This is a genomic window from Paenibacillus sp. 01T424, assembly GCF_056398745.1.
In genome coordinates, this window is sequence record NZ_JBFTPZ010000013.1 from 1 (window position 1) to 112,871 (window position 112,871).

At 44.7% G+C, this 112,871-nt stretch carries 132 protein-coding genes and 1 riboswitch (1 of these 133 running past the window's edge); of the genes, 112 read left to right on the forward strand and 20 right to left on the reverse strand.

Features of this window, described 5'->3' with window-relative positions; genetic code table 11:
- Nucleotides 1-191 precede the first annotated feature (191 nt).
- Together AC1DPK_RS12285 and AC1DPK_RS12290 are read right to left on the reverse strand one after the other, a co-directional pair.
- Nucleotides 192-2,060: a squalene cyclase gene (locus tag AC1DPK_RS12285; protein ID WP_477510502.1), complete on the reverse strand. Its 1,869-nt coding sequence runs from the start codon at nt 2,058-2,060 to the stop codon at nt 192-194.
- A gap of 105 nt (nt 2,061-2,165) precedes the next feature.
- Complete coding sequence (locus tag AC1DPK_RS12290; protein WP_477510560.1) at nt 2,166-3,050, reverse strand: LysR substrate-binding domain-containing protein; 885 nt, start codon at nt 3,048-3,050, stop codon at nt 2,166-2,168.
- A gap of 200 nt (nt 3,051-3,250) precedes the next feature.
- Here AC1DPK_RS12290 and AC1DPK_RS12295 point away from each other — a divergent pair, with 200 nt between their 5' ends.
- Entirely contained in the window at nt 3,251-4,273 is a 1,023-nt protein-coding gene (locus AC1DPK_RS12295; RefSeq protein ID WP_477510561.1) for a YeiH family protein, read from the forward strand.
- A 53-nt stretch (nt 4,274-4,326) separates the two neighbouring features.
- On the opposite strand, the gene AC1DPK_RS12300 is transcribed toward AC1DPK_RS12295, so the two are convergent.
- From AC1DPK_RS12300 to AC1DPK_RS12320, 5 genes are read right to left on the reverse strand one after another with little or no spacing between them, the layout of a single operon-like run.
- The gene (locus AC1DPK_RS12300; protein WP_477510503.1) at nt 4,327-4,764 is read right to left on the reverse strand and encodes a spore germination protein GerPE; all 438 of its coding nucleotides are present in this window, start codon (nt 4,762-4,764) and stop codon (nt 4,327-4,329) included.
- Between the two features lie 8 nt (nt 4,765-4,772).
- A complete protein-coding gene (locus AC1DPK_RS12305; protein ID WP_144376705.1) occupies nt 4,773-4,985 on the reverse strand; it encodes a spore gernimation protein GerPD in 213 nt (70 codons plus the stop codon).
- Complete coding sequence (gene gerPC, locus AC1DPK_RS12310; RefSeq protein WP_477510504.1) at nt 4,985-5,653, reverse strand: spore germination protein GerPC; 669 nt, start codon at nt 5,651-5,653, stop codon at nt 4,985-4,987. Before gerPC ends, AC1DPK_RS12305 begins: the two co-directional genes overlap by 1 nt.
- 41 nt (nt 5,654-5,694) lie before the next feature.
- A complete protein-coding gene (locus AC1DPK_RS12315; protein ID WP_441886115.1) occupies nt 5,695-5,898 on the reverse strand; it encodes a spore germination protein GerPB in 204 nt (67 codons plus the stop codon).
- Nucleotides 5,895-6,122: a spore germination protein gene (locus AC1DPK_RS12320; protein WP_054024261.1), complete on the reverse strand. Its 228-nt coding sequence runs from the start codon at nt 6,120-6,122 to the stop codon at nt 5,895-5,897. Before AC1DPK_RS12320 ends, AC1DPK_RS12315 begins: the two co-directional genes overlap by 4 nt.
- A gap of 152 nt (nt 6,123-6,274) precedes the next feature.
- Here AC1DPK_RS12320 and AC1DPK_RS12325 point away from each other — a divergent pair, with 152 nt between their 5' ends.
- The 10 genes from AC1DPK_RS12325 (at nt 6,275) to AC1DPK_RS12370 (ending at nt 14,294) form a co-directional block, all read left to right on the forward strand.
- The gene (locus AC1DPK_RS12325; protein WP_076266928.1) at nt 6,275-6,700 is read left to right on the forward strand and encodes an Hsp20/alpha crystallin family protein; all 426 of its coding nucleotides are present in this window, start codon (nt 6,275-6,277) and stop codon (nt 6,698-6,700) included.
- Between the two features lie 387 nt (nt 6,701-7,087).
- Nucleotides 7,088-7,312 (forward strand): hypothetical protein, encoded by a 225-nt coding sequence (locus tag AC1DPK_RS12330; protein WP_076266930.1) that lies wholly within the window; start codon nt 7,088-7,090, stop codon nt 7,310-7,312.
- Between the two features lie 180 nt (nt 7,313-7,492).
- Entirely contained in the window at nt 7,493-7,930 is a 438-nt protein-coding gene (locus tag AC1DPK_RS12335; protein ID WP_076266931.1) for a Fur family transcriptional regulator, read from the forward strand.
- A 17-nt stretch (nt 7,931-7,947) separates the two neighbouring features.
- Nucleotides 7,948-8,187 carry a membrane protein insertion efficiency factor YidD gene (gene yidD / locus AC1DPK_RS12340; protein WP_076267070.1) on the forward strand — a complete coding sequence of 80 codons (240 nt, stop codon included), beginning with the start codon at nt 7,948-7,950 and terminating at the stop codon, nt 8,185-8,187.
- Nucleotides 8,188-8,334: 147 nt separating this feature from the next.
- Complete coding sequence (locus tag AC1DPK_RS12345; RefSeq protein WP_430057948.1) at nt 8,335-8,469, forward strand: hypothetical protein; 135 nt, start codon at nt 8,335-8,337, stop codon at nt 8,467-8,469.
- Nucleotides 8,470-8,582: 113 nt separating this feature from the next.
- Nucleotides 8,583-10,574, forward strand: coding sequence for a methionine--tRNA ligase (gene metG / locus AC1DPK_RS12350; protein WP_477510505.1), 1,992 nt, complete (start codon nt 8,583-8,585; stop codon nt 10,572-10,574).
- A gap of 285 nt (nt 10,575-10,859) precedes the next feature.
- Nucleotides 10,860-11,882 (forward strand): metal ABC transporter solute-binding protein, Zn/Mn family, encoded by a 1,023-nt coding sequence (locus AC1DPK_RS12355; protein WP_477510506.1) that lies wholly within the window; start codon nt 10,860-10,862, stop codon nt 11,880-11,882.
- 77 nt (nt 11,883-11,959) lie between these two features.
- Nucleotides 11,960-12,766, forward strand: a complete 807-nt coding sequence (locus AC1DPK_RS12360; protein ID WP_076267071.1) for a metal ABC transporter ATP-binding protein — start codon at nt 11,960-11,962, stop codon at nt 12,764-12,766.
- Nucleotides 12,750-13,559: a metal ABC transporter permease gene (locus AC1DPK_RS12365; RefSeq protein ID WP_477510507.1), complete on the forward strand. Its 810-nt coding sequence runs from the start codon at nt 12,750-12,752 to the stop codon at nt 13,557-13,559. Before AC1DPK_RS12360 ends, AC1DPK_RS12365 begins: the two co-directional genes overlap by 17 nt.
- Nucleotides 13,560-13,580: 21 nt before the next feature.
- Complete coding sequence (locus tag AC1DPK_RS12370) at nt 13,581-14,294, forward strand: cytochrome c biogenesis CcdA family protein (RefSeq protein WP_339203380.1); 714 nt, start codon at nt 13,581-13,583, stop codon at nt 14,292-14,294.
- A gap of 15 nt (nt 14,295-14,309) precedes the next feature.
- Here AC1DPK_RS12370 and splB read toward each other — a convergent pair whose 3' ends face one another.
- Entirely contained in the window at nt 14,310-15,377 is a 1,068-nt protein-coding gene (splB, locus tag AC1DPK_RS12375) for a spore photoproduct lyase (RefSeq protein WP_339203379.1), read from the reverse strand.
- 210 nt (nt 15,378-15,587) lie between these two features.
- On the opposite strand from splB, the gene mntR reads away from it, so the two are divergent.
- Entirely contained in the window at nt 15,588-16,010 is a 423-nt protein-coding gene (mntR, locus tag AC1DPK_RS12380; protein ID WP_053376766.1) for a transcriptional regulator MntR, read from the forward strand.
- 67 nt (nt 16,011-16,077) lie between these two features.
- Here the strand turns inward: mntR and AC1DPK_RS12385 are convergent, their stop codons facing one another.
- Both AC1DPK_RS12385 and AC1DPK_RS12390 read right to left on the reverse strand, forming a co-directional pair.
- Nucleotides 16,078-16,395 (reverse strand): hypothetical protein, encoded by a 318-nt coding sequence (locus AC1DPK_RS12385; RefSeq protein ID WP_477510508.1) that lies wholly within the window; start codon nt 16,393-16,395, stop codon nt 16,078-16,080.
- 31 nt (nt 16,396-16,426) lie between these two features.
- Nucleotides 16,427-17,389, reverse strand: a complete 963-nt coding sequence (locus AC1DPK_RS12390; protein ID WP_477510509.1) for a DUF1385 domain-containing protein — start codon at nt 17,387-17,389, stop codon at nt 16,427-16,429.
- Between the two features lie 219 nt (nt 17,390-17,608).
- On the opposite strand from AC1DPK_RS12390, the gene AC1DPK_RS12395 reads away from it, so the two are divergent.
- The 5 genes from AC1DPK_RS12395 to AC1DPK_RS12415 all read left to right on the forward strand — a co-directional run bounded on the left by AC1DPK_RS12395 (nt 17,609) and on the right by AC1DPK_RS12415 (nt 21,815).
- Nucleotides 17,609-18,115 (forward strand): YqhR family membrane protein, encoded by a 507-nt coding sequence (locus AC1DPK_RS12395; RefSeq protein ID WP_441886137.1) that lies wholly within the window; start codon nt 17,609-17,611, stop codon nt 18,113-18,115.
- Between the two features lie 92 nt (nt 18,116-18,207).
- Nucleotides 18,208-18,648 carry a type II 3-dehydroquinate dehydratase gene (gene aroQ, locus AC1DPK_RS12400; RefSeq protein ID WP_477510510.1) on the forward strand — a complete coding sequence of 147 codons (441 nt, stop codon included), beginning with the start codon at nt 18,208-18,210 and terminating at the stop codon, nt 18,646-18,648.
- 25 nt (nt 18,649-18,673) lie between these two features.
- Nucleotides 18,674-19,747: a M24 family metallopeptidase gene (locus AC1DPK_RS12405; RefSeq protein ID WP_477510511.1), complete on the forward strand. Its 1,074-nt coding sequence runs from the start codon at nt 18,674-18,676 to the stop codon at nt 19,745-19,747.
- Between the two features lie 28 nt (nt 19,748-19,775).
- Nucleotides 19,776-20,333, forward strand: coding sequence for an elongation factor P (gene efp / locus AC1DPK_RS12410; protein WP_441886146.1), 558 nt, complete (start codon nt 19,776-19,778; stop codon nt 20,331-20,333).
- A 228-nt stretch (nt 20,334-20,561) separates the two neighbouring features.
- The gene (locus AC1DPK_RS12415) at nt 20,562-21,815 is read left to right on the forward strand and encodes an aspartate kinase (protein WP_477510512.1); all 1,254 of its coding nucleotides are present in this window, start codon (nt 20,562-20,564) and stop codon (nt 21,813-21,815) included.
- Nucleotides 21,816-21,888: 73 nt separating this feature from the next.
- Here AC1DPK_RS12415 and AC1DPK_RS12420 read toward each other — a convergent pair whose 3' ends face one another.
- On the reverse strand, nt 21,889-22,602 hold the full coding sequence (locus AC1DPK_RS12420; RefSeq protein ID WP_477510513.1) for a 2-phosphosulfolactate phosphatase: 714 nt from the start codon (nt 22,600-22,602) through the stop codon (nt 21,889-21,891).
- 136 nt (nt 22,603-22,738) lie between these two features.
- On the opposite strand from AC1DPK_RS12420, the gene AC1DPK_RS12425 reads away from it, so the two are divergent.
- The 26 genes from AC1DPK_RS12425 (at nt 22,739) to spo0A (ending at nt 44,576) form a co-directional block, all read left to right on the forward strand.
- Nucleotides 22,739-23,005: a YqhV family protein gene (locus tag AC1DPK_RS12425; protein ID WP_076266945.1), complete on the forward strand. Its 267-nt coding sequence runs from the start codon at nt 22,739-22,741 to the stop codon at nt 23,003-23,005.
- 103 nt (nt 23,006-23,108) lie between these two features.
- Nucleotides 23,109-24,158: a stage III sporulation protein AA gene (spoIIIAA, locus tag AC1DPK_RS12430; RefSeq protein WP_441961164.1), complete on the forward strand. Its 1,050-nt coding sequence runs from the start codon at nt 23,109-23,111 to the stop codon at nt 24,156-24,158.
- Nucleotides 24,155-24,673, forward strand: a complete 519-nt coding sequence (gene spoIIIAB, locus AC1DPK_RS12435) for a stage III sporulation protein SpoIIIAB (RefSeq protein WP_076266947.1) — start codon at nt 24,155-24,157, stop codon at nt 24,671-24,673. Before spoIIIAA ends, spoIIIAB begins: the two co-directional genes overlap by 4 nt.
- Before the next feature lie 15 nt (nt 24,674-24,688).
- Complete coding sequence (spoIIIAC, locus tag AC1DPK_RS12440; RefSeq protein ID WP_054024280.1) at nt 24,689-24,892, forward strand: stage III sporulation protein AC; 204 nt, start codon at nt 24,689-24,691, stop codon at nt 24,890-24,892.
- A gap of 39 nt (nt 24,893-24,931) precedes the next feature.
- Nucleotides 24,932-25,327: a stage III sporulation protein AD gene (spoIIIAD, locus tag AC1DPK_RS12445; protein WP_054024281.1), complete on the forward strand. Its 396-nt coding sequence runs from the start codon at nt 24,932-24,934 to the stop codon at nt 25,325-25,327.
- Nucleotides 25,328-25,335: 8 nt separating this feature from the next.
- Complete coding sequence (gene spoIIIAE / locus AC1DPK_RS12450; RefSeq protein WP_441910507.1) at nt 25,336-26,580, forward strand: stage III sporulation protein AE; 1,245 nt, start codon at nt 25,336-25,338, stop codon at nt 26,578-26,580.
- A 17-nt stretch (nt 26,581-26,597) separates the two neighbouring features.
- On the forward strand, nt 26,598-27,353 hold the full coding sequence (gene spoIIIAF, locus AC1DPK_RS12455; RefSeq protein WP_477510514.1) for a stage III sporulation protein AF: 756 nt from the start codon (nt 26,598-26,600) through the stop codon (nt 27,351-27,353).
- A gap of 32 nt (nt 27,354-27,385) precedes the next feature.
- Entirely contained in the window at nt 27,386-28,018 is a 633-nt protein-coding gene (gene spoIIIAG, locus AC1DPK_RS12460) for a stage III sporulation protein AG (RefSeq protein ID WP_076266949.1), read from the forward strand.
- A gap of 32 nt (nt 28,019-28,050) precedes the next feature.
- Entirely contained in the window at nt 28,051-28,683 is a 633-nt protein-coding gene (locus AC1DPK_RS12465) for a SpoIIIAH-like family protein (protein ID WP_441886162.1), read from the forward strand.
- 231 nt (nt 28,684-28,914) lie between these two features.
- Nucleotides 28,915-29,406 carry an acetyl-CoA carboxylase biotin carboxyl carrier protein gene (gene accB, locus AC1DPK_RS12470; protein WP_441886165.1) on the forward strand — a complete coding sequence of 164 codons (492 nt, stop codon included), beginning with the start codon at nt 28,915-28,917 and terminating at the stop codon, nt 29,404-29,406.
- A gap of 53 nt (nt 29,407-29,459) precedes the next feature.
- Nucleotides 29,460-30,815, forward strand: a complete 1,356-nt coding sequence (accC, locus tag AC1DPK_RS12475) for an acetyl-CoA carboxylase biotin carboxylase subunit (RefSeq protein ID WP_477510515.1) — start codon at nt 29,460-29,462, stop codon at nt 30,813-30,815.
- A 136-nt stretch (nt 30,816-30,951) separates the two neighbouring features.
- Nucleotides 30,952-31,359, forward strand: coding sequence for an Asp23/Gls24 family envelope stress response protein (locus AC1DPK_RS12480; RefSeq protein ID WP_076266953.1), 408 nt, complete (start codon nt 30,952-30,954; stop codon nt 31,357-31,359).
- Between the two features lie 102 nt (nt 31,360-31,461).
- The gene (gene amaP, locus AC1DPK_RS12485; RefSeq protein WP_076266954.1) at nt 31,462-32,019 is read left to right on the forward strand and encodes an alkaline shock response membrane anchor protein AmaP; all 558 of its coding nucleotides are present in this window, start codon (nt 31,462-31,464) and stop codon (nt 32,017-32,019) included.
- Nucleotides 32,020-32,033: 14 nt separating this feature from the next.
- The gene (locus tag AC1DPK_RS12490) at nt 32,034-32,264 is read left to right on the forward strand and encodes a DUF2273 domain-containing protein (RefSeq protein WP_477510516.1); all 231 of its coding nucleotides are present in this window, start codon (nt 32,034-32,036) and stop codon (nt 32,262-32,264) included.
- 150 nt (nt 32,265-32,414) lie between these two features.
- Nucleotides 32,415-32,858, forward strand: a complete 444-nt coding sequence (gene nusB, locus AC1DPK_RS12495; RefSeq protein ID WP_054024290.1) for a transcription antitermination factor NusB — start codon at nt 32,415-32,417, stop codon at nt 32,856-32,858.
- A 50-nt stretch (nt 32,859-32,908) separates the two neighbouring features.
- On the forward strand, nt 32,909-33,769 hold the full coding sequence (folD, locus tag AC1DPK_RS12500; RefSeq protein WP_477510517.1) for a bifunctional methylenetetrahydrofolate dehydrogenase/methenyltetrahydrofolate cyclohydrolase FolD: 861 nt from the start codon (nt 32,909-32,911) through the stop codon (nt 33,767-33,769).
- Between the two features lie 8 nt (nt 33,770-33,777).
- Nucleotides 33,778-35,154 (forward strand): exodeoxyribonuclease VII large subunit, encoded by a 1,377-nt coding sequence (gene xseA / locus AC1DPK_RS12505; protein WP_477510518.1) that lies wholly within the window; start codon nt 33,778-33,780, stop codon nt 35,152-35,154.
- Nucleotides 35,132-35,386 (forward strand): exodeoxyribonuclease VII small subunit, encoded by a 255-nt coding sequence (xseB, locus tag AC1DPK_RS12510; protein ID WP_076266958.1) that lies wholly within the window; start codon nt 35,132-35,134, stop codon nt 35,384-35,386. Before xseA ends, xseB begins: the two co-directional genes overlap by 23 nt.
- Before the next feature lie 2 nt (nt 35,387-35,388).
- Nucleotides 35,389-36,303: a polyprenyl synthetase family protein gene (locus tag AC1DPK_RS12515; protein WP_477510519.1), complete on the forward strand. Its 915-nt coding sequence runs from the start codon at nt 35,389-35,391 to the stop codon at nt 36,301-36,303.
- 117 nt (nt 36,304-36,420) lie between these two features.
- Nucleotides 36,421-38,319, forward strand: coding sequence for a 1-deoxy-D-xylulose-5-phosphate synthase (dxs, locus tag AC1DPK_RS12520; protein WP_477510520.1), 1,899 nt, complete (start codon nt 36,421-36,423; stop codon nt 38,317-38,319).
- Nucleotides 38,320-38,335: 16 nt separating this feature from the next.
- Nucleotides 38,336-39,169, forward strand: coding sequence for a TlyA family RNA methyltransferase (locus AC1DPK_RS12525; protein ID WP_441910399.1), 834 nt, complete (start codon nt 38,336-38,338; stop codon nt 39,167-39,169).
- Between the two features lie 179 nt (nt 39,170-39,348).
- A complete protein-coding gene (locus tag AC1DPK_RS12530) occupies nt 39,349-39,816 on the forward strand; it encodes a hypothetical protein (protein ID WP_441961172.1) in 468 nt (155 codons plus the stop codon).
- Between the two features lie 16 nt (nt 39,817-39,832).
- Nucleotides 39,833-40,285 (forward strand): transcriptional regulator AhrC/ArgR, encoded by a 453-nt coding sequence (ahrC, locus tag AC1DPK_RS12535; RefSeq protein WP_076266962.1) that lies wholly within the window; start codon nt 39,833-39,835, stop codon nt 40,283-40,285.
- A 16-nt stretch (nt 40,286-40,301) separates the two neighbouring features.
- A complete protein-coding gene (recN, locus tag AC1DPK_RS12540; protein ID WP_441883314.1) occupies nt 40,302-42,014 on the forward strand; it encodes a DNA repair protein RecN in 1,713 nt (570 codons plus the stop codon).
- 123 nt (nt 42,015-42,137) lie between these two features.
- Nucleotides 42,138-43,466, forward strand: coding sequence for a SpoIVB peptidase (gene spoIVB / locus AC1DPK_RS12545; RefSeq protein WP_477510521.1), 1,329 nt, complete (start codon nt 42,138-42,140; stop codon nt 43,464-43,466).
- Nucleotides 43,467-43,763: 297 nt separating this feature from the next.
- Complete coding sequence (gene spo0A, locus AC1DPK_RS12550) at nt 43,764-44,576, forward strand: sporulation transcription factor Spo0A (protein ID WP_076266965.1); 813 nt, start codon at nt 43,764-43,766, stop codon at nt 44,574-44,576.
- A 756-nt stretch (nt 44,577-45,332) separates the two neighbouring features.
- Here the strand turns inward: spo0A and AC1DPK_RS12555 are convergent.
- Nucleotides 45,333-46,553 (reverse strand): GNAT family N-acetyltransferase, encoded by a 1,221-nt coding sequence (locus AC1DPK_RS12555; RefSeq protein ID WP_076267026.1) that lies wholly within the window; start codon nt 46,551-46,553, stop codon nt 45,333-45,335.
- 289 nt (nt 46,554-46,842) lie between these two features.
- Complete coding sequence (locus AC1DPK_RS12560; protein ID WP_144376707.1) at nt 46,843-47,010, reverse strand: mechanosensitive ion channel protein MscL; 168 nt, start codon at nt 47,008-47,010, stop codon at nt 46,843-46,845.
- Between the two features lie 136 nt (nt 47,011-47,146).
- Here AC1DPK_RS12560 and coaD point away from each other — a divergent pair, with 136 nt between their 5' ends.
- Nucleotides 47,147-47,629 carry a pantetheine-phosphate adenylyltransferase gene (gene coaD, locus AC1DPK_RS12565; protein WP_076267027.1) on the forward strand — a complete coding sequence of 161 codons (483 nt, stop codon included), beginning with the start codon at nt 47,147-47,149 and terminating at the stop codon, nt 47,627-47,629.
- 91 nt (nt 47,630-47,720) lie between these two features.
- Here the strand turns inward: coaD and AC1DPK_RS12570 are convergent, their stop codons facing one another.
- On the reverse strand, nt 47,721-48,014 hold the full coding sequence (locus AC1DPK_RS12570) for a DUF2627 domain-containing protein (protein ID WP_054024305.1): 294 nt from the start codon (nt 48,012-48,014) through the stop codon (nt 47,721-47,723).
- Between the two features lie 216 nt (nt 48,015-48,230).
- Here AC1DPK_RS12570 and lpdA point away from each other — a divergent pair, with 216 nt between their 5' ends.
- From lpdA to lipB, 5 genes are all read left to right on the forward strand, one after another.
- Nucleotides 48,231-49,658, forward strand: a complete 1,428-nt coding sequence (gene lpdA / locus AC1DPK_RS12575; protein WP_477510522.1) for a dihydrolipoyl dehydrogenase — start codon at nt 48,231-48,233, stop codon at nt 49,656-49,658.
- A 96-nt stretch (nt 49,659-49,754) separates the two neighbouring features.
- Entirely contained in the window at nt 49,755-50,789 is a 1,035-nt protein-coding gene (locus AC1DPK_RS12580) for a thiamine pyrophosphate-dependent dehydrogenase E1 component subunit alpha (protein WP_430057921.1), read from the forward strand.
- On the forward strand, nt 50,789-51,772 hold the full coding sequence (locus AC1DPK_RS12585; RefSeq protein WP_076267031.1) for an alpha-ketoacid dehydrogenase subunit beta: 984 nt from the start codon (nt 50,789-50,791) through the stop codon (nt 51,770-51,772). Before AC1DPK_RS12580 ends, AC1DPK_RS12585 begins: the two co-directional genes overlap by 1 nt.
- A 110-nt stretch (nt 51,773-51,882) precedes the next feature.
- Entirely contained in the window at nt 51,883-53,205 is a 1,323-nt protein-coding gene (locus AC1DPK_RS12590) for a dihydrolipoamide acetyltransferase family protein (protein ID WP_477510523.1), read from the forward strand.
- Nucleotides 53,206-53,222: 17 nt separating this feature from the next.
- Nucleotides 53,223-53,930: a lipoyl(octanoyl) transferase LipB gene (gene lipB, locus AC1DPK_RS12595; RefSeq protein WP_339203337.1), complete on the forward strand. Its 708-nt coding sequence runs from the start codon at nt 53,223-53,225 to the stop codon at nt 53,928-53,930.
- Here the strand turns inward: lipB and prli42 are convergent.
- Nucleotides 53,916-54,017 (reverse strand): stressosome-associated protein Prli42, encoded by a 102-nt coding sequence (prli42, locus tag AC1DPK_RS12600; RefSeq protein WP_161807522.1) that lies wholly within the window; start codon nt 54,015-54,017, stop codon nt 53,916-53,918. The genes lipB and prli42 overlap by 15 nt on opposite strands.
- Before the next feature lie 96 nt (nt 54,018-54,113).
- Here prli42 and AC1DPK_RS12605 point away from each other — a divergent pair, with 96 nt between their 5' ends.
- On the forward strand, nt 54,114-55,247 hold the full coding sequence (locus AC1DPK_RS12605; RefSeq protein WP_477510524.1) for a M20/M25/M40 family metallo-hydrolase: 1,134 nt from the start codon (nt 54,114-54,116) through the stop codon (nt 55,245-55,247).
- A 137-nt stretch (nt 55,248-55,384) separates the two neighbouring features.
- Here the strand turns inward: AC1DPK_RS12605 and mciZ are convergent, their stop codons facing one another.
- The gene (mciZ, locus tag AC1DPK_RS12610) at nt 55,385-55,549 is read right to left on the reverse strand and encodes a Z-ring formation inhibitor MciZ (RefSeq protein WP_339203333.1); all 165 of its coding nucleotides are present in this window, start codon (nt 55,547-55,549) and stop codon (nt 55,385-55,387) included.
- 90 nt (nt 55,550-55,639) lie between these two features.
- Between mciZ and AC1DPK_RS12615 the strand changes: the two genes are divergently transcribed.
- The 3 genes from AC1DPK_RS12615 to fur all read left to right on the forward strand — a co-directional run bounded on the left by AC1DPK_RS12615 (nt 55,640) and on the right by fur (nt 59,342).
- Nucleotides 55,640-56,209, forward strand: coding sequence for an NUDIX hydrolase (locus AC1DPK_RS12615; RefSeq protein ID WP_430058061.1), 570 nt, complete (start codon nt 55,640-55,642; stop codon nt 56,207-56,209).
- 1,946 nt (nt 56,210-58,155) lie between these two features.
- Nucleotides 58,156-58,776 carry a stage II sporulation protein M gene (gene spoIIM, locus AC1DPK_RS12620; protein ID WP_339203331.1) on the forward strand — a complete coding sequence of 207 codons (621 nt, stop codon included), beginning with the start codon at nt 58,156-58,158 and terminating at the stop codon, nt 58,774-58,776.
- 92 nt (nt 58,777-58,868) lie between these two features.
- On the forward strand, nt 58,869-59,342 hold the full coding sequence (fur, locus tag AC1DPK_RS12625) for a ferric iron uptake transcriptional regulator (protein ID WP_339203330.1): 474 nt from the start codon (nt 58,869-58,871) through the stop codon (nt 59,340-59,342).
- Between the two features lie 50 nt (nt 59,343-59,392).
- Here the strand turns inward: fur and AC1DPK_RS12630 are convergent, their stop codons facing one another.
- Entirely contained in the window at nt 59,393-60,244 is an 852-nt protein-coding gene (locus AC1DPK_RS12630) for a S8 family peptidase (protein ID WP_477510525.1), read from the reverse strand.
- Between the two features lie 556 nt (nt 60,245-60,800).
- Here AC1DPK_RS12630 and ald point away from each other — a divergent pair.
- The 33 genes from ald (at nt 60,801) to AC1DPK_RS12795 (ending at nt 91,542) form a co-directional block, all read left to right on the forward strand.
- A complete protein-coding gene (ald, locus tag AC1DPK_RS12635; RefSeq protein WP_477510526.1) occupies nt 60,801-61,946 on the forward strand; it encodes an alanine dehydrogenase in 1,146 nt (381 codons plus the stop codon).
- 80 nt (nt 61,947-62,026) lie between these two features.
- Entirely contained in the window at nt 62,027-62,260 is a 234-nt protein-coding gene (locus AC1DPK_RS12640; protein ID WP_054024318.1) for a DUF4227 family protein, read from the forward strand.
- Nucleotides 62,261-62,374: 114 nt separating this feature from the next.
- Entirely contained in the window at nt 62,375-63,265 is an 891-nt protein-coding gene (gene xerD, locus AC1DPK_RS12645) for a site-specific tyrosine recombinase XerD (protein ID WP_477510562.1), read from the forward strand.
- Between the two features lie 49 nt (nt 63,266-63,314).
- Nucleotides 63,315-64,508 (forward strand): phosphopentomutase, encoded by a 1,194-nt coding sequence (gene deoB, locus AC1DPK_RS12650; RefSeq protein ID WP_477510527.1) that lies wholly within the window; start codon nt 63,315-63,317, stop codon nt 64,506-64,508.
- A gap of 57 nt (nt 64,509-64,565) precedes the next feature.
- Complete coding sequence (locus AC1DPK_RS12655; protein ID WP_076271395.1) at nt 64,566-65,405, forward strand: purine-nucleoside phosphorylase; 840 nt, start codon at nt 64,566-64,568, stop codon at nt 65,403-65,405.
- Nucleotides 65,406-65,514: 109 nt separating this feature from the next.
- On the forward strand, nt 65,515-65,673 hold the full coding sequence (locus tag AC1DPK_RS12660) for an aspartyl-phosphate phosphatase Spo0E family protein (protein ID WP_083682665.1): 159 nt from the start codon (nt 65,515-65,517) through the stop codon (nt 65,671-65,673).
- A gap of 36 nt (nt 65,674-65,709) precedes the next feature.
- Nucleotides 65,710-67,041 (forward strand): pyrimidine-nucleoside phosphorylase, encoded by a 1,332-nt coding sequence (locus AC1DPK_RS12665; protein WP_441883335.1) that lies wholly within the window; start codon nt 65,710-65,712, stop codon nt 67,039-67,041.
- Nucleotides 67,042-67,400: 359 nt separating this feature from the next.
- Entirely contained in the window at nt 67,401-68,594 is a 1,194-nt protein-coding gene (locus AC1DPK_RS12670) for a D-alanyl-D-alanine carboxypeptidase family protein (protein ID WP_477510563.1), read from the forward strand.
- A 345-nt stretch (nt 68,595-68,939) separates the two neighbouring features.
- Nucleotides 68,940-69,293, forward strand: a complete 354-nt coding sequence (spoIIAA, locus tag AC1DPK_RS12675; protein ID WP_076271393.1) for an anti-sigma F factor antagonist — start codon at nt 68,940-68,942, stop codon at nt 69,291-69,293.
- Nucleotides 69,290-69,736, forward strand: coding sequence for an anti-sigma F factor (spoIIAB, locus tag AC1DPK_RS12680; RefSeq protein ID WP_076271392.1), 447 nt, complete (start codon nt 69,290-69,292; stop codon nt 69,734-69,736). Before spoIIAA ends, spoIIAB begins: the two co-directional genes overlap by 4 nt.
- 19 nt (nt 69,737-69,755) lie before the next feature.
- Nucleotides 69,756-70,511 (forward strand): RNA polymerase sporulation sigma factor SigF, encoded by a 756-nt coding sequence (gene sigF, locus AC1DPK_RS12685; RefSeq protein ID WP_054024324.1) that lies wholly within the window; start codon nt 69,756-69,758, stop codon nt 70,509-70,511.
- Between the two features lie 115 nt (nt 70,512-70,626).
- On the forward strand, nt 70,627-71,277 hold the full coding sequence (locus AC1DPK_RS12690) for a stage V sporulation protein AA (RefSeq protein ID WP_477510528.1): 651 nt from the start codon (nt 70,627-70,629) through the stop codon (nt 71,275-71,277).
- Complete coding sequence (locus tag AC1DPK_RS12695; RefSeq protein ID WP_076271390.1) at nt 71,270-71,698, forward strand: stage V sporulation protein AB; 429 nt, start codon at nt 71,270-71,272, stop codon at nt 71,696-71,698. Before AC1DPK_RS12690 ends, AC1DPK_RS12695 begins: the two co-directional genes overlap by 8 nt.
- A gap of 25 nt (nt 71,699-71,723) precedes the next feature.
- Nucleotides 71,724-73,370 carry a spore germination protein gene (locus AC1DPK_RS12700; RefSeq protein ID WP_477510529.1) on the forward strand — a complete coding sequence of 549 codons (1,647 nt, stop codon included), beginning with the start codon at nt 71,724-71,726 and terminating at the stop codon, nt 73,368-73,370.
- 131 nt (nt 73,371-73,501) lie between these two features.
- The gene (gene lysA, locus AC1DPK_RS12705) at nt 73,502-74,833 is read left to right on the forward strand and encodes a diaminopimelate decarboxylase (protein WP_477510530.1); all 1,332 of its coding nucleotides are present in this window, start codon (nt 73,502-73,504) and stop codon (nt 74,831-74,833) included.
- Nucleotides 74,834-74,886: 53 nt separating this feature from the next.
- Nucleotides 74,887-75,318 (forward strand): peptidylprolyl isomerase, encoded by a 432-nt coding sequence (locus tag AC1DPK_RS12710; protein WP_477510531.1) that lies wholly within the window; start codon nt 74,887-74,889, stop codon nt 75,316-75,318.
- Nucleotides 75,319-75,351: 33 nt separating this feature from the next.
- Nucleotides 75,352-75,559: riboswitch (FMN riboswitch) on the forward strand.
- 219 nt (nt 75,560-75,778) lie between these two features.
- Nucleotides 75,779-76,876, forward strand: a complete 1,098-nt coding sequence (gene ribD, locus AC1DPK_RS12715; protein ID WP_477510532.1) for a bifunctional diaminohydroxyphosphoribosylaminopyrimidine deaminase/5-amino-6-(5-phosphoribosylamino)uracil reductase RibD — start codon at nt 75,779-75,781, stop codon at nt 76,874-76,876.
- Nucleotides 76,877-76,971: 95 nt separating this feature from the next.
- The gene (gene ribE / locus AC1DPK_RS12720) at nt 76,972-77,631 is read left to right on the forward strand and encodes a riboflavin synthase (protein ID WP_477510533.1); all 660 of its coding nucleotides are present in this window, start codon (nt 76,972-76,974) and stop codon (nt 77,629-77,631) included.
- A gap of 430 nt (nt 77,632-78,061) precedes the next feature.
- Nucleotides 78,062-79,297 carry a bifunctional 3,4-dihydroxy-2-butanone-4-phosphate synthase/GTP cyclohydrolase II gene (locus AC1DPK_RS12725; protein WP_076271384.1) on the forward strand — a complete coding sequence of 412 codons (1,236 nt, stop codon included), beginning with the start codon at nt 78,062-78,064 and terminating at the stop codon, nt 79,295-79,297.
- Nucleotides 79,298-79,319: 22 nt separating this feature from the next.
- Nucleotides 79,320-79,790, forward strand: a complete 471-nt coding sequence (ribH, locus tag AC1DPK_RS12730) for a 6,7-dimethyl-8-ribityllumazine synthase (protein WP_053376708.1) — start codon at nt 79,320-79,322, stop codon at nt 79,788-79,790.
- 35 nt (nt 79,791-79,825) lie between these two features.
- A complete protein-coding gene (locus AC1DPK_RS12735; protein ID WP_339203315.1) occupies nt 79,826-80,605 on the forward strand; it encodes a segregation and condensation protein A in 780 nt (259 codons plus the stop codon).
- A complete protein-coding gene (gene scpB, locus AC1DPK_RS12740; RefSeq protein ID WP_076271382.1) occupies nt 80,574-81,176 on the forward strand; it encodes an SMC-Scp complex subunit ScpB in 603 nt (200 codons plus the stop codon). The genes AC1DPK_RS12735 and scpB overlap by 32 nt, the downstream gene beginning before the upstream one ends.
- Before the next feature lie 58 nt (nt 81,177-81,234).
- Nucleotides 81,235-81,927 (forward strand): DUF2953 domain-containing protein, encoded by a 693-nt coding sequence (locus AC1DPK_RS12745; protein WP_339203312.1) that lies wholly within the window; start codon nt 81,235-81,237, stop codon nt 81,925-81,927.
- Nucleotides 81,900-82,382, forward strand: coding sequence for a GerW family sporulation protein (gene ytfJ, locus AC1DPK_RS12750; protein WP_076271380.1), 483 nt, complete (start codon nt 81,900-81,902; stop codon nt 82,380-82,382). The genes AC1DPK_RS12745 and ytfJ overlap by 28 nt, the downstream gene beginning before the upstream one ends.
- Nucleotides 82,383-82,511: 129 nt before the next feature.
- A complete protein-coding gene (locus AC1DPK_RS12755) occupies nt 82,512-83,708 on the forward strand; it encodes a D-alanyl-D-alanine carboxypeptidase family protein (protein WP_477510534.1) in 1,197 nt (398 codons plus the stop codon).
- Nucleotides 83,709-83,779: 71 nt separating this feature from the next.
- Complete coding sequence (locus tag AC1DPK_RS12760; RefSeq protein ID WP_477510535.1) at nt 83,780-84,439, forward strand: nucleoside recognition domain-containing protein; 660 nt, start codon at nt 83,780-83,782, stop codon at nt 84,437-84,439.
- 25 nt (nt 84,440-84,464) lie between these two features.
- On the forward strand, nt 84,465-84,968 hold the full coding sequence (locus AC1DPK_RS12765) for a spore maturation protein (protein WP_179089938.1): 504 nt from the start codon (nt 84,465-84,467) through the stop codon (nt 84,966-84,968).
- A gap of 54 nt (nt 84,969-85,022) precedes the next feature.
- Entirely contained in the window at nt 85,023-85,769 is a 747-nt protein-coding gene (locus AC1DPK_RS12770; RefSeq protein WP_054026970.1) for a pseudouridine synthase, read from the forward strand.
- A gap of 88 nt (nt 85,770-85,857) precedes the next feature.
- Entirely contained in the window at nt 85,858-86,388 is a 531-nt protein-coding gene (locus AC1DPK_RS12775) for a redoxin domain-containing protein (protein ID WP_477510536.1), read from the forward strand.
- A gap of 17 nt (nt 86,389-86,405) precedes the next feature.
- The gene (resB, locus tag AC1DPK_RS12780; RefSeq protein WP_477510564.1) at nt 86,406-88,064 is read left to right on the forward strand and encodes a cytochrome c biogenesis protein ResB; all 1,659 of its coding nucleotides are present in this window, start codon (nt 86,406-86,408) and stop codon (nt 88,062-88,064) included.
- Nucleotides 88,061-89,320, forward strand: a complete 1,260-nt coding sequence (gene ccsA / locus AC1DPK_RS12785; protein ID WP_076271376.1) for a cytochrome c biogenesis protein CcsA — start codon at nt 88,061-88,063, stop codon at nt 89,318-89,320. The genes resB and ccsA overlap by 4 nt, the downstream gene beginning before the upstream one ends.
- Nucleotides 89,321-89,358: 38 nt before the next feature.
- A complete protein-coding gene (locus AC1DPK_RS12790; RefSeq protein ID WP_053376699.1) occupies nt 89,359-90,075 on the forward strand; it encodes a response regulator transcription factor in 717 nt (238 codons plus the stop codon).
- The gene (locus AC1DPK_RS12795; RefSeq protein WP_441883361.1) at nt 90,076-91,542 is read left to right on the forward strand and encodes a HAMP domain-containing sensor histidine kinase; all 1,467 of its coding nucleotides are present in this window, start codon (nt 90,076-90,078) and stop codon (nt 91,540-91,542) included. It begins immediately after the preceding gene.
- 131 nt (nt 91,543-91,673) lie between these two features.
- On the opposite strand, the gene serA is transcribed toward AC1DPK_RS12795, so the two are convergent.
- Nucleotides 91,674-93,266, reverse strand: a complete 1,593-nt coding sequence (gene serA / locus AC1DPK_RS12800) for a phosphoglycerate dehydrogenase (RefSeq protein ID WP_477510537.1) — start codon at nt 93,264-93,266, stop codon at nt 91,674-91,676.
- Between the two features lie 240 nt (nt 93,267-93,506).
- Between serA and AC1DPK_RS12805 the strand changes: the two genes are divergently transcribed.
- Nucleotides 93,507-93,833 carry a rhodanese-like domain-containing protein gene (locus AC1DPK_RS12805; protein ID WP_339203303.1) on the forward strand — a complete coding sequence of 109 codons (327 nt, stop codon included), beginning with the start codon at nt 93,507-93,509 and terminating at the stop codon, nt 93,831-93,833.
- A gap of 15 nt (nt 93,834-93,848) precedes the next feature.
- On the opposite strand, the gene AC1DPK_RS12810 is transcribed toward AC1DPK_RS12805, so the two are convergent.
- Nucleotides 93,849-94,769 (reverse strand): hypothetical protein, encoded by a 921-nt coding sequence (locus tag AC1DPK_RS12810; protein WP_441883365.1) that lies wholly within the window; start codon nt 94,767-94,769, stop codon nt 93,849-93,851.
- A 111-nt stretch (nt 94,770-94,880) separates the two neighbouring features.
- On the opposite strand from AC1DPK_RS12810, the gene AC1DPK_RS12815 reads away from it, so the two are divergent.
- On the forward strand, nt 94,881-95,474 hold the full coding sequence (locus AC1DPK_RS12815; protein WP_339203301.1) for a CPBP family intramembrane glutamic endopeptidase: 594 nt from the start codon (nt 94,881-94,883) through the stop codon (nt 95,472-95,474).
- The gene (locus AC1DPK_RS12820) at nt 95,471-95,704 is read left to right on the forward strand and encodes a hypothetical protein (protein WP_076271370.1); all 234 of its coding nucleotides are present in this window, start codon (nt 95,471-95,473) and stop codon (nt 95,702-95,704) included. The genes AC1DPK_RS12815 and AC1DPK_RS12820 overlap by 4 nt, the downstream gene beginning before the upstream one ends.
- Here AC1DPK_RS12820 and AC1DPK_RS12825 read toward each other — a convergent pair.
- The gene (locus AC1DPK_RS12825) at nt 95,694-96,551 is read right to left on the reverse strand and encodes a polysaccharide deacetylase family protein (RefSeq protein WP_477510538.1); all 858 of its coding nucleotides are present in this window, start codon (nt 96,549-96,551) and stop codon (nt 95,694-95,696) included. The two genes, AC1DPK_RS12820 and AC1DPK_RS12825, sit on opposite strands and share 11 nt — an antisense overlap.
- Before the next feature lie 177 nt (nt 96,552-96,728).
- Between AC1DPK_RS12825 and AC1DPK_RS12830 the strand changes: the two genes are divergently transcribed.
- From AC1DPK_RS12830 to AC1DPK_RS12940, 23 genes are all read left to right on the forward strand, one after another.
- On the forward strand, nt 96,729-97,052 hold the full coding sequence (locus tag AC1DPK_RS12830) for a hypothetical protein (RefSeq protein ID WP_477510539.1): 324 nt from the start codon (nt 96,729-96,731) through the stop codon (nt 97,050-97,052).
- Nucleotides 97,053-97,255: 203 nt separating this feature from the next.
- Complete coding sequence (locus AC1DPK_RS12835) at nt 97,256-97,870, forward strand: genetic competence negative regulator (protein ID WP_339203296.1); 615 nt, start codon at nt 97,256-97,258, stop codon at nt 97,868-97,870.
- Between the two features lie 136 nt (nt 97,871-98,006).
- Nucleotides 98,007-99,257: a Glu/Leu/Phe/Val family dehydrogenase gene (locus tag AC1DPK_RS12840; RefSeq protein ID WP_076271366.1), complete on the forward strand. Its 1,251-nt coding sequence runs from the start codon at nt 98,007-98,009 to the stop codon at nt 99,255-99,257.
- Nucleotides 99,258-99,272: 15 nt separating this feature from the next.
- The gene (gene prsW, locus AC1DPK_RS12845; RefSeq protein WP_076271365.1) at nt 99,273-99,968 is read left to right on the forward strand and encodes a glutamic-type intramembrane protease PrsW; all 696 of its coding nucleotides are present in this window, start codon (nt 99,273-99,275) and stop codon (nt 99,966-99,968) included.
- 74 nt (nt 99,969-100,042) lie between these two features.
- A complete protein-coding gene (locus AC1DPK_RS12850) occupies nt 100,043-100,204 on the forward strand; it encodes a hypothetical protein (protein ID WP_179089937.1) in 162 nt (53 codons plus the stop codon).
- A gap of 103 nt (nt 100,205-100,307) precedes the next feature.
- Nucleotides 100,308-101,660, forward strand: a complete 1,353-nt coding sequence (gene ypeB / locus AC1DPK_RS12855; protein ID WP_477510540.1) for a germination protein YpeB — start codon at nt 100,308-100,310, stop codon at nt 101,658-101,660.
- Nucleotides 101,661-101,718: 58 nt separating this feature from the next.
- A complete protein-coding gene (locus AC1DPK_RS12860) occupies nt 101,719-102,375 on the forward strand; it encodes a flagellar brake protein (RefSeq protein WP_076271363.1) in 657 nt (218 codons plus the stop codon).
- 53 nt (nt 102,376-102,428) lie between these two features.
- The gene (locus tag AC1DPK_RS12865; protein ID WP_076271362.1) at nt 102,429-102,626 is read left to right on the forward strand and encodes a hypothetical protein; all 198 of its coding nucleotides are present in this window, start codon (nt 102,429-102,431) and stop codon (nt 102,624-102,626) included.
- A 171-nt stretch (nt 102,627-102,797) separates the two neighbouring features.
- A complete protein-coding gene (gene cmk / locus AC1DPK_RS12870; RefSeq protein ID WP_339209675.1) occupies nt 102,798-103,466 on the forward strand; it encodes a (d)CMP kinase in 669 nt (222 codons plus the stop codon).
- Nucleotides 103,467-103,469: 3 nt separating this feature from the next.
- Entirely contained in the window at nt 103,470-104,048 is a 579-nt protein-coding gene (locus AC1DPK_RS12875; RefSeq protein ID WP_339203291.1) for a lysophospholipid acyltransferase family protein, read from the forward strand.
- 81 nt (nt 104,049-104,129) lie between these two features.
- The gene (rpsA, locus tag AC1DPK_RS12880; RefSeq protein WP_076271360.1) at nt 104,130-105,365 is read left to right on the forward strand and encodes a 30S ribosomal protein S1; all 1,236 of its coding nucleotides are present in this window, start codon (nt 104,130-104,132) and stop codon (nt 105,363-105,365) included.
- A gap of 195 nt (nt 105,366-105,560) precedes the next feature.
- Complete coding sequence (locus tag AC1DPK_RS12885) at nt 105,561-106,205, forward strand: YphA family membrane protein (RefSeq protein ID WP_477510541.1); 645 nt, start codon at nt 105,561-105,563, stop codon at nt 106,203-106,205.
- Nucleotides 106,205-107,122 (forward strand): YIEGIA family protein, encoded by a 918-nt coding sequence (locus AC1DPK_RS12890; RefSeq protein ID WP_477510542.1) that lies wholly within the window; start codon nt 106,205-106,207, stop codon nt 107,120-107,122. Before AC1DPK_RS12885 ends, AC1DPK_RS12890 begins: the two co-directional genes overlap by 1 nt.
- The gene (locus AC1DPK_RS12895; RefSeq protein ID WP_076271357.1) at nt 107,115-107,294 is read left to right on the forward strand and encodes a capping complex subunit for YIEGIA; all 180 of its coding nucleotides are present in this window, start codon (nt 107,115-107,117) and stop codon (nt 107,292-107,294) included. The genes AC1DPK_RS12890 and AC1DPK_RS12895 overlap by 8 nt, the downstream gene beginning before the upstream one ends.
- Before the next feature lie 77 nt (nt 107,295-107,371).
- A complete protein-coding gene (der, locus tag AC1DPK_RS12900; protein ID WP_441912615.1) occupies nt 107,372-108,694 on the forward strand; it encodes a ribosome biogenesis GTPase Der in 1,323 nt (440 codons plus the stop codon).
- 12 nt (nt 108,695-108,706) lie between these two features.
- Complete coding sequence (plsY, locus tag AC1DPK_RS12905) at nt 108,707-109,303, forward strand: glycerol-3-phosphate 1-O-acyltransferase PlsY (protein WP_076271355.1); 597 nt, start codon at nt 108,707-108,709, stop codon at nt 109,301-109,303.
- A 34-nt stretch (nt 109,304-109,337) separates the two neighbouring features.
- Nucleotides 109,338-110,348: an NAD(P)H-dependent glycerol-3-phosphate dehydrogenase gene (locus AC1DPK_RS12910; RefSeq protein WP_430057889.1), complete on the forward strand. Its 1,011-nt coding sequence runs from the start codon at nt 109,338-109,340 to the stop codon at nt 110,346-110,348.
- An 81-nt stretch (nt 110,349-110,429) separates the two neighbouring features.
- On the forward strand, nt 110,430-110,705 hold the full coding sequence (locus tag AC1DPK_RS12915; protein WP_477510543.1) for a stage VI sporulation protein F: 276 nt from the start codon (nt 110,430-110,432) through the stop codon (nt 110,703-110,705).
- Between the two features lie 136 nt (nt 110,706-110,841).
- Nucleotides 110,842-111,021, forward strand: a complete 180-nt coding sequence (locus tag AC1DPK_RS12920; RefSeq protein WP_076271353.1) for a DUF2768 family protein — start codon at nt 110,842-110,844, stop codon at nt 111,019-111,021.
- Between the two features lie 55 nt (nt 111,022-111,076).
- Complete coding sequence (locus AC1DPK_RS12925) at nt 111,077-111,373, forward strand: 2Fe-2S iron-sulfur cluster-binding protein (RefSeq protein WP_076271352.1); 297 nt, start codon at nt 111,077-111,079, stop codon at nt 111,371-111,373.
- A 32-nt stretch (nt 111,374-111,405) separates the two neighbouring features.
- The gene (locus AC1DPK_RS12930; protein ID WP_477510544.1) at nt 111,406-112,020 is read left to right on the forward strand and encodes a nucleotidyltransferase family protein; all 615 of its coding nucleotides are present in this window, start codon (nt 111,406-111,408) and stop codon (nt 112,018-112,020) included.
- Complete coding sequence (locus AC1DPK_RS12935; protein WP_477510545.1) at nt 112,008-112,355, forward strand: 2Fe-2S iron-sulfur cluster-binding protein; 348 nt, start codon at nt 112,008-112,010, stop codon at nt 112,353-112,355. The genes AC1DPK_RS12930 and AC1DPK_RS12935 overlap by 13 nt, the downstream gene beginning before the upstream one ends.
- Nucleotides 112,356-112,483: 128 nt before the next feature.
- On the forward strand, nt 112,484-112,871 hold the 5' portion of the coding sequence (locus tag AC1DPK_RS12940; protein ID WP_477510546.1) for a hypothetical protein. 365 nt of this gene lie beyond the right edge of the window; the window shows 388 of its 753 coding nt (coding positions 1-388); it begins with the start codon at nt 112,484-112,486; its stop codon lies beyond the right edge, outside the window.

Below are 112,871 nucleotides of genomic sequence, written 5' to 3' on the forward strand. Positions count from 1 at the left end.
TTAAAACGGATATTGAAATTAGCTGACTACTAACAAACAGCGCCAAGACCTCAAAAATGCGACACCTTCTCCGGAATATCAGGAGAAGGTGTCGCATTTTTGCTTATCGCTTTGGGGGCTCACAAAAACCTTAAGTTCTTCAGTGGCCTCGCAGCTATGCCGGCTGTTTTTATTTTAAAGTCGTATTCGTATTAGGTGCCGTATTTCTTCAAAATCGACGACAGCGTAAGCAGCGGCCATATATAGTTGTTGCTCGGATAATGAACATACACGCTGCCTGGAAGAGCTGCTCCTGTTGGATAGGTGTAGGTCCAATCTCGTCGCTCAAGCGATTGGAGCAATGCTTCTACGCCTCTTTCCATTGCGGCATTAGGTTTTGCATAAACTGCGATTAATGCGTCGAGCGCCCATGCGGTTTGAGAGGGGGTGCTAGCATGGAGCGGGACATAATTCTTTACTTTGTCGCTCAAGCAGGACTCGCCCCAGCCGCCGTCTTCATTTTGAATAGATAGCAGCCACTTGATTCCCTTCTGAATGGCGGGATGGTCGTCTGGCACCCCAACTGCTGTCATTCCTTTTATTGCAGCACCTGTCCCATGCGTATAGGCAATACCCCAGCGACCGTACCAGCTACCATCCCTCATTTGCTGGGAGAGCACCCATTGCACACTATCATCCAGCCAGCGATGGCCGATTGTCATGTCCAGCTCATCCCCTAAAAAACCAAGTACACGGCCGGTTAAGTCGACAGTAGAAGGATCGGTAGAAATGTCAGAGGAGCCTTCAAAAGTAAAGAAGCTGGCTGGCAGCTGGTTGCCTTCGCGTTCGAACGCAGGCCAGCCGCCATCTTCGTTTCGCATCGCTAGCACCCAGTTTAAACCTCGTTGCCAGTTGGCGTGTAAGCCATTTGCTTCGGTAGTGAAAGGCCGAATTGCCCGCAGAACAGCAGCGCTGTCATCGACGTCTGGATAAAGCGTATTTACGTTGGAGAATCCCCAGCCTCCTGCAGGTGTATTCGGCAAACGTCTAGTCCAATCTCCTAAACGAACCTGCTGCCTTGCTAACAAATAAACCCCAGCTTTCTCGAGGGCAGGCATGCTTGGAGAGGCTCCTGCTTCACGCAGCGCGTAAGTCAGCATGGAGGTGTCCCAAACTTCAGCAGATGCGACTTGAAGATGAGGCCTGTCGACACACATGACTGAAAGTATACCTGCCAATAATCGATTTACGGCGGGTGAATCCGTGGAGTAGCCCAGCGAAAGCAAAGATAAAATCATCAATATTGTTGCAGTAGAGAAGGTTAGAAGTGTTCCATTTGGCTCAAGTCTCTCGAACATAAAGGCTTCAGCCTTCTCATACGACGTTGAGGAGCTGGGTGGAAGCAGACTGGATAAAGGCAAGCTGGATATAAATTCATTCAACGCAGATATCCAGGTCGTATCATTCGAAAATTTGCGCGAGTCGTTAACAAATAGCTGATAAAGCTCGGGCATTGTACTCGTTTTGCGGACAAATTGTTTGTTTGCCATAATGATAGTCGGTACAAGGTGGACACGCGCATGACCAGAGAGTGAGAATAGATCAAGGCCGATTCCGAGATCGGAGAAAAAAGCTTCAAGCGGAATGCGCAGCATACGCGGCCATTCCGCTTGACCTGTTGTGGCAAAGATAACCTGCGTAAGCAAGGATCTAACCTCGGATAAACCGCCGCGTTTCAGAATAAATTGCTTAGCCCTTACCATACGCGGATCAGCTTCATAGTAGTAACCTGCATAAAGCAGTGCAAAATAAGCCTCAGACGTTGCGTCCAAATTGCCCTCAGACTCGTCAGGATAAACCTTCCAAGCACCGTTTTCCTCTTGTTTTGAGGCAATTCGAGCTGCAAGCATGTGAATCAAACGCTCATCAGCTCTGCCTAGCAGGCGCAGCAAAATGATTAAATAACTATCCGTCATCGTCCCAGAATCGAAGCACATCCGCCATGCGCCGTCCTGCGACTGCTGGTGAATAAGCTCTTCCGTCATTGCATCTATCCTTGCGCGGATTCGTTTCATATCCATGTGGCGCAATCATCCTTTGCAACTGTCGTTGCTTAATATATATGCGCTAATCAGCATGCACAGTCGAGGATCGCCTAATAGGAATAGACGGCTTGTTCACACTGTTTATTCATTAAGGGTTAGAAGCCGTTGCAGCAGCATGGATACAGCCATTGTAGCTGCTCCTTCTTTATGTCGGATAATAGAAAAATCACGTTCGAAACGCTGTTTGCTCAACCGAAGCTGGATCAATTCTCCCGATTCTAATTCCTTCTTTACGACCCAGCGTGACAGCATAGCAATTCCTAAACCGGATACAACAGATTGTTTGACACTTTGGCTGCTATTAAAAATGTAAGAGCGTTTTTGGGTTATTTGCGCATCACGTATGAACTGGTCGCTAAAAGCGCGAGTGCCAGAGCCGACTTCTCTCAGTACCCATACTTGGTTTTGCAGCATTTCGGCATCAATGAAGCGCTCCGCTGCGAGCGGATGTGTAGAAGGAGCGATCAGAATCATTTCATCTTTCATGTAAGGCGTAACGATTAAATCTGACGCGCTTGCATCTCCTTCAATGAGACCAATATCAAGTTCGTTGGAACGCACTGCTTGAACAATTTCCTCCGTATTCCCGATTGTTGTTTGGATAGTAACAAGCGGATATTGAACAGCAAATTCAGCAAGCCGGCTTGGGAGAACATATTCACCAATCGTAAAGCTGGCTCCAATCTGCAAGCTGCCCGTCACTTTATCCTGCAAAAGCTGTATGTCCTGCTTCGCTTCCTCATATAAAGATAAAATTTGCTTCGCCCGTTGGTACATAATGTCACCAGCTTCGGTAAGCCGAACCTGCTTAGGAGAGCGATGCAGCAGCTTTGCTCCAAGTTCATTTTCTAAATTTCGAATATACAGGCTTACCCCTGGCTGAGAAATATTCAATAGATCTGCAGCTCTTGAAAAATGACTTTGCTCGGTTACGGTAACGAATACTCGAAGTGCCTCAATGATCATCATTATCCCTCATTATTGATTGCGATTTTCTTGAATATAACGTAACTATAAGGAAAAAACGAATGAATGGCAATTCAATCATTAGGATTCCTGATGATAAGGATAGGGAATAGGTATTTCACTTTGTCTGCTCCGAGCCTTATAGTGAATGCAACGGGTACACTTGCTAAACACAAGATGCAGAGGTGAAATCGATGATTATAAAAAATGTTTTTATTCGACATTCGAATAATGGTTTTGGTTTTATACAAGGATTAGCGTATACGATTGGTATTGCAATAGCAGCGAAAGGAATCGCGATGCTTCCTTTTTTTAACGTTATGGGTCAGCTGGTTGTCGCAATTTTATTAGGGATAGCCTGTCGTGCATGGATAGGCTTGCCGGCGCAAGCGACGAGCGGCATAACGTTTTCAAGCAAAAAACTGCTGCGATTCGGAATTATTCTGCTGGGGCTTCGCCTGAACTTATATGATATTTTACATGCAGGGCCAAAGGTATTTGTGCTTGCCGTTATTAACATTGTTTTTACGATATTTGTTGTTTATGGAATAAGCAAATGGATGAAAATAGATAAAAATTTAGGCCTTCTCACAGCCTGCGGTACAGCTATTTGCGGTGCAGCAGCTGTTGTAGCGATAGCTCCACAATTGAAGGCAAGTCCAAATGAAACAGCAGTGAGTGCGACAACGGTTGCTATTTTAGGAACGCTATTTACTCTAGCCTATACCGTATTGTACCCCGTGCTTGATTTAAGCAACGCAGGTTATGGTATCTTCTCGGGTGCAACATTGCATGAAATTGCGCATGTTATTGCTGCTTCGGCACCTGGAGGACAAGAAGCGATTGATTTGGCTGTTATTGTAAAGATGACTCGCGTAGCGCTGCTTGTCCCTGTCGCGATTATTATTGGAATTTGGAATGGCCGCAAAGCCAATAAAGCACAAAAAATGAGCTTAAAGCAATTGCCGATTCCATGGTTTATCGTTGGATTTCTTGCCATGAGCGGAGTTAATACGTTAGGCATAATTCCTGCCGCAGCTACTGCGAATCTGATTGTCGCCGCTTATTTTCTTATTGCAATGGCAATGGCAGGACTTGGTCTCGGCGTCGATTTTGTCGTATTTAAGAAGCTTGGGAAAAAACCATTTATTGCGGGATTCATTGGCTCTGTGCTGCTAGCCGGGCTCGGATTGCTGCTTGTGCATATTTTTCAATTGGCATAGAAAAGACAAGAAAAAGTCCGCAGGCATACAGTGCCATAGCGGACTTTATTTGCTCAACCTTGAGAGAGAGCGGAATTTTGACGGGGGTACTGCCGAATATGCTTGATTCGTGATTCTCCGTTCAGAGTCACTCCGTTGCCGATCTGAATGCTCGCTGCTGAGCCGGATGCAATGACTTGTATGTATCCGACTGTAATATTCGGCGCACAATTGGTTCGAAACAGCTCAATACCACCAGCATTATCAAATTCCGGTTCACTGATAACGGGCAGCGGGCGTGAAAAAAGCTCATAGGATTCAAAAAAAACTTTGCCTGAAGTCAGATGATCTTCTTTCCGCTGCACCGCTAGTGCTCGAAGCTTGGCGTTGGTCACAGCGCGATCACCAAGCTGTACAATACCTGCCTGACCAACGGTTATTATACGTAAGAACCCAACAGTTGCGGTTCGAACATGAAAGGTATTGATAGATTGATCATTGATTCGATTCATGATGCCACCTAGCTTCCCCCAAAAGTTCCGCTAGACTCTTCTTCCGGAAGCGGAAATGGAGCAATCGGTCCAACAATGACAGATTCAGGCGGTGTATCGAACATCGAATATAAGTTTACGTTATCGGTGTCCCCAACTTGCAGCATCGAGGCACTGGATACGCCGAGTACTTCAATTTGACCAACACTAAGCAGATGATTAACGACTTTAAAATACAGCATTATGACATTCCTCCGGTAGATGGGGAGTTGTTTTGCAGCTCTCGCATATATGCGAGCAATGCAGCGTCGGCATCCCTTTTTGTTTTGGACAGAACGGTAGCTGTGACTGCATTGTTGTCAATCGCGGCTGGTTGAGCATCGCTGCCTCGATCTGTTTTTTGCATATAGTACTGAATGCGAGCAGGAACTTGTTTGCGGACATCATTTATAATAATTTGTCGATGATAGGGATCTAGTGGAATTTGGAGCTCGTTTTCGTAGGAAAGCAGCTTTTGCTGAGCTTCCATATCCAAATAGCGAGTCATCCCAGCATAAATATCATTGTATAGCCCATTTTGTGGCGGTGTAGGTGAGGCTGTAGTTGGGAAAGTAGGCGTATTTGATACGGTCATCTGTTCAATGCTTCCAGGGATAGAATCATCTCCGATGCCTGGCGCGGTCATCCCGATATTCAGTGTGCCGTCCAGCTTCTCAACTTTCAATTGATCAAAATGATATTGAATGCCGTCTATATGGTAAGTAGGGCGCGCTTCGAGCTGCTTTACTTGTTCACATAAAGCGTTGACCTTTGCTTCAAGTGCATCCAGCCGCTCACAATGCTCGTTAAGCTTATTTTGTACTTCAAGTGACCATATTTGCCACGGGGAAAGTGGATTGTTTTGCTGCATGATACTTGCACCTCCTACTCGTAATGAGTTCTAATTTCCGCTTAATTAGGGTTAGGCAGTGGGACGAAGGAAAGCGGATTATCTGAGGATAACTCTGGAGCAGGCTCAGTGAACCCGCCCGAATTATAGAGCTGTGACAATGAACGTATGGATCCGGCACTGCCGACCTGCAGGACGGAGCTGTTCGATATGCTGTCGACACGTAGCTGATGAATTGTAATTTGCTGATGAATGGTCAGGCTCATATTGCACTCACATCATTATTCGAGCTATCTTGCACATCCGGATCAAGGGTGTTTGTTGCGCTGACAGCGTTATTTGAGTTCGTTAAGCTTCCGGTTAGGAATGATCCTGATCCCGCATACGTCTTGGAAGTGCTATTTGGCGACACTTCCAGGGCGTCTCCAAATTGAATAATGGAGCCGGAGCCAACGCTAACAATTTTGACAAAACCTACGACAGCTGGCATGAGCATCCTCCCTTTGTATAGATGATTTTTGATAAATGGATTGTTTATGGTATAGCTTATGCGGCATTCGCCCAGAGGTTACTATCCAGAAAGTATCCTGAAACGCTCAAGGCGCATATGCTGGTAGAAGTGCTGGAAGGCGGGTGTTTGCTGTGGCATCTAAATGGGATGATATGGAACGGTGGATGGAGAAGCAGCAGATGCCGAAAGGCTTTGAGCTGCTGCGCGAACCGGCTTGGGTAGAGCAATATGTGCGTAAAATGATGACCAAAGCACTGCCCGAAGCGGCTGGTGTTATGATTGGAGGAGGCTCAGCCGCCTTTTCTGAAACACGTCATTTTTTGAATGTGAAGATTACATTGCCGGAAGGCTTTGATAAAGAGCAGCTGCGGTTGTTCGTAAGGGAAGATCGGCTGCGTCTGGATGGACTGCCGAGCGGTAAGCCGGAGACGATCAAGCTGCCTAAGTTTGTGAAGCCAAAGGTGTGCAAAACATTAGTGAAAGACAATTTTATGCACGTGAAGCTTCAGAAGAGGCCAACCAATCGTACCTATCATGAAGCGATTATTCGCTGGTAGTTAACGTATGGAGGAACAGGAAGGGCACAAATCTAGATGAGATGTGCTCTTTTTGTCACGAAATCGACAGGTATTACAGCTGGCTAAAGGCTTCGCTATCCCTTATAATGTCTAATGAACATGTACATATTAGTAAAAAGGGAGTGTGTTCAGTGTCCTTAGTCGATGTAAGCAGTGTTTCTGCTTCGTTATTCATACTTGGAATCGTTTTTTTAATGCTTATTTTCGGTTTGCTGAGCTTTGGTATCCTGCGGATGTTTCAGCAAAAATTTCGTACAGGCTGGTTTAGTTTTGCAGGAGCGGTCGTGAGTTTTGTAGTCTTCATGTACATATTAAATAAGTGGTATCTATAATTTTTTATAGCTGATCACGACCGGAGGTAAGGGCTTGACCTGGACAATTATATGGTTTTTTATTAACATGCTGTTCGTCGTTTCCATTATCAGTTATATGTTTATGCATCGCTCGTACTCGGAATCGAAACGGCTCTCCAATGATTCCGCGTTAATTAATAAGCTCAATACTAGGCGGAAGCTCGTTGGCATTATTAGTATCTTGTTATTTGTAGCGATGTCAGCTAGCTTTATGATCAACATGAGATTAAATGGTTAAATGGAGGCTCTCATTGACGAGAGCTTTTTTTAAATATAAGACTTTATAAGTTTTATTGCTTATAATGGACTTATATCATTCTCCGCGAAACGAATGCTAAGCCTCCATAGGCGGCTTTAGCCGTTTTAAGTTTGTTCGTCATTATGGAGATATACAATTTTTAGTCCGGAGGTTCGACATATGCATACGATGGAAGACATTATACGACGCATGTCTAGTCAAGGATTGAGAATAACGGATCAAAGGAAAACGCTCGCAAAGCTTTTTTCTGAGACACAGGGTTATTTGGCTCCGAAGGAAGTCTATGAATATATGGGGAAATCGTATACGGGATTAAGCTTTGATACCGTATATCGCAATTTGCGAGTGATGGAAGAACTCGGTGTGCTGGAGCAGGTTATTTTTGAGGATGGCGGTAAGTTCAAGCTGCATTGCAGAGAGAATGAACATCATCATCATATGATTTGCCTGCAGTGCGGGATGACTTATCCCATTACCTTCTGCCCAATGGAGCAAACGAATGTTCCTGATGATTTCCGAGTTGTGAAACACAAATTCGAGGTGTTCGGATATTGCAAAGACTGCATACAAGACGAGTCAGCAGTTAGCGAGGCCTAATGTCAGAGAAACGGGTAATGCGAAGAGTGACTCAAGCTCCGATCCTCTTTTATCGCAAAGTGATTTCACCTTTGACCCCGCCATCTTGCCGTTTCTATCCGACATGTTCGATGTATGCGCTCGAAGCGATCGAGAAGCATGGAGCGGCTAAGGGCTCGTGGCTTGCTATGAAGCGAATTGCCAGGTGCCATCCCTTTAATGCTGGTGGTTATGATCCCGTTCCGCCTGCAAAAGACAGCAACATAGATGCTCCTTGACAGAGAGGGCTCTATTTGGGTATATTTTGATTTATAAGTGGTAAAATAAGTTTTGTTTTTATTTATATGTCCGAGGAATGGATAAGTACAATAGCAGAACCTTTTCAGAGAGCCGGGAAATATGGTGCAAGCCGGTAAGGGACTCCATTGGAAAATGGTCCGGGAGGATTCGCTTTCGAGCTTCAGCGGCAGCGCTGGGTAAGGGAGCGACGCGAAGCTGGCGTTAACGGCGCAAGCCGCCATGCAGGCGGCACACGAAGCTTTCTTGAAGTGGCGGTTTAACCGCTCATTTCCGGATTGAAATTTGGGTGGTACCGCGTGAGTTCAAACTCTCGTCCCATGATGGACGGGAGTTTTTTGCGTTTTTTTAGACTAATGCAATAGGAGGAGTAAAAATGACGAAAAAAAATAAGTTTTATATTACAACGCCGATTTATTATCCGAGCGATAAGCTTCACATTGGACATGCCTACACGACGGTGGCTGGTGACGCAATGGCACGTTATAAACGTCTGCGCGGCTATGATGTATGGTATTTGACGGGTACAGATGAGCATGGACAGAAAATTGAACGCAAAGCAAAGGAAAAGGACCAAACCCCGCAGCAATTTGTTGATGATATCGTTGTAGGCATTAAAGATCTGTGGGCGAAGCTGGAAATCTCCAATGATGATTTCATTCGTACGACGGAGGATCGTCATAAGGTTGTTGTTGAGAAAATTTTTGCTCAGCTGCTCAAACAGGACGATATTTATAAAGGCACGTATGAAGGCTGGTACTGTACGCCTTGTGAGTCGTTTTTCCTCGAGCGTCAGCTGGTTGACGGCAAATGCCCAGACTGCGGACGTGCGGTTGAGCTTGTAAAAGAAGAAAGCTACTTCTTCCGCATGAGCAATTATGCTGATCGTTTGCTCAAATATTATGAAGACAATCCAGATTTCATTCAACCGGAATCACGCAAGAATGAGATGATCAACAACTTCATTAAGCCGGGCCTTGAGGATTTGGCTGTATCGCGTACAACGTTTGATTGGGGTATTAAAGTGCCTGGAGACGCTAAACATGTCATTTACGTGTGGATTGATGCGCTTTCCAACTATATCACGGCATTAGGCTACGGAAATGAAGGCGATGATCAGAAATATCGTGATTTCTGGCCGGCTGACGTACATTTGGTCGGAAAAGAAATTGTTCGATTCCATACGATTTATTGGCCAATCATGCTGATGGCGCTCGATTTGCCGCTGCCTAAGAAGGTGTTTGCACATGGCTGGCTTCTGATGAAGGATGGCAAAATGTCAAAATCCAAAGGCAATGTTGTTGATCCAGTTATGCTGATCGATCGTTACGGACTGGACGCGCTTCGTTATTATTTGCTCCGCGAAGTGCCGTTTGGCGCAGACGGAACATTTACGCCTGAAAATTTCGTTGAACGAATCAACTTCGATTTGGCGAACGATCTTGGTAATCTGCTTAACCGAACGATAGCGATGATCGATAAATACTTTGACGGTGTAATCCCGCCATTTGCAGGCAGCGTAACCGAATTTGATGAATCGTTGCAGAAGCTTGCGAGTGAAACGATCGTTCAGGTAGAGTCAGCGCTTGAAAATATGGAGTTTTCCGTGGCGTTGTCATCCCTTTGGCAGCTTGTAAGCCGCACGAACAAATATATCGATGAGACACAGCCGTGGACGCTTGCTAAAGATGAGTCCAAAAATGGACAGCTAGCATCGGTCATGCATCATTTGGCGGAATCGCTGCGAATCGTATCGATTCTGCTGCAGCCGTTCTTAACGCATTCTCCAAGGGAAATGTGGAAGCAGCTTGGGCTTGAGCAGGGTGAACTAACTTCCTGGGAGAGCACGAAGCAATTCGGTTCGCTGCCGGGTGGAACGAGAGTAAACAAGGGCACACCATTGTTCCCACGCCTCGATACGGCAGAGGAGTCTGCTTTTATCGCAGCAGCAATGAGCGGCGGTACACAGACAGAGCAGCCAGCTGAGCAGCCAAATGCTGCGAAGGCAGCGGATGAAGCACCACAGGCTGCACCTGAGAGCAAGGAAGAAATTGCAATTGATGACTTTGCAAAGGTAGAGCTACGCGTTGCTCAGGTTATTTCTGCAGAGCCAGTCCTCAAAGCAGATAAACTGTTGAAGCTTCAATTGGATCTAGGTTATGAGCAGCGGCAGGTTGTTTCCGGCATTGCTAAGTTTTACACACCGGAGCAAATGGTTGGACGCAAAGTTATTTGCGTTACAAACTTGAAGCCGGTTAAGCTGCGCGGCGAAATGTCGCAAGGAATGATTCTTGCAGCATCACATGGCGATCAGCTTACACTTGCAACGGTTCCTGACAATATGCCAAACGGCGCTGTTGTGAAGTAAATTCATTTGTTCATATACGGAGGCACCCCTGAGGTTGTTTAACTTCTGGGGTGCCTTTATGTTTTGCTGCTCTTCAAAAATAGCATCAATCATAATTCATATCATTTTGGTCAATAAAGATAATCTATATGATTAATTTGCAGCTGTGAGTCATGATCGGCAGGAAACTTCTACTAGCTTTTGCTAAGAAATAAGGTTGACAGTCTATTTCAGGTCATCGTATAATACAAAACGTAATCATAACGATTACGAACAAGAGAGAAAGATGAATGGAGAGAAATCAAAATGAATAGACTGAAATCATTGACAAGACCTATGGCGCTTAGTTTTCTTCTATCGGCAATGCTGCTTTTTGCAGTGGCTTGCGGCAATAATACGAATAATTCAGGCTCATCAAACCAACCAGCGAACGGCAGCACGGGAACTGGTCAATCAGAGGGGAAACAAGTTAGTGTCGTTACCAGCTTCTATCCATTATATTTTCTAGCATCGGAAATTGGCGGAGATCATGTCAAAGCGGTTAATCTAGTAGCATCAGGAGTAGAGCCGCATGATTGGACACCAAAGAGCCGCGATCTTGATACAGCGTCGAAGGCGCAGCTGTTTCTGTACCATGGAGCGGGACTAGAAGGCTGGGTTGACGGATTTCTGAAAGGCCTGTCCAAAGACAGCAAAGTCGTGACCAAAGAAATCAGCAAAGGCATTCCATTAATTGAGGGTAATGAAGATGAGCATGATCATGAACATGAAGAAGAACATGCTGATGAAGAATCACATGAACATGGCGGCTTGGACCCTCACACTTGGGTTAGTCCGAAATCAGCTCTTATATTAGCTGAGAATGTAAAAAACAGCTTAATTGAAGCTGATAGCGCAAACCAAGCAGATTATGAGAAAAACTATGAGGCACTAAAAGGAAAGCTCGAAGCAATCGATGCGGATTACACGGCAAAGCTTGCACAAACATCGAACAAAAACATCGTTACCTCGCATCAGGCGTTTGGTTACTTAGCTCGTGATTACGGATTGAAGCAAATTTCTATCATGGGACTTAGCCCTGACGCTGAGCCGCGTGCACAGGATTTGCTCAAAATTGCGAAGTTTGTTAAAGCAAACGATGTAAAATATATCTTTTTCGAAGAATTAGTTTCAGATCAACTTGCCAAAACGCTTGCAGGCGAAGCGGACGTTGAGACAATGGTGCTTAATCCGCTCGAAGGCCTAACGCCGGATCAAGAAAAAGCGGGAGACACATACTTAACCCTAATGGAACGAAACTTGCAAAATCTTGTGCAAGCATTACAATAGAGGAAAAGGCAAACCTGCGGAGCTGATTTATGCTCCGCATTGCTGTGAGGAGATAAATTATGGCGCAATCAAATCGAATGACAAATGCGGATGCAAGCTGTCACCAAGAGGTTATTTCATTGGAGGACGTCTCCTTCTCTTATCAACAGCAGACGGTTATATCAAAGCTAAGCTTCGCGGTGAAAGAACGGGACTTTATCGGATTAATCGGCACGAATGGCGCTGGAAAAACAACGCTGCTGCGAATGATCGTTGGGTTGATAAAGCCAACGAGCGGAACGATCCGTTTGTTTGGTGAGAAAGTAGACAAATTTAAGCAGTGGGAGCGCATTGGATATGTCCCGCAGAAAAACACATTAAATCCGTTGTTCCCAGCTACAGTTCGGGAGGTCGTCTTGTCAGGCCTTTATGGGCGAAGCAAGCTGTTTAAGAAACTAAGCAAAATGGATTATCAAAAATGTGACGATGCTCTGCAGGCAATGGGGATTGAGGATATAAAGGATAAACGTATCGGGCAGTTGTCGGGCGGCCAGCAGCAGCGTGTATTTCTTGCCAGAGCGCTCATTAACAACCCATCGCTGCTTATTCTAGATGAGCCGACTGTGGGGATAGATACAGAGACACAGGAAAGCTTCTTTCATATGATCAAGCATATGCATCAACATCATAACATTACATTTCTAATGGTTTCTCATGACCTTGACATGATTCGCTCGTATTTAGGACAAGAGCCAGCCAGTGGAAACGGGAAGCTCAAGTTTCATATTAAACATTCGCACGAAACGCAGGATTGTGTGGAAAATGATCTTGCACACAGCCTGAAAGGGCTAAGGGAACAAATGGAGAGCAGGAAAGAGGTTGTTTTGGTTGGAGATCGTAACTAGTGAATTTTTTCAAAGAGCTCTTATTGGCGGACTTCTAATCGGGGTAACGGCTCCGCTAATCGGCTTATTTCTTGTGCTGCGAAGGCTTTCAATGATTGGAGATACTTTATCGCATGTATCTATTGCTGGAGTAGCGCTAGGTTTCTTGATTGGCGTGTATCCAATTGCTATGGGATTTGTGTTTGCGATTATTGCCTCTTTTGCTATTGAGAAGCTACGGAAAGCATATAAATCATACGCAGAGCTGTCCATTGCCATTATCATGTCAGGCGGAGTCGCGCTCGCATCATTATTATTCACGATGGGCAAAGGATTCAACAGCAATGTGAATAGTTACTTATTTGGAAGCATTTATACTTTGAGTACCACTGATCTTTACGTTATAGGCGTCGTTACACTGATTGTTCTTGTTGCGATTAGGCTTCAAGTAAAGGAGCTATTCCTGCTTACGTTCGATGAGGACGCGGCAGCAGTGAGCGGCTTGCCCGTCAAATTTTATAATGTTATGATTAGCATGCTTACTGCTTTAGTTATTAGTGTTTCTATCAAAATTGTAGGTGCGCTGCTTGTATCGGCCTTGCTGACTATACCAGCCGCATGCAGCTTGATCATTGCCCGCAGTTTCCGTCAAAGCGTTATAACGGTCGTCATTATTGGCGAGATTGCCGTTGTATTAGGCTTACTAATCGCGGGTGTATGGAATTTGGCACCAGGCGGTACCATTGTATTATTGCTAATTGCTGTGCTGCTGTTGCTGCTCGTTTTCCGCCGTGGCATGCGACCAGGCAGTTAATGAGGATTGGAGTGAGAGGGTTTGTCCGACATTAACATTTGGCTGGCCTTAGGGGCTGGCTTTGCATCGTTCATATCACCTTGCTGCTTACCGCTTTATCCTTCGTACTTATCATACATAACGGGAATATCGGTAGCGGATTTGAAGGGCAATTCACATGCCAAACAAAAACGCATGCGAACGATGTCACACACGCTGTTTTTCATTTTGGGCTTCTGCACCGTGTATTATGCATTAGGCTACGGAACGAATGTATTTGCTGAATTTTTCAGTGAATATCGAGATCTGATTAGGCAATTATCAGCGATATTGATTATTTTGATGGGACTATTCCTAATCGGTTTATTTCAGCCGCAGCTCCTGATGAAGGAACGAAGAATGAATCTTATTCCGAAAAAAGCGAACTATGTCAGCTCCTTTATTTTTGGAATTGGATTCTCCGCAGGCTGGACCCCATGCACAGGTCCCGCGCTTACTGCGATTTTAGGTCTTGCAGCATCGGAACCTGGCACATGGTTTCAGCTAACAACTGCTTATTCATTAGGCTTTGCGATTCCTTTTTTTGTACTTGCCTTTTTCCTTGGTACGGCAAGATGGATACTGAAATATTCAGCTAGCGTAATGAAGGTTGGCGGAGCTGTTATGATTTTGATGGGTGTATTATTGTTTACCGATCAAATGACCAAAATCACGATCTGGCTTAATATGATTACGCCGGAATGGTTGAAATTTTAAGCTAATATTTCTCTCTTACGTAAAATATTCAATTTTTGCTTCGGGAAAATGTTCAAAGATGCGCTCCGATAAATACATGCGGAGCGCATTTGCTTGTTCATCGGGATAAACGTATTTCCCTTGACCCCAGCGTCCCCATTTATATTTGCGTTTTTCAATATCCATCTCAAGCTTAGTCCGCGGATAACGCTTTTCAATAACTGCTTTTGCCGTTTTTGTAAAACGATGCTGAATGAGTTCAAATGTAAGATCTTTGGTCACATCCTGCGGGAGTTTGTCTGCAAGTGAGGCTATAAGCTCGCCATAGCCTTCCTCCCAGCCTTCATGCCAAATAATAGGGGCAATGATAAAGCCCATTGGATAACCTGCCCTAGCGACCTTTGCGGCGGCCTCAATGCGTTGATCAAAACTTGATGTAGCAGGCTCGAAATGTTTGATTACATATTTGGCATTTACGCTAAATCGGATACGGGTATGTCCATTGTGCTTTGCATCAAGAAGGGAATCCACATGGTGAAACTTGGTCACAAACCGAAGCCGTCCATGTTCTTGTTCCCCCATAAAATCAATAAGCTCGCGAAGGCTGCCTGTAATGGGCTCCAGTCCGACGGGATCGGATGTACATGCGGCTTCAAAGCGGGTAATTTCCGGTTTTCTCTCGTTGATGTACCCCTCAGCAGCCTCTAGAATATCGTCTATATTGACATATACACGAATATAAGGTTTTGCTCCTAAGGTTGTTTGCAAATAACAATAATGACAATGAGCCATACAACCGGTTGCTATCGGAATGGCGTATTCCGCTGAAGGCTTCGAAGTATCAAATTTCAAGGTTTTGCGTATGCCGACGACAAGCGTTCTTTTGGCGATCTTGTATTGTTCAAGCTCGGTATCGCCAGGTAAATTCGTAATCCGGTTATGTGAGGTTGTCATCCGATAAGGAATGCCTTCTTTTTTGACCCATTCAAAAATACGCTGCCCTTTGGGATAATCGAGCGCAGATGGTTCAAAATAAACAAGCTCGGGAACAAAGGAGAGGGTGGAGCGATCTGGTTTAGGACGATCAATAATTGCAGTGCTCATAGCTCATTCCTCCTGTAGATTCATCACAATCAACATCATCTTATTGTGTGGAGGATGAGCGAAGCTGAAACTGGTAAGTTCAAGTGTGATTTGCACTTCCTTATCTATTTTGGAGATGGGCTTGGGTTGCAGTGAACACAATGAACAGTGTATGATACAATAAGTAACGCCTGTGAAATAGGTGAAGAAGTATGGTTAGGGGGTTCTTCAGTGCCGACACCGAGCATGGAAGACTACTTGGAAAGAATTTATAAGTTGATTGATGAAAAAGGTTATGCGCGTGTCTCGGACATTGCAGAAGGACTAGAGGTGCATCCTTCATCGGTCACCAAGATGATTCAAAAGCTTGATAAAGATAATTATTTGATCTATGAGAAGTATCGCGGGCTGGTCCTGACCAATAAAGGGAAAAAAATGGGCAAAAGGCTTGTTGATCGGCATCAATTGTTAGAGTCATTCCTAACGACGATTGGCGTACAGGACGAGAATATTTATCAGGATGTTGAAGGAATCGAGCATCATCTTAGCTGGGACTCTATAACCTGTATTGAAACTTTAGTTGAATATTTCCGAAGAGATTCTCAGCGTATGGACGAGCTACGCGCCGTGCGTGCGGAAATGGACAGCGAGTAATACATATCGATACGAACGAGAAAGCAAAAAGGACCGAGGCAATTATGCCTCGGTCCTTTTGTTTGATTTAATGATATTTAGGTGTTTCGTCATCTTCCTTGCCGCCTTCAATAACACGAAACGGCACGGTCTTGGAGCGGTTTTTGTTCGTTCTCGTTTTGCTTGCAGGAGCACGTCTTTGTGTGACATGTACTCCTCCTTGCCGCGTATTGTAACCTTTTAAGAAAGAAGGCGGATATTTATATAGCAAGAAAATGCCGCCAAGCACCACAATGGGAATTAGAAAGGTTATTGGGCTTTGGATAACGCTGTAAACGAGACCGATCAACAGCAGCGCCAAAAACGATATGGACCAAACATTCCATTTGCTTGGTATTCTGCTCATTGTAATTCCGCCTTTCCTTTTTCAATAGAAATTATTTCATTTGTTTGTCTAGTTCAAGCATGCGCTTGAAGGAAGCAATGGATACCGCAACTTGCTCATCACGCGGTTCTTTGGTCGTTAGAAGCTGCAGCCATAGTCCCGGATATCCGAGGTAGCGCAGCACTGGAATTTCACGCAAAGCATTTGTCCAGCGAAGCACCTCGTAGGAGAGGCCAAGAACGAGTGGAAGCAGTAAGATACGGATGTAGACGCGTTCCCAAATGGTGTCCCAAGTAAAGAAAGGCAACGAGTAGACAACAACTCCTACAATAACAGTGAACACGATAAAGCTTGAACCGCAGCGGTAGTGAAGGCGGCTGTACTTCTGTACATTTTGAACCGTAAGCTCTTCACCAGCTTCATAAGTACTAATTACTTTATGCTCAGCTCCATGATATTGGAACAACCGCTTAATTAACGGTGTCATGGAAATGAAATACAAATAAGAAAGCAGCAAAATAATTTTGATAAGTCCTTCTAATAGGTTATGACCAATTTTATTTTCAAATACCCCTGAGAAAAGAAGTTCCTCGAGCRCTGCGGGTGCAGCAGTGAAAATAAGTTTGCCGAAAATAAAGGAAAGCACGCCAGCGACAGCGACGCCAACAATCATGCTGAGACTCCAGCCTTGCTTTTTCTCTTCCTTTACTGCAGCAGGTTGTTGATTGCTGTCTGTTTCTTTACCCTCACCGGCTTCATCCTCAGCGTAGGCTTCCATAGAGAAGTTCAAATGCTGGGAGCCTTTGGCGCTTGATTCAAGAATGCCGACAACGCCTCGCACGAGAGGGATTTTTTTCAAAGCTTGAATCCAGTTCTTCGTAGTGCGAGGTACTTCATAAAATACGATTTCATCATTTTTGCGCCGGACAGCTGTTACGTTAACGTGTTTACCAGCAAACATAACGCCTTCAATAACCGCTTGTCCGCCATATATGCTTCGGGAGTCTTGCGGCAAGTGCTTGTCACCTTCCTTGATTGGAATATCGTCTTAGCTGTTGCGACGAATGTACCTTATCTTTGTATGTCTATTGTACTTGATCTATCAGTCAATTGCCAACGTCAGCGTACATAAAGGAAGGGATAAGCAAGTTGACGGTAAAGTATGGTTATCCATCGCTATTATTTCACATACTAATTCGGACAACTATGGAAATAAGAGTGGAGGCTTAGCGTAATGGCTAACAATAAACAACGAAACCAATATGATAAACAGGATCATGTAACAAACCCGTGGCTTTACGCAATCAAAATCGGTTTTTTTGCTGGCTTAATATGGGGCATTGTACGCTGGATGTTCTTTGAAATGAATTTTACGAAGGTGCTTCCCGGATTTGTAGCAGATCCTTTTTTTAAAGCGTCTTTTCTAAAAACAGGATGGGGAGAAGTTGTAAGTATTGGAGCGTTTATTATTTTTTCTATTGTGGCTGCCTTTCTATATAAAGTTATACTTGGGAAGCTGCGAGGACCTTGGCCGGGTATCGTGTACGGATTGGTTTGGTGGGCGATTTTGTTTATTGCGGTGGGACCACTGCTCGGCGTTATGCCAGGCATCACGAAAGCGGGCTGGAATACGCTTTACACAGAGTTGTGTGTCTTTCTTTTATGGGGTGTATTCATTGGTTATTCGATTGCTTTTGAGTTCACGGATGAAGCATCGAGGGAGCCTGCGAAAGCTCAGTAGCGAGTTCTACTTCTCAAGCGGCAGACATTTGTGGTAAAATGGCTAATGATCTTTGAACCTATGATGGATTCGGTTGCTTGGGAGGTGCATTGATGCACAAAATTGTTGTTTTAAACGGACCGAACTTAAATATGCTCGGCATTCGTGAGCCTAGCGTATACGGGACAGAAACACTTGCAGACATCGAATCGCTCTTGAAGGATAAAGCTGAGGCGCTTGGCGTCTCCGTTGAATTTTTCCAAACGAATCATGAGGGCGATATGATTGATCGAATACATAGTGCGTACGGCAAAGCAGACGGCATTGTCATCAATCCTGGTGCTTGGACTCATTACAGCTACGCGCTTCGCGATGCGCTTAGCACCGTTGATTTGCCGATTATCGAGGTGCATATGTCGAACATTCACAAGAGAGAAGCGTTCCGTCATACGTCCGTCATTGCTGCGATTGCAGTCGGTCAAATTGCCGGCTTCGGGTCTGATAGCTATGAGCTTGGTCTAACTGCGCTCGTGCGTCACTTGAACAAACAGTAATAAGTTAAGAGAGGGTGAAGCGGTTATGGCAAACGATAGAGTAAAACGACTTCGGCAGCTGATGGAAGAACATCGCTTTGAAGCGATACTAATTGGAAGCGAGTATAACCGTCGCTACATAAGCGGATTCACTGGTTCGTCAGGCATGGTGTTGATTACGCTAAGCGAAAGCTATTTGCTGACGGATTTCCGCTACCGCACACAAGCGCCGCTGCAGGCGGTCAATTTTCAAATTGTTGAGCATGGTTCGAATCCGCTTGCGGATGTGCTTGAGCTGCTAAGACAACATAAGCTGTCGAAGCTGGCTTTTGAACAAGACCATGTCGTATACAGTGAATTTACAGCTTGGTCGAAAACATTAGAAGGTATCACGCTTGAGCCTGCCTCAGGATTAGTGGAACAGCTTCGCTACATTAAGGACGAGGCAGAACTTCAAATTATGCAGGAAGCTGCCGATCTTGCGGACAGCACCTTCAATCACATTTTGAAGCTCATTCGCCCAGGAGTTCGTGAAACGGATATCGCACTTGAAATGGAAGTTTATATGCGCAGCCATGGCGCGACTTCTTCTTCCTTCGATACGATCGTAGCCTCAGGCGAGCGCTCTGCGTTGCCGCATGGAGTAGCTAGTGATCGAATTATTGGGAATAATGAGTTTGTAAAGCTTGATTTCGGCGCTTATTACAACGGTTATTGCTCCGATTTGACACGCACAGTCGTGGTCGGCACTCCGACAGCTAAGCATCTCGAGATTTACAATATCGTGCTTGAAGCGCAGTTGCATGCACTTGAGCATATTAAGCCAGGCATGACCGGTCGTGAAGCGGATGCGCTAACTCGCGACATTATTACGAAATACGGTTATGGCGATCTATTTGGACATGGTACCGGACACGGTCTAGGCATGGAAATTCATGAGGCCCCTAGGTTGTCCAAATTCAGTGAAACGATTTTAACMCCCGGCATGACGGTTACGGTAGAACCCGGCATTTACGTACCAGGCTTCGGCGGCGTACGCATTGAGGATGACATCGTTATTACGGAAACCGGTATTAAAATATTAACCTCATCCCCGAAGGATTTAATCACTCTGGGTTAAGGACTATTCATTCAGGAGGGAATCAGCAATGATTTCAGTAAACGATTTTAAAACAGGCTTGACCGTGCAAGTAGACTCCGATATTTTTACAGTTCTAGACTTTCAGCACGTAAAACCTGGTAAAGGCGCTGCATTCGTACGCTCTAAGCTGAAAAACCTTCGCAACGGCAACGTTGTTGAGAAAACGTTCCGTGCAGGCGAGAGCATTGGCCGCGCGATCATCGAAAACCGTGAAGTGCAATATTTGTATAACTCCGGTTCGGAGTATACCTTCATGGATAACGAGACGTTTGACCAATTTAACTTGGACAAGAAACAGCTTGAGTGGGAGCTTAACTTCCTGAAAGAAAACATGAACGTTAACATTTCGAGCTATCAAGGTGAAATCCTTGGTATTCAAATGCAAAACAGCGTAGATCTGAAAGTTATTGAAACAGAGCCGGGCGTGAAGGGCAACACAGCGCAAGGTGCAACAAAAACAGCTAAGGTTGAAACTGGCCTTAACGTTCAAGTTCCACTGTTCATTAACGAAGGCGACGTTTTGCTGATCGATACTCGTGAAGGCAAATACATCTCGCGCGCTTAGTAAGCAGCCTGACTAGTGTAAACGGCTAAAGCCATCCTTGGAGGCTTAGCTTTCGTTTCGCGGAGAAATATAAGCTGTTTATAAGTGTGCTAACTTATAAATTCTTATATTTAAAACCGTCCGAAGGATTTCGGACGGTTTTTTTGTAAGAGAATATACCCATAGGTAAGCGCAATGTGATATAATATTGACTTGTATGTATATGTCAGGTTTAGGAGTGAATCGGCTTTGTCGTTAATCGTGATGAAGTTTGGCGGCAGCTCCGTTGGAACGCCGGAGCGGATGCAGCGTGTAGCAAAACGTATTATTGAGAGGCAGCAAGAAGGCAACGATATCGTTGTTGTTGTTTCTGCCATGGGAGATACGACAGACGATTTAATCGATCAGTCGAAACAGCTAAATCCAAATCCGCCGGCGCGGGAAATGGATATGCTTTTAACAGTTGGAGAGCAAATTTCGATAGCCTTGTTATCGATGACCGTACATCAGCTTGGTGCAAAGTCCGTTTCCTTCACGGGTTGGCAAGCAGGCATTCGTACAGAAGCGGTGCATGGTAAAGCGAAGATGACTAATATCCATCCAGAGCGTGTGTTCAAAGCGCTTGAAGAGGGTAATGTAGCTATTATTGCAGGTTTTCAGGGGATGACGGAAGAGGGAGAAATTACAACACTCGGCCGCGGCGGTTCTGACACGACTGCAGTTGCAATGGCAGCTGCGATGAAAGCAGACGTTTGCGAGATTTATACCGATGTTGACGGTATTTACTCAACGGATCCTCGCGTAGTCAAAAATGCGCGCAAGCTAAATGAAATCTCTTATGATGAGATGCTGGAGCTAGCTAATTTAGGCGCTGCTGTATTGCATCCGCGTGCGGTGGAATACGCTAAGCATAACAATGTAAAGCTAGTTGTGCGTTCAAGCTTTACTCAAAACGAAGGTACAAGTGTGAAGGAGGAAGCGGTCATGGAGCAAGGCGTGGTCGTTCGCGGCATCGCGTTTGACAAAAATGTAGCTAGAATCAGCATTATGGGAGTTGAGGATGTTCCTGGCGTGCTTGCAAATGTGTTCGGCGCATTAGCAAACAACGGTATCGATGTGGACATTATCGTACAAAGCGGTGTTCAGGACGGCAAAGCCGATTTCTCCTTCACGCTTTCAGGCGATGATAAAGATAAAGCGATCTCCGTTATCGAGGGAATTCGCGGCACTGTTCCTTTCCGTGAAACGACATCGGAATCCGAACTTGTAAAAATCTCGATCGTAGGTGCTGGCATGGTCAGCAATCCAGGCGTAGCAGCGAAAATGTTCGCAACCATATCTTCACTAGGTGTTAGCATTAAGATGGTAAGCACATCTGAAATTAAATGTTCTTGCGTTATTAATGCAGAGCCCCTCAGCGAAGTTGTACGTGCACTTCATACTGCGTATGGTCTTGATACAGCAGAGCAGGCATTTGTAGGCGGCCCTCAGGATCGCCGTTAATCTAATAGAAATAACAAAAGCGTGCTTCCTCGTTAGGGAGCACGCTTTTTCTTGTTTTTATTAACTTGGAATTTCAACCATTCCTCGTTAATTGATCACCGTTCAGTCTAGGTACTTCTTGATAGATATCGATAGCGGAGCATGCCTCTATGTCTTTTTTCATTCCTAGCTTTATCAGTTTTTTTCCGGTCATTCCGTTCATGATCGTTTCTTTCACTTGAGTGGAGCGATTTCGGTACAAAGCGAGYATCGCACAGCCAAAGTCATCCATCTCTATAGCGAAGTGGATTAAGCCTTGAAGTCTATCAAGTACAAGGCCGGCACACAAGCCATCCTCAATAGCAAATTCATCGTGACTCCCCGCGCACAAAATAACGACATCTCTCCGCAGCTCGATCGCTGCGCGTGCGCAAGCCTCCGCATTTAGAAGCGATGCGGTCAACACATGATCCGCCCTCATTGATTTATGGATTGCCCTCGTTCCGTTCGTAGTCGTCAAAATAATTCGTTTGCCAGCGACGGCCTGCTCGGTGTATTCCTCTGGCGAATTGCCAACATCAAAACCCGCGATTTTCCGGCAAAAGCGTTCTCCTCCAAGCAAATCTCCCGGTCGCTGAAGTGCTCGCGCTTCCATTACCGTTTCAGCAGGAATGATGCATGAAGCTCCCGCAGCAATAGCGGTAACAATTGTACTTGTAGCTCGCAAAACATCGATAATAATTGCCGTTTTATGATGAAATCTTGCCGAGCTCGCTTCGTTCACACTGGATATAACCTGCACTTGCATCGTTGTTATTCCGCCTTTCTCAAACTCAATTCTTTATGATATGCGCCTAACAACGTGCCTGTGCCCGGCATGAAAGACAGACAAGCCAGCATATGATTAAGGAATAGTCGTTTCATTGAAGGGAGGTTATCCATTCATGCTAAATAAAATTGTATTAACGATGGCTTCACTGCGGCTGACGTCTGGAACAATTGAGATCTGCGCTGCACTGCTCATGCTTCGTTTAAACCAAATTGACAAGGCACTAGTAGTAAACTCATCACTTGCTTTAGTAGGCCCGCTTATTCTGATAGCTACAACAACGGTGGGGCTCGTCGGGATGTCCGATAAGCTGTCGCCAGGCAAGTTTCTTTGGGTAGGAGCGGGCGTCATTTGCTTGATGATCGGTATTTTGAAAAAATAATAGATTTCAACTCTAGCATTTATGAAATGGGGCAGACATATTTTCGCAATACAAGCATACAAATAGGAACTACGAAGGACAAACATCCGGGAGTGATAATCATATGCTGGCACGCGTATCACATTTATTGCCTTTGGAGCTGAAGACGCTGCTGGAGCGCCTTCCTGAACAAATGCAGGAGCAGCTGGAGGAAATTCGGATTCGAGAGGGACGACCGCTAGAAATAGGGTTCCGCGGACAGTCTCGATTTATGATGATTGACGGGACGCTGCGTCAGGCTGCCGACGGAGCATACAAGCCTTCGGCAGACACATGTCGCAAGCTGCTCGAACGCATTACCAACTATTCCTTGTATGCGATGGAGGAGGAACTGAGAAGGGGCTTTATAACGGTTTCAGGCGGACATCGCATTGGACTAGCGGGCAGGACGATACTCGACAGCGGCGTTGTGAGGGGTATCCGCGATATTGGCGCATTCAATATTCGAGTTGCTAGAGAAGTGATCGGAGCGAGTGCGCTTCTCCTGCCCAAACTAATCGATCGGACGAGAAAAACGCTGCATTCCACTCTCATTCTAGCTCCACCGCAGCAAGGAAAAACAACACTCGTACGAGACATTGCGAGATCAGTCAGCTATGGGTTATGGCCAAGCCTAGAAGCAAGCGGATGGCAGGGCCGAAAGGTAGGAATTGTAGATGAGCGTTCAGAGATTGCAGCCTGTGTTCGCGGTATTCCAACATTTGATGTTGGACCTAGAACCGATGTTATGGACGCTTGTCCGAAGGCAGAAGGCATGATGATGCTGCTTCGCTCAATGTCGCCAGAGGTCATGATTATTGATGAGATTGGACGGCCTGAGGATGCGGAAGCCATCCGAGAAGCAAGCCACGCGGGAATTAGTGTAGTCGCAACCGCGCACGCCTACGATTTGCAGGATGCTAGAGGCAGGCCGGTGCTGCTGAAGCTGCTGGAAGAAGGGGCTTTTACCTACGTGGTGGAGCTGAAGCGCACAGATCAAGGTATCATGCACCGCGTCGTTCCTGCTGAGGCAGTCGCCGAACGAGCTCTTGCACGCGAGCCAAAGCCACCTAATCGGCAGCTTGCGGATACCGCACCTTCATTCTCTGGTCGATTCCGAGCTGGTGACCCGTGATAAAGCTGTTAGGTGCGGTTTTGGTCCTGTTTGCAGGCACGATGATAGGCTTCCAGCAAGCAGCGAAATTCGCCGAACGTCCAAGGCAGCTAAGACAGCTGGCACATGCACTGCAAAGGCTGGAGACAGAAATCGGTTATGGTCATACTCCATTGCCAGAAGCACTGGAGAGGACTGCTTCTGCTACTCCGGAGCCGTTAGCAACCATTTTTCGCAAGGCAGCAAACGGGGTTTGGGAAACCGAAAGCTTTACCTTCAGCGATAGCTGGGAGCAAGCGATAAAGTCACAATGGGATGCAACATCGATGCGAAAAAACGAACAAGCCGTACTTATACGTTTAGGAACGACGCTTGGTATAAGCGATAAGGAAGATCAAATGAAGCATATACATCTTGCGTTATTGCAGCTGAAGGCTGAGGAGGACGCTGCGAGAGACGATCAGGGGCGTTACGAGAAAATGTGGAAAAGTCTCGGAATTTTGATCGCCGTTCTGGTCGTCATTTTGATGGTGTAGTGGGGTGCCGCATTGATGAATATGGATGTGAGCGCCATTTTCCAAATTGCTGGAATCGGAATTGTTATCGCAATGATACATTCGGTGCTGAAGCAAATGGGAAAAGAAGATATGGCGCACTGGGTAACGCTAATCGGATTTGTTGTCGTTTTGTTTATGGTTGTTCGAATGCTTAATGAATTATTCCAAGAAATTAAATCGATTTTTTTGTTCCAGTAGACATCATCATTTAGAAGTGATTGCAAGCAGGTGAGCCAGATGGAAATGATTCAAATCGTTGGTCTTGGTCTGATGGCTTCGGTACTCATTATTGTCGTTCGAGAGCAAAAGCCGATGTTCTCCTTTTTGCTCGCCGCGTTTACGGGATTGTTTATATTCCTGTATTTGATCGGCAAAATCGAAATTGTCATTTCCGTGCTTGAGGATCTGGCTAATCGATCAGGTATCCCTTCCATTTACTTGAAGACGATCTTGAAAATAATCGGAATCGCATATATTGCTGAGTTTGGAGCACAGATCGTCAGAGATGCAGGGCAAGAAGGAATTGCCTCAAAAATCGAATTTGCCGGCAAAGTGTTTATTCTGGTTATGGCTGTCCCTATTATCAGCGTCATTGTCGAGACAGTAATCGGGCTGCTGCCGGATGGGGGTTGAAGCGAATGATGAAGCTGACTCCTGCACGTGAACGGGCCAAGCTGTTGCTGTTCATCTTTGTATCCATGATCATTTTATCAATCGCTCCGACAGTTACCTATGCCATTAGCGGTGAGAGCGCAGCGCCGGTTTTGGATAATCAAGCTAACGCGGATGAGCTTGCAAAAGAGCTGACAACCCAGCAGATTGGCGGATTGGAAACGGGTGCTGTTGAGTCTTACTGGAACAATCTCCGAAGCGAGTATGGCGGTTTTTTCCCAGAGCAGCATATTCCAAGTTTTATGGAGATGATTCTTCCAGGAGGTGATGGCCTAAAGCTAACGGATATGCTGAGCGGCTTGCTGAAGTATTTATGGCATGAGGTGCTCTATAATGGCAAGCTCCTTGTGACAATAGTGATGCTGACGGTGTTCAGTATGGTGCTCGAAACGCTGCAAAATGCTTTTGAACGAAACGCGGTCAGCAAGGTAGCCTACTCGATTACGTACATGGTGCTAATCATTATCGCGGTAAACAGTTTCCATGTCGCAATGGGTTATGCAAAAGGAGCTATTGAAAGCATGATTCAATTTATGCTTGCGATGGTCCCGCTGCTGCTAACGCTGCTTGCTTCAATGGGCAACGTAGTCACCGTATCGGTTTTACATCCATTGATTATTTTCATGATTCATGCCGTAGGAACACTCATTTACACGCTAGTGTTTCCATTATTGTTCTTTTCGGCCGTGCTTCATATAGCAAGTGCTTTATCAGAAAAATTCAAGGTTACCCAACTAGCTAATCTGCTGCGAAACATTGGAGTAGGCGTTATGGGAGTGCTGCTGACGGTTTTTCTAGGAGTCATCTCCGTACAAGGGGCGACAGGAGCGGTTACAGATGGCGTTACACTGCGAACGGCTAAGTTCGTAACAGGAAATTTCGTCCCTGTTGTAGGGAGAATGTTTTCCGATGCGGCGGATACAGTCATCTCTGCTTCCATGCTTGCGAAAAATGCAATTGGCTTAGCAGGTGTCATTATTCTGCTCTTCATCAGCGCATTTCCTGCAATCAAAATTTTGACGCTAGCGCTCATTTATAACATTGCTGCTGCTGTCATGCAGCCGCTGGGAGAATCACCGATCGTCACCTGCCTAGAGACGATCGGCAAGACGATGATTTACGTATTTGCGGCTTTGGCTGCTGTCAGTCTTATGTTTTTTCTTGCGGTTACGATCATTTTGACTGCAGGCAATGCGGCGATGATGGTCAGGTAAGGAAGGGGACGAGAGCTGTGATTGCTTGGTTAAGTGACTGGCTGAGAGATATTATTGCAGTCATTCTTCTGGCAGTGTTCGTCGAACTTCTGCTCCCGAACAAAGCAATGCAGCGCTACGCTCGGCTAGTAGTCGGCTTGTTCATCCTTCTGACGATACTCTCACCCATATTGAAACTTATACAAAGCGACATTGGAGCCAAGCTGGATGAAGGAATGGACAATTGGAGCAAATCTGCCATGAAGGTTGAATCGCAAATGAGCGGATTAAACCAAATTAAGCGAGATGCTCAGGCGATGAGCGATAAGCGCAGCCTGGAAGCTGCAAAATTAACGGAACGAACATTGGAAGCATCCATTCGAAATGAGCTGGTCGAGCGGACAAAAGCTCCTATAGCAGAGGTTGATGCCATATTGAAATGGACTACTGTTTCCGGTAAAGCAACTCCCTATATTAGTGAAGTAACCGTGACACTCAAGGCAGCAGATAACAAAAAAAGCTCGTTTAAGGAAGAGGCTTCCGTGGAAGCAGTACAGCCCGTTGTTGTAGATGTTGAAATAGCGCCTATTGAAGGTGGAAGCACAGTTCCAAGCGGTATAGATGATCAAGCTGCTCTGGAAGCATCTACGGAAACGGAAAAGACGGAAGGGAATTGGTCAAGAGCTGATCCAGCGACTTCAGCTGCAATAAGCAGCTTGATTTCGAAGGGGTGGGGGCTTGCTGAAGATCAAATCATCGTAAGACAACCTGCGGATCAACAAAAGGCGAAGTGAGAGGTTCAAGGATGGAGAGGGGGTAAGGCGCGGTGGCCAAATGGCTTGATGGCATAGAATCAGCGGTTGGCGGCGGTCCTGGCGGTCCAAAGCGAGTGCGGACACTGCGAATTTTATTAATCATAGGGGGGATTGGTGCAGCACTGATGATTCTAAATTCATTTTTACCCTATAAAGGAGTTGAGCCCTCTGTGCAAGAACCTAATCCGCCGCCTCAGTCGGAGGCAGCTTGGGGCAATTCGGTTACCTCAGGAAGTTCAGTGTTCGCCACTCTCGAAAATTCCTTAGAAGTAAGGCTGAAGGAAATATTAGAGAAAATTGTAGGCGTTGGAACAGTTGATGTACTTGTAACTCTCGATTCTACAGAAGAAAGCATCCTAGAACGAAATACACAAGAATCGCAGCAAATTACGGATGAGAATGATCCGAACGGCGGCAAGCGGCACATTACATCAATCACAAAAGACGGACAGGTCGTACTGTACGAAGTGTCCGGGGACCAAAAGCCAATTATTACTAAAACGATTAACCCGCGCATACGCGGTATTCTCATAGTTGCCAAAGGTGCTGAAAACGTAACAGTCAGACGTCTCATTACCAATGCGGTGGAGAAGGGCATCAACGTACCGGTTAATCGAATTTCTGTTGTACCAAGCAAACAATAAAACCAAATTGAAATGATGGGGAGGGTGTTCYCATGAACACGAAAAGACAAACGGTATGGCTTGTATCAATGCTCAGTTTAATGGTGGTATTATCAGCGTATTATTTATTCACGCAAGATGTGGATACGCCTGATGTGTTGACGGATGGCTCGCAAACAGAGCAAGCGGCGCAAAATGCGACAGAAGCTGCAACAAGCGGCAATGGCATCGTTGTAAACGAGGTAGAGAAGCCAGTTGATGGAGCGGTTTTGAGCGAAGCTGATAAAGAAACTTTGAAACAGATTGATGCGCAAGGATTAGCAGCAGGCGGCGTATTTAGTGAACTGCTTGCTAAACGGGAAATGAAATACAATGAGGTAGATAATCGGGTGATGGCAGCAGTTAATGATACGCTTAAAAAGCCGGAGGAAGCATCAGCTGCAATAGCTGAGCTTGACATGCTGGAGGAGAAGCACACGAAACTCACAGGCATTGAAGCAGAGCTGCTGAAACAATACGAAAATGTAGTTATCGACGAGCAAAGCGATAAATACAATGTAGTGGTTTCAAGCGATAAGCTTGAGAAAAAGCAAGCTGCAGACATTATTAAACTGGTCATGAGCACGCTTGATGTCGATGCTGATCAAGTATCCGTACAATATGTAGCGGTTAAGCAGCCTCAATAGCTCTACCATCAAGAAAAGGCCTTGTCCCTTCGGCATATTAGCTGGAGGGGGCAAGACCTTTTTTTTGGCTGTCATGCTCGAATATACAAAAAATGATTCGTGTTCAGGCTTGTTTATGATATAATGTTAAACGTTATGTGAAAGAATTGGTTATAATGGCATGGACACCATTTAGGTGTACAAGCTATGGAAGCAATCTTGCTATCGCAAATTTAAGGAGTGAAAATATTCATGTTCAAATTGAGCGAGATCAAAGAGTTGATCAAATTGGTTGATCAAACCTCCGTTCATGAGCTGGAAATTGAAAACGAAGGGACTCGCCTGCTCATCCGCAAGCCTGGCAAAACAGAAGTGGTGAATGTGCAAGCGGCCCCAATTACGCATACATACGCGCCTGCACCATTACAAGCTCAGCCAGCCGCTCCAGCAGCGCAGACTCAAGCCGTACAAGAAACGGCACCAGCTCGTCCTTCAACGGATCATTTGCATCAAATCGTATCTCCAATGGTAGGAACGTTCTATAGTTCTCCGACTCCGGAAGCGGGAGCTTTCGTAAAAGTAGGCGATCGCGTAAATGATAAGAGCGTCGTATGTATATTGGAAGCTATGAAGCTGATGAATGAACTTGAAGCAGAAGTTAAAGGCGAAATCGTGGAAATTTTGGTTTCTAATGGTCAGCTCGTTGAGTACGGCCAGCCACTATTCCTTGTAAAGCCTGAATAATGTAGTGAGTTGACGTCCGAACAGGGAAACTGTCGTTTGAAAGGGGTTCCTACGTGAAATTTCACAAAATATTAATTGCAAACCGCGGTGAGATTGCTGTACGTATCATTCGCGCTTGCCGCGAATTAGGTATTAGCACTGTTGCCGTGTATTCCGAAGCGGATCGTGATTCGCTTCATGTACGGTTAGCCGATGAAGCCTATTGTATCGGGCCCACGGCATCTAAAGACAGCTATTTAAACTTAACGAATATTATGAGCGTAGCTACAATAACCGAGTGTGATGCTATCCATCCAGGTTACGGTTTTCTAGCTGAAAACGCTGACTTTGCTGAAATATGCGAATCATGCAATATCACCTTCATCGGGCCATCGCCGGAAGCCATTAATAAGATGGGCGACAAAGCGGTTGCTAAGCTGACGATGAGAACGGCTGATGTGCCAATCATTCCGGGTTCTGACGGTCTTGTTGAGAATATGGATGAAGCTATCCGTGTCGCTCGCGAAATCGGCTATCCCGTTATTATTAAAGCAACAGCGGGTGGCGGAGGCAAAGGCATCCGAATTGCGGATGACGAGACAACGCTAGTAGCGCAAATTACGACTGCACAACAGGAAGCTCAAAAGGCTTTCGGAAATGCGGGCGTTTATCTGGAAAAATATTTGACGGGCATGAAGCACGTTGAAATTCAAATTATGGCTGACAAGCATGGCAATGCTGTTCATTTGTTCGAACGTGATTGCTCTGTGCAGCGCAGACGCCAGAAGCTCGTCGAAGAGGCGCCTTGTTCTGTTCTTACTCCTGAACTGCGGGATAAGATGGGACAAGCAGCAGTTCGCGCTGCTTTAGCTGTAAATTACTCAGGCGCAGGAACATTAGAGTTTCTACTTGGCCCTGATGAGAAGTTCTACTTTATGGAAATGAATACGCGTATCCAAGTTGAGCATCCCGTAACGGAGATGATCACTAACGTGGATTTAATTAAAGAAATGATTTCTGTAGCAGAGGGCAATCCACTTTCATTCTCACAAAGTGATTTGAAAATTACTGGCTGGTCCATCGAGTGCCGGATTAACGCAGAGGATTCCGAAAGGAACTTTATGCCTTCTCCTGGCCTGATTCCCTTTTACTTGCCGCCAGGCGGCGCGGGTGTACGTGTGGATAGCGCAGTTTACCCTGGCTATACGATTTCACCGCATTACGATTCGATGATTGCTAAGCTTATCGTTTGGGGCTCAACCCGCGAAGAAGCCATTGCAAGAATGAAACGGGCATTGTCTGAATTCGCTATTGATGGCATTCGGACAACAATTCCTTTCCATTTGAAGCTGCTGAATCACCCGAAATTCATAAGCGGAAACTTCGACATTAAGTTTCTTGAGGAGCACGATATTAACGCTTCTGAATGAAGATACGACAAAGATGTGAACAAGTAGTATCGTTTGTCATATTTCTTACCGAATGTTATAGTATATTAACAAGATGCGGTTTATTGCTTGGCCTTGACGCCGAGTACGCGCAACTTTAAGGAGGTGTACAGCCATCATGAGTACGATAGCTGCGGAGTATGAGAAAACGGACATTGGCACGATTCAAATTGCACCTGAAGTCATCGAAGTTATCGCTGGATTAGCTACGATTGAAGTGGATGGAGTCGCTGGAATGAGCGGCGGATTTGCAGGAGGCATCGTAGAGCTTCTTGGACGCAAAAATTTATCCAAAGGTGTTAAAGTTGAAGTGGGTCAGCGCGAAGCTGCGGTAGATGTATCCATTATCGTTGAGTACGGCAACCGTATTCCGGAGATCGCTTCGGAAATTCAACGTAATGTGAAACGTTCTATCGAGATGATGACGGGACTCCACGTTGTTGAAGTGAACGTACATATTCACGATGTACATTTCAAGACGCCTGATAAACCGGAAGAAGAAGAAGTGCTGCACCGAGTTAAATAAATAAAGATGTTTTAATTAAATCCCGTACAACCCCCTCGTGAATGGGCATGCCGCTCGGCGCAAGGGGGTTTTCATTCGGCTTGGCAGGAGGAGGCGCTACGCATGATTAAGGTCGTGGACAAGCTGCTTTTGTTTTTGTATAGCATCGTGATTGGATGTTTATCCGTTTTTCTGCTATCCATAGGATTTGGCTGGATATCGCGAGATTTATTAAACGATTTAATAGGCGATTTATATCGTATCGACTCCATACAGATTACGCTCGCAGTTGTCGGAGTCATCCTATTCATTCTTAGCCTAAGGTTTTTTGTCGTATCTCTTTATCGAGGATCAGCTACAGCTCCGTCAATTGATCAAAGAACTGATTTCGGAGATATTCGCATCTCTCTTGAAACCATTGAAAATTTGACATTGAAAGCAGCATCGCGCCAGCGCGGCGTTAAGGACTTGCGTGCGCGCATTCGGGCAACGGATGCTGGACTTGATATCGTAATACGCGCTGTAGTAGATGGAGAAAGTTCCATACCGGTGCTTACGGAAGAGATTCAACGTACGGTGAAAGAGCATGTAGAGGATATTGCCGGTATACCCGTAACGAACGTTGCGGTATATGTTGCGAACATCATTCAAACGGGGACATTTAAGAGTCGCGTGGAATAGAGGTGAGTTTGCTCATGTGGAGGGAATTCTGGAACATCTATCAGAATCGTATGATTGGCGCAGCGATAGGGCTGTTTTTCGGATTGCTATATTTGTTTGTCGGTTTTTGGGACATGCTTTTTGTAGGGCTGCTCGTCTCAATCGGTTATTGGATCGGCTTACAAAAGGAAACAAGCGACGGACCTGTTTTTCCATGGCAGCGGCTTTGGTATTCGTTGTTGGAAAGATTTCGACCGTTTAAATGATCCTGTGGTCTCCTCCGTACTCCGGATTTCGGAAAGCCGCTTATTCGGGGCAGGGAGGAGATCATAGGTTTTTTTTGAAATATTGGCTTGAACAATTGAGTTTACAAGAATAAAACCATTTTATCGGCATGAAACTGCCGCGGAGGTCACATGAAACGTAGATTAGCACGAGAAATAGCGATTTCAAGCTTATACCAGATGGAAATGAATGAAGTTACGGCTTCAGATGCAGTGGACATGCTTGTGGAAGAAATGAGTTTAGATAATGAAATGGGTGCTGATCCTGCTGAGATAGGCAGCACAGATGCGTTCGCACGTGAGATTGTAGCTGGCGTAATGGAACATAAGCAAGCCATTGACGGTATGCTACAGCAATTTTTGACAGGCTGGCATATTGATCGTTTATCCCGTGTAGATCGCCAGGTTCTAAGGCTTGCTACGTACGAGATGGTATTTCGCGATGATGTTCCGCCGAAAGCAACGATCAATGAAGCGATTGAGCTTGCCAAGCATTTTGGCACAGAGGAATCCGGCAAGTTTGTAAACGGCGTACTTGGAAAATTGCTTTTGGAAATCGAAGAATTAAAATCATAATGGATATGAAATTAATCAAACATTCATCGATGTAAAAGGAGACTGGAGCTATGTGTGCACAAATCATTGAAGGAAAGAAAATATCCGACCTTATCCGTGAGGAGATGATTAAGGAAACTGCAGCCTTGAAAGAAAAGGGAATTATCCCAGGTTTGGCAGTCGTACTCGTAGGCGAAGATCCTGCCTCAAAAGTTTACGTTGGCTCTAAGGAAAAAGCTTGCCAGCAGCTTGGTTTTTATTCAGAGGTACATCGTTTAGACGCAGACACAAGTGAAGAGGATTTACTTGCTGTTATTGAACGTTTGAACAATCAGTCTACGATCAACGGGATTCTAGTTCAACTGCCTCTTCCGAAGCATATTAACGAGAAGGCTGTTATTGATGCGATTGCCGTTGAAAAAGATGTTGACGGCTTCCATCCGGAAAGTGTTGGCAATTTGGTTATTGGCGACGACAGCCTGCTGCCTTGTACGCCTGCTGGAGTAATTGAGCTTATTAAGCGCAGCGGTGTTGATATTTCGGGGAAACATGCCGTTGTTATCGGAAGAAGCAATATTGTGGGCAAGCCAGTTGCCATGCTGCTGCTTCGTGAGAATGCTACAGTTACGATCTGTCATTCTCGTACTGCAAACATGGAGGAAATCGCTAAACAAGCAGATATTCTTGTTGTTGCCATCGGGAAGGCAAAAGCTATTGACAGTAAATTTGTTAAGCCAGGGGCAATTGTTATTGATGTCGGCATTAACCGTTTGGAGAGCGGCAAGCTCGCGGGTGATGTTGATTTTGACGATTGTTTGGATACAGCCGGCTTCATTACACCAGTACCAGGCGGAGTTGGTCCGATGACGATTACGCTCTTAATGAAAAATACGATTACAGCAGCAAAAAGGGCTAACGGAATTAAGGAGTGATGGCGGGCATGGCTGATCAGCCTCGAATTTATTCCATAAAAGAGCTTAATCGGTATATTCGCATGAAAATGGAGTCGGATACACTGCTTGGCGATATTTGGCTGCGCGGTGAAATTTCCAATTTTACACATCATTCAAGCGGACATATGTATTTTACGCTGAAAGATAGCGATAGCCGAATCAAATCCATTATGTTCTCATCCCATAACCAGCGGCTTCCGTTTATACCTAAGGAAGGTACAAAGGTAATTGCTAGAGGGAATATAACGGTTTATGAACGCGACGGCAATTATCAATTTTATGTTAATTCGATGCAGCCTGACGGTATTGGGAGCTTGTATCTAGCGTTTGAACAGCTTAAGAGCAAGCTGAGCAATGAAGGGCTCTTCGCAGAGTCACGCAAACGGGCGATTCCTCTTTTTCCAAAGGCTATTGGAGTTATCACATCGCCAACGGGTGCAGCTGTACGTGATATTATCATTACTTTGCAGCGCCGTTACCCATTAATACCGATCTATGTTTATCCTGTGCTCGTTCAAGGGACTGGGGCAGCACCTGCTATTGTAAAAGCGATAGAAGCAATGAACCGTTTTGGCGAAGCCGACGTATTAATTGTAGGGCGCGGCGGCGGATCATTAGAAGAGCTCTGGGCTTTCAATGAAGAATCCGTTGCTCGAAGCATATCGAACTCGCAGATTCCGATAATTAGTGCGGTAGGCCATGAAACAGATTTCACGATTGCTGATTTTGTCGCTGATTTGCGTGCCGCCACACCTACAGCTGCGGCAGAGCTCGCTGTTCCGAGCATTTCCGAATTGAAGCAGCAGCTGAATCGCCAGCAGCAGCGTCTAGTACAAGGAATTCGCTACCGTGTGAGTGATGAGAAGGAGAAGCTGCAGCGCATAAGGCGTTCACCTTTTTTCTTGCATCCGCGCAGGTACTTGCTTGAGCAGGCTGAACGGCTCGATCGATTGTCAGAGCAGCTCGTTCAGCGAACAAAACGTATTACAGAACGAAGTCATATAAGATTGGCAAGGCAGCAAGCTACACTTTCTGCCCATCATCCTGGCGAGCGGGTAGCTTTCGCAGCCAAAAGGTGGCAGACAGCGACGAAGCAGCTAGAGAGTGCTATGAATAATTCTGTTAAAGACAGGAAAAACAAGCTTTATACCTCTATGAAGCAGCTTGATGCCTTAAGTCCTTTAAAAGTTATGTCTAGAGGTTACAGCCTTGTGTATGATGAGCAAGAGCAACGATTAATCAAATCGATTCGCGATGTGAAAGTAGGCGACATCGTAAAGGTGAAAGTAGCAGACGGTCAGCTAGATTGTCATGTAGGTTCATTGAGAGGAGAGCAAATGGATGGCAGCAACGAATCAAAGTGAGCTCACTTTTGAGCAAGCAATGGAACGACTAGATTCTATTGTATCTAAGCTTGAGAATGGCGATGTTCCTCTTGAGACAGCGATTGAGTTATTCCAGGAAGGAATGAAGCTTTCGCAGCTTTGCGGGGGGAAACTTGAGCAAGTTGAGCAAAAAATCGAACTATTGATTGAAACAGAGCAAGGCTTCCAGAAAAAAACGTTTGCAGATGCAATCGAGAATAAAGGGGAATAAGCTTGAGCGAGAGGGCAGCAATAAAAGCATATTTATCGCAAACCACGGAGCTTATTGAAGCTTCGCTAAAACAATCGTTACCAAGCTCATGGGATGTTCCCCTACGTCTGAGGGAAGCAATGCTATATTCCCTTGAAGCAGGTGGGAAACGCTTAAGACCAGCACTCGTTATTGCAGCCGCAGAAGCTGTTTTCAATAAGCCAGAAACATTGAGTGCTGCTATGCCTGTTGCTTGTGCCGTAGAGTTTATACACACCTATTCGTTAGTGCATGATGATTTGCCAGCTATGGATGATGATGATTTCCGCAGAGGCAAGCCAACCAACCACAAGGTTTTTGGTGAAGCAATGGCGATATTAGCCGGGGATGCGCTTCTGACGCACGCCTTTCATTTAATTCCACAAGCAGCTCGTCAAGGCGGTGTCGCAGCAGATGTTGCGCTTGCCATTGTCGAAGATTTGGCTAAATTAGCAGGAGCTCCCGGGATGGTAGGCGGTCAAGTTGCCGATATGCTAGGTGAGCAAGGCATTACGTCAATTCATGAACTAGAGTATATTCATCTTCATAAAACAAGTGATCTTATTGCCTTCTCGGTTATGGCTGGCGGCCGTATTGGCGGAGCAACAGAAAAGCAGCTTGAACTGCTCGCGATTTATGGACGCAACATCGGTCTTGCTTTTCAAATTCAGGATGATATTTTGGATTTGATTGGGGACGAGAAAAAGCTGGGTAAGAAGACGAACAGTGATGTTCAGCAAAATAAAGTAACCTATCCGTTCCTTATCGGAATAGAAGAAAGCAAAGCTCAAGTTGAACGGCTTACCCAGGAAGCGAAGTCTGCAGTGCTGGAAGCGGAGTTCATAGCTCCAGATCGACTGCTTGAAATTGCAGATTATCTTGTTGGGCGCGATCATTGAGTATGTGATGCTTTTTCCATTTTGGTTGGGAAAAAAAGCTCGGTATGCTATAATAGGAAAAATGTAGATGTACATGGGACAGCAATAAATGCTGTCCGCGAAAGCGAGGAAAGTAACGTGCTGCTTGACCAGATTAACGGACCTCAAGATTTGAAAGCTTTGACAACCGCTCAGCTAGAGCAACTGGCCGCTGAAATCCGTCAGTTCCTTATTGAGAAGCTTTCCGTTACGGGTGGTCATCTCGCTCCTAACTTAGGAGTCGTTGAGCTGACCCTAGCCATGCATTATTTATTTAATAGTCCAGAAGATAAGTTTATTTTTGATGTAGGCCATCAATCCTACGTTCATAAAATTTTAACCGGTCGTATGGATCGGTTTGATACGCTGCGTCAATATAAAGGTTTATGCGGTTTCGTCAAACGTTCAGAAAGCGAACATGATGTTTGGGAAGCTGGACATAGCAGTACATCATTGTCTGCCGCTATGGGTATGGCGCTTGCTCGTGATCTTAAGGGTGAGAGCAATCGTGTAGTTGCAGTTATAGGCGACGGTGCTTTAACTGGCGGTATGGCCTTAGAAGCGCTTAATCATATCGGACACGAGAACAAGAACTTAATCGTTGTCTTGAACGATAATGAGATGTCCATTGCTCCAAATGTGGGTGCATTGCATCACTATTTAGGGAAAATTCGTACAGATCGTCATTATCATAAAGCTAAGGATGAGCTTCAACAGCTGCTCAACAAAATCCCGGCAATCGGCGGGAAGCTTGCTAAGACGGCTGAACGTTTTAAAGACAGCTTAAAATATTTGCTCGTTAGCGGCATATTGTTCGAGCAATTTGGATTTACTTACCTGGGTCCTGTAGACGGACATGATATCGAGCAAGTGATTGATATTATGCGTCAAGCGGATGCAATGCCAGGACCTGTTTTAGTCCATGTATTGACTGTGAAAGGCAAAGGTTATTCTCCTGCCGAAGCAGATTCGTTCAAATGGCATGGCATCACGCCATACAAAATTGAATCAGGCCAAGTAGTCAAAGCAGTTGGCCCGCCAGTATATACTGACGTTTTTGGTCAGATGCTAATTGAGCTTGCTGAGAAGGACGAGCGCATCGTTGCTGTTACTCCAGCAATGCCGGGCGGTTCAGGTTTGCTGCCATTCGCAGCAAGATTTCCGAATCGAATGATCGATGTGGGCATTGCAGAACAACATGCAGCTACCATGTCTGCTGCTTTAGCGATTGAAGGCATGAAACCTGTGTTTGCAGTGTATTCGACTTTCTTGCAGCGAGCATATGATCAAGTCGTTCATGATATTTGCCGTCAGAACCTGAATGTTATATTTGCCATAGACCGTGCTGGATTCGTTGGCCCGGATGGTGAAACACATCATGGTGTTTATGATATTTCATTCTTAAGACATATACCAAATTTGGTCATTATGATGCCTAAGGATGAGAATGAGCTAAGACGAATGCTCAAGACCGCCGTAGAATATAATGATGGCCCAATAGCTGTTCGTTATCCGCGCATTGCAGGATTAGGCGTAGAGATGGAAGCAGATCCGCAAGTATTGCCTATAGGCAAGTGGGAAACCGTACGCGAAGGCGACTCGACCGTTATTATGGCCATTGGACCGATGCTGCAGGTTGCTGAAGAAGCTGCAGACCTTCTCAAGCGTGAAGGCATCAATGTTCAAATTGTAAATGCTCGGTTTATTAAGCCGCTTGATGAAAAGATGCTATTATCGTTTGCTGCAGAAGGCAGGCATATGATTGTGCTTGAGGAAAATGCAGAGCTTGGCGGTTTTGGCAGTTCTGTTCTTGAGTTCTTCTCACTCAAAGGCATTTACGGCTTAACTATTCGGATCATTGGAGTACCTGATGTATTCGTTGAACACGGATCCATTAAAGAACAACGCAAAGAAATTGGATTAACGGCTGATAGAGTTGCAACAGAATTAAAAACGATGCAGCCAAGGCGCATGAAACGAGTTACTGGCAAACAGTAACGTCTGAGGGTGAAAGATGACAACAACAACAGCTAAAGAACGAATAGACGTATTGCTTGTTGAGCGCGGCTTTTATGAAAGCAGAGAAAAGGCAAAAGCGGCTTTGATGGCGGGTCTTGTGCTAGTAAATGACGAGCCTGTTGACAAAAGCGGTATGAAGGTGGCACGTTCGGCAGACATTAAGGTAAAGGGCGCGCTTCATCCTTATGTTAGCCGAGGCGGGCTAAAGCTGGAAAAAGCGATTCGAGTGTTTAATATTGATTTGCGCGAACGCGTTATGCTCGATATCGGTGCTTCAACCGGTGGCTTTACCGACTGCGCATTACAAAATGGGGCATCATATGTATATGCTATTGATGTTGGATATAACCAACTTGATTGGTCGCTAAGACAAGATGAACGCGTTCATGTTATGGAGCGAACTAATTTTCGTTATACGCAGCCAGCTGATTTAGTTGGGCCACCGCCAACATTTGCAACAATTGATGTATCCTTTATTTCGTTAAAACATATATTGCCTGCTTTATCTACGTTATTAACGGTTGGTTCCGGTATTGTAGCTTTAATTAAGCCGCAATTCGAGGCTGGGCGTGAGAAAGTAGGTAAATCAGGAGTTGTACGTGACTCTGGCGTGCACAGAGATGTACTTCGTACCGTTTTGACTGGAGCAGCTGAGATTGGTTTTTCATTGCAGGATATTACGTTCTCCCCAATTACGGGTGGAGAAGGCAATATTGAATTTTTAGCTTATTGGCATTGGTCTGCTGAACCAAATACTGCTGTACCCGATGACAACGCATTAGCAGAGCTAGTGAAACAAGCAAATGAAACCTTTACAACGAATAAATAAATGAGGAAGGTGCCTGGCAGAGTCATAACTGCCGGCATCTTTTTTACTTTACAGCATAGTGCTCCATTTGTTAAACTATAGAAAAGCAAACAAACGTTCGGCAATCGACACAAACAGGAAAATGCCCCCAGCATAGCGAACGAATAAGTATACAATCCATTTGCGAATGGGGGATGCTGATGGGAACCTATGGTGATTGGGCGATCATGCTTGTCGCTGGATGTTTGTTCGTATTGTGGCTGTTCAGAGTGTTTCACCGCTGGCTGCATGAGCCTGCAAGCGTTAGTCGGCTTACGCTCGGCAAGGGCGGTACTCTTTCAGTAGATGATGAAAATATATTGTTGCTGGAGCAAGCTGGGTACGAAGTAACTTCAGGAAAACATTTAGTTCCGATTCCAATCAAGCTTGATGATGTGCCGCTTGGAAAGGGAAGCCGGTTATACATTGATTATATTGCGGAAAAGAATAATTGCACGTATATAGTGAAAACTGCTCGTGACCGGATGCCAATTGACTGGTCGCCGAGCGGTGTAAGAGATCGTTTGCTTGTGTATTCGCTGCTTTTGCCCGAATGCGATGGAATTTTATTCGTGGACGCAAGGGAGAAGTTGATTCGCAAAGTCACGTTTCACATTGCAGACCAATAACTCATGGAGGTTTTTTATGAAGGGGCTTCGTCAATATCGAATTAAAGAAATTATTAGCAATAGTGTGATTGAGACACAAGAGGAGCTTGTAGAAGCGCTTCGCACGACAGGTATGCAAGTAACGCAAGCGACCGTTTCACGCGATATGAAGGAATTAATGCTAATTAAAGTGCCTGCAGGTGAAGGCAAATATAAGTATTCCATTCCGCAAGAGCATCAGAAGCAAAATCCTATTCATAAGCTTAAGCGGGCTTTGCTTGACCATTTTGTACATATTGACTTTACAGATAATCTTGTTGTTATGAAATGTTTGCCAGGGACAGCAAATACCATTTGTGCATTGGTTGATAATATGGAGTGGACTGAAGTAATGGGTACAATCTGCGGAGACGATACGATCTTGATGATTTGCAGAACCAAGAAGCAAAGCAATGAAGTAGTAGAACGATTACTTGAGCTATTGAACTAAGGAGGATGTCAGAGCCATGCTGCGTGAGTTGTCGATAAGGAATTTAGCGGTAATTGAAGAAGTAAACGTTACATTTCATCATGGATTTCATGTATTGACAGGAGAGACAGGAGCAGGTAAATCGATTCTTATTGATGCGCTAAGCTTGCTGGTCGGCGGTAGAGGCTCCGCAGACATGGTACGGTATGGTTGTGATAAAGCTGAAATGGAAGCTTTATTTGACCTTCCACGAAATCATCCTGTATGGGTCGTTCTGAACAAGCTTGGTGTACATGCATCCTGTGATGAGATGTTAGTAATAAGAAGAGAGCTGTCTGCAAATGGTAAGAGCAGCAGCCGTGTGAATGGCCAGCTCGTTACAATGACCATGCTAAGGGAAATTGGCGAATGCCTTGTCAATATTCATGGTCAGCATGAGCATCAATCACTCCTTCGAACAGAACAGCATTTAGAGTGGCTAGATCTATTCGCTGGAGATTTGCTAATTGAACGGAAGCAAATATATCGGACCATATTTTCGCAGCTTCAGCAGGCAAGGGCATCATTACGCGAGCTGGAAAATTCGACTAGACACAATGTGCAAATGCTTGATTTATATCGTTTTCAAATTGAAGAAATATCGAATGCGCAGCTTAAGCCATTGGAAGATGAGCTTCTAACAGAGCAGAGGCGCAAGTTATTGTATGCAGGGAAGAGAATGGACGCCGTATCGGAGGCCTATTCGCTTTTGTATGGAGGCAAAGGGCTTGATATGGTTAGCAAGGCAGTAGCTAAGCTGATAGATATTCAAACTTATGACGCAGCGAAACTAAATCCACTTCTTGAACAGCTTCAATCTGCCTTTTATCAAGCTGAAGATGCTGCATTCCAGCTTCGTGATTATCGTGATGGCATTGAGTCTGATCCTGATCAGCTCTCGCAGGTTGAAGACAGGCTTGATTTAATAAATAGTATGAAGCGCAAATACGGGGAAACAATACCCGATATACTTGCTTATTTAGAGAGGACAATTGTGGATCGTGACAAGATCGAGAACCGTGATCAACTTCTTGAAGAGCTTAAAGCAGAGGAAATGAAGCTTTATGATCAAGCGCTGATTTTGGCACAGGAATTGTCACAGCTTCGGGAGCATGCAGCGACAAAGCTGTCTGAAGCGATTGAGAATGAGCTAGGACAGCTTCAAATGCCAGCGGCTAAGTTTCGTGTGCAAATCGATACGACAGTCGGAGGAGCGGGTGAAACAAAGCAGATTCGCTTGCATAGCAATGGTATGGATGAAGCGATCTTTATGCTCTCTACTAACCCAGGAGAGCCGTTGAAGCAGTTAAGCAAGATTGCTTCTGGGGGAGAAATGTCGCGTATTATGCTCGCCCTTAAGAGCATTTTCGCAGAAATTGATCAAGTTCCTGTACTTATTTTTGATGAGGTCGATACAGGCGTCAGCGGACGTGCTGCTCAGGCTATCGCAGAGAAAATGTCACAGCTTGCATCGAAGTGCCAAGTATTCTCTATAACGCATTTGCCTCAGGTTGCTTGCATGGCAGATCATCATTATGAAATAAGAAAACAAGTCATTGGTTCGCGTACATCTACATCTGTATCGGAACTGCTTGAAGCGGTACGTATCGAAGAACTAGCACGCATGCTTGGCGGAGTGGAAGTAACGGAAAAAACACGGAATCATGCACAAGAAATGCTTGATTTGGCACATAGACAGAAAGGAGCGTAATGGAAGCCAATTAGGGAATGTTTTTGTGGACATAAAACGAACGGGTGAGGGTAACTTAAAGGTACGCCATTGGCGACTTATCCTTCTTCGTCATGCGATGGAAATACAGGGAGCGTGAAATCATTGAACTCCAGTCAAAGGAAGCGATGGTTTGGCCTGGTTCTCGTTTTCTTCATTTGCATGATCGGAAGCTCCACCCCGTTTCAACATTTTGCCGCAATCCCGAATGAACTTCGTTTATTCTCCGGGCAACTGAAACGTTTACAATATGGAGTGCCCGTTCATGCTGAAGTAACGGTCGACCCTCAAATGCTTCAGATTAACGGATCAACCAGTCATTCTTTATCCGTAAATTTGAATGAACCACTGTCACTGCAGTCGAGTCAAAGCGGTCAAACGAAAATGAAAGTGAAATTATTTGGTAAAATTCCATTCAAGACTGTAAAGGTTAATGTTGTACCTGATCTCCGTGTCATTCCAGGCGGTCAAACGATTGGAGTCAAAGTTAAATCATCGGGCATTTTAGTTGTAGGACATCATCAGGTAGCTGGCAGCAACGGCATGAAACAATCCCCTGGTGAGGCCGCAGGACTGCGTTTAGGCGATTTAATTGTGAAGATTGATGGTACAAGCATTAATCAAGTAAACAGGATTGCGGAGCTAAGTGAGAAGGCTGGCAATGAGAAGAAGCCGCTTGAAGTAACCTATAAGCGAGATGGGCAATTAGGCAAGACGCTTTTAAATCCAGTTTATGATGCGGAAGATAAGGCATGGCGATTAGGTTTATATATCCGTGATTCAGCAGCCGGCGTAGGTACATTAACGTTTTATGCACCAGATCAGGGTGTTTATGGTGCATTAGGCCATGTTATCACGGATATGGACACACAAACTCCGATTGATGTTGGCGAAGGCCAGATTTTACAGTCCAGCGTTACGTCCATTAACAAAAGCCAAAATGGCGAGCCGGGAGAAAAAAGAGCGCATTTTGTGAAAGAAAGCAAAATATTAGGCAATGTTGAGCGAAACACTCCGTTTGGCATTTTCGGCAAAATGAATGAAGTTCCTACTCACAGTTACAGTGATAAATCTGTTCCTGTCGCATTTGCTGAAGATGTTAAGGAAGGGCCAGCGCAAATTTTGACTGTTGTGAATGGACAGAAGGTTGAGCGCTTTGATATTGAAATTGTGCATGTATCAAAGCAATCTGGTCCAGCGACAAAAGGTTTGGTTATTAAGATAACGGACAAAAGATTGTTAAGCAAAACCGGTGGTATTGTTCAAGGGATGTCGGGTAGTCCGATCATTCAAGATGGCAAATTAGTTGGAGCTGTCACTCATGTATTCGTTAATGATCCCTCTTCAGGATATGGCTGCTTTATCGAATGGATGCTGCAGGATGCAGGAGTACTGCTGAAGTCGGCAAACGGACATATCGGCGAAGCTGCATAATGGCTTGCTATTAGAAAATAACGCCCTCTTGAGCTGAATAGCAGCTTAGACGGGCGTTATTTTTAATTAAATCCATTTATCTAAAAACCGCGTCAATAGGTAAATGAGCAATGAAATTTGTCGAAGAAGAACGAACATCATCGGTACATGTAATAAATTTTTTATTATATCGAATCCCCGTAAAAAAATAAAGAAAAATAATTTTCGACAGAAGGAATTGAACTCCACATGTCGAAAACTTTAGATTAGACAACTAGTGAGCGAAATCATGAATATCATTTAAGGGAGGACCACAACTTGCATAAGATCGAAGTATTATTAGCAGATGACAACCGGGAATTTACTAACTTGTTATCGGAATACATATCCGAACAAAGTGATATGAGTGTGAGTGGAGTCGCGTATAATGGAGAAGAGGTTTTAAGACATCTGGAGGAAGCAAGAAAAGTTCCTGATGTGCTTATCCTTGATATTATTATGCCTCATTTGGATGGACTAGGTGTACTTGAACGGTTGAAAGAAATTAACCTATCTCCTATGCCCAAGATCATTATGCTGACTGCTTTCGGCCAAGAGAACATTACTCAAAAAGCGGTACAGCTTGGTGCTTCCTATTATATTTTGAAGCCGTTTGACATGGATATTTTAGCTAATCGTATTCGTCAGCTTGTTGGGAACCCAACTTACTCTTCAACGGGCAGCTTCACAACTAGCTCCTCTTCAATGAAATCCAACGTCGTTCCTATCCCTAAAGGGAAAAACCTCGATGCCAACATTACGAGCATCATTCATGAAATCGGAGTACCTGCTCATATTAAAGGTTACCAGTACTTGCGTGAAGCGATTACGATGGTTTATAACAATATCGAAATTCTTGGTGCCATCACAAAAACTCTTTATCCTGCCATTGCTGAAAAATTTAAAACAACGCCATCTCGCGTTGAACGCGCTATCCGCCATGCCATTGAAGTGGCTTGGACTCGTGGCAACATCGACAGCATTTCTCACCTGTTTGGCTATACGATCAACATCAGCAAATCAAAGCCTACTAATAGCGAGTTCATCGCGATGGTGGCTGATAAGCTGAGGATTGAGCATAAAGTTAGCTGAACGTAGAAGGGAGAATCGTTAAAGGAAAACTCGTTTTTTAATAACTATCCGTAATCTAGTTATTGTGTGACTTCATACGTTTCAACTAGGTCATCTTAAATTCGATATGATTTGAATCCACTGCTTTATTGGGCTTTAAACCCCATAAGAGGAGTGGATTTTTTTGTGGGGCTACATGACAAAATTTATAATAAATATTAAATTGTTATTATATTAAAAATTTGGAGTATTAAAGAATGATCTTATATTAAGGGGTTATTTTAAAAAGCTAAATAGAACATGATGTGAGTTATGCAGTTAAGGAGATTATACGTAAATATTTATAAAGGTTTTAGTTAACTATTTTTGAGCATGTTGGTGATCGTAAGAGAGAATGACGAAGTAATAAGGATTTATTGTGTGAGTAAGGCTCAATCTATCAGATTTCTCCTCATGAAGATTCTAACGAACCGTAAAGAGCTTATGTTTACGGAAATAGATGTTTAAAGATTTTAACGAATCATAGCAACGCTATTAGTCACTTTTGATCAATAAAAGAGACCAAATAAAAGAAATAAGGTAACTAGAGTTCGTTACATTTTATTTATTAAGAAATGAAGCCAATTAAAGTTATGGGGTTCGTTACGGTTGGTAATTGATGCTGCATCGTACGTCGTATCACATAAAAAGTTATCATAACGGATAAAAGGAAAAGAAAAATAAGCACCTCATCTCCTCAGGAAAATAGGTGCTTATTTAAAATCACTAACCCTGTTCTCAGAAATAATCAGAGAAATACGGACGCTCCTGATTAATCAATTGCTCCAGTTTTCGAATGGATGCGTCATCGGCTTGCATACGGCCAATACGTGCAAGATAGGTTGGCCGCTTGTAACCCATTAACATCGTCGTTAAAGCGGGAATGTCGATAACTACCGATGGTGCGATGCCGCCATGGGTCATATGGCCTTTTCCGTTTGTGTCTACCGTTAGGGTGAAGGTTCCTTGATTCCATTCAAGCATAGGATCATGGAGATTGATAACGAGTCGGCTTTCCTTTTCTTGCTTTTCAAATGGATACTGCTCGATGAACAATACGATATCTACAATTCGTGCCATGTAATAAGGAGCAATGGTTTCTTTAATATCCCCATCGTCCAATATGAATGCAAGAGGCTCATCCTGATAGATATCCCCTTTTACAAGCGTAATCATTGAGAAATGGGCACTGACAAAGTTCCATAATCCAGTGCGTGCCTCTTCGTTAATATAGATCATTTCTTTCATGTGAAAGATCTCTTCGGCAATCCAATACAGCAAATACCCCATAGGTGAGTCGTTATTGTCGTAATAGATCGCTACGGTCATATCATCTAAATCCCAGCGCAAATACTCTTCCCAAGCAAGCTCGTTTCGCAGCATAGCACCATGGTGCAAGCGGGCAAATTGCTCATATATTGTTTTGATGTCCGGATGTTCAATGGTTACACGTTCAACATGACCAGGCACGTTTTTCAGCTTAGGCAGCTGAGTGTCCGGAACCTCAAAAGAAATTTTATCGGAAATGATCTCCCAGCCTTTACGTCTGTAATAAGGAATTGAGTAGGGGTATAAGTAAGAGATCGATTGTTTCCGCTCACGCATTTTGCTTAAGGCAAGCAGCATGAGCTTATTCATCAAGCCCAAATTGGCATATTCGGGATAGGTTCCGACACCTGTCAGTCCACCCATTTCATAAATATGTCCGTAGATGTTTACCTGAAAGGGATATACAGCAAGCTGAGATATAAGTTTATCGCCATCAAACCACCCTTGAACATCGGCATACTGAAGTACGGGAAGCTTTGCTTTTGCTATCTCTCTGTTCTCCCAGCCGAAGGTTTGTAAATCGCGATTGGTCACTTGAAAAACATAGCGCAATAAATTGTTGAACTGCTCGCCATGCTGGGTTTCGATTTTTTTTAACTTGAGTCTGTCATGCAATTTCCGTCGACTCATAGGTGACAACCTCCATTTATTTAAACATATCCAAGTAGTGTACCATCCCTTAGAAGTGCAAACAAATTAGCCCTAACGGAAGGGAATGCAGCACATGGTCGAATTTGATGATTCAAAATGTTTGTTAGAGAATGGTGAAAAGTTTTCTATATGCTGAGGATGTCCTACAATTGATCTGATTAATCAAAAACAGACATGGATGTGTGTTAAGTAGGTATCGAGGTTGGAGGAGTTGGAAATTGAATATAAAATGGATTTTTTTTCAAAAAAAAAGGCCATCAAGGATGCCTCAGTTGTAAACAACTCTGCGGTTTAAATAAACGTTGCTGCCATATTTCTTGATTAAACCATGCGATTCTGCTTTTATAAAGCTATGAATTTCTTTTAGGCGCTGCGTTTGTGGCTGGATTGTCTCTTTTACTTTTCCATCTACGGTAACATCGAATACTATTTTCATGATTGCACCTCTTTTCTTTTGGTTAATTTCATAATAGTGTTGTTGTATGATGAGATCATAAATTGAAATGCGGACAATTGTAATTTTTTTTGGAAAGCATCATCGCTATGTAAAATATCCAAGGAGAGGTGACAGGATGAGAGCCGTCTACGCAGGAAGTTTTGACCCGATTACACTTGGGCATGTGTCCGTTATAGAGAGAGCCTTTCAATTATTTAGTGAGGTTCATATTATAGTCGCCAATAATCGATCAAAAAAACATCATTTTACGATAGAGCAGCGTACGGAGCTTGTCGCTTTATCTGTGCCAAAGGATGATAAAATCCATATTATTCCTTATGAAGGCATTGTGGCTGACTATATAAATGAGCATGATATTAACGTAGTCATACGGGGAATTAGAAATGCAACTGACCTAGAATATGAACTGCAGCTTGAGCAATATATTCGTAATACTACGTTGGCGGATACGATTTATTTATCTCCATACACGCATTACATGCAAACGAGCAGCTCACTCGTTAGAATGTTTCTTATGTCTGATAAGACGGAGCTGGCAGCTTCGTATATGGTTCCAAAAGCGTATGCGCAAATGCTTGATTACGTGGATTATACCTAGTTTTTTTTAAAATTCATCATAAAAAAAACCGCCAAGCTAGGATCAAAACGATCCGAACATGAGCGGTTTTAATTATGATTGTTGTATAAAACTAGCTTTGTGGCTTTGGCGGACGAGGACGTTTCTGCTTGAACCTAGGAGCAACGTAGTTCCGTTTGCGGTCRCGAAAAAAAGTCCAGCCCGCGATAAAACCTGCACCTGCAGCGAACATGATAAAGCCAAGTAAAAATTTGAGCCATTCAAAATCTGGCGTAATGGTTTCATTTCCGAATTCAGAGAAATACACGAATACCGAATCTTTCATTTTCAGAAAACCGAAGCAAGCAAGTAAGCCTGGAATAACGAGCATGAGGATAGCAATAAAGCGAGCAGCAACTAATTTCATAAATACAGTGTCTCCTTATCGGTCAAAATATACAGTTAGCTCTATCATACCTTTTTACGTGTAGAGTGTCTATTTCGTAAAACGACGATGTTTTCGTCATTAAAAACAGGTACAATAGGGATGGATGACATGTTACAATGCGAATGGGCATCTTAGAGATTTATATGAATAGGCAAAAAAAGTATATAGTTATGGTTATTAGAAGGGAATGATTTTATGGCTATACAGGTAGATGTAGCAGTGCTCGGAGGCGGGCCTGGCGGTTATACAGCAGCCATTCGTGCTGCACAACTAGGAAAATCGGTTGCCATTATCGAAATGGACAAGCTTGGCGGCACATGCCTACATAAAGGATGTATTCCGAGTAAATCGCTGCTCCGGAGCGCTGAGGTATATTCAACGCTGCTTGAAGCAAGCTCATTTGGCATCCAAGTGGCAGATGGGGCGATATCGCTCAACTATGGCAAAGTACAAGAACGTAAGGATCAAACCGTAGAGCAGCTCTATCGTGGACTTCAAAGCTTAATGAAAAAGAATGGCATTCAAATTATTCAAGGAAAGGGCAGAGTCATTGGTCCTTCAATCTTCTCTCCAAAAAGTGGCTCATTGGCCGTAGAGCTGCCTGATGGGGAAATGGAATCGGTTGTATCCACTAATCTCATTATTGCTACAGGATCTCGTCCTCGTACATTGCCAGGTTTAACACCAGACGGCGAATATATAATGACCAGTGATGAAGCGCTAGTTATGGACAAACTGCCTAAATCCGTTATTATTGTCGGCGGCGGGGTTATCGGCGTTGAATGGGCTTCACTTCTGCATGATTTTGGCGTTCAAGTTATTTTGGTAGAAGCGGGCTCCCGCCTTTTGCCTGGTGAAGATACAGAGGTTTCAGCTGAGCTGACAAGAGTGCTGCGTGGACGCGGTGTACGTGTGCTGACTGGCGTTCAACTGCAGACCGATCAATACAAAGGCGAAAACGGTGAAGTGTCTATCGTTGCAGCTACGCAAGACGGTGACGTCATATTGACTGCAGAAAAGCTATTGGTATCCGTAGGACGCCAAGCGAATGTGGAAAACATGGGTCTCGAAAATACCGATGTTCGCACATCGGGCGGTGTGATCGAGGTCAATGCGTTCGGTCAAACGAGCGAGCCGCATATTTATGCCATTGGCGATGTTATTGGCGGTGTTCAGCTCGCTCATGCTGCTGCGCATGAGGGTATAATTGCAGCCGAGCATATTTGCGGTGAGAAACCCGTTGCGATTGAGGCTCATTTGATACCAAGGTGCATCTATTCCCGTCCGGAAATTGCTTCTTACGGCTTGACAGAGGATGGAGCACGCGCGAAAGGGCATGACATCAAGACGGGTAAAATTCCGTTTCAAGCGATTGGCAAGGCTATTGTTTTAGGAGAGAAAGAAGGATTCGTCAAGGTAATCGCTGATCGGAAGACCAACRATATTGTTGGTGTTCATATGATTGGAGCTCATGCAACGGATCTAATATCCGAAGCAGCACTCGCTGGAATTCTGAACGCAACACCTTGGGAAGTTGGCCAAATGATCCATCCTCATCCGACGCTTTCGGAGGCGCTGGGAGAAGCGATGCTTGCCGTAGATGATAGAGCGATATCGTTCTAATGAAGACTGTTTTCTTTTTGGTTCAATTGGAGTTATAATATATATGATCAAGTCTTAGTACCAGGTTATAATAGCGCGCAAAAGGAGGAACACCTTATGACCCAATCTGCTTCTACTGGGCAAAATGTTCGTCATTTGGAATTAGGGCTTAGCGATGAGCAAGCAATTGATATGTACGCAACGATGGTGACTGCTCGCAAGTTTGATGAGCGTATGCTGCTGCTGCAGCGTGCAGGGAAAATCAATTTTCACGTATCAGGTGTAGGACAAGAGGTAGCACAAGTTGCTGCGGCGTATGCACTTAATCGAGAAACAGATTATTTTTTACCTTATTATCGGGACTATGGCTTCGTGCTCTCTGTTGGTATGACACTGCGTGATTTGTTGCTGTCGGTTTTCGCCAAAGCGGAAGATCCAAATAGCGGCGGACGCCAGATGCCTGGCCACTTTGGCTCGAAGAAACTGCGAATCGTCACGGGCTCAAGTCCAGTAACAACGCAGGTTCCTCATGCAGTAGGCATAGCGCTCGCGGCAAAAATGAAAAACAAGCCTCTTGTTAGCTTTGTTACATTTGGTGAAGGTTCGAGCAATCAAGGCGATTTCCATGAGGGCTGCAACTTTGCTGGAGTACATAAGCTGCCTGTTATTTTCATGTGCGAAAATAACCAATATGCAATTTCAGTTCCGATTCACAAGCAATTAGCAGGTACAGTTGCCGATCGTGCACTTGGTTATGGCTTCCCTGGATATCAGGTTGACGGTAACGATGCACTTGAGATGTACCGTGTTGTGAAGGAGGCGCGTGAGCGCGCAATTGCAGGCGAAGGTCCAACATTGATTGAAGCAATGATGTACCGTATTTCACCACACTCTACTTCAGATAACGATCTCGCTTATCGTACGAAGGAAGAAGTTGATTCCAACCGTGCGAAAGATGGCATCCCAAAATATAAGCAATATCTGATTGATTGCGAGATATGGTCCGAGGAGCTTGAAACAGAGCTTCAAGCCAAAATTCGCAAGATGCTTGACGAGGCTACTGAATATGGCGATAAAGCGCCGTTCCCGACGCCGGAATCTACATTGCTGCACGTGTATGCGGATGATGCTGATCAAGGAGGTACGGAATAATGGCAGTTATTGAATATATTGATGCAATTCGCCAAGGGATGAAGGAAGAAATGGAACGAGACGAAGATGTCTTCGTTCTGGGTGAGGATGTTGGTCTCAAAGGCGGCGTCTTTACAACGACCAAAGGATTGCTGGAGCAATTTGGCGAGGATCGTGTACTTGATACTCCGCTTGCAGAGTCAGCCATTGCAGGTGTTGCAATCGGCGCAGCGATGTATGGCATGAAGCCCATTGCTGAAATGCAGTATTCAGATTTTATGTTTCCGGCTACCAATCAAATTATTAGCGAAGCGGCCAAAATCCGTTATCGCTCGAACAATGATTGGACTTGCCCGCTCGTAATTCGCGCTCCTATTGGCGGCGGTGTTTTTGGAGGACTGTACCATTCACAATGTACGGAGTCGGTATTTTTCGGTACACCTGGTCTGAAAATTGTTGCTCCATACCGTGCATACGATGCGAAAGGGCTTCTAAAAGCAGCTGTGCGTGATCCGGACCCTGTATTGTTTTTTGAGAATAAAAAATGCTACAAGCTCATTATGGATGAAGTTCCAGAAGAGGACTATATTGTTCCTATTGGTAAAGCGAATGTTCTTCGCGAAGGCGATGACATTACGGTTATCGGTTATAGTCTGCCTCTTCATTTTGTGGAGCAGGCGGCAGCAGATCTAGCGACGGAGGGCATTAGCGCTCATATTCTCGATCTACGGACGCTTCAGCCTCTGGACAAAGAAGGCATTCTTGAAGCGGTGAGAAAAACAGGCAAGGTGCTTATTATCCATGAGGACAATAAGACTGGCGGCGTAGGTGCTGAGGTTTCAGCGATCATCGCAGAAGAGCTGCTTTATGAGCTTGATGCTCCGATTATGAGACTATGTGGACCAGACGTGCCAGCGATGCCTATCAACCCGCCGGGCGAGAAGTTTTTTATGCTCAACAAAGATAAAGTTAAAGAAGCAATGCGACAGCTAGCGCTTTATTAAAATATAAGAAGTCTAAAGTACTAAGCTTATATGTCACCGCGAAACGTATGCTGCGCCGCCGAAGGACGGCGGTAGCCGTTTACGCCTCGGCCAGTAGGGAGATGTGAATTATGAAAACTATGACGGAAATCGTCGTGCCTCAACTAGCAGAATCACTTGTATCAGCTACCATCGATAAATGGCTGAAGCAGCCTGGCGATTGGGTTGATGTTTACGAGCCTGTCTGCGAGATTATTACAGATAAAGTGAATGCTGAACTGCCTTCCACTGTAGCCGGCAAGCTTGTTCGTATCCTTGTTGGCAAGGGGGAGACCGTTCCAGTCGGCACTCCAATCTGCATAATTGAAACAGAAGGTTCTGCTGAGGATGCCGGAATCGGGGCTGCGGAATCCCAGACGGCTGCACCAAAAGAGGCAACTGCCACACAAGTAAGTGAAATAGATTTGCAAGACGCTCCAATGCGCAATCGTTTCTCACCGGCTGTACAGCAGCTGGCAGCTGAACACTCTATTCGTCTTACTGATGTTCCAGGAACCGGTTTAGGCGGACGTATCACACGTAAAGACGTTCTTGCTTATGTAGCAGCTGGTGGCAATCAAGCCTCTAGCGGGAATGCTGCTGTGCCTGCAGCCCGAACTGTAGATGCTGCTGCGCAGGTTCGTTCTTCTGGTCTGCATTTGACGGAAACGCCAAGGTTCCCAAAAATCGAAGTGGAAGGAGCATCGGGAGCTGGTCGTGGTGATAGCTTCATTGATGTAACGCCAATTCGGAATACGATTGCTCGCAACATGAGACAAAGCGTAAGTGAAATACCGCATGCATGGACTATGATTGAAGTAGATGTAACGAATCTTGTTCTTCTGCGCAATAAGCTTAAGGATGATTTCATGAAGCGCGAAGGCATTAATTTAACGTATTTGGCATTCCTGCTCAAAGCTGTCGTTAATGCAATCAAAGATGTGCCAATCATGAATTCCATGTGGGCTGTTGATAAAATCATTGTGAAGCGGGATATCAACATCGCACTGGCGGTTGGTACAGAGGATTCTGTCCTTACACCTGTTATCAAGAATGCTGATCACAAAAACGTAGCCGGTCTTGCGAAAGAAATTGAAGAGCTTGCTCGTAAAACGAGAGAAGGTAAACTGACGCTGTCTGATATGCAGGGCGGAACGTTTACTGTTAACAATACAGGTTCCTTCGGTTCCATTTTGTCATATCCGATTATTAACTATCCGCAGGCTGCCATTCTAACGTTTGAATCCATTGTGAAGCGTCCCGTTGTCATAAATGATATGATCGCTGTTCGTTCAATGGCTAACTTATGTTTGTCACTTGATCATCGGATTTTGGACGGCGTTATTTGTGGTCGTTTCTTACAGCGTGTGAAGGATAATCTAGAGAGCTTTAATCTAGAAAGCAAATTGTATTAGAAAAGGGGAGCACGATCATGGCTGAAGCGGATAACGCAAAAAGCTTGAGACGGCTGGATGCCCAATATATAGGCATGCTCGATTACGCGGAAGCGTGGGAGCTGCAAAAAACATATATAAAGCAAATTGATAAGGAGGAGCGCAATCAGTCGCTGCTCCTTCTTCAGCATCCGCCTACGTATACGATGGGTTCTGACAAACATCCTGAGCACCTTCTGCTTGATGAGGCAGAGCTTAAGGAACGAGGTATCGCTTTTTATCAAATCGACCGTGGCGGGGATATTACTTATCATGGCCCTGGCCAGCTGGTCGGCTATCCACTTCTTTATCTAGATGCAGTAGGTCTTAATTTGCATGCCTATTTGCGGAGCCTTGAGCAAGTCATTATTAATTGGCTGAGCGAGTATGGTATAGAAGCGGGCAGAAAGCCGGAATATACAGGAGTATGGGTCGGTGATCTGAAAATAGCGGCCATAGGCGTAAAATTTAATAAAGCCCGCCATCAGCGGGGCTTTATTACGAGTCATGGATTCGCTCTTAATATTAAATCTGGCATTGCCGAAGAAGGATTTAGCGGGATTATTCCTTGCGGCATCCAACAATTCGGCGTAACATCCTTTAATGATTTAACAGGGCTTGATTTATCGGTTGAGGAAGCGGCGAACCAATTGCTCCCTCATTTTGTGAAAGAATTCAGATGTGAATTGGATCTAGTAAAGAAATAGTGATCCAAGACCAGCTAGCAAGGATGATAAAACTAATGCCGATACGAGAACGATGGCAACAATTCGAATCAATCGCTGTCTGCGCATATGAAAAACCCCTTTCTTGATTTGGAACGTCATAGCTTGCTATGAGCTTGTCATTTACTCTATTGTATACGAAAGTTATGGACGGAGGAAACGTTAATGATTACAAAAGATCGTTTAGTGAATGAATTTATGGAATTGGTGAAGATAGATAGTGAAACAAAACACGAGCAGGAAATAAGCCGTGTGCTAAAGCAAAAGTTCGAAGCGCTTGGCTTGCAAATTAGCGAAGATGATGCAGCAGCTAAGACCGGGCATGGCGCAGGGAATCTATTTGCAATATGGGAAGCAGAGGGAGCATCAGCATCAGCACCAACGATTTTTTTTACATGCCATATGGACACAGTAACACCTGGTGTTGGCATCAAGCCGCAGCTTGACGCTGATGGTTATATAAGAAGTGATGGAACAACGATTCTGGGCGCTGACGATAAAGCAGGCATTTCTGCCATTTTTGAAGCAATCCGTGTCGTTAAGGAGCAGTCCATTCCGCATGGGCGTATTCAATTCGTCATTACGGTAGGAGAAGAATCAGGTCTACTTGGCGCACGCTCACTGGATGCATCGAAGCTGGAAGCTAAGTTTGGATACGCGCTTGATTCGAATGGTGCCGTTGGTGATATAGCAGTAGCAGCGCCGACACAAGCGAAAGTTACGATCAAAATGTATGGTCGTTCAGCACATGCTGGCGTTAATCCTGAGGATGGGATCAGTGCCATTCAAGTTGCTGCAAAAGCAATTGCAAGAATGCCGCTTGGACGTATAGATAAAGAAACAACGGCGAATATCGGCCGATTCGAAGGCGGCGGCGCTACAAATATTGTGTGTGATTTTGTGACGCTGTATGCTGAGGCGAGAAGCATTGTACAGCATAAGCTGGACAATCAGATTGTTGCGATGCGAAAAGCGGTTGAGAGTGCTGCAGAAGAGTTTGGTGCACGGGGAGAGCTTGAAAGTGAAATCATTTATCCTGCTTATCAATACGATGATGCAGATCCAGTAGTACAGCTCGCCAAAAAAGCAATCACAGCAATCGGCCGTACGCCGCGTACATTCCATTCTGGCGGGGGAAGCGATGCAAATATTTTTAATGGATTAGGCATTCCTACAGTCAATCTAGCTGTTGGCTATGAGCATATTCATACGACGAAAGAACAGATCAAGGTTGATGATTTGGTGAAAACGACTGAGCTTGTCGTTGAAATTATTAAACAAGCGTCTGAAGCACAATAGTTTTAGCGGAGGTCTTAAGAAGCAATAGCTTGCTTGGCCTTTCCGTAAAATGACAGAAAGCCCTTCGATCCTGCGGCTCAGTTTTGGCTGATCGCGGAAGGAGGGTTTTTGTCTAAGTGCATGCGTCCGTGACATGATTAATTCGTTTTTTCCAAAGGAACACGGCGTACGCTGATGACATTGGTATATTCGGACATGGGTGTTCTTGATAAGGATGAAGCAGAAAGCTTGCGGAGCTGATGTTTTATTTCCCAGCCTTTTCCTACTAAGCGCAAGTGATTGAGTGCAACATATTGTTTCATATTAATCTCCCCTGTCGATTTGATATAATGATAGTTATGCAGAGGCAGGACAAGTTATGCGAAAGTATCAAATTCAATTTTAAGGAGCGAATACGAGTGGAAGAGCAGCAAAGAGCTGAGTTGTGGCGTGAGGAAACGATTAAGACAGAGCCTATTTTTGAAGGTAAAATGATTACGCTGCAGGTTGATACCGTCACGCTTGCAGACGGCAGAACAGCAACTAGAGAAATCGTCAAACACCCGGGAGCAGCAGCAGTTATGGCGCTTTTGGATGGAAAGCTGCTTGTAGTGGAGCAATTTCGCAAGCCGCTGGAAAAATTCCAAATCGAGATTCCTGCTGGCAAGCTTGATCCAGGCGAAGACCCGATGACAGCAGCAGCTCGTGAGCTTGAAGAAGAGACGGGTTACCGCTCTGATGATTTGACTCTCCTAAGCGCTTTCTATACATCACCAGGGTTTGCAGATGAGAAGCTATATATTTATTTCACTGATAAAGTGGAGCAGGGCGTAATCAATCCTGACGACGATGAAGACTTGAAGGTCGAAGCCATCACTCTCGAGCAAGCTGAAGCCTATATCCAAGAAGGCCGTATTAGCGACGCCAAAACGATCCTAGCCGTCTACGCTTGGAAACTATACACTTTGACAGGTCGGTTCTAACCGACCCTGTCTTCCCACAACATACCCGTCATACCTCTCTCAAACCCCTCATATAATGAAAAGTAAGACAACCCCTTGGGTAATTTTGTGATTTTTTAAATTTATAGGAATGTAGAGTTGTGTAACCGTAGAGATGTACATTCGTGGAGCTGTAGAGAAGCAGAGATGCAGATCTTTAGAACAGTAGAGCTATGGAACTCTGGAAATCTGGAACGGTAGATCTATAGAGCTATAGAGCAGTGAATCTCTGGAGTTCCGGGACGTTAGATTTGTGGATTGTAGATCTTTAAATCTTTAAATTTGTACAATTGTAACTCTGTAAACTCTAGAACTGCAGAACTCTAAAACTCTAGAACTCAAGAACTCAAGAACTCAAGAACTCAAGAACTCAAGAACTCAACAACTCAACAACTCAACAACTCAACAACTCAACAACTCAACAACTCAACAACTCAACAACTCAACAACTCTAGAACTCTAGAACTCTATAACTTTAGAATTTTAGAACTGTAGAACTGCAGAACTGCAGAACTGCAGAACTCTAGAACCGTAAGCTGTATATTTCTAATTTTGCTTATTGTTTTTTTGTATTTAACTGCTCTTATATTTTTTTTTGAGTGTTAGTTTTTTGGTTTGCGGTGGTTCATTTACTTTTGGGGACGCACTTCTCGTATTTAGCCCTGCAAGGTTCATTGTGTATATCAAGGTTGCTTTTGCGTCGTGAAATGCGCTCTTAACGGACATGAAAGCCGTTATATGTAAAGAAATCTACTAAAACAAACTACTAACGGACATGAGTTCCGTTATTTGGATGAAAAGGAGCATAATCGAAGCTTTCAAACCTAAATAAGAGATCCTATGTCCGTAAGATCAGAAAAAAGGTGAAAAATAGCTAAATAGGGTATCTAATGTCCGTTAGCATCTAGAGCGGTGGATTTTTATTGTTTTAAACTAATCTATTCATTGATCGATCTCAATTTCTAGAAGCATAAATTTATATTGTTATAATCAGCGCAAATTATAAAAAAACACCCAAAATTGAAACTTGGTTTTCAATAATATTGAAATTCCTTTAAATTTTCTACTATATGGCTATATGTTTGTAACTAAACTAAATAACTAACTAATGAAACTGACAATCTCCAAGTGTGTCTAGTAAGGACGAAAGCGCTCTAACTTAAATCATATGTTCCATCACAGAGTATCGCCAACGTTTGTCGAGTTACTGGTGACCTGCGGGTGCAACCTGAAGCTCTTCCCTGGAAGGGTGTGTTTGTAAGGGTTCTAACTAAAATCTAAAAAAAAAGTATGCGACAAATCATTGCTACTAAACTTTTTAAAGGTTCTAAAGGTTACGAAGCAGCTCAAAACGAGAATTGAGCAGCATGCAATGCAATCACAAGCTTCTAGCGTGTCCTGCAGGGACGAAAGCGCTCAACTGTAAACCAAGCATACCCACTCAGATTATCGCTAACGTTAGTCAAATTGCGGGGTTCCAGAGGGTGCAACCCTTGGGGCCCTCCCTTGGAAGGGAGGGTTTGGGTGGGTTCGAAAGCATTTAACTTAAAAAGCTAATGCTAAAAAGTCATTACTGCTTTTCTTTAAAATAATTTTAAAAAGATTTTAAAAGGATTTAAAAGTTGTTAGAAGGCATTAAAAGTTTTGAAATAGCTCAAAACGAGAATTGAGCAGCATGCAATGCAATCACAAGCTTCCAGCGTGTCCCGCAGGGACGAAAGCGCTCCACTGTAAACCAAGCATACCCACTCAGAGTATCGCCAACGTTAGTCGAATTGCAGGTGTCCAGAGGGTGCAACCCTTGGAGCCCTCCCTTGGAAGGGAGGGTTTGGGTGGGTTCGAAAAACTTTTGAGTAAGTAGCAGTCTAACTAAAAGTAAGGCCCTAATCTTAGGGCGGGGTCAAACAACTCCGAAAGGTCCGGTGACCATGGCCAAAAATCAATTGTCGTTATACGTTTTTGTGTCGGTACTTTTTATCGTAGGTGTCATCTTCGGCGCATTGATGGTCAATGCACTGACGTTGGAGCAGCAGCAGGATCTAGCTCAAGATGTAGATCAATATGTTCAACTGATCAATCAGGGCATCGGTTCTGGAGCTGCGGATTCGTTTTGGGATCGGTTTTTTTTCCATAGCAAGTGGCTGCTTGTACTATGGCTGCTCGGAATTACGGTGATTGGCATACCGGGAGTGCTTGCGCTTAATTTCTTGAAAGGGGCATTAGTTGGGTTTTCGGTAGGGACGCTGATCAATCAATATGCGTGGAAGGGAGTACTGTTTTCGCTGGTCTCCATCGCGCCACAGAATATTATTGCAATACCGGCAATGGTTATCATGAGTGCTGCTGCAATATCCTTCTCCATGTTCGTTATCAAAAATAGGCTCCTCCGGCAAAAGGGGGAACTTGCGCCTGAGCTGGGCTCGTTTACATCAACAGCTGTGCTGATGCTATTTCTTTTTGCAGGAGCAGCTTTGTTAGAGGCTTATATTTCACCAACATTAATCAGTTGGGTTTCGCCCCTTCTCGCGTCCGTTAGCGCCACAATCTGACACCAAAATGTTTGACTTTACGGCATGTTAGCCCCTATAATGAGAGGAAACCTTTCCTGAAAAAGGCGCAGTCATGTGGTAGGGGGGAAATCATGGAAGCCCGGATTGATAAGATTAAACAACAGTTGCAGTCGCAGGGCTACAAATTAACCCCGCAGCGCGAAGCAACGGTACGAGTTTTACTTGAAAATGAAGATGACCATCTTAGCGCTGAAGATGTATTTATGCTAGTTAAGGATAAAGCTCCAGAAATCGGACTTGCAACGGTTTATCGGACATTGGAATTGCTTAGTGAAATGCATGTTGTCGAAAAATTGAATTTTGGCGACGGGGTAGCGCGGTACGATCTTCGTACGGACAGCAATAAACATCACCACCATCACCTCATATGTGTACAATGTGGAACTATGGATGAAATCAAGGAAGACTGGCTTTTGCCTTTAGAAGAGAGGCTAGAGCAGGAATACGGATTTTTTGTGCTCGATCATCGCCTTGATTTTCAAGGCATTTGTCATCGATGCAAAGAGAAAAACGACCTTGCAAACCCAAATGAGAATCAATCATAAACGGCTTGGCTGCCCAGCATAACTGGACGGCAAGCCGTTTTGGCATTCTATTAAGCTTTAAAAATATGATCAAGCTGCATTAATCCAGCACCTTGTGCAAGCGAACTATAATTGTTCAGCTTCAGCGCTTTTTTTTGCAGCCTTGTTTTTACCGCGTAGGGACTAAGTCCAGGTTTTCCTGCAAGCAGCAAGGCTGCTCCGCCTGCAACATGAGGTGAAGCCATACTAGTGCCGGAGAGCTTTTCGTATTTACCGCCAAGCCATGTGGATAATATATTTTCGCCGGGGGCTGAAACGGAGATCCCGCTGCCTCTGCTGCTGAAAGTAGCTATTTTATTTGCTTTTGTCGTAGCCGCTACCGCTATCGTCTCTTTAAAAGATGCCGGTTCATCAATTGCTCCGTTTGAACGACCTTCATTGCCGGCTGATGCAACGATGACGATGCCTTGCTTCGCTGCTCGTTTTATTGCGTTGTGCAGCGTATCGCTGCTTTCTGAGCCGAGCACGCCAAAGCTCATATTTATGACATTCATGCGGTTTTTGACACACCAATGGATACCCTCAATAATATCCGAAACAAATCCTTCTCCGTCCTCATTCAGCGCTTTAACTGCATATAAATTCACCTCAGGAGCGGTACCCAATGATTTGCCTGCTCTACCCGTTGCTGCGACGATGCCTGCCACATGGGTGCCATGACCATTATCGTCAGCGTAAGAACCGCCGTTGATTGTGTTAATCCCGCCAGCGATATTCAAGTCGGGATGATTGGCGATTCCTGTGTCGAGGATAGCGACATTAATGGATTTTCCCCGTGTTCTAGCCCATGCTTCGGGTGCTTTTACTCGAATAACATTCCATGGCAAAATTGCGGGTATTGTAGCTGGCGTGAGCAGGGGCATTGCATATCTGTGTTTCCTAGTATTATTATTGCGAAGGCCGTGAGCGCGGATTTTGAAATCTTTTTCGACAAGCTTAACTTGTGGAAGATTCAAGAGTGACTGTAAAGACGAGTTTTTATGAAAATGACAACCGATGATTCGGCTTTTTGAGACGGTTTTGAACGGGGTAATTCCGAGTTGTTTGAGATGCCGAAGACAGCGTTTATAGGATTTAGCTGATTGGAGTGTTATTAGCTTCCGATTGGTGTTTTGTGACGATTTACAAGAAATACAGGTTTTAAATATACCTTTTAATTTTGACAATGGACCTAGAACCCCCTAATCAAGCAATTCCTTTTTCAGTCTATGGGATAGGACGTATTTCGGTATGGGTACTTGTCACTCTGACACATATTTTTCGAAATATAACAAAGTATAGAAATGAAGCTTATGTTCTACATATATTTTGCTGTGAAGTTCACGGAAAGGACGATCATTCCATGCCGAACTCTCATACAACATAGAAAGCGGTTATTTAAGCATCAACAAACACAAAGCTTTAGAGGAGGAAATGGGTATGATTGTAGGCGTACCAAAAGAAATTAAACAAAGCGAGTACCGTGTTGCCTTAACTCCCGCTGGCGTTACGATGTTGTCAGGAGCTGGGCATAAAGTGCTTGTAGAAACAGGAGCGGGCAGCGGCAGTGGTTTTGAAGACAGCGTTTACGAGCGTGAAGGTGCTGAGATCGTTGCGACCGCAGCAGAGGTATGGACGCGTGCGGAAATGATTATGAAGGTGAAAGAGCCTCTTTCAGAGGAGTTCGGTTATTTTCGCGAAGGCTTGTTGCTGTTTACGTACTTGCATTTGGCCGCCGCCCCTGATTTGACGAAAGCGCTAGTCGACAGTGGAGTGACGGGTATCGCTTATGAGACGATACAACTTGCAAACGGCAGCCTGCCGCTGCTTACGCCGATGAGTGAAGTGGCAGGCAGAATGTCAGTGCAGGTAGGTGCGCAGTTTTTAGAAGCGTTTAACGGTGGAAGAGGGGTGCTGCTAGGCGGGGTTCCAGGCGTTCCACCAGCAGAGGTCGTCATTATTGGTGGAGGAATTGTAGGGACGAATGCGGCGAAAATTGCGCTGGGGATGGGTGCAAATGTAATTATTTTGGAGAAAAGTGCCGACCGTATGAGATATTTGGATGATATATTTGGCGGAAGAATTCATACGCTAATGTCGAGTCCGTATCATATTGCAGAAGCTGTTGCAAAAGCAGATTTGCTTATAGGGGCAGTTCTTATTCCAGGTGCACGCGCACCACATTTGGTAACAGAACCGATGGTACAAAGTATGAAAAAAGGTGCAGTAATCGTCGATGTAGCAGTCGACCAAGGCGGATCGATTGCAACGGTAGACCGGCCGACAACGCATAAAGATCCAATCTATATGAAGCACGGGGTCGTTCATTATGCCGTTGCTAATATACCAGGCGCAGTGCCGCGGACGTCGACTATCGCTTTAACGAACGTAACGAGCTCCTATGCGCTTGATTTGGCGAATAATGGCATGAACGCTGTTCAAAAAAGCTTGCCGCTGCAAAAAGGCGTGAATACTCATGCAGGTAAAGTAACGTATAAGCCGGTTGCTACAGCGACCAATCAGCCTTATGTGCCAATAGAAAATTTGTTGAATAACGTTCCTTACGAGCAATTGAAGGATGATTGACATAATAGAACCTGCCTCCTCATATGGTGATACGGATGGACAAGTGACAACGTATCGGCTAATGAAGGAGGCTGGTTTACATGGTTTTCTCGATACGGAGATGGACGAGCCGTATTTTCTTTATTTTTGTTTTTGTAGTTTTGCTTTTTGTCGTCACAGGGGGCTATCGCTGGCTTGCCGACGCGATTTCACCTATCCATCCTTATCGTGAGCCTAAAGGGCATGCCATGAAGGTTTTTGTGACGGACCCTAACTCTCCAGACAGTAAAGATGCTGCCGATCGGCTTCGCTGGTTTTATTGGTATGGAGAGTAAAGGATTGTTAAGGTTGTGCAGATAAACGATCTCAAGCAGGATTAATAGAGTCGAATGTTGAATATTTTTGTAGAAAAGCATGTTAGAATGGTGTCTTATGTGAAAGGAAGTCCAATGAAGGCTCATTTAAATCGCTACATTCAACATTTGCAGGTAGAACGAGGTTTGTCAGCAAATACGCTTTCTTCATATGAGCGGGATTTGAATCAATTTATAGCTTATATTGACCAGCAAGGCTTGACAGAGCTTACTGCTGTGAAGCGGCATCACATGTCGAGGTATATGCTCCACTTGAAGGAACAGGGTAGGAAAGCCGCTACGTTATCCAGGCACATCGTGTCAGTACGAGCATTTTTTCATTTTCTTCTCGCAGAGGACGTTATTCAAAGCAATCCGTCTATCTATATGGAGGCCCCAAAGCAGGAGAAGAAGCCGCCAAGCATATTAAGCGTTTCTGTGACGAATAAGCTGCTTGAGACGCCGAATTGCTCAAGTGCAGCCGGCAAACGTGACAAAGCCATGCTGGAGCTCATTTATGCAACAGGAATAAGAGTGTCGGAGCTTGTCTCGCTTAATATTGAGCATGTTAATATGCAGCTAGAATTTATTCAATGTATGGGTACAGGCCAAAAGGAACGACTTGTTCCTTTCGGGAAATTAGCTTCGGAGGCAATTGTAGACTATTTGCAATATGGCCGTGATGAATTGCTGACAGAAAGAGCGTCTGAATCGGCGTTGTTTCTAAATCATTTAGGAACACGTTTGACAAGACAAGGATTTTGGAAGACGATAAAGAAGTACGCGAAGGAAGCTGGGATTGAAGAAGAGATTACGCCACATACGCTTAGACATTCCGTAGCAGCACATTTACTCGATAACGGAGCGGATATTCGTTCTGTTCAGGAATTGCTTGGACATGCGGATATATCATCTACGCTCAAGTATACCCAGGTGTCCAAAGAGCGAATGAAAGAAGTTTATTCTCGAGCTCATCCGCGTGCTTAACAAAGGTCGACATCGATAAATCCCAATTACAGAGGAGGTAGTCATACATATGAGATTTGATCGAATAACAGTAATCGTATTGGATAGCGTTGGAATAGGTGAACTGCCAGATGCTGAGGCATTCGGTGATCTTGGCTCACATACGCTAGGCCATATCATAGAAAAAGCACCGTCAACGCAGCTTCCGAATCTTAGAAGATGGGGGCTTGATCGAATAGCGAGCATCCATGATTGGAGTCCATCTTCAGAAGCTCCCGCAGCATATTATGGTAAAATGGCTGAGGTGTCCGTTGGAAAGGATACGATGACTGGGCACTGGGAGCTAATGGGGCTAGAAATGACAGTGCCATTTCAAACGTTTCCGGAAGGTTTTCCTCCTGAGCTGCTTACTCCATTCGAGGAGCGAACAGGCCGTAAAGTCATTGGAAACAAACCAGCAAGCGGTACAGACATACTCGATGAGCTGGGTGCCGAGCAAATGGAAACTGGTGCATGGATTGTATATACATCAGCTGATAGTGTATTTCAAATTGCTGCGCATGAGGGCATCATTCCGCTCGAGGAGCTCTACCGAGCTTGTGAAATAGCAAGAGAGCTGACAATGGACGAGCGCTTCACAGTAGGGCGCGTCATCGCAAGACCTTATATTGGCGAGCCAGGCGCTTTTAAACGAACGCCTAATCGTCATGATTACGCGGTGAAGCCTCCACAGCCAACAGTATTGAATGCGTTGAAGGACGCTGGTTTCGATTCCATTGCAATTGGGAAAATCAATGATATTTTTGACGGAGAAGGCATTACAGCTTCTACTCCGACCAAAAGCAATGCGGACGGCATCGACAAAACGATCGAACAACTGAAGCAGCCTTTTAAAGGCCTTCTGTTCACGAACCTTGTAGATTTCGACTCGCTTTATGGCCATCGCCGCGATCCAATTGGCTACGCCTCCGCTTTGGAAGAGTTCGACGTAGCAATTCCTTTGCTTGAGAAACAGCTTGGCGAGCGAGACTTGCTTATCGTGACAGCGGACCATGGCAATGACCCCGTACATCCAGGTACAGACCATACTCGTGAATACGTACCAATATTGCTCGTGAGTCCTGCTTTTAACGAGCCAGGGCCTCTCCAAGTACGTTCTACGTTCTCTGATCTTGGAGCAACAATAGCCGATAATTTTGGTGTTGCAGCACCACCTAACGGAACCAGCTTCCTGTCTGAGCTTATTACACGGGAACAAAAATAATTTTTTTTACAATTGGGTACAAATCGTTTTATGAACATACTTTTAGGAGGAAATAGAATGACAACAATTACTTCGGCAGGACTAACAGCAGCAAACATTAAGGAAGCAGCACAATATATCGAGGCTCAAACAGAGCAAAGACCGGAAATTGGTTTGATTATGGGTTCGGGACTTGGCGTGCTTGGAGACTATTTGGAAAATGCGATTACGATTCAATATCATGATATTCCTCATTTCCCAATTTCCACTGTTGAAGGACATGCGGGCGAGCTGCTCATTGGTACACTTTCGGGCAGAACGGTATTGCTGATGCGCGGTCGTTTTCATATGTATGAAGGTTATGGTCCGGAACTAACGGCATTTCCTGTACGTGTCATGAAGGCGCTAGGTGTGAAGACATTGCTTGTTACCAATGCAGCTGGTGGAGTCAATATGGATTATGAAGCAGGCAACCTAATGTTGATTTCAGACCATTTGAATATGACTGGCAAAAATCCGTTAATCGGACCAAATGACAACGAGCTTGGCGTAAGGTTCCCAGATATGTCGGAGGCATACAGCAAGCGTCTGCGTGCTGTTGCAAGAGATATTGCAAAAGAGCAAGGCTTTACACTTCGTGAAGGTGTGTATGCTGGTTTGCTTGGACCAACTTATGAGACACCAGCAGAAATTCGAATGCTGCGGGTTCTTGGAGCTGATGCTGTCGGAATGTCGACTGTTGCCGAAGTCATTGCAGCGCGTCATTCAGAGATTGAGGTCATCGGAATATCGTGTATTAGCAATATGGCAGCGGGTATTTTGGATCAACCGCTGTCGCATGGAGAAGTTATGGAAACGACTGAACGTGTCAAGTCCCAATTTTTGGGTCTAGTTAATGCATTGATTGCGAAAATGTAACAAATTCGTAACACAATTGTAATATATTCGTCGACTCAATATGACAGTGTTTTTTTTACGTTTCGTCGTATAATGTCCATGATCAAAGAAAGATGGAGTGGACAATGACATGGACAAGCAAGTTCTCACGCAGATGGAGCAGTTGCGTAAAAAAATGATAGAAGCAGCTCTATTGAATGAAAGCCTTCAGCACTTGGACGTGCTTGTACTAAGCCAGACTTTAGATGAGATTATTGTCCAGGTGCAGAGGGAACGACGCGCTTTATAACGGATCAACAACGTAATGGTGAATGGAGAGGGACAAATGCGGTCGGTAGATCTTATACAGAAGAAAAGAGATGGCGGCGAGCTGACCGCTTCGGAGTTAACTTTTTTAATTGATGGTTATTCTCGTGGCGATATCCCGGATTATCAGCTGTCAGCATGGGCGATGGCTGTTTTTTTTCAAGGGATGACGCCTAGAGAAACAGCAGCTTTAACGCTTGCAATGGCTAATTCAGGCGATCAGGTCGATCTTGGTCCTATTAGCGGAATTAAAGTCGATAAACATAGCACAGGAGGCGTGGGGGATAAAACAACTTTGATCCTTGCGCCATTAGTCGCATCCGTAGGCATTCCTGTTGCCAAAATGTCCGGTCGAGGCTTAGGCCACACTGGCGGCACGATTGATAAGCTGGAATCCATTGAAGGCTTTCGTACGGAGCTCTCACGCGAGAAATTTATGACTCAGGTGAACGATATTGGTTTATCCGTCATAGGGCAAAGCGGAAATCTTGCGCCAGCGGATAAGAAGCTATATGCTCTTCGTGATGTTACCGCTACAGTAGAATCCATTCCACTTATCGCAAGCTCAGTAATGAGCAAAAAAATTGCTGCAGGCGCTAATGCCATCGTGCTTGATGTCAAAACAGGCAGTGGAGCATTTATGAAAACGCTAGAGCATTCTGAGCAATTAGCGCAAGCGATGGTAGATATCGGAACAGAAGTCGGACGCAATACGGCTGCTGTTATAAGTGATATGGATCAGCCGCTTGGCTTTGCGATCGGAAATGCTTTAGAAGTACAAGAATCAATTGAAACGCTCAAAGGAAATGGCCCTGAGGATCTTACAGAGCTTTGTTTAACGCTTGGGGCACATATGGTTATCTTAGGCGGGAAATCCGATTCTGTGGAGTCTGCGAAGCAGCTGCTGCGTGATCAGATCGCAAGCGGAGCAGCTTTAGATAAGTTCAAAGCATTTATTACTGCACAGGGTGGGGACGCTTCAATTGTTGATGATCCAACGAAGCTTCCGCAAGCTCCTTTCATTGTAGAAGTGAAAGCTTCGGACTCTGGTTTTGTCAACGCGATTGAAGCCGAACAGCTGGGGATAGCCGCTATGCTGCTTGGTGCAGGAAGGGCGACATACGATGCTTCAATTGATTACGCCGTTGGAGTCACGCTTCGCAAGAAGTTTGGAGATCCTGTAAATGCTGGTGATACGCTTGCCCTGCTTCATGTCCGTGAATCAAATGAATCCACACTTGCAGTTGCTGAGCGAGTAAAGCAAGCATATACGATATCTTCGGAGAAGCCGCTGTCTCGTCCATTGCTATTATCCGTAATAACAGCAGAAGGCATTACTAGGTATAATTAAATATTTTATTATGAAATCCGCTCCGCAATTTGGGGGCGGATTTTTTTGCGTTTCAATTAACTCTAGCTGATGGAATAATTTCCAACTTAAGAGTCAACACTAAAAAGAGAAATATAAGCGAATTGCGCAGCTTAGAACACTTACGAAGTAAGTTTTGCTTCTCAAAACTAAGCAAATGCTTACGAAGCAAGTTTTGCTTCTCAAAACTAAGCAAATGCTTACGAAGCGAGTTTTGCTTCACAAAACTAAGCAAATGCTTACGAAGCGAGTTTTGCTTCTCAAAACTAAGCGGATGCTTACGAAGCAAGTTTTGCTTCTCAAAACTTTTACAGGAGGAGATTTAGTTGGTAAATCGTACTATGAAGCTCTGTATAATCATTCTTGCATTCGCGCTTGTGCTGCCGACAGCCGCTTTTGCTGCTGTGGAGCCAACACCAGCTCCCGGTCCGACCCCTGCGCAGCAAAGTCAGGCCTCTAACGCTAATTTAGCACCTTCAGCTCGTTCTGCCATCCTTATGGATGCGGATAGCGGGACGGTTATTTACGAAAAAAATAGCCATGATAAGCTACCGCCTGCAAGTATCACCAAAATAATGACGCTGCTGCTTATTATGGAGGCACTTGATGACGGCAAGATTAAACTTACAGACAAGGTACAAACGAGCGAATACGCAGCATCTATGGGCGGCTCTCAAATCTTTCTTGAGCCGGGAGAAGAAATGACCGTAGACGATATGATTAAGGGCATAGCGCTCGCATCAGGCAATGATGCATCCGTGGCTATGGCTGAGAAGCTTGCGGGTACAGAGCAGCAATTCGTAACGATGATGAATGAGCGGGCCCAGCAGCTTGGCATGAACGATACACAGTTTTCTAACCCAAACGGCCTGCCTGTAGCCAATCATTTCTCATCGGCGCATGATATTGCGGTGATGTCTCGGGAGCTCTTAAAGCATTCGGAAGTAACCAAATATACAGGGCTTTATCAGGATTACTTAAGGAAGACGTCCGCGAAGCCTTTCTGGCTCGTAAATACGAATAAGCTAGTACGTTTTTATAGTGGCGCAGATGGTTTGAAGACTGGCTTCACGAGTGAAGCAAAATATTGCTTATCGGCAACAGCTAGGCGTGATGACATGCGCGTCATTGCTGTTGTAATGGGAGAGCCGGATACGAAAACCAGAAATGCTGAAGTTTCGCAAATGTTCGATTACACGTTCGCGCAGTATATGAATCACTCGATTATTAAAGAAGGCGAGTCGATGGGGACGCTGAAAATCGAGAAGGGCACTGCCGCGGAACTTCCGCTTGTCGCTAAGCATGCGTACAGCGTTCTGCTTAAAAAGGGCAGTCCAACAAAAGATATCCGTTATGAGCTAAAAATTGCGGGTCCGCTCAAAGCGCCAGTTCAAATCGGTCAACCGATTGGCAAGCTTGTTGTCTATCAAGGCGATCAAGTGCTCAAAGAATTTGATGTGGATGCTCCCTTGTCTGTTGAACGGGCAGGCTGGTGGAAATTGTTGAAGCGTTCTTTCTCTGGTCTATTTGCGTAACAAACACATAAACTTTATGTCTGAAAGCGACTCGTTTTTTGTCAGCTGTTAGCGGTATGCTTCTAGTTTTGTCGGCATGCAGGAATCGTGAAGCATTTTGGAGAATTGCTAGTTCTATCTCGGCAAGTGTAAACGGCTGAACCTGACTCACCGCAGATCAGTCCACGTTTCACGGTGAAAGGTTAGGAGAGGTATAGGTATGACCTATTCTTTCTTAATAGATAAGCAGGTATATCGTTTTCTTATACTTGCCTTATGGTTCACCGTCAAAGCTGCTTTAGCGTCCGAAAGACGCCAAAGACGTTTGCTTGTGTTTGAAAAAACCTAGAGGAGATGAACAGCATAATGAGTCTGCAAGCAGAATTGGAGCAATACCGCAATGTGCTGATCGTAAGGCTTCGGGGCGAGTTGGATCATCATACTGCCGATGTCGTACGCTTTAAGATGGAAGAGGCTCTACTTCGCGGTAACAGCGAGCATGTCATTCTTAGCTTGAAGGAGCTGCAGTTCATGGACAGCTCCGGTCTAGGCGTCATATTGGGCCGATACAAGCAGGTGAAGAGCAAGGGTGGCAAAATGGTCGTCTGCGATGTGAATCCGAATGTTCATCGCCTATTCGAAATGTCGGGTCTGTTCAAAATTCTGACGATTCATGAAAACGAACGTACCGCAATTTCTAGTTTGGAGGTGGTGTCATGAACGGTTCCAATGAAATGACGCTTTCCTTCAGCGCCCGATCGGAAAACGAAGCCTTTGCACGAATCGCGGTAGCTGCATTTGTGTCACAGCTGGATCCGACGCTCGAGGAGCTGAATGATTTGAAAACGGCTGTGTCCGAGGCTGTAACGAATGCGATTATACATGGCTACGAGAACGATCCTACTTGTCAGGTCAAAATAGAGGCAAGAATTGAAGGAGATTCGGTTTCCTTAACGGTGTCGGATAACGGTCGCGGAATTGAAGATTTGGAGCTTGCTCGTCAACCGCTTTATACGTCGAAGCCTGAGCTTGAGCGCTCTGGAATGGGCTTCACGATTATGGAAAACTTTATGGATCGTTTTGAGGTTTCAAGTCAGGTAGACGGCGGCACACGCGTAGCAATGCTTAAACGAATTGAATCGAAAAAAGCGCTCTACAATTAGCGTATAGGGGTTGAACCTCATGGATGTCAATCTAAAGCAGACGGCCCAGCCATACTTGGATGACGCGGAAGTGAAGCGGCTTATTGCGTTAAGTCAGTCCGGCGATACGCTTGCAAGGGATACACTCGTACAGTGTAATATTCGGCTAGTTTGGTCAGTCGTGCAGCGGTTCATCAATCGTGGTTATGAGCCCGATGATTTGTTCCAAATCGGCTGCATAGGATTGCTTAAATCAGTAGACAAATTTGATTTGTCTTATGATGTTAAGTTTTCAACTTATGCAGTTCCCATGATCATTGGGGAAATTCAGCGATTTTTACGCGATGATGGTACGTTGAAAGTTAGCAGATCCCTTAAGGAAACCGCCAATAAGGTGCGCAAAATGAAGGATGAGCTTTCCAAAACGTTAGGTCGATTGCCCACCATTAGCGAGGTTGCGGAGCGGCTGGGCATTACCCCAGAGGATGTTGTATTCGCTCAAGAAGCGAATAAGCCGCCAACTTCGATACACGAAACTGTGTTTGAAAATGACGGGGACCCTATCACTCTGATGGATCAAATAGCCGATGAATCTCAGGATCGGTGGTTTGACAAGCTTGCGCTTGTGGAAGCCATCGAAGGTCTAAGCGAGCGTGAACGATTGATTGTATATTTGCGGTATTACCGTGACAAAACGCAATCCGAAGTAGCGAGCAGGCTTGGTATATCACAGGTACAGGTATCACGGCTTGAGAAAAAAATATTGCAGTCCATCCGAGACCAAATCGCCCTTTAAGGCGGTTTGGTTTTTTTCTATTTTTTACCTCAATTTGCATGAGTATCCGAATCGTCCTTATATCATACTAAAAGGGAAACATACACCAACGTATCAGCAGAAGGGAAGTTGACAAATGGCAAAACCAAACCATTCGGTCCTCTATCTGCGTCTGAAAAAACGGATATACATGAAACCGAATCAACGCGTTTCCTTAGGCCAAGCAGCGAGACTGCTCGCAAAGGATGACTTGCTTGAGAACCGCTTGAAGGGGCTTGTTCTTTACGAGCACAAGAAGGCGGATGGCAATCGCGTCGTTATAGACTTGCTTCAAATCGTCAAAGCGATAAGAGAGCTTGAGCCGGGTTTAACTGTAGAAGCCTATGGTGACCCTCAAGTGCTCGTTATGGTGGCGGAGAAGCCAGTAAAACCGCGTATTGCAGTGCTTATTTTTTCGTGGCTGCTGCTGTTCTTTGGAGCGGGCCTTGCGATTATGAACTTTCATACGGATGTCAGTATGAAGGAGGTTCATATCCGAATTGTCGAACTGATAACGGGGAAGCGCACGGAGCATCCGCTATGGTTTCAAATCCCTTATTCTCTGGGCATCGGACTTGGGATGGTATTGTTTTTCAACCATTTATTCCGTAAACGATTCAATGAGGAGCCTAACCCGCTTGAGGTTGAGCTCTATATGTATCAAGAAAATGTAAATGCCTATGTCATCGCCGACGAAATGCGTAAAAAATCGGATTACGATCAAACGCAGGGGGACAAGCATGATTAGTGCTGCTGCTAATATTTTTATTGCTCTGCTAGGCTTGGCAGGGGGTCTTGCTGTAGGCAGTGGGTTGGTAGCATTGCTAATTGTCCTTGATCTCATTCCGCGGCTCGCTCAAGTTGCTAATGCTTACCGGATGTCAGTGTGGTTTGAGACCGCCGTCATATCCGGTTCGCTGTACTGGACCTTTGCTGATTTTATGAGCTGGAAGCTTTCGCTGCCTTCGGGTCTATTTTTAAGTGCTACAGGACTGATTGATGGCATGTTTGTGGGGATGCTCGCAGCAGCCTTGACTGAGGTAATGAATGTGCTCCCGATTTTGGCCAAAAGAATGAATTTATCTGCTTATATGGTCAGTCTCGTCATGGCAATGGTTCTAGGCAAAACGTTGGGCTCATTATTCGATTGGTTAGTATTTCAATGGTGATACAGTAAGGATGGGGTGAGCTAACATGAATGACAATGAAAATTTTCATGACAACGATAATGAACAAAATGGAAGACCTCCGTTTCTAGAAGTCAATGAGGATCAACAGAAAGAGGAATCGGGAGTTGCTCGAAACAAAACATCATTCGGTAGTGGAAATAAAAAAAACAATGTCAGCACAGCTGTTTCCAATAAGAACGGTAATAAGGACATAACTCCGATTCCGAGCGATTTGGATGAAGTTCTGATGAGATTGGAAAATGAGATCGGTTATAAAGTAAGCTTCGACGTTGTTGTGAGAGAGATGACGTTTGGCGAGAAGCGCACAGCAATGTTGTCGTTGAACGGTTTGGTTAAGGATACGCTGCTGTCAGATGTGCTCAAGCGATTAACGTATCTCCAACCCGAGGATTTATCTGCGGATGCCTTTCATTCTTTCCTTGATTTATATGTTCCTGCGGCGCAGGTCATAAAGGAAGACGATTGGAATAACATGCTGACGTGCGTGTTATCCGGTGTAACCGCATTGTTTATTGATGGTGAATCCAGTGTTCTCATGATTGATGCGAAGGCTTTCCCCGCAAGAGGACCAGAGGAGCCTTCGCTTGAGAAAGTTGTACGCGGCAGCAGAGATGGCTTCGTAGAAACGTTGATGGTCAACATTTCACTTGTTCGCAGGCGGTTGCGTGATCCCCAGCTGCGCTATGAAATTGTGCGGGTGGGCGATCGGACACAAACGGATGTTTGTATTGCTTATATCGACGATATTGTGGACAAGGAGCTGCTTAAGTCCGTCAAAGACAAAATCGCTATGGTGAAAATAGACGGGCTGCCGCTTGCGGACAAGCAACTGGAGGAGTCTACTGTAAAAAGGGGCTGGAATCCCTTCCCGCTTGTTCGATATTCAGAAAGACCCGATACGGTAGCTGCACATCTGCTAGAGGGTTCAGTTGCAGTATTCGTTGATACTTCGCCAAGTGTAATGACGCTGCCGACTACATATACCGATCTAATGCAGCATGCAGAGGAGAATCGACAAACACCATTTATTGGCACCTATCTGCGCTGGGTGAGATTTATAGGTATTTTGGCATCGTTGTTCATGCTGCCGTTATGGCTGCTGTTCGTCATGCATCCGGAAATGAAGCCTGTTGCTCTTGAGTTTATTGGTCCGAGTAAGACCGGCAAACTGCCATTAGTCGTACAATTTCTGTTAGCTGAGATAGGCGTGGATTTGCTGCGTATGGCTTCTGTTCATACGCCTACATCTCTCGCAACGGCTATGTCGTTAGTTGCTGCGATTCTCATTGGTGATATTGCCGTTAAGACCGGCGTCTTTGTAAATGAAGTTATTTTGTATATGGCGATTTCAGCGATTGGGATGTTCGCAACACCAAGTTATGAGCTTGGACTTGCGAATCGAATCGTAAGGCTCGTGTTAATCATATCGGTGGCCGCCTTCAGTGTGCCGGGTTTCGTCATTGCGACGACGGCAATTTTGTTGATGCTGATCAAAGAGCGCTCATTCAACCGTCCGTATATGTGGCCGATTATACCGTTTGATATGCACGCCCTTTGGAGCATTATCATTCGTCAGCCAGTCCTGTACAACCGGCAGCGCCCAAATATTTTGCGGCCTCAGCAGAGCGATAAGATGCCAAATACAGAGTAGATTCATAAAATGCAAATGAAATGTGGATTTATCCATTTCGTAGTCCGGGTAGATTGCGTTATACTAAACCTATTAATGCAAATTCTATCCGTTCTATCTGCATGCAGATAGAAGAAAGCTGAGGGGAAATTATGTACCTGCATGGAACTAGTAATATTAACGAAAAAGGACATTTGGAAATTGGCGGCTGTGATGTAGCTGATTTGGCTGCACAGTTTGGTACGCCACTATATATTGTGGATGAGGCTCTTGTTCGTAAGCGCGCAAGCGAGTATGTAGAAGCCTTCAAAGCATCAGGTCTTAGATTTCAAGTCGCATATGCAAGCAAAGCGTTTAGTGTAATGGCAATGTGTGCGATTGCTGAGCAAGAAGGGCTGTCGCTGGATGTTGTATCCGACGGTGAGCTTTACACAGCAATGCAAGCAGGCTTCCCTGCTGAACGTATCCATTTCCACGGCAACAACAAAACGCCTGAGGAAATCAACATGGCACTTGATGCTGGGATCGGCTGCTTTGTCGTTGACAATTTCATGGAGCTTGAGCTTCTGAATGCTCTTGCTGGCGATAAAGGCAAGAAAGTAAACATTCTACTTCGTATCACGCCTGGCGTTGAAGCACATACTCATGACTATATTTCTACTGGGCAAACGGATTCGAAATTTGGTTTCGACCTTGGCAATGGCGCGGCGAAACAAGCGATTCAAGAAGCGATTGCTTTGCCTAACCTGATTGTTTTGGGCGTTCATTCCCATATTGGATCACAAATTTTCGAAGTTGAAGGCTTCCGTATGGCTGTGGACAAGGTTGCTGATTTCGCGGTTGAGATTCGTAATGAGCTTAACCTAACGTTTAAAGTTATCAATCTTGGCGGCGGCTTTGGTATTCGTTATGTTGATGGCGACACACCATTGCCAATCAGCGAATATGTTGCGGCAATTACTGGCGCTATCATTTCGAAGTTTACAGATGCAGAGTTCCCATTGCCTGAGATTTGGGTAGAGCCAGGCCGCAGTATGGTTGGCGATGCAGGAACAACTTTGTATACAGTAGGTACAAGCAAAAATATCCCCGGTGTACGTAAATACATTGCTGTAGACGGTGGTATGACGGACAACCCTCGCCCAGCGCTTTACCAATCCAAATATGAGGCAGTACTCGCTAATCGTGCGAATGAAGCTGCTGAAGAAACGGTTTCCATCGCGGGCAAATGCTGCGAGAGTGGCGACATGCTCATTTGGGATTTGGAATTGCCTAAAGCAAAAAATGGCGATTTACTTGCTGTTTTCTGTACGGGTGCTTATAATTATGCAATGGCGAGCAACTATAACCGCATTCGTCGTCCGGCTGTCGTTTTCGTTAAAGATGGTCAGGCAGACCTTGCTGTTAAGCGTGAATCGCTTGAAAATATCGTTTGCAATGACGTCATTCCGGCAAGACTTCAAAAATCATCGCTTGCGAAATAAGAGCGAAATTGGTAACGTAGTCTTATTCGGATAAAAGAAAGGTAGATGCAGCAATGGCTAAACAAGCAAAAATCACACTAGCAAACGGCGGAGAGGTTCTTATCGATCTATTCGATCAAGACGCGCCGAACACAGTAGCAAACTTTGAAAAGCTTGCTAACGAAGGTTTTTACAACGGTCTTACTTTCCACCGTGTTATCCCTGGTTTCGTTGCTCAAGGCGGATGTCCAAACGGAACAGGTACAGGCGGTCCTGGATACCAAATCGATTGTGAAATCAACCCTAATAAGCATGAGCGCGGTTCTCTAGCAATGGCGCATGCTGGTCGCAATACAGGCGGCAGCCAATTCTATATCGGTTATGCACCACAACCGCATTTGGATGGCGGACATACTGTTTTTGGCAAGGTTTCAAAAGGTATGGAGTTTGTTGATGCTTTCAAAGGCGGAGACAAAATGGAAAAGGTTGAAGTCGAATCGATTTAATGTTAAGATACTAACTATAATATTGTAAGTGCAGCAATCCTTCGGGGTAGGTGAAATTCCTAACCGGCGGTGATCGGGAAGGCACAGAATATCGGATAACCGAATTTCTGTGCCTCTCGTCAGTCCGTGACCCGGTTTAAACGGCATTTTATCCAAGATTATTTGGATAGAATACGATTAAAACGGTGGACCTGGTGAAACTCCGGGACCGACAGTACAGTCTGGATGGGAGAAGGGGATGCTTCGACAGCTACAATTTACTGCTTATTTGTATGTGTTTTATTTCACATACATATTAGGTTAGTTTATTTAGTGTACTTTACAAACCGATTTCGCAATTTTGCGACGTAAGATAGCGACGGCTCTCAAAGCCGACAACATCGATCGGTTTTGTCGTAGTTCTCGTTTTATCTTTCATCACCCCTGTCGGATCGTATGCCGATGGGGGTGTTTTTTGTTTATGGACATTTTAAATGATGAATATTATATGGGATTAGCGTTAGATATGGCTGCAAAAGCTTCGGGTCAAACCGGCATTAATCCTGTTGTCGGCTGCGTCGTCGTAAAGGATGGTGCCATTGTCGGCATTGGCACGCATCTAAAGCGAGGAACTGGTCATGCTGAAGTGCATGCGCTTCAGATGGCGGGAGATGCGGCTGAAGGAGCAACCGTTTATGTAACATTAGAGCCATGCAGCCATTTTGGAAAGACACCTCCATGCTGTGAACGTATCATTGATGCGAAAGCTGCAAGGGTTGTAGTCGCAAGCGGCGATCCTAATCCAGCAGTGTCAGGCCGAGGCATTGCAAGGCTTCGTGAAGAAGGGATCGACGTTACGGTTGGCGTTTTCGAGCAAAGATCGCAGCAAATGAATGAAAAATTTAATAAGTACATTACGACCCGCCTCCCATTCGTTACTTTAAAAACTGCGAGTACGCTTGATGGCAAAATTGCTTCTCATTCAGGTGATAGCCGATGGGTGACTGGTGCAGTTGCTCGCGAGCAGGTTCATACGCTGCGTCATCAGCATGAAGCCATTATGGTTGGCATAGGAACAGTACTTGCGGACGATCCACTGCTCAATACGAGAGCATCTGTCCCTGCAATTGATCCGATACGGATTATCGTGGATTCAGCACTAAGGCTGCCGCTTAATGCCAGAGTTGTAACGGATCGCTCAATTAGAACGATTGTTTTAACTTCCAGCCAAGCTAGCTTGGACAATCGCCAAGCGCTTGAAGCAGCAGGGATTGAGGTCATCATTTGCGGTACGGGAGCAAAAGTAGATCTCAGTGAAGGGATGAAGAAGCTGGGGGAGCTTGAAATCGGCTCAATCTTGCTTGAAGGCGGAGGTCAATTAAATGGTGCAATGTTAGAGGCAGGTCTTATTGATAAAATCATGCTGTATTACGCGACCAAGATTATCGGCGGCTTGGATGCACCAGGTACATTTACTTTCGCTGGATTCGAAAAAATGGCCGATGCGATTTCCCTAGATCGAGTAAGCGTAGAAATGGCCGGCGAGGACATTTGCGTCTCGGGATATCCAGTTTATTAAGGATAAGGCGTTGAACAAATCTCTGGCATCATCGCAGGATTTATGTTGTTTTGAAGTAGGTTTGCTGCATTAGCGAACCTTTGAGGAGGAAACCCATGTTTACCGGATTAGTGGAAGAAGTGGGAAAGATGAAAGGAATCACGAAGCAAGGCGAGGCGATGAGGCTAGTCATCGGAGCATCCCTTGTTACTGATGGTGTTAAGCTGGGTGATAGCATCTCGGTTAATGGCGTTTGTTTAACGGTAACGTCGTTTGATGGTGCATCATTTGCAGCTGACGTGATGCCTGAGACTTATCGCAAGTCTAATCTTCATCAGCTTCGTGCTGGCGAACAAGTGAATTTAGAGAGAGCGATGCAAGCTGGCGGACGTTTTGGCGGTCATATCGTACAGGGGCATGTTGATGGAACCGGGAAAATAACTTCACGAGAAACGGATGCTAATGCTGTTGTTTATAAAATCCATATCGACGACGCAGACATGTTGCGTTATGTGATTCCAAAAGGCTCGATCACAATTGATGGCATAAGCCTTACTGTAGTGGATACATCATCACAAACGTTATCCGTATCGATTATTCCACACACATTAGGCGAAACGGCCTTACAGCATAAGCGTGCAGGCGATTCCGTTAATATCGAATGTGATGTCATCGGCAAGTACGTCGATCACCTGCTTCATTTCAAGCAGCCAGAAGCCTTGCCAGCCAAAGCCAAGCTCACTACATCTTTTCTAATGGAAAATGGTTTTTTGTAAATAAGTTAGTCAAGTATCAGTAGTGTCTAGTCTGGTTGTCATGAAAACTCGAGTGCTCAAACAGCAAGCCTGTCCCGCAGGGACGAAAGCGATCTTTAAAGTATTTTTATTTAATTGAACTAACAACTAGGCTGCTCAAACAGTAAGCGTGTCCCGTAGGGACGAAAGCGATCTTTAACCAATGTTAGCACACAGCCACCTGAGTCATGCCTACGTTAGTTCAATTGCAGGTGTCCAGAGGACGCAGTCCTCGGGGCCCTCCCTTGGAAGGGAGGGTTTGGGTGGGTTCGAAAAGCCTTTAAGGTTTGGTATTAGCCTTTAAGGTTTGGTATTAAACTGGTTTTAAACTGTAATTAAACTTAAAAATAACCTTTGAAGGCAAGGTAGAAGCCTTATAAAGGTTTGGTTGTCACAAAGGAGGGAAACCCATATGGAACAAACAGATAAAAAACCATTTGATTCAGTTGAAGCTGCTTTGGCGGATCTTAAGCTTGGCAAGCCGATTATTGTCGTTGACGACGAGGATCGGGAAAATGAGGGCGACCTTATTGCACTTGCTGATACAATGACGCCTGAGGTCATTAACTTTATGATTACAGAGGCTAGAGGTCTTGTGTGTGTTCCCATTACGCAAGAGCGAGCAGACCAGCTTGACCTTCCGCCAATGGTTACGCATAATACCGATTATCACGGGACGGCATTTACCGTTTCCGTTGATTATATTGGAACGACTACTGGGATTTCCGCATTTGAACGCTCAGAAACGGTTAAAGCGCTCATTGATCCAACGACGAAAGCAGCAGATTTCCGCAGGCCAGGTCATATTTTCCCCTTGATTGCAAGACCCGGTGGCGTACTCCGTCGTGCTGGACATACGGAGGCGGCTATAGATTTGGCGGTCATGTGCGGTTCGGCGCCTGCAGCAGCGATTTGTGAAATCATTAATGAAGACGGCACGATGTCTCGTTTGCCAGATTTGCTTGTCTTTAAAGAAAAGCACAATCTGAAGCTCATTACGATTCAAGAGCTGATTCAATATCGCAACGAGAAAGAAAAGCTTGTTGAGCGAGCAGTTGATGTGAAGCTGCCAACTGATTTTGGCACTTTCCGCGCTATTGCTTATACAAATTTAGTGGATAACAAAGAGCATATCGCTCTCGTTAAAGGCGACATCGATCCTGAACGTCCCTTGCTTGTGCGGGTTCACTCTGAATGCTTAACCGGCGATGTTTTTCATTCGCATCGTTGCGACTGCGGACCGCAGCTTGAAGCGGCGCTTAAACAGATCGAAGAAGCAGGCAGCGGCGTTCTGCTTTATATGCGCCAAGAGGGCAGAGGCATTGGTTTGATTAACAAATTGAAGGCCTATGCACTGCAAGAAGAAGGTTTTGATACGGTTGATGCTAATTTAAAGCTTGGCTTTCCGGCAGATTTGCGCGATTATGGTATAGGCGCACAAATTTTGAAGGATCTTGGCGTTCGCCAAATGCGGTTGATGACGAACAATCCTCGGAAAATTAAAGGTCTTGAAGGCTACGGACTAGAGGTTGTAGAACGTATTCCTATACAAATGGAGTTAAAGGAAGATAATAAAAGTTATCTCCGCACAAAGAAATCTAAGCTTGGTCATTTACTTAGCTTTGAAGATATTGACTACATCATTTAAAATAATGGAAGGAAGATGACAAATGACACGAATTTATGAGGGACATTTAGTATCAGAAGGTTTAAAATATGGAGTAGTAGTAGGACGTTTTAACGAGTTTATTTCAAGCAAGCTGCTTGGAGGCGCACTTGATGCTTTCAAACGTCATGGCGCACAGGATTCAGATGTTGAGGTAGCATGGGTGCCGGGAGCGTTTGAAATTCCTTTAATCGCGCAAAAAATGGCAGAAAGCGGAAAGTATGATGCTGTCATTACGCTTGGCGCTGTTATTCGTGGTTCAACACCGCATTTCGATTTTGTTTGCAACGAAGCAGCAAAGGGTGTTGCGGCAATCGCTTTGAAAACAGGCATTCCGACTATTTTTGGTGTATTGACTGTTGATTCGATTGAACAGGCCATTGAGCGTGCAGGTACAAAAGCAGGCAACAAAGGTTATGAGGCTGCTACAAGCGCAATTGAAATGGCGAACCTAACCAAACAATTGCAAGGCTAAGCAGCGAAGATAAGGCTAGGCGGGAGGAAATGTAAGTGTCAGTGCTTTATAAGCTGGATTCTTTTGAGGGGCCGCTGGATCTGCTGCTTCACTTGATCGACAAGGCGGAGATCGATATCCATGAGGTGTCTATCAGTGAGATTACAATTCAATATATGGATTATCTTCATGCGATGAAAGAGCTCGAGCTTGAGGTCACGAGTGAATTTTTAGTTATGGCGGCAACCCTTTTGGCGATAAAGAGCAAGCAGCTACTTCCAAAGCCGCCTGTATTTGAGGAAGACTATGAGGATTGGCCGGATGACGGATTGGATCCACGCGATGAGCTCATCCAGAAGCTCGTAGAATACCGGAAATTCAAACAAATAGCCGAGCAGCTGCGCGAGAAGGAATTCGAGCGCAGCCTTGTCTATTCAAGGGAACCTGAGGATATGACGCCATTTTTGAAAGAAGAGATTGTTAATCCGGTGGAGGGTCTTCACTTGTCGGATTTGATTACTGCCTTTCAAAAGGCGCTGCGCCGCGCATCAAGGCGTAATGTCGTTGCTACCATACATCGCGACGAGATTTCCGTTAAAGATCGAATACGGGACATTGTCGAGGTGCTCAAGCAATTCGAAACGGTTCGTTTTTCACGGCTTATTCGCGAGAACATGGACAGGCATGAAATCGTGGTTACTTTTCTAGCCATTCTAGAATTAATGAAAATGAAACATATTCGTTGTTTTCAGCATCAGTTATTTGACGACATCGTCATTCATTGGAGAGGAGAGTCGTCGCAAATTGGATTATCCGAAGTTGAAGACAATTATTGAGGGCCTGCTGTTTATGGCAGGTGATGAAGGCCTTACGAAGCGGCAACTAGCTGATATTTTGGAGCTGGATGCCGAGCTCGCTTCCGATTTGGTTTATGATTTGCAGCGCGATTTGGAGCGCGAGGGGCGCGGTATTCAAATCGCAGAGGTGGCAGCCTCCTATCGGCTGACGACTCATTTGGAGCATGCGCCTTATTTTGAGCGTATGGCATACACTCCTACGAGATCGCAGCTGTCACAAGCTGCATTAGAAACGCTGTCCATCGTCGCTTATCGCCAGCCGATAACAAGAATATCGATTGAAGAAATTCGCGGCGTAAAGAGCGACAGAGCGATTCAATCGCTTGTATCAAAGGATTTAATCGAAGAGGTTGGCCGCGCCGAGCAGATTGGCAGACCTATTTTGTACGGAACAACGAAATCATTTTTAGATTATTTTGGATTGCCGTCCATAAAAGAATTGCCAGAACCAGGCAGCGTTGATATCGATGATGCCTTGGAGGAACAAACTCAGCTGCTATTTGAGAGATTAGATGGCACGCAGATGACAATTGAAGAAATAAAAGAATGAGATTTGGCCGCCGGGTCATACTATATTCAACCCATATTAGGGAAACGGAGGAAGCATCATGATGCTCGGTTACCCCTACGGTTGGATGACGGCGGTCGGTCTCTTTTTTTTGCTCATTTTGGTCGTCTGCCTCACTTCGCAGGTCGAATTAAGAGGCCATCTGAGGAGAATTGATCAAAACGATGATTTTGAGTTGAATATAAAGGCCTTATTTGGAATCCTCAGATACCGCTTTAAAGTGCCGATTATTCAGTTCACAGGAACCTCCATCCAACTTAAGGAACAGGTTTCAAAAAAGAATGTGGCCGTTGACACTTGGAAACAATATAACGAGGACATTGACGCAGAAAAAATAGCGCATCTAATGGAAAGAACAAAACATCTGTTACAAATGACGAAAAACTTAACGGGTTGGGTTAGAAAATCGCTTACGAAGGTCCGTCTTTTGGAATGGAACTGGTCCACATCAGTAGGAACCGGTGACGCAATGTGGACGGCTATGGCGACTGGATTTGTTTGGTCCATAAAAACATCAATCATTGGCGTATTGTCCCAAATGGTTAAGCTCAAAACAGAACCGAAAATGATGGTTCAGCCTATTTATCAACGATCTGCTTTTACAACGGAATGGTCATGCATAGCTCAAATCCGCTTCGGTTATGCTATTCTTGCCGGACTGCAGCTTTTAGTTCGGATGAGGAAATTGAAAGGAGGCGTCAAGGTATGGCAGAACATCCTATTCAAGGCTTAATGCAAACCGCAATGGAAAATATTAAAGAGATGGTTGACGTCAATACTATTGTAGGCGACCCTGTCCAAACGCCGGATGGCAGTATTATTATGCCGATCTCCAAAGTAGGCTTTGGGTTTGTAGCAGGAGGCAGTGACATTCGATTAGATGATGCCGATCATAAGAACGGCTCTCAATCTGATGCACAGCATGCTTCCGTTTCGCTTCCGTTCGGCGGCGGTAGCGGTGGCGGCGTGTCGATTACGCCAATTGCTTTCTTGGTCGTAGGAACACATGGCGTAAAAATTGTTCCGCTCGATAATCAAACACATCTGCTTGAGCGGGTAATCGACTCAGCTCCGCATGTATTTGATAAGCTGCAATCGATGATGAAGCAGCCTTCGAGTACAGGTGTATACACGGATACGTCTCAAACTGTGATCAGTGAACGTGTCGAAGCAAACGAACACAACTGATGACATAACTGCCCGAGAGGGCAGTTTTTCATTTTTGTTAGCTACTTTTCGTCTAGAGCCACATGTACAGGCATATACTGAAATACGCACACACAAGCTTTATCTACTATCGCTGCGGGAGGGGCAAGTATGAATATGAATTTCAAAAAACTGCAACGATTTGTTGCAGTTGGAATGTTATCTGCTTTATTGGTTGGGACAAGCGTATTGCCCCCAGTTAGCGCAAATCCAAGCAAGTTGTATACGAATGCCAAGGCATCGGCTCTCATTGATGTCGAGTCAGGCAGAGTTTTGTATAGCAGTGATGGCGATACCCCGATGCGGATAGCAAGCTTAACGAAAATCATGACAGCTATTGTTGCAATAGATCATGGGAAGCTGACTGATATGGTGAAGACAAGCAAACGAGCAGTTGGTAAAGAGGGTTCTTCGATTTATCTTCAGCTTGGCGAAGAAATGAGTTTGCATCATATGTTGTATGGTCTGATGCTCAGGTCCGGCAACGATGCGGCAACGGCAATCGCGGAGCATGTTGGTGGATCGGAGGAAGGTTTTGTTCATTTAATGAATGAGAAAGCGACCTTTCTAGGTTTGAAACATACGCAATTTAAAAATCCGCATGGGCTGGATGATGATGAGCATTATTCCTCAGCTAATGATTTGGCCAAGCTGACTGCATATGCTTTGAAAAATGACGTATTTGCAGAAATCGTAAGCACGCGCGTAAAAAAAGTGCCTAATCCGCATGAGAAATGGGAGTACAGCTACACGAACAAAAATAAAATGCTAACGATGTATGAGGGTGCTGACGGTGTAAAAACGGGGTATACCAAAAAATCATTGCGCTGCTTAGTTAGCTCCGCCACTAGGAATGGTCAACAGCTTGCTGCTGTGACGATAAATGACAGCGATGATTGGGCAGATCACCGGAAAATGCTCGATTGGGGTTTTGGTCATTATCCGCTTCAAGAGATAGCAGTTAAAGGGCAGCAAGTTTCTGGTTACCCTTATGCTGTTGGACAATCTTTTAAATACCCGCTGGAAGAGCAGGAAACGGGAAATATTCAATCACGTCTTGTGCTGCTTGAAGCAGGAACAACACGATATTTGTTAGGAGAGCGCGGATTTCTGGAATGGTATCTAAACGAGCAGCAAATTGGTGCTGTTCCTGTGTATGATCCAAACAGCAGCAGACTTCAACTTTCAATGGCATCGCAAAAATCATTACAATCGCTGGCTGATTTTCAAAAAGCAAACAAGCTTGATCAGCGCGGGCCGATATTTGGCTCTATTATCAAAGTATTAGATGCATTATTTGAGCATTAGCATGCAATCTGCGCGGGAGACGCTGATTGCTTGCAAAACAGTATAGGTGCGTAGAGGGGGAGGCGACCTAAATGGTTAACTGGATTTGGTTGTTTTTCATCGTAGCGAGTGTTGTAGTAGCTGCGATAACGGGTAAGATGGATGCGGTAACGCAAGCAGCTTTCGAGGGAGCCAAGTCGGGTGTCACCGTGAGCTTCGGATTAATTAGTATCATGGTGTTTTGGCTTGGCATGATGCGAATAGCGGAGGATGCAGGGCTGCTGCGTACACTTGCTCGAATGCTCGGGCCTGTGGTGCGCAAGCTTTTTCCTGACGTTCCTCCCAATCACCCAGCTCTCGGATATATAATGAGTAATTTAAGCGCTAATCTCTTTGGGTTAGGAAATGCAGCCACGCCAATGGGAATAAAAGCGATGCAGGAGCTTCAGAAGCTTAATCCTGATCCTGCTACAGCAACTCCAGCCATGTGCACGCTGCTTGCGCTAAATACATCCAGCATTACGATCATTCCCACCACGCTTATTGCCATTCGAATGAATTATGGTTCAGCTAACCCTGCTGAAATTATCGGTACAACGCTGGCAGCGACATTTGTTGCTACTACGGCTGCAATACTTGCCGACCGCTGGTATCGAAGAAAATCACCACCGCCGCCAATAGCTCCTTCGCCACCTAGACCTGAGAATAAGAAGTCGGCTTCACCAGCTTCCGGAGGTGAGGCAATTGTATAATATTTTTACAAGCTTATCCGCTTGGATGATTCCAGCCATTATCGTATTTATTCCGCTCTATGCAGCTTTAAGACGCAAAGTACCTGTCTATGAAACGTTTGTTGAAGGGGCCAAGGATGGCTTCGGAACAGCGATTAATATCATTCCTCATTTGGTTGGCATGATGGTTGCTATCAGTATGTTTCGCTCATCTGGAGCCTTGGAATTGCTGCTTTCTACAGTCCGACCTCTCTTTGATTGGGTCGGTATCCCAAGCGAGGTGCTGCCTCTCGGGATTTTGCGGCCTTTGACTGGCGCAGGCTCGTTAGCCTTCACGACTGACCTTATTCAGAACTTTGGCCCGGATTCTATGATCGGCAGAATTGCTTCCACAATTCAAGGCAGCACGGATACAACCCTGTATGTGCTTACTGTATATTTTGGAGCGATTGGAATAAGAAAGTCACGTTATGCGTTAAAAGTTGGTTTATTTTCCGATATAGTAGGTTTTTTCGCAGCAATTTTCATTTGCTTATACATATTCGGCTAGTGAAGCTTGTACTTTCGCCTTCATATCGTTATGATGGAGATTGAGGTGAAAGCATTGGAACGTTTACAGAAAATATTAGCAGCAGCGGGAATTGCATCCCGTCGCAAATGTGAAGAAATGATTTTGGCAGGAATGGTTGAAGTTAATGGTGAGAAGGTTACGACGCTAGGCGTTAAGGCTGATCCAGCGGTTGATGCAATTACGGTTAACGGCAAGCCGATTCGGAGCGAGAAGAAGCTCTATCTCATGCTTAACAAATCCAAGGGAGTCATAACTAGCGCCAAAGATCCACAAGGCCGCAAAGTGGTTTCTGATTTCTTGCCAGGTATTAAAGAGCGAGTATATCCGGTCGGTCGATTGGATTATGATACGGAAGGACTTCTTATCCTAACGAATGATGGCGAATTCGCTAATTTGTTAACACATCCAAGTCATCATGTTCCCAAAACATACCGTGCGACCGTTAAAGGCGTTCCTCATGGAACGGCATTGGAGCAGTTGCAAAAAGGGATTAAGCTAGAGGATGGCATGACCGCGCCTGCAGAAGTGGAATATCATGATGTGGATACGGACGGAAATGAAGCAACGATTACAATTACGATTTTTGAAGGCCGGAACCGTCAGGTTCGCCGGATGTTTGAAGCTATTGGACATAAGGTGATTAGGCTGAAAAGAATTCGTTTTGGCGAAGTTGGACTTGAAAACCTAGGCAGAGGAAAGTATCGTCATCTCACGCCTCAGGAAATTAAAGAATTGCTTGCGATAGCGCAAAGCAAGACACATAAAGTTCATAAAAAGTAATCGACGGCGGCAGTAATTGCCGTCGACTTTTCGTTATAATGGTAATATTCGTGGCTGCATAGAAAGAAGCTGGTGGTGAAAAACAATTATGGGAAAATCGCGCAAGACGGTACAAATTGTCATTTTGATTGCCGTCTTGATCATAGGTGGGTACGCAATTGGATCTACCTTATTTGTCGCGGATGACAAAGGTCCTTTAAAGGAAGGCGGGAAGCCGCCTGCATTTGAGCTTGTTGATTTAGAGGGCAATCTTAAACAACTGTCTGATTATGAGGGGAAAGCTGTCGTCATTAATTTCTGGGGCACATTCTGTCCACCGTGCGTGAAGGAAATGCCGGAGTTTGAACGACAGTACGCGAAATGGAAGGATCAAGGCCTTGTGATTTTAGCTATAAATTTAAGCGAGGACACGTTGACCGTGAACAATTTTGTCCGTCGTTTTGATTTGAACTATCCGATTCTGCGCGATGTAAATCGCAAAACAGAACGCAGCTATGGTCTAAAGTCATACCCTACTACTTTTTTCATTAATCCAAATGGGACGATTATGGAAATAAAAGTAGGAGGCATGACGGAAGAGGAAATTGATGAACGGATTGAACGGCTTCTTCAGCTGTAGGAGGTATTATTGTGTTAGTGGTTGAAAACACAAAATGTGAGTGCGGTCATCAAAATTCGATAGGCACCGTACTATGTGAAAGCTGCGGCAAACCGCTTGTAAACGATACGGTTTCCGATTTGCCGTTAGAAATGCGTTACGATGGTGTTGCTCGTCGATCGCAAAAAAGTAATCCCAATTATATCGATAAAATATGGAATTTTTTCTCGTCAGTCAAAATTGCGATTTATTTGATCGTCATTACCTTTTTGACTGCGATGCTTGGAACAATTTATCCACAGGAAAACACATTCATAAATAACTTAGATCCATCCGTTTATTATGAAGAAACTTATGGATTTCTTGGCAAAATGTATTATTTGCTAGGATTATCACATACGTACGAATCCTGGTGGTTCATTGGTTTGCTTGTGATGATTGGCACCTCACTCGTTATTTGCAGCTTGGATCGTGTGCTCCCGCTTTATCGGGCACTCAGCAAGCAGCAAATTCGTAAGCATCTGCAGTTTATTCATCGTCAGAAGACGGTATTTAAATATCAGATTGAAGGCGATGAGGAAAAATGGGTTGAAAATTTCGGCATGCAGCTGAAACGCAAAGGTTATCGCATTCATCGAGATGGCTCTGCGCTGCTTGCGGAGAAAAATCGTTTTAGCCGCTGGGGACCCTACATCAATCACATTGGCCTTATCTTGTTTCTTCTAGCCATATTGGCAAGAAGCATTCCAAGCTGGCAAATGGATAGCTACATAATGGTCCCTGATGGGGATACGGTCCAAATAGCGAATACGAATTATTATGTTAAAAACGAAAAGTTTACTGTAGAGTATTATAAAGATGAAGAATTGCCGGACAAGCTTAAAGGAATAAGCCGTGCGAAGCTTTTTGAGACAAAAGCGGTTCTTTATGAATGCGTTAGCAACTGCAGTGACCAAACAAAGAAACCAGAGCTTAAAGAAGTAGAGCGGCATAATATTATCGTCAACGAGCCGCTTAAGTACAAAGGATTAAAGCTGTATCAATTTGATTATGATACAACGCCTCGCTTGAACGCTGTGCATCCTATTCTCATAGATAAAGCGACGGGAGAGAAATACGGTCCGTTCGATCTACCAATGAAGGATTCAGCGCTGCAGCATAAGCTTGGGCCATATACCCTTGATTTATATGCGAATTATATGGAATTTGCAATTGGCGACAATGGCGAGCCAACGACTTTGTCACGTGATCCGATTGCTCCGGCGTTCGTATACACGGTTAAAGGTCCAGGACTTGATCCAAAAGGTGAGCCGTATATGTATTTCCCAATGCAAAAGGATAAAGTTAAATTTTCGCAGGATGCCATTAATCACGGTATCGCGGATAAGATAGAAATTCGAGTGGACGGCATGGAAAATGTAGATTTCTCTGAAGCATCCACTTACTTGAACGTAAGGATGGATAAGGCGCTGCCATATGTTTGGGTAGGTGCAGTGTTCTCCATGCTCGGCTTGCTGATGGGGTCCTATTGGCAGCACCGCCGAATTTGGCTGCGAGTGGACAATGGAGAGCTTTCATTGGGCGCTCATACGAATAAAAACTGGTACGGTATGCGCTCAGATGTAGCGGGAGCCCTTAAAAAAATAGGGATAACCGTAGATCCGAAGTCGCTAGATAACGGAGGGAACAACGCGTGAGCTTAGTCGATTTTAGCAGCGACGCATTTATTGTCGCATTTTTCCTGTATTGCTTCGCATTTATGTTTTATGTCATTGCCATTGCGGGTAAGAAATGGAGCAATCGTGATCCTTTGCAGCATGAGAAGCGTTGGGGACGAATTGCATTCATTACTTCGAGTCTTGGTCTTGCATCGCATTTGACCTTCTTCTTTACAAGATGGGCTGGAAGCGGCCAAATTCCAACGAGCAATATGTATGAATTCATGACTTTCCTTGGAATGGCAATCATGATTGCATTTACGATCGTCTTCAGTATTTACAGAAAACCGCTGCTGGGCATGTTCTCATTGCCGCTAACTGTAATTATTGTTGCTTATGCCTCTGTGTTTCCGCAAGAGGTACAGCCGCTAATACCGGCTCTAAACAACTACTGGCTAAAAGTACATGTAACGACAGCCGCTCTCGGCGAAGCATTTTTTGCCGTTGGTTTTGCTGCCGGCCTCATGTATTTGCTAAGAGTGGTTGATTTCAAAAGCAAAACAAAAGAAGCAAAAAGATCGCAGTTCTGGGTCGAGTTCTCTTTATATACGATTATTCTAATTGTAGGTTTTATCGTCGCTGTATTCGCGTTCCGCGGAATGGGCTATGAAGCGAAATTTATTCAAGAAACATCTACTATTGATGCCAAAGGAATAGAGTCGACGACTTCGGAGACAGTAAATTATACACTGCCGCCAATTGTTAAACCTTATAACAGCCAGGTGGTCGAATATGAATCATTCCTCGGCATGAGCAAGCCATTATTCGAAGCACCATCTTGGATGGAAGGCGCAAATTCAGGACGCAAGTTTAATACCGTTATATGGACGATTATTTCAGGCTCCTTGCTTTATGGCTTGCTGCGCTTAGTATTCAGAAAGCCGCTCGGAGCGGTCATTCATCCTGTTATGGATGGTGTAGATCCAGAAGATTTGGATGAAATCAGCTACAGATCCATCGCAATTGGATTTCCGATCTTTACACTCGGTGCATTAATATTCGCGATGATATGGGCCAATATTGCATGGGGCCGTTTCTGGGGCTGGGACCCGAAAGAGGTTTGGGCTTTAATCACTTGGTTGTACTACAGTGCGTATTTGCATTTCCGTTTATCGCGCGGCTGGCAGGGAAAACCTTCTGCATGGCTCGCTGTAATCGGCTTCGTGGTTGTACTATTTACGCTTGTTGGGGTTAACCTCGTCATTGCAGGTTTGCATTCCTATTCTGGTGTTTAGAACTTAGATTGAACTTAGATTGAGAGGAGAATTGCCCTATGTCTGATTATTCAAGCCGTATTTTGGTCGTAGATGATGAAGAACGTATCCGTCGCTTGCTCAAAATGTATTTAGAGAAGGAAGGCTACACAATCGACGAGGCAGAAGACGGAGAAACTGCCCTAAGATTAGCTTCAAATACGGATTACGCGCTCATTCTGCTTGATGTGATGCTGCCAGGAATCGACGGCGTAGAAGTGTGCTCTCGTCTGCGTCAAGTGAAGGCTACTCCTGTCATTATGCTAACGGCTAAAGGTGAAGAAATGAACCGTGTGCAGGGCTTTGAGGTTGGCGCGGATGATTATGTCGTCAAGCCTTTTAGTCCACGCGAGGTTATCTACCGAGTGAAGGCTATCTTGAGACGATCCTCGGCTACCGCGTTCTTAACAAAAGAAATTAATTCAAGCAACAATATTGTATTCCCTCATTTGGTTATTGAGCATGATGCTCACCGTGTAACAGCTGGTGGACAAGAGGTAAGTTTAACGCCTAAGGAATATGAGCTGCTGCATTACTTGGCAGTATCGCCTGATAAAGTGTTCTCTCGTGAAGAGCTTTTGAAGGATGTATGGAACTATGAGTTTTTCGGTGACTTGCGGACTGTCGACACCCATGTAAAACGTTTGCGCGAGAAATTGAATAAAGTGTCTCCTGATGCGGCATCCATGATTACTACCGTTTGGGGAGTCGGCTATAAGCTAGAGGTACCTAAGTAAATGAGCTTGTGGCATCGTTCGATTGGCAAGTTGTACCGCAGTGTAGTTGGAAAGCTCTGGGCGACAATCATGCTGCTTGTTGCTGTCGTATTGCTTATCGTTGGCGTATTTTTACTTCAATACGTTGACATATGGTTTAAAGAAAACAATACGCATCAGGTGAAAGTGCTTTTTGTTGTAACAGCGATTATCGGATTTTTGTTATCAACATTTTTTGCTTTCTTCTTATCCAAAAAAATTCAACAGCCGCTGCTTCAACTAAAGGATGCAGCGGTATCGATTTCTCAAGGCAATTATACAACCCGAGTTCATATACGCTCCAGCGATGAGATCGGTGAGCTTGCGGATACGTTTAACCATATGACGGAGCAGCTGAATAAGCTGATTCATGACATCAATCATGAGAAAAACCATCTTGCGAGCATTTTGCGAAGCATGGGAGATTCAGTTATTACCTTCGACGCGGAAGGTAAAGTCATACTCACGAATCCAGTTGGTCATTTGCTAATCAATCAGTGGTCAGGAGTAGAGCTTGCTTGGCAAGAGGATGAGTCCGAGAGCTCGACTGCATATTCCGAGGTTCCAATGCCGCTCCGCGAGTTGTTTCAAAGAGTGATGGAAGAGGGCAGGGATGTTACCGATAAGGTTCATGTTCTAAGCAGCGTGTGGTCAGTTGTAATGGCTCCGCTGCAGTCGAAGGATGTTATTCGCGGGGCTGTTGCCGTTATCCGTAACGTAACGGAGGAGCATAAGCTTGAGAAGCTGAGAAGAGATTTTGTGGCTAACATCTCACATGAGATCAGAACGCCGCTATCGATGCTGCAAGGCTATAGTGAAGCTTTGCTTGATGATATTGTCGTGTCGGAGGAAGATCGCAAGGAGCTCGTTCAAGTCATTTATGATGAATCACTGCGAATGGGCAGACTCGTAAATGATTTTCTGGATATCGCTAGAATGGAAGCCGGCCACGTCGATATGAACTTCCAAGAGATAGATCTCGCCCATGTCTTGAAGCGGGTACATCGGAAATTCCAGGTGTATGCGAAGGAGCGCGAAGTGAGGCTGGTCGCGGATCTGCCCAATGAGTCGCTGCTTGTAAAGGAAGCTGATGAGGATAGATTGGAGCAAGTATTGACTAACCTCCTTGATAACGCATTGCGGCATACGCCATCTGGCAAGTCCATCACCATTTCTGGGCAGCATGCGAATGTAAATGGAAGACAGTATGTAGAGCTTCGCGTCAGAGACGAGGGGCAAGGCATTCCAACCGAGGATGTACCCTTTATATTCGAACGCTTCTATAAGGCAGATAAAGCGCGTAAACGCGGCTCATCAAGTGGAACGGGACTTGGACTTGCCATCGTAAAAAATTTGATCGATCTTCATCAGGGTCGAATTGTAGTCGAAAGCAGTGCAGGCACAGGCACATCGTTTACAATCTTACTTCCTGTCGAAGCTCATCAATAGTTGTCAAAGCGCCCCTGTTGGGGGCGCTTTTTTTGTAGAAAGCAGAAGATAATTCTTGTTGTTCGTGAAACAAAAGAAGAGCCTGTCGATTCATTCGGCAGGCTCTTCTTCTATATAGTAAACAAATTTATTTAAAAAAGTGTAATTTCTTTGGCTGTGTTTAGCTCAGGCATGCTTGTAAGCTGCTCAAGCACTTCCTTAGGTGTCGCTTTATCCACACGCAGAACCATGATTGCGGAGCCGCCAACAAGCTGACGACCTACTTGCATCGTTGCAATGTTAACGTCATTGTTGCCCAGAAGCGTTCCAACTCGTCCGATAATACCAGGCTTATCGTTATGCGAGATTAGAATTAGGTTTCCTTCAGGCGTCACATCAACTGGGAACTTGTCGATTTGAACAATACGAGGTCCGTAACCAGTGAGCAATGTGCCGGAAACAACACGTTCTTCTTTTTTCGTACGAAGGGACACGGTTACCAGGTTCGTAAAGTCTTTCGAAGCATGCGATTTTTGAACGACGATGTTTACATCGCGCACTTTCGCCAGGTGAAGGGAGTTAACCACATTAACCTGCTCTGCGCCAAGGTGATGCGCTAGAACGCCGCGAATGATATAACGAGTAAGTGGCTGCGTATCAACCTCTGCAAGCTCACCAGCATAACCTACAACGATTTCGGTAACAGCACCTTCAGTTGATTGTGCAATAAAGTTGCCAAGCTTCTCGCCAAGTGTAAAGTACGGCTGAAGAATGCTTTGCAGGTTTGCCGGAATCGGAGGCATGTTAACTGCATTGATAAATGGCTCGCTGCGGAGAATATGAAGCACTTGCTCCGAAACGTCAATCGCAACGTTTTCTTGTGCTTCAACAGTCGAAGCGCCAAGATGCGGAGTTACGATAATTTTTGGATGTGTCAAGAAAGGATGGTCATTAGCAGGAGGCTCCACTTCGAACACGTCGAATGCGGCGCCAGCGACAATACCTGCATCCACTGCATCAACCAAAGCAATCTCATCGATGATGCCGCCGCGCGCGCAGTTTACAATACGCATGCCGGGCTTCATTACTTCAAATTGAGCTTTGCCGATCATATGGCGAGTTTCTGGCGTTAAAGGTGTATGTACAGTCATAAAATCTGCACCTCTAACAATTTCATCCACGCTAGCAAGCTTCACGCCGATTTTTGTTGCTCTTTCTTCTGTCATAAACGGGTCATAACCCAAAATATCCATGCCGAAGGCTTTTGCGCGTTTGGCAACTTCGCTGCCGATACGTCCCATACCGAGTACGCCTAGCGTTTTGCCGCGAAGCTCAACGCCTAGGAAGGATTTGCGATCCCATGTTCCATTTACTGTTTTCATGTACGCTTGTGGAATATGACGGGCTACCGCCATCATCATAGCAAATGTATGCTCACAAGTTGTAATGGTGTTGCCATCTGGTGCATTGATTACGATGATACCGCGCTGAGTTGCTGCGTCTAGGTCAATATTATCGACGCCAACACCTGCACGGCCAACTACTTTAAGCAGTTTGCCAGCTTCCATAATTTTTGCTGTTACGCGGGTTTGGCTACGTACTAGCAACGCATCGTATTCACCAATAATTGCAACTAATTCGTCTTCGCTGAGTCCAGGTTTTTTGTCGACTGCGACATCTGACGCATCAACAAGCTGCTGAATGCCCAAATCGCTGATTGGATCGGAAACTAACACTTTAAACATGTGAAGTATGCCTCCTAAAATGGGGCGAAGCTATTAGGCTTCGCTTAATATGAACAGAAAAACCCTCTACCCGGCACCGTTGTGCAGCAGCGGGTCGAGAGTTTGATCATCGAACTTAGACTTTTCTATTTTAAAGCAATGTGGTGGACAAAAGCAATCCTCAAACTTGCTGAATTGTGAAAATTTCGTTATGATTCAAGCATCATTAGCAACAATTTACGACATTGGAGGTCTTTATTCATGACGAAATGGCAGGATGTGACACCGCAATTTTTGCTTGAACTGCTAGGGAATGGACAAGTAGAAGCAAGTCAAATCATAGATGTAAGAGAAGAGTTTGAATGGGAGTTTTATCATTTGGAGACATCAAAATTAATTCCAATGAACACGATTCCTGTGCGACTGAATGAGCTTGACGACACGCTGCCTATTTATATCATCTGCGCACATGGCGTACGAAGTGTAGCGGTTTGCAATTACTTAGAAGAAAAAGGCTACAGCAGCCTTCACAACGTTACCGGTGGGATGGCGGCTATAGCCTCTTTACAAGGGTTTCAATATGATTAACAAAAGAATTGGAATTTAATTTGTTTCAGGGTAGAAAAAAGGTAGCTGCGGCAGAAGTGCCTGTTGATAAAGCCTTGATTTGCTCTCATTGAAGTCACCTGAACGAACGGCTTCCGTATTAATCAACAAATCAACAACAGCAGATACGGAATGTAATTTTAACTTAGTTGCTTGTCCAGATTGGACAAGCTCATCTACTCGACTTGTTAAATCGTGCGGATAATAGGCAGTAAGTTTTTTGCGAGTCATTAGCTGATCAGCCATTACTTTGTTTTTTATCGTAATGTTAAAGTTTTTCCATGCTGACAGTTCCAGCAGAGCTGGAGCCTTGTATTCTGAAGGAATATCAAGATCTACCGTTGCTGACCATTTCAGCATAGCGGAGTAATATTGCTGCTGAGCGTTTAGTGCAAATTGAGCGGCAGAGAGATAGGTTTTATCTTGTTCGACATTTTTCATTAATTCATTAAAGGATAATTTCTTTGCACTAGCCGCTGCGTTGACAGCAGCTTCATTAAATAGTTTAAGACTTCGTATGTAACTAACCTGAGCTTCTCCGAGCAGTGGAGATTTTTGCATATCAATCGAGCTTGCTTCATCTGCTTTGGTACTAGCAAGTCTTGCCAAATCTTTAAACATAGAAGTTGCTTCAAATGACTTTCCTTGCGATAATTTGTTCATAGCTGCGAACCATTCGTTTTGAAATTCACGATAAGGCAGAAATACAGTATGATAGAACGATACCAAGTCTTGTTGCTGGTAAGGGGTTGCTGAAGCGGTTGTTGTTTTTGCGTCATCTGCTTCATTCACATAGCGGGCTTTAGTCTTTTCAGTGCCAATTTGAATGCCATAGAAAAAGGCTCCAACTGTACAAATAAGTAGAAATACAAATCCAACACTGAATAACATTGCGGTTGTCGTTAATTTTTTTTCCATCTCTATCTCTATCTCCTTCTATGTAAAAAAATAATTCTGTCGATTTGTTCTACCAGTATAGGTGAAAAGGTCGAAAAAGAAAATATGAACGTTCCAGACAGGCGGGAAGCTATGAAGAAATTTGATATTCGCAATATTCGCATTCGAAAGGTGTCCGTTGATGAGCTAGATGACCGCATGCTGTTAATCAATTTATATGCTACGCAAGCATTTACTTTTATTATCGGTTTAATATGGGTTTTATTTCAGCATCAAAATGTGATTGCTTTATTTACGCCTCCAAAGGAGCTTGCATTTGTTTATTGGGGTGCAGGCTTAGCAGCAGCTGTTATCATAGTTGACCTGCTTATTTCGCGCTTTGTTCCAGAAGAAGCAAGCGACGATGGCGGAGTAAATGATCGTATTTTTCGGACGCGGAAGGTTTGGCATATTGCAGTTATTTCCTTAGTTGTAGCTATTTGTGAGGAATTGCTCTTTCGCGGGGCGATTCAGCATGCCATAGGTCCCTATTGGACAAGCATAATTTTTGCTACTATTCATGTAAGGTATTTAAAACATTGGATTCCCACCGGACTCGTATTTTCGATTAGCTATGGCTTAGGCTGGATTTATATGGAATCAGGTACGATTTGGGCACCGATTATTGCACACTTTTTGATCGATTTCATCATGGGTTTAATTATAAGATTCAGGAGGGAGTCATGAGCAGGAAAGAAAAGTTTGGAAATTCGAGAGCTTCAGCACAGCATGAAGAGACGGCAGAGCCGTCCATCATCGGAACGGATTCCAATCAGGGAGAAGCTCTGCCGCCTCGGCGAAAGAAACATCCTACACAAATGAATAAGGTTACAAAGTTTTATTACAATTTATTGTTCCTATTGTTTGTAAGTTTAGTTGGTGGACTTTTTTGGTATGGCTTAAAATTTAGCGAGTGACCTCAATGGTGGCTGGATCAATGAATCCGTAGCCTTTGTTTTCAAGTGAGGTGAGCAACTCATCAAGAGCGTCGGCAGTCCATTGCAGCTCGTGCATAAGTATGTTGGCGCCGGGATGCAGCTGCTCCAGCACATTTTTAATGACAACCTCAGGCTTGTTTTTGGCCGTTTTATCCCAATCAAGGGAACCATTTGACCACGTCATGTAAAGCATGCCGTGGTTTTTTGCAATTTCCTTGACCGTATCACCGCCAGAGCCGTACGGAGGGCGGAAAAACAATGGTTTTTTATCTATTAAAGCTTCGACATCTGTTTGAACATCGCCGATTTGCTGTTCAACGACTTCTTTAGCTTCTTTTTTCAAATCGTTATGATCCCAAGAGTGGTTGCCGATTGTTTGTCCGCGTTCATCAATGAGCTTCAACAAATTGGGATTTTTTTTCACCCGATAACCATTTACGAAAAAAATCGCTTTAGCCTTATGTTTATCAAGGGTATCGAGCATGCTGGTTAAGACGGTTTCATCTTTTGGCCCATCATCGAAAGTAAGCAAAACAACCTTGCTTGATGTACTCTCCTCAATCGGTACGAAGCGATAGGCTTCGCTCATTCGATATAGTGCTGTTATGCTGGTTTCCTGCTCACTCGAAGCGGTTGGCGTAGGTTCCTCACTCGTTACGACTGTATCATCGTTTATTGCATTGTTTGAGCTTTGTGTAGTCTCGGGAACGGCTGCTGTCTCAGTGGCTTCAGTTGAAGACTGCAGGCTCTCGTTTTGCTGCTGCGCACTGCAGGCCGTTAGAAGCGACCCGAGAAGCAGAATGATTATAGGCAGGTTACGCTTCATGATGCTTGCCCTCCATAATTTTGATGTAAATGCTGCTGAAACGACATCATTGTATCATATTTGCCTAATAGAAGGATAAGGATGATTTCCTTATTTTATATGGAATGGCGCTTCTGCTTGTCGGTCAAACTAACAACTGAATACGCAAGATGAATTAGGAAAGAGGTGTTCGAGATCATGAGGTTAAGTGGCTTTTTAGTCGGTGGAATAATTGGYGCAGCAGCAACGGTATATATCTCGCGCAGAAAGCCTGGAGCAGTATCATGGGCAGCACATGCGTTTACTGACGTTTGTTCCAATGTTGCACGCAATTCTGTTGCGAAAATGATGAGTAAATCTGTGAAGGAAAATGCGTCTGCGCTCTCCCCAAAGCATTCAGACGATACCGCCGTAAAATCCGAAGCCGCTTGGGGACAAATTGAGGCTATCGTAAACAGCGATCCCTCATTGAAGAAGGAAGCGGACAAGATCAAAGCGGAATCGTCAGCCTTTTCCCACTAAGTAAAGCAGCAAGCATGCAGAATCGTAGGGACGCAAAGCAGAAATGCGATGCGATCAAACGATTCTTTTTTTCGTTCATTATTAGTGCAATCAGTGAAAAGACATGATAAAGTAGTTACATAGCATGATTTGGTCAATTTGATCACATCTTACTTAGAAATTCATACGCTATTACAACAGATGCTGCAGAGGAGGATCCTGTCATGAAAATCGAACGACTGAGCCAGGATAAGATTCGGATTTTCCTGACGTTCGACGACCTGCTGGAACGGGGGATCCAGAAGGACGACATGTGGCGCGAAATTCCAAAAGTACACGAACTATTCAGTGAAATGATGGATCAAGCATATAGTGAACTTGGATTCGATGCCAGCGGCCCATTAGCGGTCGAAGTGTTTGCCCTCCCCGCTCAAGGTATGGTAGTGATTGTCACCCGTGGCAAAATGAACAGTCATGCAGGCGATAGGCCAACTGAAGATGACGACACGGAAGACGAAATATACGAGATGGAAGTGACGCTTGAGCAAAGCGATATTGTGATGTACTCTTTCCGCGATTTTGAGGATGTCATATCGGTTTGCAAGCAATTGCTAAGCTCTACGCTTACAGAAGACGGACGTTTGTACTCCTATCATGGCAAATATATATTAGCGCTGGAACCTGCTCTTATCGAGGCTTCCAGGCATAACGCTGTTATTGCATTGCTCGCTGAGTATGGTGAAGCAACATCGGTAACCTATGCCATGCTGGAAGAGTACGGTAAAGTGATTATACCCGAAACAGCGGTAAGGGAAATATGTAATCATTTTAGTTTTTAATCAAATGTACACGGATAGAGCATCTGCAGGCTGATTTTGTCTGTACGATGCTCTTCTTGCATGTAGCATGACATAATAATGGAATATACGAAGGAAAAGGCGCTCATATTAGATGTAGACAAAGGCGGTGATTGGAATGAGTGATAAAGAAGCAAACGATGTGTTGCATTCTACTCAGATTGTTATTGAAGAAGCGCTGCGCAGGCTTGGCTATGATCAGGATATGATTGATTTATTGAAGGAGCCCATGAGGCTTCTGACCGTCCGTATTCCAGTTCGGATGGATGATGGCAAAACAAAAGTGTTTACGGGGTATCGAGCACAGCATAATGATGCGGTAGGACCTACAAAAGGCGGTGTGCGTTTTCATCCAGCCGTCACGGAAAACGAGGTTAAGGCTTTGTCCATTTGGATGAGTCTAAAATGTGGAATTGCTGATCTGCCCTATGGCGGTGGTAAAGGCGGCGTTATTTGCGATCCAAGAACGATGTCTTTCCGAGAAATTGAGAATTTAAGCCGAGGGTATGTGCGGGCCATCAGCCAAATCGTAGGACCAAGCAAAGATATTCCTGCGCCTGATGTGATGACTAATTCACAGATCATGGCTTGGATGATGGACGAGTATAGCCGCATTCGTGAATTTGATTCTCCAGGCTTTATAACAGGGAAGCCGCTTGTGCTTGGCGGGTCCAAAGGAAGAGAGACAGCTACAGCCAGAGGGGTCGTTATGATGATCCATGAGGCTTTGAACATGAAAAATATAGACATAAAGGATGCGCGAATCGTCATTCAAGGCTTTGGTAATGCTGGAAGTTATCTTGCCAAATTCATGCATGAGGCCGGTGCGCGCGTGATAGGTATTTCCGATGTGAACGCGGCGTTGTATAATAAAGAAGGACTCGATATCGAATATTTGCTCGATCGTCGAGATTCCTTTGGCAATGTAACGAACTTGTTTACGAACACAATAACGAATGCTGAGCTGCTCGAGCTCGATTGTGATGTGCTTGTGCCTGCGGCAATCGAGAATCAAATAACGGAACAAAATGCCCATCTCATTAAAGCAACCATCGTAGTAGAAGCAGCGAATGGCCCAACGACGCTGGAAGCTACGCGAATCCTGTCGGACAAAGGCATTTTGCTTATTCCGGATGTGCTAGCGAGCAGCGGTGGCGTCATCGTGTCCTATTTTGAATGGGTGCAAAATAATCAAGGCTATTATTGGGATGAACAAGAAGTGGATGATAAGCTGAAGCTTATGATGATAAGGGGCTTCAACCAAGTGTATGAAATACACCGCACCCGTAAGGTCGATATGCGTCTTGCAGCTTATATGGCCGGTGTACGCAAAATGGCTGAAGCTGTACGCTATCGTGGCTGGGTGTAAGAAAGTAGGGGAAGAATGCTGTTGTTTTCCGTTTTGACTGCGGCTGTTGCGCCAGGCGTTTCGCTGCTTACTTATTTATATTTGAGAGATCGTTATGAAGCGGAGCCTATCCACATGGTAGCGAGAATGTTTGTGCTAGGCATTCTTGTCGTTGTACCGATCATGGTTATTCAGCGGGGACTTCAGCTTTGGCTTGGCGATCACTCGCTCATATTTGCCTTTGGCGAATCCGCAGGCGTAGAAGAGTTCGTAAAATGGTTCGTTCTGTATCATGTCATTTACAACCATACCGAATTTGACGAGCCTTATGACGGAATCGTTTATGCATCAGCCATTTCGCTTGGCTTCGCAACCTTAGAAAATGTCTTGTATGCCATTTACTCGCCTGCTACGTTCGGCACGCTTCTCGTGAGGGCGCTGCTTCCCGTTTCTGGCCATGCCTTGTTCGGTATAATGATGGGCTATTATTTAGGGAAAGCGAAGTTTGCTCCAAAAAACAAAACCGTCTATTTCTTAGGCATTTCACTTTTGCTGCCAGTGCTTCTACATGGTACTTACGATTGGATCATGATTACGTTGCGCACAAATTGGATGTATTTTATTATTCCGTTTATGATCGTGCTTTGGATATGGGGCTTGCGCAAAATGAGTCATGCGAATGCACGGTCGCCCTTTCGATTTATGGTCCGTGAAGATGAGATTAAACTGTAGTCGATCCGTCCATACTTACATTATATTGTAATGCCTGAAATGATGGCGTTCGAATAATGGCTGAGGAGGGGCTTATGGAGGCTGCAAGAATAAAGGTAACGATTAGATGCAATCTATGCGGAGAAAAATTTGTGCTTCGCGGACGAAGAGAAAAAGATTCGATTGATACTGGCTTTAAGCAATGTATTTGCAACAATGCAAATGATCTGGAAATTGAAGAGCATAGCGTTTTTTAGGGAAATACATGCAGTAATGACAAATAAATAGATGGATGCATAAAGCTCCCTTGGGCAAACCAAACTAAAACCAGGTTTTGCACAAGAAAGGAGCTTTTGTATTATGTACCGTCGACTCAGTTCAATTCTATTTCCCATTATGACAGTGCTGTTTATCGGCGCTGCCTACTGGGGTTATCAAGAGCAACAAGAGAAAAACGCAGTTTTGATAAAGGCTGAAAACCAATATCAACGAGCGTTCCACGATTTGACTAACCATGTTGAGCAACTGCATCAGCAATTAGGCAACACGCTAGCTGTTAACTCCACCTCACAAGCCTTTCATCGCAAAGGGCTTGTCAATGTATGGCGTTTAACGAGCCAAGCGCAAAATGAGATCAACCAGCTTCCTGTATCAATGCTTCCTTTCAATGAAGCAGAAGACTTCCTGTCGCGCATTGCAAACTTTGCATACAAGACATCTGTTCGCGACTTGACGAAGCAGCCGCTTTCGCCTGATGAATTCAAGACGCTTAAGACGCTCTATACGAATTCACAGGAAATATCGAAGGATTTGTCAAAGATGCAGAAGGATGTGCTGAACAACCGTCTGCGCTGGATGGACGCTGAAATCGCAGCTGCCAAAAACGCAAGTGACCCCAACATTATCATTGACGGCTTTAGATCGGTAGACAAGAAGGTAAGTGAATATCCAGAAATCAATTGGGGCCCTTCCGTTAGCAGCATGTATCAGAAGCGTACGATTAAAATGCTTGGCGGAAACATGGTGACCGCTGAAGAAATTAAAAAAGAAGCGGCTAAGTTTACTGATGTTCCTAATGCTGACATCCGTGTTGTTGAAAATGCGAAAGGAACTGAATATGCTTCGTTCTCAGCGACGGTGAAAGAAGGCAAGGACAGTACGCTTCAAATGGATTTTACGGAAAAAGGCGGCCAGCTTCTCTACTTTTTGAATTCTCGTGATATTGGAGAAGCGAAAGTGACTTTTGAAGAGGCAAAAGCATCGGCTGATTCCTTCTTAAAGAAACACGGATTTAAGGATATGAAAGCTATTAGCTATGACAAGTATGAAAACACAGGTGCATTTACCTATGTAGGTACACAGAACGGGGTTCTTATTTACCCTGATAAATTAACCTTGAAGGTTGCTCTTGATAAAGGGCAGACGGTAGGCTTGCAAGCAAATGATTATGTGTATCAACATCACACTCGCAAGATACCTAGTCCAACGATTACAAAAGCTGAGGCAAGGAAGGCGCTAAATCCGGAGATGAAGGTGCAAACCGAGCAAATGGCGATCATCTTCAACGATTTAGGCAAAGAGGCTCTTTGCTATGAATATACGGGTAATATGAACGGTTCGATTTATCGCGTATATATCAATGCAGAAACCGGCACGGAAGAATCGATTGAGGAAATGTCTCATGAAGATTCTAAGGCAGCTTCTGACAAATAACGATATGGCTCCCCTCAAATCGACGTGTTATAATGACATGTAAATGGGGGGAGTCAATTTGTTGCCAAAAGTGAACCAAATGCTTTACTATCAGATCGCATCGTCAGACGAAGAGGAAGCAGCGATTGAATACAAGTCCCGTATTGCCGATGAGCAAGAGGACGGCTTACTAATAGAAGTTCCAATTAGCGAGAAATCAGGAAGGTACAAGCGTCTTTTTTTAGGAGATGAGCTTTCTGTTTATTTTGTATCAGAGGATGGCATAAAAAATTATTTCGATTCACATGTCCTTGGATTCAAAGAGGATGGCGTTGTTAAACTCATAAAAATTCGCAGGCCTGAACTGGATCGCATTACTAAAGTTCAAAGACGCAGCTTCTTGCGCGTATCAGCTGAACTTGAGATTGCTGTTAAAATGTCAAGCAACATTCGGTTTGTATGTGAAACCGATGATGTTGGCGGTGGCGGAATCTCCTTTATATGTGATGGGAAATGGCAGATCGCACCTGAACAAGTACTAGAGTGCTGGTTGCTAGTTCCGTTTAAGAACGGGACCATTGAACATGCTTTTTTCCGTGGGGAAGTCGTACGAGTTGTCCAGCTTGAATCCGGAAGGAAGCAGGCTATGATTAAATATGTGAGCATCAATGATTCAGAGCGGCAAAAGGTTATCAGGTACTGCTTTGAGAAGCAGCTAGAATATCGCAATCGCTGAATAACATTCGTTTAATATGGAAAACTACCCAGAAAGAGGAAGGGGTTGTCCATATGACACGAAATCTGTTACATAAAAAAACAAACCGCAAAAAAATGATTAAACTAACGGATGAAGTAAGCAGCGTATTGAAGAAAATCATCATTACGCTCGTTATTTTACTCGTATGCTCACAAGCAGCATTGCAAAATGATACGGTTAGATATTGGCTGACGGGTGTGGATCAGTGGGAAGGAACCCATATGAACTGACGCTCAGCTTTTGCATCTGCGTATATAGTGTGGTATAATTTTCACGTTCGCAGGCAAAGCCTGCTTTTTTCTTGAGAGGTTTGCGTCGCATTCTTACATGCATTCGGCCAGCCGTCTCTACTAAAAGGGGGTTGACCTTAGGTGGTGCATCACGAAGGTGACAGCGACCGTATGAACATTGCAATTGACGGGCCGGCAGGCGCGGGCAAGAGCACGGTTGCACGGAAAGTCGCCGAGCAGCTTGGCTATGTGTATATCGATACAGGCTCTATGTATCGCGCAGTAACACTAAGCGCCCAGCGAGCAGAAGTAAAGGTGGACCAGACAGCCAAACTTGCTGAACTAGTAAAAGCATTAGAGATTGAGCTTGAGCCTGGTGAACATGGCCAGTCGGTATTTGTGAATGGTGAAAATGTAACCGCATTGATTCGCTCGCGCGAAGTGACGCTTCAAGTGTCTCATATTGCTGCGAATGAAACGGTACGTGAAGTTCTTGGCGACTTGCAGCGCAAGCTTGCAGAGCGTAAAGGCGTCGTAATGGATGGCCGTGATATTGGTTCACATGTGCTGCCAAATGCGGAACTGAAAATTTTTCTGACTGCATCCGTTAAGGAACGGGCACTTCGCCGTTACCGTGAAATAGTGGACACTCAAACCATTTCGCTTGCCCAATTGGAAGCGGAGATCGCAGAACGTGATCGTTTGGACGAGCAACGTGACATCTCACCGCTCATATGTGCGGAGGATGCTATTGTACTCGACAGCACCGCCATGACAATTGATGAAGTCATTCATGCAATTGTGAAATTAAGCCGAACCAAATTGGCGGAGGCGAAGTAAACTATGTCATATCTTATTTTTAGGTTTCTCCTGCGTGTTATTTACACGGTGTTATTTCGATTAGAAGCTAGAGGCACGGAAAATATTCCAGCCGACGGACCTGTTGTCCTCGCTTCGAATCATTTGAGTAACTTTGATCCGCCTACGGTTGGAGTCAAGGTGAAACGCAAGGTTTATTTTATGGCGAAAGAGGAATTATTTAAAGTTCCCGTATTTGGGCCTCTTATTCGTTCGTTTGGCGCGTTTCCAGTCAAACGCGGCGGTGTGAGCAAGGACGCTATCAAGTCTGCGATCACGTTGCTGAAAGAAGGCAATGTCATGGGTATTTTTCCGGAAGGCTCTCGCAACAATCAATCTGGAGCAGCCAAGAAGGGTGCAGCCATGATTGCTGTTCGCAGCGGCGCAGCAGTCGTTCCTGTTGCCATTGTCGGTAAATATAGACCATTCAGCAAAATAATCGTTTGTTACGGCAAGCCTATTGATCTTACTGCAATTATTGAAGAATCATCGCCTGATATGCTTGAGCAAGTAACAGACGCCATTATGGCTCGCATTCGCGAGTTAGCTGCAAACAATCGTTAATTTATGTTTTAAATGCTGCTTTCGCTCTAGGCGCTTGCGGATTTAAATAAAGTTGGGGTTAGAACTGAGGAGGTTATTTCAATGTCAGAAGAAACTAATGTGCAAGAATCCGTGGCGGAAGAAGTAAGCCAAGACGCTTTGGATAATTTCGTGTCTTTGAAAAAAGGCGATTCCGTTAAAGGTACGATCGTCAAAATCGAAGATAACCAAGCTTATGTAAGCCTTGGATATAAATATGACGGTGTTATTCCGGTTCGTGAGCTTTCTGCAGTGCAGATTGAAAACGCAGCGGATGCTGTTCAAATCGGTCAAGAGGTTGAGCTTAAAGTTGTAAGCATCGATGACGAGAAAGAAAAGCTTGTTCTTTCAAAACGTCAAGTTGACGGCGAAAAAGCATGGGATGTTCTTGAAAAACGTTTTGAGAGCGGCGAAGTATTTGAAGTTGCTGTTGCTGACGTTGTAAAAGGCGGCCTTGTTGCTGACGTAGGCGTTCGCGGATTTATTCCAGCATCGATGGTTGAGCGTCATTTCGTTGAAGATTTCGCAGGTTACAAAGGTCGTACGCTTCGCGTTAAGATCAAAGAAATCGATCGTGAGAACAACAAAGTGATCTTGTCTCAAAAAGAAGTACTTGACGCTGAATTCGAATCAAGCAAAAAGCAAGTTATTGCTGCGCTTGAAGTAGGTCAAGAACTTGATGGTACGGTTCAACGTCTTACACCATTCGGCGCTTTTGTTGATATCGGTGGCATTGACGGCCTAGTTCACGTATCCGAGTTGTCATGGCAGCATGTTGCACATCCGAAGGATGTAGTTTCTGAAGGTCAAGCGGTACGCGTTAAAGTACTTAAAGTTGATCCAGCTGCTGGAAAAATCAGCCTTAGCTTGAAAGCCGCTCAACCAGGTCCTTGGGATTCTGCTGGTGGTCAATTTGCAATTGGTGATATCGTAACAGGTACTGTTCGCCGCCTAGTTCCATTCGGCGCTTTCGTTGAAATCGCTCCAGGCGTTGAAGGTCTTGTTCACATCTCGCAAATCGCACACCGTCACATTGCTACACCTAACGAAGTTCTTCAAGAAGGCCAAGAAGTTCAAGCGAAAGTTCTTGACTTTAACCCTGCTGAAAAACGCGTTAGCCTAAGCATCAAAGAAACAGAAGAAGCGCCTGAGCAACCAGCTCCTAGCGCTAGACCTGATCGTGCACCACGTTCACCAAAAATCGAGAAAATCGATAACCCGAATGTAAGCTTGAGCAATGAGAGCATGAGCTACTCACTTGCAGAGCGTTTCGGCGACAAGCTTAAAAACCTTAAATAATATCTTTTTATATCAATCAAAAACGCCTTCAGCGTCCTCTGGATGCTGAGGCAGCTTTGACGGAGAAATGTAAGATAAGTAGAAGCAAATGATATACTTTCTTATATTTACAAAAAGGAGCTATTTCTGCGAAAACTCGCAGGAATAGCTCCTTTTTTTTGGTGCATAATAGGGGGTACAAGAGGTGAGATAACGTTGAATCCCGGATATATGTCGATTTGGATTATGATTATTATGTTTATTCTTATTACGACAGGCTGGAAGCCGTTTATAGCTCCCGATATTAGCCGTCGTATGTTGTCGCTTCTTAGCATTGCGTTAATCGCACTGATGGTTGTTTCGTTTTGGTGGAAGCCGTTACATGGCCATATTCAGGTCGAGCTCCATATGAGTGTTTGTCTTCTATTGCTGTTAGGCATACTCGCATTTAAGAAAGCCGAGGATTGGAGTTATCTAGGGTACTTAATATTGTGTACAATAATGATTGCTGTCATTTGGGGTTTCATCCGCAAAATGTATAGCTTTGATCCCGTTTTTCATTGGATTGATCCAAGCTGGGATGCTCCTTTGCTTTGTGGAATTTTTTGCGGCGCGTTTACCTCGCATGTAAAACATCAATTTGGGATGATCGTCTGGGGAGCGGTACTTGGCGAAACGTTAAACACTGCCCTTCAATTTGGAGCTCACACCGCACATATTGGCAATTTAGCTTGGTGGGACAGTTTTTGGATTGCGCTGGCTACAGCTATGACTTGCAGTTTGCTGCTAAAATCGGTTCGATTCGTGTTTTCCAAGCTTAGCGTTATACTTTGGCATATAAAGGGAGGACGTCCATCCTAATGCAGCATTTTCTCGTTGAAAACAAATATTTGGTCGGTGTCCTCCTTGGGATTGCTTTTGGGCTTATCTCTCGCTTGCTCATGCTTAGGACGGATTATCGCCAGTATCCAACTTATCCTCATGGTCGAATCATCCACATATCATTAGGTGTAATTGCAGCGGCATTAGGAGCTGTTGCTGTGCCGGCGTTATTTAACAAAGATTACACTGCTATTACTTTCCTTACATTAGCTGCACAGCAATTTAGAGATGTGCGAAAAATGGAACGCGAAACGTTGACGAAAATCGACAGTATGGAGCTGGTAGGACGCGGTTCGACATATATTGAAGGAATCGCTATGGTCTTTGAAGGGCGAAATTACTTAGTTATTATGACGGCATTGCTTACAAGTCTATTTGGGATATTAGTAAATATATGGGTAGGGATGATAGCGGGAGTTATCTCGCTCATAGTCGTTGAGAAGCTGAAATCAGGCAAAGCTGTCTCCCATATTGCTGAGGTGCAAGCCGCGAAGGTTCGAGTGGATGGCCCGGATTTGTTTGTTGATAACGTTTATATTATGAACGTAGGTTTGAAGAGCAACCAAGAAATCATTGCTGCGCGTGGCATGGGGTTTATTTTGACTCCCTTCAACTCAAACGGCAAAGTTACTTTAAGCAATCTTGGTCAACGGCAAGCTATTCTTTACGATTTGGCTACGATTTTAGGGGTATATCGCGATGATGGAGAGCCTGCTTTAATTCCTATGGCGAAGCTGGATATGAAGGATGGACGATTGGCTGTATTTATATTGCCACAGGAGTTGGATGCAGATAAAGGGAAAGCAGTTATCATGCGAGTGCCGATTTTGGAATCTGCTGTTCGCATGCCGACAGAAGCATCTGTGAACAAGAAAGGGGCAGAGGAAAATGGCTGAAATCTTAGCTGTAGTATCCATTCATGCAGATGCGGTTAGTGGCGGAGCGCCGATTTTTATTGCAGAAAATGTAGATAAATTGGAAGAAACCTCGTTTCTGCTCGAGAAGATTTTGGATGCGAGTGCGCATGATTTAAAGAACGGTACAATCATACTGGTCAATCACCGATAATATGAAAAGTTAGCCAAGAACGCACTTTTTTGCTATGATGGATAGCGTGAGTATTTTTGAAGGAGTGGAAAACAAACATGGCAAGACCCGTTATCGCTATTGTCGGTCGTCCGAATGTGGGGAAATCCACGATTTTTAATCGGGTCATCGGCGACCGTCTAGCAATTGTTGAGGATAAACCGGGCGTCACTCGTGACAGGCTTTATGGCACCGGAGAATGGAATGGAAAACCGTTCAGCATTATTGATACTGGCGGTATTGAAATCGATGGCGAAGATGAAATTATGAAATCTGTGCGTATGCAGGCTGAACTCGCAATTGAAGAAGCAGATGTAATTATCTTTATGGCGGATGCGAAAACAGGCTTGACGCATGCGGATGATGAAGTTGCTCAAATGCTATTCCGTTCGGGCAAGCCCGTTGTGCTTGCAGTTAATAAAGTTGATAATCATGGCCGCATGGATGAAGTTTATGAGTTTTATGGACTTGGCTTTGGTGAACCAATCGCAATTTCCGGATCGCATGGACTAGGTATCGGTGATCTGCTTGATGCTGCTGTCGCTTTGCTTCCGGATCTAACCGATGATGGCTACGATGAGGATGTCATCCGTGTTGCATTAATCGGCCGTCCTAACGTTGGGAAATCATCTCTAGTGAATGCACTGCTTGGCGAAGACCGTGTAATTGTAAGCAATGTAGCGGGTACGACTCGTGACGCCATTGATACACCTTTCGAGCGTGATGGGCAGCGTTATGTGCTCATTGATACAGCCGGCATGCGTAAACGCGGCAAAGTGTATGAGTCCACAGAGAAGTACAGCGTAATGCGTGCGATGAAAGCGATTGAACGCGCAGATGTTGTTCTAGTGCTGATTAACGGTGAAGAAGGCATCATCGAGCAGGACAAGCATATTGCTGGTTATGCTCATGAAGCAGGAAAAGCATCGATATTTGTTGTGAACAAGTGGGATGTCATCGAAAAAGACGAGAAGACCATGCAAAACTTCTCGCAAAATATTCGTGATCATTTCTTGTTCATGTCTTATGCACCGATCGTTTATTTATCAGCATTAACCAAAACGCGTTTGCATAAGCTGTTGCCTGTTGTTAAGCATGTTTCTGAACAGCATGCAATGCGCATTCAGACTCATCTTCTTAATGACGTCATTTCGGATGCAGTAGCGATTAATCCGCCGCCATCCGACAAAGGCAAGCGTCTACGCATCAACTATGTAACGCAAGTAGCGATCAAACCTCCAACGATTGTTGTTTTTGTCAATGATCCGGAAATTATGCATTTCTCGTATGAGCGCTATTTGGAAAATAAAATTCGTGCTGCATTTAATTTTGAAGGGACTCCTATACGCATATTCTCGCGTCGTAAGTCCGAAGAAGATTAGGGGAGAAGTAGCTTGTTATACGGAGTAATCGCGGTTGCTTTAAGCTATTTGTTAGGCTCAATTTCATTTAGCATCGTTATTGCCAAATGGGTGAAAGGTATCGATATACGTCAGCACGGCAGCGGAAACGCTGGTGCTACGAATACACTCAGGGTGCTCGGCAAAGGGCCGGGCTTACTGGTGTTTTTACTCGATATCGGCAAAGGGGTAGCAGCTGTATTTATTGGCCGCGCTCTTAGTGAAAACGACTGGATTCCAGTTTTGTGCGGATTAGCCGCAATCATAGGCCATAACTGGCCGATTTGGTTCCGCTTTAAAGGAGGCAAAGGCATTGCAACGACTGTAGGTGTCATTGCGACCCTTGCTTTCGTGCCTGCACTTTGTGCAGGAGCCATTGCCATTGCGACAATTGCTTTGACCAGATACGTATCGCTTGGCTCATTATTGTTTGCTGCTTTAACGCCATTATTTATTACTTTGTTCTATTATTCGGTTCCTTTACTTTGTGCAAGTCTTCTGATATGTATTTTTGCATTCGTACGCCATCGGTCGAATATTGTAAAGCTGTTTCAAGGAACAGAAAACAAGTTAGGTGCAAAGAAAGGGTAGTGAGCGTCGCATGACAAAGCAGGATTCATCAACAATGAAAAATGCGGCAGTGCTGGTTGCTGGAAGTTGGGGCACTGCTCTTGCTTCTGTACTCGCGAGAAATGGCTATCATGTAAAGCTATGGACGCGCAGTACCGAACAAGCGGAGAACATTAACCTCAGCCATGAGAATAGCAAGTTTTTGCCTGGTGTACAGCTTCCTGAGCTAATCCATGCAACTACGGATTTAAAGGATGCACTGCAGGATGCTGAGCTCGCTTTGTTCGTTGCGCCTTCTGGTGCAATGCGCGAGGTAGCTAAGCAAGCGGCACCGTTTCTATCGGATAAGACACTTGTTGTTCATGCAACAAAGGGCTTTGAAACGGATACGTTGAAGCGGATGACGACAGTACTTTCGGAAGAACTAGGTCGACCTATGGAACAGCTTGTTGTTTTATCAGGACCAAGCCATGCTGAAGAGGTTATTTTGAAGCAGCCTACTACAGTAGTTGTTGCTTCAACTGATTTGAAAGCAGCTGAGCAGGCCCAGGATGCGCTCATGAATACGCATTTCCGAGTGTATACAAATCCGGATGTCGTTGGTGTGGAAGTGGCTGGAGCCATCAAAAACATTATCGCATTAGGTGCAGGCTTGACGGACGGGCTTCAGTTTGGCGACAATGCCAAGGCTGCTTTATTAACTCGGGGCCTAGCGGAGATCAGCAGGCTTGGAACGGCAATGGGGGCGAATCCGCTCACTTTTGCTGGATTAGCTGGCGTAGGCGATCTTGTCGTTACTTGCACAAGCAAGCACAGTCGAAATTGGCGTGCTGGCTACATGCTTGCAGATGGCACGCCTCTAGATGATGTGCTCACTCGGATGGGAATGGTCGTAGAAGGTGTTCGTACGACGCGTGCGGCTTACAGTTTAGCCAAAGAGTACGATGTTGAGATGCCAATTACGTTTCAGTTATATGAGGTATTGTTTGCGAACAAAGCGCCTAGGACTGCCGTTGAGCATTTGATGGGCAGGCTGCGGACGCATGAGATCGAAGAGTTAGGCTAAGGACCAGCGCCTACACCAATCTTCTTGCCTTCTCATATGATGCATGGAGCAATACACATGCGCATGCTGGAGGTGTAGAGTATGGCGAGGGATTTCTCCAAGGACATTCTTAATTCGATCAATAAAAAGACGGGCAAAGGAATTTCCGAGAGCTCAGTCAAAAAGCTTGCCAGCGGAGTTACAGCACAGACGATGACTGACGAAGCTGAGCTTCGCAAGCTGATTAAACAAGTGTCGGAAGTGGCTAAGGTCAAGGTTACGGAATCTACGATTAATGATATCGTAAAAGCTGTCAAAGCCAGCGGCATGAGCGCCAGCAATATGGAAGCAATCATGAAAATGATGATAAAAAAATAAAAAATTGCGGCAAAAGCGTGGAGCGCCCCGAATATTTTATTCGGCAAAGTGTTCTGTCAGCTTTTGTCCTTTTTTTTGTGCGATGTTATAATGGGTGAGAATTCATTATGATATAGATTAGGAGAATGGAATTTCTATGGATGCTATGACAAAAATGTGGGTTTCGCTATTCGGCATTGGAATGATGGCGATTGCGGCCCTTTTAATTACGTTTGCTCGTTTGAAAACGAAAGGCGCAGTGAAATTTATTCTTTCGTTAATTGCATTTATTGTTCTAATCATTGGCTTTGTATGCGGACTTATATCCATTATTTAGTGCTTATTACATAGGGGACGGTCGTTCACTAACAAAAGGGAGATTTTGACATACAATGATTGAATTAAAGGGTAGAACCAAAACAGCTGTTGTAAAAGCAGAAGAAGGCTTGTCGCTGCTTGATCATGCACTTAAGCATGAGATTGATTGGAGCTTCTCTTGCGCGAGAGGAACCTGTGCCCGGTGCCGCTGCTTGGTAACCGAAGGCATGGAGCATCTTGAAGGCATTACGGACGAGGAGTGGGACCGTCTTGAGCCGGAGGAGTTTGAAGAAGGCTACCGGCTCGGCTGCCAGGCCATCGTCAAAAGTGCAGATGCGAAAATCGCAGCAGCCAACAAGCCTTATTTTTAATGCATAAGCTACTGATGAAGGAAGTGCCAGCGATGTCAGAAAATGAACGCATTCATAAAGCGCTGGCTGCCGTTAAAAAAGCGACAGAATCAAGTCAGGCGCAGTGGATTACTGGCGGAAGCGCCAGTCTAATGCTTCGAGGACTTGTACTTTCAAACGATCCGCGTGATTTGGACATTTATTGTGATGAAGAGAATGTAGAAGAAATTTATGATGCTCTTGAGCTTTTTGCCCAAGATCAACCAACATTGAGCGTGACAGATATGTATCGATCAACGCTTAGCCATTTTATTATACAAGGAATACAGGTAGAGCTCGTCGGCGGGTTCGAGGTGAGTGCTCAAGGCTGTAAGTATGAGACGATGGTTAATAAATTACTGATGCCTTTCTCAGATCAAGTGCTGTTAAACGATGCTAATTATTCAGTAGCGATCGTTCCGCTTGCGCATGAGCTGTGGTTTAATTTCTTGCGAGATCGGATGGATCGCGTTGATTTAATCGTTCAAGCGATTGCAAAAGCACCTGCTCATCATGAGGGTGCATTCCTTGCGATTGAAACTAACAATACATTCACCGCTGAGGCAAGGCGTACTCTTCATCAGCTGTTGTCATATCGAAAGGCTGGTGGTTTGTCATGGATGGAGTAGTAACTTTTTGGCCATCGGGCAAGAGCATTAAGGTGAAGCCGGGCACAACGCTGTTAGACGCTGCCAGACGTGCGAATATACCGATTCGCACACGTTGCGGGGGCAAAGCTGCTTGCTTCATGTGCAAGGTCACTGTGAGGCCGGGAAGCCAGCTGCAGCCGATTGGTGATGTGGAGAGAAACAAGCTGTCTGGATTAGACGGAAATCATGAACGCTTATCATGCCAARCTAGAGTAGCTGGGAAAGTGGATGTGGAAATTCCATTAGATCCGCTGCGAGCGGCAGTTGCAAGGCAGCTCGCAAGGCAAGCAGAGGAAAACGATGCTTTATGGTAGGCTGAACGACGAAGTAGGTTTGCTTCGCAAACCTAAGTATATTCTTACGAAGCAGGTTTGCTTCGCAAACCTAAGCATATCCTTACGAAGCAGGTTTGCTTCACAAACCTTTAGGAGGTTACAAAAAAATGAACGGATTATTTATGGGAAGGCTGCCCCGTTACATACGCCAGTTCGCAGCATTCTCTGCTTTAATTGTTTTGCTATTTGCTTTATCGGGCTGCATGTATCCGAAAAGTCAAATGAAGCAAAACCAAGTTGCTCCGAAAGAAGCTGTTCGTAATGTTCAGGCGGCGATTGATCAATATCAGTCCGAAACGGGCATGCTGCCGATGAAAAACAGTACCGCTGACACACCGAAGTATGAGAAATTTTATATTGATTTTGGAGTGCTAAATCGGACAGGCTATATGTCTGATATACCTTCTTCTGCTTTTGAGAAAGGCGGCAATTACAGCTACCTTATTATTGATGAAGAGAGTAAGCCTAGAGTAAAGCTACTTGATATTTTGGCAT

Bases quoted from the DNA above. Each gene is read 5' to 3' on its own strand.
- AC1DPK_RS12285 (WP_477510502.1), bottom strand. From the start codon at position 2,060: ATGGATATGAAACGAATCCGCGCAAGGATAGATGCAATGACGGAAGAG.
- AC1DPK_RS12290 (WP_477510560.1), bottom strand. From the start codon at position 3,050: ATGATCATTGAGGCACTTCGAGTATTCGTTACCGTAACCGAGCAAAGT.
- AC1DPK_RS12300 (WP_477510503.1), bottom strand. From the start codon at position 4,764: ATGAATCGAATCAATGATCAATCTATCAATACCTTTCATGTTCGAACC.
- AC1DPK_RS12305 (WP_144376705.1), bottom strand. From the start codon at position 4,985: ATGCTGTATTTTAAAGTCGTTAATCATCTGCTTAGTGTTGGTCAAATT.
- gerPC (WP_477510504.1), bottom strand. From the start codon at position 5,653: ATGCAGCAAAACAATCCACTTTCCCCGTGGCAAATATGGTCACTTGAA.
- AC1DPK_RS12315 (WP_441886115.1), bottom strand. From the start codon at position 5,898: ATGAGCCTGACCATTCATCAGCAAATTACAATTCATCAGCTACGTGTC.
- AC1DPK_RS12320 (WP_054024261.1), bottom strand. From the start codon at position 6,122: ATGCCAGCTGTCGTAGGTTTTGTCAAAATTGTTAGCGTTGGCTCCGGC.
- AC1DPK_RS12335 (WP_076266931.1), top strand. From the start codon at position 7,493: ATGCATACGATGGAAGACATTATACGACGCATGTCTAGTCAAGGATTG.
- yidD (WP_076267070.1), top strand. From the start codon at position 7,948: ATGCGAAGAGTGACTCAAGCTCCGATCCTCTTTTATCGCAAAGTGATT.
- metG (WP_477510505.1), top strand. From the start codon at position 8,583: ATGACGAAAAAAAATAAGTTTTATATTACAACGCCGATTTATTATCCG.
- AC1DPK_RS12355 (WP_477510506.1), top strand. From the start codon at position 10,860: ATGAATAGACTGAAATCATTGACAAGACCTATGGCGCTTAGTTTTCTT.
- AC1DPK_RS12360 (WP_076267071.1), top strand. From the start codon at position 11,960: ATGACAAATGCGGATGCAAGCTGTCACCAAGAGGTTATTTCATTGGAG.
- splB (WP_339203379.1), bottom strand. From the start codon at position 15,377: ATGAGCACTGCAATTATTGATCGTCCTAAACCAGATCGCTCCACCCTC.
- AC1DPK_RS12385 (WP_477510508.1), bottom strand. From the start codon at position 16,395: ATGAGCAGAATACCAAGCAAATGGAATGTTTGGTCCATATCGTTTTTG.
- AC1DPK_RS12395 (WP_441886137.1), top strand. From the start codon at position 17,609: ATGGCTAACAATAAACAACGAAACCAATATGATAAACAGGATCATGTA.
- aroQ (WP_477510510.1), top strand. From the start codon at position 18,208: ATGCACAAAATTGTTGTTTTAAACGGACCGAACTTAAATATGCTCGGC.
- efp (WP_441886146.1), top strand. From the start codon at position 19,776: ATGATTTCAGTAAACGATTTTAAAACAGGCTTGACCGTGCAAGTAGAC.
- AC1DPK_RS12425 (WP_076266945.1), top strand. From the start codon at position 22,739: ATGCTAAATAAAATTGTATTAACGATGGCTTCACTGCGGCTGACGTCT.
- spoIIIAA (WP_441961164.1), top strand. From the start codon at position 23,109: ATGCTGGCACGCGTATCACATTTATTGCCTTTGGAGCTGAAGACGCTG.
- spoIIIAC (WP_054024280.1), top strand. From the start codon at position 24,689: ATGAATATGGATGTGAGCGCCATTTTCCAAATTGCTGGAATCGGAATT.
- spoIIIAD (WP_054024281.1), top strand. From the start codon at position 24,932: ATGGAAATGATTCAAATCGTTGGTCTTGGTCTGATGGCTTCGGTACTC.
- spoIIIAE (WP_441910507.1), top strand. From the start codon at position 25,336: ATGAAGCTGACTCCTGCACGTGAACGGGCCAAGCTGTTGCTGTTCATC.
- AC1DPK_RS12465 (WP_441886162.1), top strand. From the start codon at position 28,051: ATGAACACGAAAAGACAAACGGTATGGCTTGTATCAATGCTCAGTTTA.
- accB (WP_441886165.1), top strand. From the start codon at position 28,915: ATGTTCAAATTGAGCGAGATCAAAGAGTTGATCAAATTGGTTGATCAA.
- AC1DPK_RS12480 (WP_076266953.1), top strand. From the start codon at position 30,952: ATGAGTACGATAGCTGCGGAGTATGAGAAAACGGACATTGGCACGATT.
- amaP (WP_076266954.1), top strand. From the start codon at position 31,462: ATGATTAAGGTCGTGGACAAGCTGCTTTTGTTTTTGTATAGCATCGTG.
- AC1DPK_RS12490 (WP_477510516.1), top strand. From the start codon at position 32,034: ATGTGGAGGGAATTCTGGAACATCTATCAGAATCGTATGATTGGCGCA.
- nusB (WP_054024290.1), top strand. From the start codon at position 32,415: ATGAAACGTAGATTAGCACGAGAAATAGCGATTTCAAGCTTATACCAG.
- folD (WP_477510517.1), top strand. From the start codon at position 32,909: ATGTGTGCACAAATCATTGAAGGAAAGAAAATATCCGACCTTATCCGT.
- xseA (WP_477510518.1), top strand. From the start codon at position 33,778: ATGGCTGATCAGCCTCGAATTTATTCCATAAAAGAGCTTAATCGGTAT.
- xseB (WP_076266958.1), top strand. From the start codon at position 35,132: ATGGCAGCAACGAATCAAAGTGAGCTCACTTTTGAGCAAGCAATGGAA.
- AC1DPK_RS12525 (WP_441910399.1), top strand. From the start codon at position 38,336: ATGACAACAACAACAGCTAAAGAACGAATAGACGTATTGCTTGTTGAG.
- AC1DPK_RS12530 (WP_441961172.1), top strand. From the start codon at position 39,349: ATGGGAACCTATGGTGATTGGGCGATCATGCTTGTCGCTGGATGTTTG.
- ahrC (WP_076266962.1), top strand. From the start codon at position 39,833: ATGAAGGGGCTTCGTCAATATCGAATTAAAGAAATTATTAGCAATAGT.
- recN (WP_441883314.1), top strand. From the start codon at position 40,302: ATGCTGCGTGAGTTGTCGATAAGGAATTTAGCGGTAATTGAAGAAGTA.
- AC1DPK_RS12555 (WP_076267026.1), bottom strand. From the start codon at position 46,553: ATGAGTCGACGGAAATTGCATGACAGACTCAAGTTAAAAAAAATCGAA.
- AC1DPK_RS12560 (WP_144376707.1), bottom strand. From the start codon at position 47,010: ATGAAAATAGTATTCGATGTTACCGTAGATGGAAAAGTAAAAGAGACA.
- coaD (WP_076267027.1), top strand. From the start codon at position 47,147: ATGAGAGCCGTCTACGCAGGAAGTTTTGACCCGATTACACTTGGGCAT.
- AC1DPK_RS12580 (WP_430057921.1), top strand. From the start codon at position 49,755: ATGACCCAATCTGCTTCTACTGGGCAAAATGTTCGTCATTTGGAATTA.
- AC1DPK_RS12585 (WP_076267031.1), top strand. From the start codon at position 50,789: ATGGCAGTTATTGAATATATTGATGCAATTCGCCAAGGGATGAAGGAA.
- AC1DPK_RS12590 (WP_477510523.1), top strand. From the start codon at position 51,883: ATGAAAACTATGACGGAAATCGTCGTGCCTCAACTAGCAGAATCACTT.
- lipB (WP_339203337.1), top strand. From the start codon at position 53,223: ATGGCTGAAGCGGATAACGCAAAAAGCTTGAGACGGCTGGATGCCCAA.
- prli42 (WP_161807522.1), bottom strand. From the start codon at position 54,017: ATGCGCAGACAGCGATTGATTCGAATTGTTGCCATCGTTCTCGTATCG.
- AC1DPK_RS12605 (WP_477510524.1), top strand. From the start codon at position 54,114: ATGATTACAAAAGATCGTTTAGTGAATGAATTTATGGAATTGGTGAAG.
- mciZ (WP_339203333.1), bottom strand. From the start codon at position 55,549: ATGAAACAATATGTTGCACTCAATCACTTGCGCTTAGTAGGAAAAGGC.
- spoIIM (WP_339203331.1), top strand. From the start codon at position 58,156: ATGGCCAAAAATCAATTGTCGTTATACGTTTTTGTGTCGGTACTTTTT.
- fur (WP_339203330.1), top strand. From the start codon at position 58,869: ATGGAAGCCCGGATTGATAAGATTAAACAACAGTTGCAGTCGCAGGGC.
- AC1DPK_RS12630 (WP_477510525.1), bottom strand. From the start codon at position 60,244: ATGCCCCTGCTCACGCCAGCTACAATACCCGCAATTTTGCCATGGAAT.
- ald (WP_477510526.1), top strand. From the start codon at position 60,801: ATGATTGTAGGCGTACCAAAAGAAATTAAACAAAGCGAGTACCGTGTT.
- AC1DPK_RS12640 (WP_054024318.1), top strand. From the start codon at position 62,027: ATGGTTTTCTCGATACGGAGATGGACGAGCCGTATTTTCTTTATTTTT.
- xerD (WP_477510562.1), top strand. From the start codon at position 62,375: ATGAAGGCTCATTTAAATCGCTACATTCAACATTTGCAGGTAGAACGA.
- deoB (WP_477510527.1), top strand. From the start codon at position 63,315: ATGAGATTTGATCGAATAACAGTAATCGTATTGGATAGCGTTGGAATA.
- AC1DPK_RS12655 (WP_076271395.1), top strand. From the start codon at position 64,566: ATGACAACAATTACTTCGGCAGGACTAACAGCAGCAAACATTAAGGAA.
- AC1DPK_RS12660 (WP_083682665.1), top strand. From the start codon at position 65,515: ATGGACAAGCAAGTTCTCACGCAGATGGAGCAGTTGCGTAAAAAAATG.
- AC1DPK_RS12665 (WP_441883335.1), top strand. From the start codon at position 65,710: ATGCGGTCGGTAGATCTTATACAGAAGAAAAGAGATGGCGGCGAGCTG.
- AC1DPK_RS12670 (WP_477510563.1), top strand. From the start codon at position 67,401: ATGAAGCTCTGTATAATCATTCTTGCATTCGCGCTTGTGCTGCCGACA.
- spoIIAA (WP_076271393.1), top strand. From the start codon at position 68,940: ATGAGTCTGCAAGCAGAATTGGAGCAATACCGCAATGTGCTGATCGTA.
- spoIIAB (WP_076271392.1), top strand. From the start codon at position 69,290: ATGAACGGTTCCAATGAAATGACGCTTTCCTTCAGCGCCCGATCGGAA.
- sigF (WP_054024324.1), top strand. From the start codon at position 69,756: ATGGATGTCAATCTAAAGCAGACGGCCCAGCCATACTTGGATGACGCG.
- AC1DPK_RS12690 (WP_477510528.1), top strand. From the start codon at position 70,627: ATGGCAAAACCAAACCATTCGGTCCTCTATCTGCGTCTGAAAAAACGG.
- AC1DPK_RS12695 (WP_076271390.1), top strand. From the start codon at position 71,270: ATGATTAGTGCTGCTGCTAATATTTTTATTGCTCTGCTAGGCTTGGCA.
- AC1DPK_RS12700 (WP_477510529.1), top strand. From the start codon at position 71,724: ATGAATGACAATGAAAATTTTCATGACAACGATAATGAACAAAATGGA.
- lysA (WP_477510530.1), top strand. From the start codon at position 73,502: ATGTACCTGCATGGAACTAGTAATATTAACGAAAAAGGACATTTGGAA.
- AC1DPK_RS12710 (WP_477510531.1), top strand. From the start codon at position 74,887: ATGGCTAAACAAGCAAAAATCACACTAGCAAACGGCGGAGAGGTTCTT.
- ribD (WP_477510532.1), top strand. From the start codon at position 75,779: ATGGACATTTTAAATGATGAATATTATATGGGATTAGCGTTAGATATG.
- ribE (WP_477510533.1), top strand. From the start codon at position 76,972: ATGTTTACCGGATTAGTGGAAGAAGTGGGAAAGATGAAAGGAATCACG.
- AC1DPK_RS12725 (WP_076271384.1), top strand. From the start codon at position 78,062: ATGGAACAAACAGATAAAAAACCATTTGATTCAGTTGAAGCTGCTTTG.
- ribH (WP_053376708.1), top strand. From the start codon at position 79,320: ATGACACGAATTTATGAGGGACATTTAGTATCAGAAGGTTTAAAATAT.
- AC1DPK_RS12745 (WP_339203312.1), top strand. From the start codon at position 81,235: ATGATGCTCGGTTACCCCTACGGTTGGATGACGGCGGTCGGTCTCTTT.
- ytfJ (WP_076271380.1), top strand. From the start codon at position 81,900: ATGGCAGAACATCCTATTCAAGGCTTAATGCAAACCGCAATGGAAAAT.
- AC1DPK_RS12755 (WP_477510534.1), top strand. From the start codon at position 82,512: ATGAATATGAATTTCAAAAAACTGCAACGATTTGTTGCAGTTGGAATG.
- AC1DPK_RS12760 (WP_477510535.1), top strand. From the start codon at position 83,780: ATGGTTAACTGGATTTGGTTGTTTTTCATCGTAGCGAGTGTTGTAGTA.
- AC1DPK_RS12765 (WP_179089938.1), top strand. From the start codon at position 84,465: ATGATTCCAGCCATTATCGTATTTATTCCGCTCTATGCAGCTTTAAGA.
- AC1DPK_RS12775 (WP_477510536.1), top strand. From the start codon at position 85,858: ATGGGAAAATCGCGCAAGACGGTACAAATTGTCATTTTGATTGCCGTC.
- AC1DPK_RS12790 (WP_053376699.1), top strand. From the start codon at position 89,359: ATGTCTGATTATTCAAGCCGTATTTTGGTCGTAGATGATGAAGAACGT.
- AC1DPK_RS12795 (WP_441883361.1), top strand. From the start codon at position 90,076: ATGAGCTTGTGGCATCGTTCGATTGGCAAGTTGTACCGCAGTGTAGTT.
- serA (WP_477510537.1), bottom strand. From the start codon at position 93,266: ATGTTTAAAGTGTTAGTTTCCGATCCAATCAGCGATTTGGGCATTCAG.
- AC1DPK_RS12805 (WP_339203303.1), top strand. From the start codon at position 93,507: ATGACGAAATGGCAGGATGTGACACCGCAATTTTTGCTTGAACTGCTA.
- AC1DPK_RS12810 (WP_441883365.1), bottom strand. From the start codon at position 94,769: ATGGAAAAAAAATTAACGACAACCGCAATGTTATTCAGTGTTGGATTT.
- AC1DPK_RS12815 (WP_339203301.1), top strand. From the start codon at position 94,881: ATGAAGAAATTTGATATTCGCAATATTCGCATTCGAAAGGTGTCCGTT.
- AC1DPK_RS12820 (WP_076271370.1), top strand. From the start codon at position 95,471: ATGAGCAGGAAAGAAAAGTTTGGAAATTCGAGAGCTTCAGCACAGCAT.
- AC1DPK_RS12825 (WP_477510538.1), bottom strand. From the start codon at position 96,551: ATGAAGCGTAACCTGCCTATAATCATTCTGCTTCTCGGGTCGCTTCTA.
- AC1DPK_RS12835 (WP_339203296.1), top strand. From the start codon at position 97,256: ATGAAAATCGAACGACTGAGCCAGGATAAGATTCGGATTTTCCTGACG.
- AC1DPK_RS12840 (WP_076271366.1), top strand. From the start codon at position 98,007: ATGAGTGATAAAGAAGCAAACGATGTGTTGCATTCTACTCAGATTGTT.
- prsW (WP_076271365.1), top strand. From the start codon at position 99,273: ATGCTGTTGTTTTCCGTTTTGACTGCGGCTGTTGCGCCAGGCGTTTCG.
- AC1DPK_RS12850 (WP_179089937.1), top strand. From the start codon at position 100,043: ATGGAGGCTGCAAGAATAAAGGTAACGATTAGATGCAATCTATGCGGA.
- ypeB (WP_477510540.1), top strand. From the start codon at position 100,308: ATGTACCGTCGACTCAGTTCAATTCTATTTCCCATTATGACAGTGCTG.
- AC1DPK_RS12865 (WP_076271362.1), top strand. From the start codon at position 102,429: ATGACACGAAATCTGTTACATAAAAAAACAAACCGCAAAAAAATGATT.
- cmk (WP_339209675.1), top strand. From the start codon at position 102,798: ATGAACATTGCAATTGACGGGCCGGCAGGCGCGGGCAAGAGCACGGTT.
- AC1DPK_RS12875 (WP_339203291.1), top strand. From the start codon at position 103,470: ATGTCATATCTTATTTTTAGGTTTCTCCTGCGTGTTATTTACACGGTG.
- rpsA (WP_076271360.1), top strand. From the start codon at position 104,130: ATGTCAGAAGAAACTAATGTGCAAGAATCCGTGGCGGAAGAAGTAAGC.
- AC1DPK_RS12890 (WP_477510542.1), top strand. From the start codon at position 106,205: ATGCAGCATTTTCTCGTTGAAAACAAATATTTGGTCGGTGTCCTCCTT.
- AC1DPK_RS12895 (WP_076271357.1), top strand. From the start codon at position 107,115: ATGGCTGAAATCTTAGCTGTAGTATCCATTCATGCAGATGCGGTTAGT.
- der (WP_441912615.1), top strand. From the start codon at position 107,372: ATGGCAAGACCCGTTATCGCTATTGTCGGTCGTCCGAATGTGGGGAAA.
- AC1DPK_RS12910 (WP_430057889.1), top strand. From the start codon at position 109,338: ATGAAAAATGCGGCAGTGCTGGTTGCTGGAAGTTGGGGCACTGCTCTT.
- AC1DPK_RS12915 (WP_477510543.1), top strand. From the start codon at position 110,430: ATGGCGAGGGATTTCTCCAAGGACATTCTTAATTCGATCAATAAAAAG.
- AC1DPK_RS12920 (WP_076271353.1), top strand. From the start codon at position 110,842: ATGGATGCTATGACAAAAATGTGGGTTTCGCTATTCGGCATTGGAATG.
- AC1DPK_RS12925 (WP_076271352.1), top strand. From the start codon at position 111,077: ATGATTGAATTAAAGGGTAGAACCAAAACAGCTGTTGTAAAAGCAGAA.
- AC1DPK_RS12930 (WP_477510544.1), top strand. From the start codon at position 111,406: ATGTCAGAAAATGAACGCATTCATAAAGCGCTGGCTGCCGTTAAAAAA.